The organism is Maricaulis sp. (genome assembly GCF_030149515.1).
Classification (GTDB): domain Bacteria; phylum Pseudomonadota; class Alphaproteobacteria; order Caulobacterales; family Maricaulaceae; genus Maricaulis.
On record NZ_JASBRI010000022.1, the window covers coordinates 1 to 115,343 of the forward strand.

Sequence of the window (115,343 nt, forward strand, 5' to 3'; positions counted from 1 at the left end):
CATTATTGTCGCGCACAACGATCTGTACGATGGCTCTCTCTCCATTATCTGGACGCAAGGACCATCCTCACGCCGCTAGTTCGCCAGAGGCGCGGCTACTACCAGAGCTGCGACGCCGTGTCCACTCTGTCAGCGCACACGTGTGGTGACGTCCAGACGCGTCTGGTTTAGAGATACGGCATGACCGATGCCGCCTTTGATACCCGCTCGCACAAGTCTAGCACACGCGAAGCCCTGCTGCAGCCCATGCTCGCGCATGCTGCCTTCGATGGCTGGACCGCGGCGACGTTCGAGGCCGCCCGCAGGGAGGCCGGTATCGGTGCGGGTGAGGCAGAACTGGCCTGTCCGCGCAAGGAGCTGGACATGCTGGCGCACTGGTCGCGCCAGCTGGACGCGGCGGTGCTCGACGCGGTGAAGGCCGGCGACCTGTCGCAGATGAAGATTCGCGACCGCGTAAGGTTCGGCGTCATGGCGCGGCTGACGGCCATCGGCGAGCATGAGGAGGCGGCCCGCCGGGCCCGCGCACGGCTGATGCTACCCGATGCCGGCGCCGAGGGTGCCCAATTGCTCTGGGTCACAGCCGACACGATCTGGCGTGCCATCGGCGACACCTCGACCGACGTCAATTTCTACACCAAGCGGACCATCCTTGCGGGCGTCTACGGCACCACCCTCGCGACCTGGCTTGGCGAGACCGACGCTGCAAAGCCCGAAGCCCGGGCCTTTCTCGACCGGCGTATCCAGAACGTCATGGATTTCGAGAAGACCAAGGCGCAATTGCAAAGGATGACGGCCGACATGCCGGACATGGCGGGTTTCCTGGGCAAGCTGCGCTACGGGCCGGGGCCGCGTGCCTGACCGGACATAATCCCCTTCCCCGATTGCGAGATATTCCGCCGCGCGGTCATTCGCCACCGTGCACGGAACCCATTGCCTCCGATATAGGTTGGATCAACAGAGCCCAGCCCAGGAGGCCCCCATGCACACGGGCACCATCGACCTCGACGTTCACCACCAGCCCCGGGGACTGCGCGACCGCATCGCTTTCGGCTTCGTGAAGTTTCTGCGCTTCTTCGCGGACACCTTCTTTGCCAGGCGCTACGGCCATCGCGCGGTCGTACTGGAAACCGTCGCCGCCGTGCCGGGCATGGTCGGCGGACTGCTCCAGCATCTCAAGGCGATCCGCCGCATCCGCGACGATAAGGGCTGGATCCGCACGCTACTGGACGAGGCCGAGAACGAACGCATGCACCTGATGACCTTCATCGAGGTGGCCAAACCGTCCCTGTTCGAACGCCTCGTCATCATGATCACCCAGGCGATTTTCTATAACGCCTACTTCTTTCTCTACCTGTTCTCGCCGCGCACCGCCCACCGGGTTGTCGGCTATTTCGAGGAAGAGGCCGTGATCAGCTATACCCAGTATCTCGCAGAGATCGACGCCGGCCGGCACGAAAACGGGCCCGCGCCCGATATCGCGATCCGCTACTGGAACCTGCCCGCCAATGCCCGCCTGCGCGACGTTGTCATTGCCGTGCGGGCCGACGAGGCCTGCCATCGCGACGTCAATCACGGCTTTGCCGATGCGCTGGCCGGGCATGACCGCGCCGCGGTCAGCCCCAGCGCGGGGAGCTGAACCAGGTCTGCTCGGCGGGCACTTGCACAATCTCGCGTTCCGGCCAGCGCATGGCCGTGAGTTGGCCGCCGAACACGCACCCCGTATCGACGCACACGACATTGTTGCGCTCGCGGATCTCCGGTTCGGCGACATGGCCGTGCACGACCGTCGCTTCGCCCGAATACCGGCGGGCCCAATCGCGGCGCACAGGCAAGCCGTGCCGGTCGCGCTCGCCTGTTACTTCTCCGTACATGGCAAAGGCCCGAACGCGGGAACTCTCTTCCCCGTGCATGTCGGCGTGCACGCCGGCATGCGCCACCACCAGCGCGCCCCGGTCGAGAACGAGATGGCTGGGCAGGGCATCGATGAAGCGCGCGACCTCGCCATGAAACGCGTCGGGCTCGTTTTCGAACTGCTCGATCGTGGTCTGGATACCGTGCGAGATCGCCACCTTGCGCCCGGCCAGCCAGCGGCGGAACTTGTCGTCGTGATTGCCGACCACGCAATAGCCGCGCCCCGATCCGACCAGATGCATGGCCAGACGCATCACATCCGGCGTGCGCGGACCGCGATCCACCAGATCGCCCAAGAGTACCGGCTTGCGGCCTTCGGGATGTTCGATCTCATAGTCGCGGCGGCCCGCCGGCCCGTCCATGTCCAGCCGGTAGCCCAATTGCTGCAGCAGGGTCTCCAATTCCCCGGCGCAGCCGTGCACGTCCCCGATCAGGTCGAACGGGCCGGTATCGCCATGAAAAGCGTCCGGAGCGGGAGGAGGCGCGCGCAGGATCATGCCCCCAATATGGGCCGTGTCGCGAACATCTCTAACCCCTATAGCGGGGAAAGCCGGTTCACGTGCCCCATTTTGCGGCCGGCGCGTACCGCGCGCTTGCCGTAAAGGTGCAGCCGCGCCGCAGGGTCGCCGGCGATCTGCTCCCAGTTCAGCGCATCCTTGCCGATGAGATTGGTCATCACACAGGCCGAGTGCGGCGAAGGATCACCCAGCGGCCAGCCGGCAACGGCGCGCATATGCTGTTCGAATTGCCCGCAACCGCAGGCGTCCATGGTCCAGTGACCGGTATTGTGGACACGCGGAGCGATCTCGTTGACGACCAGCCCGTCGGGGCCGAGGTCGAACAGTTCGACCGCGAAGACCCCGACATGACCCAGACCGCCGCCGATCGCCCGGGCGATCTCCAGCGCCCGCGCCTGCGTGGCCGCATCGACGCCGGGCGCCGGCGCCGTCGTCCGCTCGAGAATCCCGTCGCCATGGACGTTCTCGGACAGCGGCCAGGCCTTCACCTCTCCATCCACGGACCGTGCCGCCACGACCGACAGCTCTCGCCGGAAGTCCGCCGCGCCTTCCAGAATGGCCGGTTTCCCGCCTATAGCCGTCCAGGCCGCTCCGGCATCGCCGGTCTGGCGGATCCACGCCTGCCCTTTGCCGTCATAGCCGAAACGCCTGGTCTTCAGCACGGCGGGCAGGCCGATCCGGGCAATCGCGGCGCCAAGATCATCCCGGTCGGTGACGTCTGCGAAGGGCACGGTGGCCACGCCCGCCTGGTTGATGAAACGCTTCTCGGTAAGCCGGTCCTGGGTGAGCTCCAGCGAGCGCGCACCAGGCCGCACCTGCGAGACGCGGGCCGCCACGGCCACGGTATCAAGGGGAACGTTCTCGAACTCGTAGGTCACCGCATCGCAGCGCGCCGCAAAGGCCTCGACCGCTCCGGCGTCGTCCCAGGGCGCGCAGTAGGCACGGGCCGCAACGCGGGAGGCCGGGCAGTCGGGCTCCGGTTCGAAGACGTGCACGTCAAATCCGAGCGCCGCGCCCGCGGTCGCGAGCATGCGGCCCAGCTGGCCGCCGCCGAGAATGCCGATGGTGGAACCGGGAGCCAGCGGGCCGTCGCTCATGGCGGATCAGTCCTCGACCGTGACCGGTACGCTGTCGCTCTGGGCCTGGCGCCAATGCGCCAGGCGTCCCGCGATCCCGTCATCCGACAGGGACAGGATCGAGGCCGCCAGAAGACCGGCATTCTTCGCCCCGGCATCGCCGATCGCCAGCGTGCCCACGGGAACACCGCCAGGCATCTGCACGATCGAAAGGAGGCTGTCCTGACCGCTTAACGCCTTGGACTTCACCGGCACCCCCAGCACGGGAAGCGTCGTCATCGCGGCCACCATGCCCGGCAGGTGTGCCGCACCCCCGGCCCCGGCGATGATCACCTTGATACCGCGGTCACGGGCAGCCTTTGAGAACGTCACAAGCCGGTCTGGTGTCCGGTGCGCGGACACGACCTGCGTTTCATAGCCGATACCGAGTTCGCGCAGGATGTTGGCCGCCTTTTTCATGGTCGGCCAATCCGAGCGCGAACCCATGATGATGGCGACATCGGCGGAGACTTCAGAGGATTGCGGCGACAATTCGCTCATGACGCTTCCTGCGCGGAGGAAAGGAAGCGCGGGACCTTAACTCCAGCGTTCAGAACGTCAAGATCGCCCAGTCAGGCAAGGCGCTTCTTTTGCGGCTTGAGGGTTTCTTAACCACACTTGTTCAGCCTGAGCCTGAACAGATTCGAACAGGATCGACGCATGCGCATCGGCCCCTTGAATACCGGCGGCAATGTCGCCCGCACCGGCAAGAGCGACGGTGCCAGGAAGACCGGCTCCACGAGTGCGGCTGGGGACACGGCCGCGCCGCGCGACGCCGCTTCCATCATGGGCGTGCCGGAAGCCGAGCTGACCCCCAATGTCCAGCGCGCCCTGCTGTCCCTGATGGGCGAGGTCGACCAGCTGCGCAAGGAGACCGAGCGCCTGCGCGGCCGGGTTCGCGAACTGGAATCCCTGGCCGATCACGATGCGCTTCTGCCGGTGCTCAACCGGCGTGCCTTTCTGCGCGAAGTGTCCAAGGCACTGGCGCTGGCGGAACGCCACAATGCGCCCTCGGCCCTGGTCTATCTCGATCTCAACGGGTTCAAGACGATCAACGACACGCACGGCCATGCCGCCGGTGATGCCGCCCTGCACCATGTCGCCGGCCTTCTGACCGCGCATATCCGCGAGACCGACGCCGTCGGCCGGCTGGGCGGTGACGAATTCGGCGTGGTCCTGACGCTGACCGGGCGGGACGGGGCCGAGGCCAAGGCACAGGAACTGGTCGAGATCATCGAGACCACGCCTTTCACCCATAAGGACGAGTCTCTGACCGTGGGCGCCGCCTGGGGCTGTCAGCCGCTGACGGCAGGCCACAAGGCCGAGGAAGCCATGGCCCAGGCCGACGCAGCCATGTACGCCCGCAAGCAGGCCCAGAAGACCGCAACCACACGCAAACAGGCCTGATCCGCACTCAGGCGATGATGTCGGGCGTTATCTGGTCCTCGACGCGCGCGATCTCGTCCTTCAGTTTGAGCTTTTCCTTTTTGAGGCGGGCCAGTTTTAGCTGGTCGACGACGCCATTTTCCGTCAGGGCGTCGACTTCGTGATTGAGCGCATCGTGCTGAGCGCGCAGAGCGGTGAGTTTTTCGCGGAGTGCCTGCTGGTCGGTGGAATCGCCGTCCATTCCTGAGCCGTCTCTTTCTTGTCGGACAATGTACCGGTTTGCCGTGTGCCGGGACGAGCGGACATGCAGGATCGTCGCGGTCCCCCTCTGTCGGCGCCGGCATGTTAGCGGCATTCACACCGCAGATAAATGCGCAATGGTCGCTGCAGACGCGAAAGCGCGGCTGCAGCTGGGTTTCCGGCTTGCCACGCAAGTTACATCTGTAACATAGTGGTTACGAAAATAGCACAAAGAGACTGTTCATGTTCACTCGGTTCATGCCCGCCATCCTGCTTGCACTTGCAGTCCCGGCCGCCTTCGCATCTCAGCCGCCGCAGATGCTGAGCGAGTCGGTGACACGGCATATTCGCGTCGACGCCCGGCAGCTGGCCCTGACCGGGATACAGGTGATCGACGGGTCGGGCGGACCGGCGCAGACCGACCAGACAGTTCTCATCGAGAACGGCCGGATTCTCGCCGTAGGGGCGGACGGAGCGCTGGCCATACCGGAGGGTTTCGAACGCCTCGATATGGATGGCCACACGGTGATCCCGGGCTTTGTGGGCCTGCACAATCACCTCCACCATCCCGGCGTGCCGGTCAGCCACCACGCCGCTCCCCATCTCTACCTGGCCGGAGGCGTGACGACCCTCTTCTCGGCCGGCAGCGCGGCGCCGCTGGCCGAGTTGAACATGGCCGGGGCTGTTTCGCGCGGGCTCGGCCCGGGTCCCGACATGCGGATTGCCGCGCCTTATGTTACCGGACCCGGCGGCAACTGGGTGATGCCCCGGCCGGAAACGCCCGGTGACGCCCGGGCATTCGTCGACTACTGGGCATCGGCCGGTGTCGCCGGTTTCAAACTCTACCGCCATGTCACACCCGCGATCGCAGCAGCCGTGATCGAGCACGCCCACACCCACGGCCTGGCGGTCACCGGTCATCTGTGCTCACTGACTTTCCAGGAAGCCGCGGAAATGGGGATCGACCGCATCGAGCACGGATTCCTGTCCATGTCCGACCTGGTGGCGGACAAGGCCCGCGGCGAATGCCCGTCCACCCTGTCCTCGCTGGAGACCGCCGAGATGGACGGCCCCGAAATCGCGGCCATTGTCGAAAGTCTTGTCGCCCGCGACGTCACGCTGACCTCGACCCTGGCCATTATCGAGTCCCACTTCGCACACCGTCCCCAGGGCGATCCGCGCGCGATCGAGATGCTGTCCGCCGATGCCCGAGCGGCTTACGACGCACGCCAGACCGCCCTGCGCGCGCGTCGCGACACAACCCGCTTCACGCCGGAATTGTTCAATCGCGTTCTTTCCTTCGAACGCGGTTTCGTGGCCGCGGGAGGCCGGCTGGTCGCCGGACCGGACAATGGCCGGCACGTCGTCCCCGGCTACGGCGATCAGCGCAATCTGGAACTGCTTGTCGAGGCGGGGTTTCCGGTCGCAGAGGCCGTTCGCATCATGACGCACAACGGTGCCGTCGAGCTGGGCCTCGGTTCGGACCGCGGCCTTGTCCGCGCCGGCTATCGCGCCGACCTCGTCGTCGTGGCGGGGGACCTGGCCGCCGATCCGGCCGTGATCCGCTCGACGGTCTATGTCTTTCGTGACGGGCATGGATACGATCCGGAAAGTCTGGCCGATGCGGCCCGCGGCGATGTCGGCCTGCGCTGAACGCTAACGCCGCCCGCCCTCCAGATCCTCACCCCAGCGGCGTGTGCCGTCCCAGTCCAGGCCGAACAGGTCGAGGGCGCGGCCGACGGACTGGTCGACGAGGTCGTCGATGGTCTCGGGCCTGGCGTAGAAGGCCGGAAGCGGCGGACAGATCACCGCCCCCATCTCGGTCAACGCTTCCATGGTGCGGATATGGCCGAGATGAAACGGCGTCTCGCGCACCATCAGCACAAGGCGCCGACGCTCCTTGAGCACGACATCAGCGGCGCGCGTGAGCAGGCTGGAGGTCACACCGGTGGCGATTTCCGACATCGTGCGGACCGAACACGGCGCGATCAGCATGCCCCGTGTCACGAAGGATCCCGATGCGATCGCAGCGCCGACATCGGGCATCTTGTAGACTTGGTCGGCCCGCGACCGGAAATCGCGGATAGACAGGCCGGTCTCGTAGCCAAGCGTCATTTCGGCCGCTTTTGACGCCACGAGATGACTCTCGACGTTCAAGGCCTTGAGCGCTTCAAGCGCGCGAATTCCGTAGACGATGCCGGACGCGCCGGACACGCCCACGATCAGCCGGTCGGGCTTTACCATCCCATAACCCCGAAACGTTTCGTGAGTAGACATAGCGTCACAACGTGTTTCAATCGAGGGTCCCACGTCAGTAGAGGAGACGTTCCATGTCCATCGAAGCCCGCATCCGTGAGCTCGACGCCCGTCACACGCGTCTGGATTCTCAGATCGACGATCTCAAGAAGCACTCGTCCGCGGACTCTCTGGAAGTCGCTCGTCTCAAGAAGGAAAAGCTTCGAATCAAGGAACAGATAGAAAGCTTGCGATTGTCGACACACGGCACAATGGCAAGCTGACCGGCCAGTCCGGCAGATTTCATCGGGGCGGCTTTCGGGCCGCCCTTTTCGTAGGCTAGACTTGGGCCAATCGATACCGGAGATACCCGATGCGCGCGATCGCTGTGATCCTGACCGTCGCGGCCCTGACCGCTTCGCCCGCCCTGGCCGACAAGGAACTCACGTCCTGCGCGCAGGGCCGGCTGGCGCTGGAAGCAGGCAATAGCAGCCAGGCCATCGAACACCTTGAAGCCTGTCTGAGCTCCGAGAATCTCACGCCGGACGAAGAGGTCGGCATCTATGCCGGGCTCGGCGCAGCCTTCCTGTCCGAGGAAAGATTCGAAGAGGCGCTCAGCGCCTATAATTTCGCCTTTGCCATTGTCGATACCCAGCGGGCCGAAGTCGTCGAGCCGACCCTGTGGCGCAATCGCGGCATCGCCCGGGCCGAGGTGGGCCAGCTCGACGGTGCCCTGGACGATCTTCGCAGGGCCGCGGGCGAAATGCCCAACGATGTGATGACCCAGCTCACATTGGGCATTGTCTACCAGGACATGGACCGGCCTGCCGACGCAGTGGTCGCCTACGACCACGTCGTCCGCCTCGAGCCGAACTGGATGGGCGCCTGGATCAACCGGTCGAGTGCCCTTCTCGATGCCGGCATGACATCGGCCGCGGTCGAGGATGCCCGCCGCGCCGTGGAACTGGAGCCGGACAATGGCACCACGCTGAACATGTTGTGCTGGACACTGATTCAGGACGGCCGGGCCGCTACTGCCCTTCCCCTTTGCGAACAGGCGGTGGAGCTGGAACCGGAATCGGGCGCCATCGTGCATTCGCACGCCTCGGCGCTGGAGGCTCTCGGCCGGCTCGACGAGGCCATGCCCCTTTACCGCCGCGCCTGGCAATTGGCACCTGACGACCCGGAGATCGCGCAAGACTACGAACGCACGCACAATCCCTGACACCGGCCGCAACGGCCATTGCCAGCGGCGGCTGCCCGTGCAAGGTCTGCACGCCCCGCCGGACGTCCCGGGCCGGGTGCCAGCAGGAGGATCGCATCATGGGAGACCGGGTCGCCATCGTCACGGGCGGTGCCAACGGTATCGGCAAGGCCTGCGCCCGCCGCCTGAGCGAAGACGGCTTCAATGTCGTCATTGCCGACATCGACCAGGACGCCGGCGCCGCCCTGGCCGACGAGCTGGGCGCCGACAAGAACAAGGCGCTGTTTGTCTCCTGCAATGTATCGGACCGCCTGTCGGTCAATAACCTCCTGGCCGAGACACGCTCGGCCTTCGACCGGCTGGACGTCCTGGTCAACAATGCCGGCATCGTCGCCAAGGGCGATATTCTCGACCTGTCCGAAACCGATTTCGACAAGGTGATCGGGGTCAATCTGCGCGGCGCCTTCCTTGTGGCGCGCGAGGCGGCCCGGCAGATGGTGGACCAGATCGACGAGGCCGGGGAACGCGCCGAGGACGTGCGCCGGCGCTATGCCATCATCAACATGTCGTCGGTCAACGGCGTGGTCGCGATTCCGGACCAGCTGGCCTATTGCACGACCAAGGGCGCGATCAACCAGATGACCAAGTCGATGGCCCTGTCGCTGGCGAAATACGGCATCCGCGTCAACGCGATCGCACCGGGCAGCATCAATACCGACGTGCTCAAATCGGTGAACGACAATCCCGAGGCGATGGCCAAGATCATGTCGCGCACGCCGCTGCAGCGTATCGGCGATCCGGACGAGGTGGCCTCGGTGGCGTCCTTCCTCGCGTCCAAGGATGCCAGCTACATCACCGGCACGACTCTCTATGCCGATGGCGGCTGTCTGGCGCTGAACTACACGATGAGCTAGGTGTCGGGACCGGCGCGGTCGATCGATTCCATGATCAGCTGGCGTGCCTTTTCGGCATCGCCCCAACCGATCACCTTGACCCATTTGTTGGGCTCGAGATCCTTGTAGTGCTCGAAGAAGTGCTTGATCCGCATCAGCTGCGGTTGTGCGACGTCGCCGTATTCCTTGATCGCATCGTAGAGCGGGGAGAGTTTGTGGTGCGGCACGGCAAGGATCTTCTCGTCCATGCCGCTCTCGTCCTCCATCATAAGAACGCCGATCGGGCGGGCGCGCACGACACAGCCCGGCACCAGCGTGGTGTGGCCGATGATCATGACATCGATCGGATCGCCGTCTTCCGACAGGGTGTGCGGCATGAAACCGTAATTGCAGGGATAGCTCATCGGCGTGTGCAGATAGCGGTCGACGAAGAGCGTGCCGGCATCCTTATCCATCTCGTACTTGACCGGCTGGCCGCCGACCGGGACTTCGATGATGACGTTGATGTCCTCGGGCGGGTTTTCACCCGCAGCGATTTTGTCGATCCGCATGGCGCGCTCCTTGAGACGAGTCGTGCGCCCTCATACGCCGTTCGGCGCCCGGAACCAATGCCCTTGCTGCACCGCAAAACCGGTTCTGGTCAGGCCGTACGGCTTTCATTGGCCGGTTCGAGCAGACGCGCCCGCTCGCGCTTGACCACCTCCTCGCCGCGCAGATGCACGAAGTCGCCGCGCACGGTGTCCCAGGCCTCCAGCAGGCGCCGCGCCAAGACCGACCCGGTCGCCTCTGCATGCGCCTCGATCAGGGCCACACAACGCCGTTCGGCCTCGCTCTCAAGGTCGAAGGCCAGCACGGTCTCCGGATTAAGCCGGGCATCGAGCCGACGGTCGGGATCGTAGACGAAGGCGTCGCCCCCGGTCATGCCGGCCGCGAAATTATCGCCCACCGCACCCAGGATCACTGCCGCACCGCCGGTCATGTATTCGCAGCCATTGGTGCCGCAGCCTTCCACCACTGTCTCGGCGCCGGAATTGCGCACGGCGAAGCGCTGGCCGGCCCGGCCGGCCGCGAACAGGCGGCCCGACGTGGCGCCATAAAGACAGGTATTGCCGATAATGGCATGGGCCTCGTTGACCGCACTGGAACCGCCATAGGGCCGAACCACCAGCGTCGCTCCCGACAGCCCCTTGCCGACATAGTCATTGGCATCGCCATCGAGCTCGATCCTGAGGCCGCGCGCGGCAAACGCCCCCAGCGACTGGCCGGCCGATCCGCGCAGGCGCAGGGTGAGATGATCCTCGCCCAGACCGTCCGGACCGAACCGGGTGACGATTTCCGAGGACGTCCGCGTGCCCACGGCGCGATCGGTATTCTTCACGCCATAGTCCAGCTGCATCTTCTCACCCCGGTCAAAGGCGGGCGCCGCATCGACGATGATCTGCTCGTCCAGGCTGGGCGTGACCTCATTGCGCTGGGTCCGCGTCGACCGCGCCGGCCGTTCCACCGCATCGGCCCGCGACATGATGGCGGACAGGTCGAGATCGTCCAGCGCCTCGGACCCGCGCGACACCTGGGCGAGCAGGTCGGAGCGTCCGATCACATCCTCCAGCGACGCCGCCCCGAGACCCGACAGGATTTCGCGTACGTCCTGCGCCAGGAAAGTCATCAGATTGACGACATGATCCGGGAAACCGCCGAAACGGGCCCGCAGATCGTCGTCCTGGGTGCACACGCCGACAGGGCAGGTGTTGGAATGGCACTGCCGCACCATCAGACAGCCCAGGGCGATCAGCGAGGCCGTGCCGATGCCGAATTCCTCGGCGCCCAGCATCGCTGCCACGACCACGTCCCGCCCCGTGCGGATACCGCCATCGGCGCGCAGGGTGACGCGTTCGCGCAACCCGTTCAGCGACAACATCTGGTGCGCCTCGGCCAGGCCCAGTTCCAGCGGGCCCCCGGCGAACTTGATCGAAGTCAGGGCAGCCGCCCCCGTGCCGCCGACCGAGCCGGAAATATTGATGATGTCGGCATTGGCCTTGGCCACACCGGCCGCCACGGCACCGACACCGGCCGCCGCAACCAGCTTCACTCCGACGCGGGCGCGCGGATTGATCTGTTTCAGATCGTAGATCAGCTGCGCCAGGTCCTCGATGGAATAGATGTCGTGGTGCGGCGGCGGCGAGATCAGGCTGACACCCGGCGTGGCGTGGCGCATGCGCGCGATAAAGTCGGTGACCTTGAAGCCGGGCAACTGACCGCCTTCGCCGGGCTTGGCACCCTGGGCCACCTTGATCTCGAATTCGCGGCACTGATTGAGATATTCCGCAGTCACGCCGAAGCGGCCCGAGGCAATCTGCTTGACCGCGGAATTCATGTTATCGCCATTGGGCAAGGGCTTGTAGCGCTTGGGATCCTCGCCGCCTTCGCCCGATACCGACTTCGCACCGATCCGGTTCATCGCGACATTGAGCGCGCCATGCGCTTCCGGCGAAAGCGCACCCAGCGACATCCCCGGCGTGACGAAACGCCGGCGGATACCATTGATCGATTCCACCCGGTCGAGACCGATGGCCGGACCGATGGCACGCATATCGATCAGATCGCGCAGCTGGATAGGCCCCTGTCGCTGCACCGCCTCGCGATAGCGGGTCCAGGCTTCAGTATCGTTGTTGCGCACGGCCTCTTGCAGCTCGCTGATCACCCGGGCCGACAGGGCGTGCCGGTCCCCGGATGCCCGCTGGCGGTAGAAGCCGCCGATCGGCAGGCGCGCCTCCGGACCCGACCAGGCCTTGCGGTGCAAATCGAGTGTACGCACTTCCAGGCCCGGCAGGCCGATGCCGGAAATCCGGCTGACCACACCCGGCAGATACGCTTCCACCAGCGCGCGGGAGAGGCCCAGGACCTCGAAATTGCAGCCCCCGCGATAGGAGGACACGATTGAGATCCCCATCTTGGAGAGGATTTTCAGCAGGCCGCCGTCGAGCGCATCCTTCAGGCGCTTGGCCCGGGCACACGCCCAGGCGTCGCCGCCCTTGGTTTCCCGTCCCGCGGTGATCGTGTCGAAGGCGAGATAGGGGTTCACCGTGGTGGCGCCGAGCCCGACGAGAACAGCGGCATAGTGCGAATCGAAACATTCGGCCGAGCGTACGTTGAGCGAGCAGAAATTGCGCAGCCCTTCCCGGGTGAGGGTGGAGTGCACGGCACCGGCGACGAGGATCATCGGCAGGCCGGCGCGGCCCTCATCCTGGCGGTGATCGGTGAGGACGAGATGCGCCGCGCCGTCGCGTACAGCCGCGACGGCCTCGGCGATCACACCGTCCAGCGCCTTGCGCAGGGTCAGGCCGTCGCCCGTGGCGCCCGCGGCGCGGACCAGGCAATCGATCTCCTTGACCGCCCCGCCCATGTGCTCGCGCCAGCGCTCATAGGCCCCGTTGGTCAGGATCGGGCTGTCGAGCACCAGGACGGACGCCCGTTCCTCACCCTGGGCGAGGATATTGCCGAGATTGCGAAACCGGGTCTTCAGACCCATCACCCGGCCTTCGCGCAACGGGTCGATGGGCGGGTTGGTGACCTGGGAAAAATTCTGCCGGAAGAAGTGCGACAGGGGTCGATAGGTCTCGGACAGTACCGCCAGAGGCGCATCGTCGCCCATCGAGCCGACGGCTTCCTTGCCGTCCTCCGCCATGGCGTCGAGGACAAGTTCGATACCTTCGAAGGAAAAGCCCGCCGCGGCCTGGTGGCGCGTGCGTTCCTCAAGTTCGAACATTTGCGGTTCCGCGCCCGGGCCGATGACCGGCTCGATATCCTCCATCTCGCCCAGCCAGCGGGCATAGGGATGCTGCTCGCTCAACTCGTCGAGGATTTCCTGCTCGCGATAGAAGCGGCCTTCCTCGATATCCAGGGCAATCAGGCGGCCCGGCGTGATCTGGCCGCGCTCGACCACCTCGTGCTGGTCGATGGGGGCCATGCCGGTCTCCGACCCGGCCACCAGGATCCCGTCCTCGGTGGTCGCATAGCGCATGGGGCGCAGGCCGTTGCGGTCCATGCCGGCGATCGCCCAGCGGCCGTCGAAGGCCGCAATGGCGGCCGGCCCGTCCCAAGGCTCCATGACGGCATTGCAGTATTCATACATGCGCGCCCAGCCTTCCGGCATCACATCGGCACGCTTGGACCAGGCCTCGGGGATCAGGATGGTCTTGGTCATCGGCGCAGAACGTCCGGCCCGCACCAGGATCTCGAAGGCCTGGTCCAGTGCGGCGCTGTCGGACGCACCTGGCTGGATTACCGGTTTCACATCCGCCTCGTCGCCGGCAAAGGCGGTCTCGGCGATGTGAACCTCATGGCTCTTCATCCAGTTGATATTGCCGCGGATCGTGTTGATCTCGCCGTTGTGCGCCAGCATGCGGAAGGGCTGGGCCAGACGCCATTCCGGGAAGGTGTTGGTGGAATAGCGCTGGTGGAAGATCGCGAAGGGCGACACGAAATCCGGATGCTGGAGATCACGGTAGAAGGCGTCGATATCCTCGGCCCGGAACAACCCCTTGTAGATGATGTCGCGCGAGGACAGCGAGCAGACATAGAGATCGCGCAGATTCTCCTCGCGCGCACGCCGCTCGATGCGGCGGCGAACGATGTAGAGCATGCGCTCCACGCTTTCGATATCGCGGCCCGTGGGGTCGCGGAACAGGACCTGTTCGATCTCCGGCAGGGTGGCCCGGGCCTTGTCGCCCAGCACCGCCGTGTCGACCGGCGGCTGGCGCCAGCCATAGAAGGCAAAACCCTCGCGCAGGATTTCCGCTTCGATAATGGCGCGGGCCCGCTCGCGCGCAGCGAAGTCCGTTCGCGGCAGGAAGACCATGCCGACGATGACATCGCCGCGTTCAGGTTCATGGCCCGTGCGCGCGACGGCGGCCTTGAAGAAGCCCTGCGGCACGCCGACGCGAAGACCGGCCCCGTCGCCGGTCAGCCCGTCGGCATCGACAGCGCCGCGATGCCAGACCGATTTCAGCGCATCGAGCGCCAATTCCACGATCTCGCGGCGGGCACGGCCCTTCATGTCGGCAATCAGGCCGACGCCGCAGGCATCGCGCTCGTCCTCCGGGCGCCACAGGCCCGTACTTTCGAGCAGGGACAAGCCGGCCCGCGTGCGGGCCCCGTTCCAGGTCTGATGGGTCATTCGGCAGCTCCCAGAACCGCAAGGCGATTGTCCAGATAGCATTCGATGGACTGTGCGGCGTCTATCCCGTCGCGGATCGCCCATACCACCAGCGAAGCCCCGCGATGGAGGTCGCCCGCCACGAAGACACCGTCCAGACTGGTCATCTTGGTCGCGCCGTCACCTTCGACCCGGCCATCGCGATGGACCGACAGATCAGGCGCGGAGAAGATTTCCGGCAGATCCTCCGGCGAGAAACCGAGCGCCGAGACCACCATGTCGGCGGCGACATCCCATGTGTTGCCCGGATCGGGTTCCGGCGCCCGGCGGCCGGACGCATCGGGCGCGCCCAGTCGCATGCCCTGGACCCGCACCGCCTCGATGGCGTCACCCTTGGTCAGGATGGCAAGCGGAGAAGACAGCCATTCGAAAACGACACCCTCTTCCTCGGCATGTTTCACCTCGCGTGCCGAACCGGGCATGTTCTCCCGGTCGCGGCGATAAAGACAGGTGACCGACGCCGCGCCCTGGCGCACGGCCGTGCGCACACAGTCCATCGCCGTATCGCCGCCGCCAATCACCACGACGCGTTTGCCCCTGGCCGACAGGGTCTCGTCACCGGCAGGCGCATCGCCCAGATCGTTGCGGTTGGAACGGGTGAGATAATCCAGAGCCGGGATGACACCATTGCCCGCGCCCGGGCAGGTCAGCTGGCGCGCCGCATACACGCCTGTCGCCAGCAGCACCGCATGATGCTGATTGCGCAGCTCTTCCAGCGTGGCGTCGTGCCCCACTTCGAATTCGAGCCGGAACTCGACCCCGCCCTCGACCAGCCGGTCGAGCCGGCGCTGAACGACGCTCTTGTCCAGCTTGAACCCCGGAATACCGTACATCAAAAGCCCGCCGGCCCGGTCCGAACGTTCATAGACCGTGACCTCATAGCCAGCCTCGCGCAGGCGCTCGGCCGCAGCCAGGCCCGCAGGGCCCGAACCGACAATGCCCACACTCGCACCGCGCGGCTTACCGGGTTTGAGGGGGGAGACCCAGCCCTCATTCCAGGCCGTATCCGTTATGTACTGCTCCACGGCACCTATGGTGACGGCGCCATGACCGGACTTTTCCACCACGCAGCTGCCTTCGCAGAGCCGGTCCTGCGGGCAGATACGGCCACAGATTTCCGGCATGGTGGAGGTGGCGGACGAGGTCTCGTAGGCTTCGCGCAAACGCCCCTCGCCGGCCAGCATCAGCCAGTCGGGAATATTGTTCTGCAGCGGGCAACCGGTCTGGCAGAAGGGAATGCCGCATTGCGAGCACCGCGCAGCCTGATCCTTCGCCTTCGCAGGGTCGAACGGCCGGTAGATCTCGCGGAAATCCTTGGCTCGTTCGCCCTCCGGGCGCTTTTCGGGATAGGCTTGATCGATGTCCACAAATCTCAGCAATCGGATCCCCTTTTTCGGTCGCAAGTTCGCCACTGCAGCACAGACTTCGCTGTCGCACAAGACAGGCGCCTCGCGGCGATTTGGCACTTTTTACCCGAAATGCCGTTTCCTGAGAATGCTTTTGCCATTAGCTCCCGCAACTGCAATTCATTGCGCACAAATTTCTCCACACAGCCGGTGCGCGCATTGCGGCGCAGCAGAAGATTCCGGATCGAATGAGCGATATGGTCGGACAATTGACGATGAATTCAGGACTCACCCGGCAGACCTCCGCCGAATTGCACCGGGAACGGAACGTCGTCCCGTGTCCATACGGCCGATCAACAGTGCGTAACCCTGCCGGACGGCGGTCGCGCACCGGCCCGCACCGGGCTAGGCTTGTTCGCGGACGGTCGTGAACCCACGTCTGGCCTGCCTGCAATCGAGGAAGTGACATTGGACGGCACCGCGCCTCTGACAACCGCGCCTTCGCTGATCGACCGTTTCGGACGGCCGATCACATATCTGCGCCTGTCGGTGACGGATCGCTGTGACCTTCGCTGCGTCTACTGCATGGCCGCCCGGCCGAACTTCCTGCCCAGGTCCGGACTGCTGACGCTGGAGGAGTTGACAGCGATCGGCGAACGCTTCATCGCCCGCGGCGTTCGCAAGATCCGCATCACCGGCGGCGAACCCCTGGTCAGGCGCGACGTGACCACGCTGATCGGCAATCTGGGCCGCCATGTCGGCGCATCGCTGGACGAGCTCACGCTGACGACCAATGCCACCCGGCTCGCCCTGCACGCCGAACGCCTGGTTTCCGCGGGCGTGAAGCGGGTCAATGTTTCCCTGGATACGCGCGACCCGGCCCGCTTCGGCCGCCTCACGCGAGGCGGCGATCTGTCGCGCACACTGGCCGGGATCGAGGCCGGCCGACGGGCCGGTTTGCAGATCAAGATCAACACGGTGGCCCTGAAGGGCGAGAATGAGAACGAGATTCCCGACCTTGTCGCCTGGGCGCACGGACAGGGTTTCGACATGACCCTGATCGAGGTCATGCCGGTCGGGGATGTCGGCGAGGACCGCGCCGACCAGTTCCTGCCGCTCACAACAGTCCGTGAGGTGCTGGAAAGCCGCTGGAGCCTGACGGACATTCCCGATCGCACCGGCGGCCCGGCCCGCTATGTCCGTATAGCCGAAACCGGCGGCCGGCTGGGTTTCATCACGCCGTTGACCGGGAATTTCTGTGCCGGCTGCAACCGGGTCCGCCTGACCTGCACCGGCCAGCTCTACACCTGCCTTGGTCATGACGGCGCCCTGGACCTGCGTTCGGCCTATCGCGACGGCGGGATTGCGGCAATCGACGCAAGGCTGGACGAGGCCATGGCGATCAAGCCGGAACGGCATGATTTCGACGTCAGCCGGGGGGCGGGTCCGGCCGTGAACCGCCACATGGCGCAGACCGGAGGCTGAGGCGATGAAACTGACAGTGCGCTATGTCGCCGCGCTGCGCGACAGGATGGGCCGGGCCGAGGCCGATCTCGACCTGCCGGAAGGCATTGCTGACAGCGAGGCGCTGATCGGGCATCTGCGAGCCGCCGAACCTGCAGCCGAAGCCCTGTCGCATCCTTCGGTACGGCTGATCCTGAACGATGCCATCGTGCCGCGCCCTGCGCCCCTGTCGGACGGTGATACACTGGCCTTTTGCCCACCCTTCACGGGAGGCTGAGATGGCCGATATCACCATTGAAATCCTGCATGAAAGCCTGGATCCGGCTGCCGAGACCGGCGCGCTGGCCGGACGCGATGCGAGCGCGGGCGGACTGGCCACTTTCGTCGGTCAGGTGCGCGACGAGCCGGGGCTGAAGGCGCTGGAACTGGAATACTATCCCGGCGTCACCAAACAGGCGCTCCAGCGTATCGCCCAAACCGCCGCGCGGCGGTGGATGATCGCCCGGGCCGTCATCAAGCACCGGGTCGGACGTATGACGCTGGGCGAGCCCATCGTCTTCGTCGCCGCCGCAGCAGCGCACCGGCGCGAGGCGCTGGACGCAGTCGGCTACATGATCGACATGCTCAAGACCGAGGCGCCCTTCTGGAAGCGCGTGCACACAGACACGGGCGCGCACTGGGTCGAGGCGGTGGACGCCGATCGCGACGCCGCCGATTTCTGGATGGAGGAAATCGCCAGTGAGGATGCGTGATGGGTGCTGAAACAAGGTCCCTGGGCTTTGCCGTCATGACCGTGTCGGACAGCCGCGACGAAACCACCGACAAGACCGGCCCCTGGCTGCGCGAGCGCATCGCCGAGGCCCGGCACCATGTTGTCGATCATGCCCTGGTCACCGACGAAGTCGCTGCCATCCGGACGCGCTGCGAAACCTGGATTGCCGATGACCGCATCGCCGCCATCATCACGACGGGCGGGACGGGCCTGACCGGCCGCGATGTCACACCGGAAGCCGTACGCCCGCTCTTCGACAAGGAGATCGACGGATTTTCCGCCGTTTTCCACATGGTCAGTTTCAAATCGGTGGGCGTTTCCACACTGCAGTCGCGCGCGCTGGCCGGCATTGCGCGCGGCACCTATATTTTTGCCATTCCCGGTTCGACCGGGGCCGTGAAGGACGCCTGGGACGAGGTGCTGCGTCATGAATTCGATCCGGCACACCGCCCCTGCAACCTGGTTGAACTGATGCCCCGCCTGACGGAAACCAAGGCATGAGCGCCCTGACCCACCAGGACGAGGACGGCCGGGTTCGCATGGTCGATGTCGGCGACAAGGCGGTCACCCGCCGGAACGCGGTCGCTACAGCGAAAGTGCACATGAATACAGAGGCTTTCGAGGCCGTGCGTGACGGGTCCGGCCCCAAGGGCGACGCCCAGAAGACGGCGGAGCTGGCCGGTATCATGGCCGCCAAACGCACCGCCGACCTGATCCCGCTTTGCCACCCCCTGCCGCTGACCAAAGCGCGTGTCGCCATCGAACCTGCCGGCAAGGGCGTGTTCGAAATCCGGGCCGAAGTGACAACCGACGGCAAGACCGGAGTGGAAATGGAAGCGCTCACGGCCGCCTCGGTAGCCGCGCTCACCCTCTACGACATGGCCAAGGCACTGGATAAGGCGATGCGCATCACCGATGTGCAGCTGGAGGAGAAAAGCGGCGGCCGCTCGGGCGACTACCGGCGACCGGCAGGCGACGCATGATCCCCCTCGACGACGCCCTGGCGCGCATTTCCGCCGCGCTCGATCCGCTGGACAGCGAGACCGTGGCCCTGGCAGATTGCGCCGGACGTGTTCTGGTGAAGGACCTGACCGCCCGGCTTACCCAGCCGCCCTTTGCGGCGTCCGCCATGGATGGCTATGCCGTGCATGCCTCCGATCTCACCGGCGAAACGGTCACGTTGACTCTCGCCGGCGAATCCGCGGCCGGGCATTTGTTCGAACACGCGCTGGAACCGGGCACGGCGATCCGCATCTCCACCGGCGCCGCCCTGCCGCCCGGGGCGAACCAGGTCGTAATCCAGGAGAATGTGACGCTCACCGGCGACACCATTCGCACTTCGCAACCGCCTCGCCCGCTCGCCCATATCCGCCCTACCGGCCAGGATTTTGCGCGCGGTGACGTGCTCCTGCGCCAGGGCAGCCGGATAACGCCGGAAGCGGTCTCGCTGGCGGCGAGTGCGGGCGTGGCAGATGTCAGCGTGTGCCGGCGGCCCCGCATCGGCCTGCTCGCCTCGGGCGACGAACTGGTCGAGCCGGGAAAGACGCCGGGTCCGGGCCAGATCGTCAATTCCATCGCCATCGGCCTCGCAGGCCTTGCCGGACAGTGGGGTGGCGAGACGGCCTATCTCGGCATCGTCCGCGACGATCCGGCCGATATCGGCCGCAAGCTGGACTCGGCGAAAAATCTGGACCTGTTGGTCACGATCGGCGGTGCCTCCGTGGGCGATCACGATCATTTCCGCACCGTCTTCCACGAACGCGGCGGCGCGCTCGACTTCGGGAAGATCGCCGTGAAGCCCGGCAAGCCGACCTGGTTCGGCGCCCTGGACGGCACACCGGTTCTCGGCCTGCCGGGCAATCCGGTCTCCGCCTTCGTGATGGCACGCCTGGTGCTGCGTCATGCGCTCTGCCGCCTGCTCGGACAGCCGCCGGCCACCATATTCGCCCGCGCCCGCCTGGCGGTGCCCTTACCGGAGAACGGCCCGCGCGAAACCTATTTGCGCGCGACGCGCAATCCGCAAACCGGCGATGTCGCGCCGGTCGCCCGCCAGGATTCCTCGGTGATGTCGGCGCTTGTCGAAGCCGATGTGCTGATCCGGCGGCCAGCGAATGCGCCCGCAGTCGAGGCAGGCGAACGCGTGGTTACGGTCGTGCTGGATTGAGAGTGTCAGACTGACGCGTTCACGCGGTCACCCGGCCGAGTGAAGGCAGACCACCGGTCGAGACTACGCGGCAGGTACACACACCGGTGCATCCGCCTGCTGCGATAAAGCGCCCAGGCGTCGCCCGGCCGGGGAAATGCGCCTGCACGAAGCGACCCTGCCACCAAACCGGTTCCCTCCCGCCCTGCAAATGTTCTAGCCTGCGCCAACCGGGGGTTCAGGAGAGGTCATCCGCATGAATACGAAGAGGCTTTGGCGCGCCGCAGGCGGTGCGATCGCCGTTCTGCTGACCGGCGGAATCGCCGCAGCGCAGACCTGGGAGGACAGCATTGCAGGGCTGGAACGCCGCGACGGGTTCGTGCCACTGCAGATCGATGCCGAGGACGGTCGGGTTCTCGCAGAGCTGACGCAGCAGGCCGACGGGTCTCTGGGCCGGATGATCTATACCGCACGGCTGACGTCCGGCCTCGGTTCCAACCCGGTCGGCCTCGATCGCGGCCTGGGCACACGTTCACAGATCCTGCGCTTCTTCCGGGTCAATGACCGCGTCTTCGCCGAATTCGAGAATACCGGCTACCGCGCAATCGGGGCGGATGAGGACGAGGCGCGTGCCACACGCCAGTCCTTCGCCCGGTCGGTGATCTGGAGCACCGGCATCGTCGCGGAGACAGACGGCCGGGTCCTCATCGACCTGTCCGGCTTCCTGACCCGCGATCCGGTCGGCACGGCATCCCAATTGTCCGACACCGACCAGGGCTCCTTCACGGTGGATCCAGATCGCAGCGCTCCGCTGACAGATGCCGCGCTGTCCTTTCCGCAGAATGTCGAAATCGACGCCCTTCTGACCCTGCAGTCCGGCGATCCCGGTTCCGAGGTGCAAGCCGTGGCGGCCGATCCGCGTTCGGTAACACTGACCGTGCACCATTCCTTCGTCGCCCTGCCCGAACCGGGCTATGAAATCCGCGAGGCGGACGACCGCTCGGGTGCGATCACCATGGATTTCTACGACATGGCGGCCCCGCTCGACGCTCCCGTGCGCCGCGCCTACGCCATCCGGCACCGGCTGGAGCGGGTCGATCCGGCCGCGCAAAGCGGCCCGGTCGTCGAGCCCATCGTGTATTATCTCGACCGCGGCACACCGCCCCTGATCCGCGACGCGCTGATCGAAGGAGCGAACTGGTGGGCCCAGGCTTTCGAGGCGGCCGGCTATGAAAACGCGTTCCGGGTCGAACTTCTGCCCGAAGGCGCACATCCGCTGGACGTGCGTTACAATATTATCCAGTGGGTCCACCGCCAGACCCGCGGCTGGTCCTACGGTGCCTCGGTGATCGATCCGCGTACCGGCGAGATCATCAAGGGACACGTGATCCTGGGCAGCCAGCGTGTGCGTCAGGACCGGATGATCTTCGAAGGCCTGCTGGGCACGTCCGGCACCGGTACCGGTGCAGCGGACGATCCGCTGGAGCTGGCGCTGGCGCGCATCCGCCAGCTCTCGGCTCACGAGGTCGGGCACACGATCGGCCTGGCCCACAATTTTGCCGCCAGCATTTCCGACCGCGCCTCGGTGATGGACTATCCCGCTCCGCTGGTCACCCTGGCCGCCGATGGCGGTATCGATGTTTCCCGCGCCTACGACACGGATATCGGGGAATGGGACAGCGTGGCCATCCGCTGGCTCTATGGCGAATACGGCGAGGGAGAAGACGAAGCGGACGCCCTCGACGCCATTCTGGCCGAAGCCCGAAGGAACGGGCTCGTCTACATCACCGACAGGCATGCCCGGGGCAATGACAGCGCCCATCCGCTGGCCAACCTGTGGGACAATGGATCCGATCCGGTCGCCATGCTGAACGAGACGATGGCCGTGCGCCGCACCGCCCTCGACGGTTTCGGACCGCGCGTACTGGCGCGAGGCGAGCCGCTGAGTGCGCTGCGCGACGTGTTTTCGCCGATCTATCTCTATCACCGCTACCAGGTGGAGGCAGCGGCCAAGACCATCGGTGGCATCGTTTTCAACTATGAACTCAATACCGGCTCGCCGTCCGGTCTCGCCCCGGTGGCACCGGCCGATCAGCGCCGGGCCCTCGACGCCCTGCTCGCCACGCTCGACCCGGCTGCCCTCGATATTGCCGACAACACGCTGGCGCTGATGGCCCCCTCGCCCTTCGCCGACTATGACGCGGCCGCGACGCGCGAGCTGTTCCGCTCTCCCGCCTATCCGGCGTTCAGCCGCACGGCCGCCGCAGGCGCGGCTGCGCGGATCACCCTGGAAGCGACCCTGTCGCCGGGGCGATTAGCCCGCCTGGCCGACCAGTCGGCCCGAGACAGCGAACAGGTTTCGCCGGAGGAGGTTTTCGACCTGTTCGAACGCCATGTCTTCGATGCCCCGCGAGGCGAGGCGCACCGCCTGCGCCCTGTCCGCCAGGCCGTGCAGGCTGAGTATGCCGCGCAGCTGCTCGATCTCGTCGCCGGAGCTTCGCCCACCGTATCGGGTCTGGCCCGACAGCGCCTGGAACGCCTGGCGGCCCAAACCCCGTCGCGGCGCGACACCGGACCCGATGCCGCCCACCGCCTCTGGCTCTCCCGCGCCATTGACGCCGGGCTGGACCGGATCGACCGCGGCGAGACACCCGAACTGACCGATACGCCCATTCCGCCGGGCAGCCCGATCGGAGCCGACAGCTGCTGGCATTGTGACAGCGCTACGCTTCTGGGACTGCAGCGGTGAAGCCGCTTGCCGGCCTGGCTGCGGCGGCGCTGGCCCTGTCGGCCTGTTCCGGTCCGGCCGATCCGCTGGCGGGCATTGTGCTGAGGCAGCAGGACAGCGGCGTTGCCGCAAGCCTGCGCGGTCTGGCCGTCGTGGATGCACAGACCGCCTGGATCGGCGCGCCGGACGGTCAGGTTTTGCGCACCGTGGATGGTGGCGAACACTGGACAGTGTCGCGGATTCCCGGTGCGGAAGGACTGGATCTGCGCTCGGTGCATGCCTTTTCCGCCGCGCATGCCCTGTTCTTCACCGCCGGCCAGCCCGCCCGGCTTTACGTCACGCATGACGGTGGCGCGCAATTCGACCTGGTCTGGGAAGACCCTTCGGGCGAGGCCTTTTTCGACACGCTGGAATTCTGGAATGACCGGATCGGCCTGGCCTTTTCCGATCCGGTGGACGGCGCCTTTATGGTCCTCATGAGCGAAGATGGCGGGGCTAGTTGGCAGCGGGTTCGCGGCCTGCCCGACCCGCTGGGCGGCGAGGCCGGCTTTGCCGCGTCGGATACTTCGGTCGCGCTGGCGCCCGATGGATGCGCCTTCATCGGTACCGGCGGGGCCGCAACCGCCCGCATCCTGCGCAGTTGCGATGGAGGCACAGCCTGGCACGCGTTCGAAACGCCGTTGGCCAGTGGTTCGCCCGGCGCCGGCATCTTCTCGCTCGCGTGGACGGGTGAACGCCTGATTGCCGCCGGCGGCGACTATCAGAATCCGGACGCCAGGACGGGCACGCTGGCCTGGTCGGACGATGGCGGGCAGAGCTGGCAATCCGCGCTGGAACCGCCGGGCGGTTACCGCTCCGCCGTTGCTGTCCTGCCGACCGATCCGCCGGCCCTGATTGCCACCGGTCCGACGGGTACCGACATTTCACGCAATGGCGGGGAGATCTGGATTGCCTGGGAAGCCTTGCCGGGCCATCACGCCATCCGGTTCGCACCGGACGGCCATGCAGGCTGGGCGGTGGGGTCCGGGGGACGGATCACACGGATCGAGATCGCGGACGATTAGACAGAATTGTCCGGGCCCGGCGCAGGGCCGGACCCGGACAGCACACGCCACGCGATCAGGGGATCCTGACGGAGACGGTATCAACCCCCGAAGGACTGCGATACGGTGGCGAAGATACCGTCATCGCCGCCGTCCGAGGCGTTGTAGTAGCGGATATCCCAGCCGACATTCTCGAACATCGTGCCGGACAGGCCGACCTGATAGTCTTCATAATCGGCGGAAGAGAGGTCGTCGAACCGGCTGGCGCCGACGCGGGCATCGATGCTGACACCGGCGCCCAGTTCCAGCGCGGCACCGGTGGAAACATACCAGCCCGGTCCGATCTCGCCGTAGAATTCCGGGGAATAGGCTACATCGATATCCCAGGCGACCGGGCCGAAGGACCGGCTGAGATCGCCATAGACTTCGACGAAATTCTGCCCGTCCGGGCTATCAGGATAGGCATAGTAGATAGCGCCGACATCGAAACCGAAACCGCCGGCCTCCCAGCTATATCCACCATAAATGTCGAGCTCCATCGTGGTGTCGTCGGAAAAGTCGACGCTGGAGCCCCAGATACCAGCATAAAGCCCTTCCTCCGAGGTGACGTCGAAGCCGCCGGAGACGGCCGGACCGTCGCCGGTCTGGGAAATGCCGCGGAAGACATAATTGGTGGTCAGGGCGACATTGCCCTCGACCGATTGTGCGGCGACCGGTGCCGTGAGGGCGCCGAGGGCCAGGGCGAGTGTCAGATACTTGGCTTTCATCACTTTACTCCTTCGTTGATTTCTGCGTCCCGCTTACGCGGTGCCTCCGGGGGCGGGAGCGCAGCCCTTCTGTTGCGCGCAGGCTGACCGGCGCGGATTTCATGTTCCGGCCCGGGCTGGGTTGGGACTTGCGTGTCCAGCCACGTTCCGGGTCTTGGGGTTTGCTTGGACCGGCCCCGGGCTGGCCGGCCGGCGCCTCTGCCACGGGGGCAGGCGCGCCGGCCGTCATCCCCGCTATTCGGCCGGGGCCGCGGGCTTTCCCGGATCGATCGCGGCGAAGATGGACCCTGCCGGATGACCGAGTTCGGACAGATCGCCGCCGACATTTTCCGCATCGGGCGAAAGGCGGATGCCCAGGGTGATCTTGAGGATCAGCCAGACCGCGAAGGAGGCGATGAACACGAAGGCGCCGATCGCTCCCACACCCACCGCCTGGCCGAAAAAGCTGGCGTCGGAATTTGTCAGCGGGACCGCCATCGTGCCCCAGATCCCGGCGAAGAGGTGCACCGGGATGGCGCCGACCACGTCGTCAATCCGTGCAGCCTCGAGGAATTTGGCCCCGAAAGTGGCGATCACGGCGCCCACGGCACCGATGCCGATGGCTTGCATGATCGTGGGGGTGAGCGGTTCCGCGGTGATTGACACCAGGCCGGCCAGGGCGCCGTTGAGGCAGTAGGCGAGGTTGGCCTTGCCGCCGCCCAGGAAGAGCGAGAGCAGATAGGCGGTCACCACGCCCGCAGCGGCGGCCATATTGGTATTGGCGAAGATCTGCGAGATCGCCACCGCATCCGCCGCAGAACCCATGGCCAGCTGGGACGCACCATTAAAGCCGAACCAGCCGAACCAGAGGATGAATGTGCCAAGCGTCGCCAGCGGCAGCGACGACGGCACCATCGGCGTGGCATTCGGCCCGAAACGCCCCGAACGAGCGCCCAGCAGGATTGCGCCGGCCAGGGCAGCCCAGCCGCCCGTGGAGTGGACCAGGGTGGAACCGGCGAAATCGGAGAAGCCGAACTGGGCGTCCAGCCAGCCGCCGCCCCATTCCCAGGAACCCTGGATCGGATAGATCACGCCGGTCAGGACGACCACGAAGATGAAAAACGAGCCCAGCTTGACGCGTTCCGCGATGGTGCCCGACACGATGGACGCCGCCGTCGCCACGAAGACCATCTGGAAGAACCAGTCCGACGCTGCGGCATACCCCGTATCGAGGGCGATCTCGGTATCGCCGGCCAGTTCCGACGGAGCCCAGATCTCCGGCATGCCGAACCAGGGAGTCTGGCCGCCATACATGATCTGATAGCCGATCGCATAGAACATGATCCCGGCGATCGAATAGAGCGCGATATTCTTCAGACAGATGGCTGCGGCGTGCTTGGTGCGCACAAAGCCTACTTCCAGCATCGCGAAGCCGGCGGCCATCAGCATCACCAGGAAGCCACCGATCAGGAAAAGCAGTGTGTTGAAGACAAAGGCGGTTTCCTCGGAAACCTCGGCATTGGCGGGTCCGGCGATCAATGCCCCCGCCGCGAGCGCGAGCAATGCGCCTCCCATCAGTCTCTTCCGCAAATGTGTCGTGCCAATCATTGGGGTCCCCCGCTCTGGCAATTTGCCCTTTGGACCTCCGGTGCCGAACGCGCACCGTCGGTGAGGCCACCCCATCCGGGCGGCCCGCTTGTTTCTGAAAGGATCGGGATTTGCGCACGATGATTGCACGCATTGCGGAACGCCTGTTCCGGCGACCAACACCTGATCCACGCCGCACACTGGCGACGGCGGATCCCATCAAGGCGCTCTGTGACCGGCTGCGTTTGCGCAGCTCTTGGTATGACGACCTTATGACATTCCATGCTGCAGCGCAACATTTTTCTTGAATGCCATACTCTCCGGAAATTTTGACCACCTGAAGCCGCCAATCTGGCGTTGGGCGCAAAATAATTCCGCCCTGCGAAAAGAGCTGACGTCGGCCGCCCGTCAGCAGTTCAATCCACAGAGTCGCGACATGATCGGATGCCGCACACAAATCTTGCGGCGCCAGCGCAAAGAACCGTCAACCCGATTTCTGCAATATTTTACCCCGGCACTGCGTGTGCCCGAAATTGAGACAGGCTGCTCGATAATCGTGCAAGGTGAATGTGGGGTCAGTTCGACGGGTCGCGCGGACCATGCGGGCGGGTCAGGATGAAGGTCGCTGCCGCGACCATCACGATGGACTGGACCAGGATAATCTGCAATTTCAGACCGAGCGCGACACTGAGCGCGAGGGCAGCGGTCATCGCTGTCATGGCAAGCCATTTCGAGCGCCGGTCGATACTGCCGTGATCGCGCCAGTTGCGGATAACCGGGCCGAATTGCCGGTGCTCCAGCAGCCAGGCGTGCAGGCGCGGGGAGCTGCGCGCGAAGGCAAACAGCGCCAGGAGGAGAAAGGGTGTTGTCGGCAAAAGCGGCAGCGCGGCGCCGGCAACGGCCAGCCCGACACACAGATACCCCGATCCAAGCCACATCATCCGTCTGATCATGCCGCAGCATAGCCCGGCAAGACCCGATTGGCGCCTTGAAATATGCAGATTCCGCCTCTGACGCAGAGGTGTTTTATTGCGATGACTGACCCGTAGGCGCGATCTTGTGCAGAATTTTTCCAATATGGGGTTGCCAACCCGAAAAACTGCGGTCACGCTGCAGCGCAATAGGAAACAGGACAGACCTGACATGCCGACCAACACGATCACCCTGCCGGTCCTGCCGGCCGCCGCCATCGAAGGCGCGCGGGTGATCTCGCTCGGCCTCCTTCTTCTCGTACTCGTACTTATTATCACCCCCATAACGGGAGTGGCGCTCGCGCCTGCCAGCTAGGTAACCAGACCAAACAGGCAGACACGAAAAACCCCGCTCCCGGAACCCGGAGCGGGGTTTTTCGTGTTCGCCGCACGGAAAGCTTCGATGACCCAGAGTTCAAAAAAAGCGTCAGATGCGATCACCCGCGGGCCGGCCCGGGCTGCCGCGCGCGCCATGTTGCGCGCGACGGGCATGACCGATGCCGATTTCGACAAGCCGATGATCGGCGTGATCAACACCTGGACCACCGTGACGCCCTGCAACATGCACCTGGCCGATCTGGCCGAGCCAGTGCGCGACGCCGTGCGCGAGGCCGGCGGACATCCCGTCGACTTCAACACTGTCGTCGTCTCGGACGGCATTTCCATGGGCTCGGAAGGCATGCGCGCCTCGCTGATCTCGCGCGAGGTCATTACCGACTCGATCGAACTGGCCACACGCGGCCATTGTCTGGACGGAATCGTGATCCTGGTCGGCTGCGACAAGACCATTCCCGCCGCCGCCATGGCGCTGGCGCGCATGGATGTGCCCGGCTGCATTCTCTATGGCGGAACGATCATGCCGGGCCGCCTGGGCGAGAAGGACTTGTCTATACAGGACGTGTTCGAGGCGGTGGGCGCCCACGCCGCCGGCACTCTGGACGATGATGGCCTGAAGGCCGTCGAGAAGGCCGCCTGCCCCGGAGCCGGCGCCTGCGGCGGCCAGTTCACGGCCAATACCATGGCGACCATCCTGTCGGTCATGGGCTTCTCGCCCATGGGCGTGAACGACATCCCCGCGCCCCATCCCGACAAGGCCGAGGCCGCGGCCCGCTGCGGCCGGCTGGTTGTGGAGCTGGCAAAGACCGGAACACGGCCGAGGCAGTTCGTCAGCGCGGCATCCCTCCGCAACGCGGCGATCGCTGCCTCGGCCAGCGGGGGCTCGACCAATGCCATCCTGCACCTGGCTGCCATCGCGGCCGAGGCAGGCGAGCCCTTCTCCATCGACACTTTCGACGAGGTTTCCGGCATCGCCCCGGTGATCACCGACCTCAAGCCCGGCGGCCGTTTCCTGGCCCACCACATGTTCCTGGCCGGCGGCACGCGCCTGTTCGCCCAGCGCCTGGTCGAGGCCGGCCTGCTGGCCGACACGCCCACGGTGACGGGGCGCAGCCTGCACGAGGAAGCCGCCGAGGCCGTCGAGTCCAGGAACCAGCGCGTCATCAAGACGGTGGCCGACCCGGTGAAGCCCGATGGCGGTTTCCGCATCCTCTATGGCGACCTGGCACCGGAGGGCGCGGTGCTGAAAACCTCCGGCCATTCCCGCAATGCCTTCGAAGGGCCGGCCCGGGTGTTCGAAAGCGAGGAAGCGGCCTTCGCCGAGATCGAGGCCAACCGCATCAAGGCGGGCGATGTGGTTGTCATCCGCAATGAAGGCCCCAGGGGCGGCCCCGGCATGCGCGAAATGCTGGGCGTCACCGCGGCCCTGGTCGGCCAGGGTCTCAGCGAGGATGTCGCCCTGATCACCGATGGCCGTTTTTCCGGCGCCTCGAAGGGTTTCGTGATCGGCCATGTAAGCCCCGAAGCCGCGGCCGGCGGTGCGATCGGCCTGATCCGCAATGGCGACACAGTCCGCATCGACGTTGCCGCGCGGCGCATCGATGTCGACGCCAACCTGGCGGAACGCCGGCGCGACTGGGTCCGCCCCGAGCCGAAATCCGCCGGCGGCGTCTTTGCCAAATATGCCGCCCTGGTCTCCTCGGCCTCGCGCGGCGCCGTCACGATTCCCGCGCCCGCCCAGCCGGCGGCCGCACCGTCATCCACCGAAACACAGACATCCAAGCAGGAGATCAACGCATGACCGCGTCCGCATCCACCCCGGCCCCCAGGCGCGCTGCCTTCGAGGTCGACACTACAGCGTTCAAGTCGAAACCGGTCGCGGTGATCGGCTATGGCAGTCAGGGCCGCGCCCACGCCATGAACATGAAGGATTCGGGGTGCGACGTGATTGTCGGCGTGCGCCCCGGCGGCGCGGGCGAAAAGAAGGCGAAGGCCGACGGGCTGAAGACCGCGACGCCGGAAGAGGCCGCCAAGGCCGCCCATGTCATCGCCATACTGACCCCGGACATGACCCACGAAACCGTGTTCCGCGACATGGTCGCGCCGAATCTGGACGAGGGCGACACCGTCCTCTTCGCCCATGGTTTCTCGGTGCATTTCGGCCGCGTCGTTCCGCCGGCCGACGTCAATGTCATCCTGGTGGCCCCCAAGGGCCCCGGCGATCTGGTGCGTCGCGAATTCGAGATCGGCCGCGGCGTGCCCTGCCTGTTCGCCATCCACCAGGACGCGACCGGCACGGCCCGGGAGACAGCGCTGAGCTATACGGCCTGTATCGGCGGTGCGACCGCCGGTGTCATCGAAACCAGTTTCGCCGAGGAAACCGAGACCGACCTGTTCGGCGAACAGGCGGTGCTGTGCGGCGGCGCGACCGAACTGGTCATGGCCGGCTACGAAACCCTGGTCGAGGCGGGCTATCAGCCGGAAGTCGCCTATTTCGAGTGCCTGCACGAGCTCAAGCTGATCGTCGACCTGCTCTACGAGGGCGGCATGGCGAAGATGCACGAATTCATCTCGGAAACCGCCATCTACGGCGATCTGCGCTCCGGTCCGCGCGTCATCAATGAGGAGACCCGGGCCCGCATGCGTGAGGTTCTCAAGGACATTCAGGACGGCACTTTCGCGCGCGACTGGATCACCGAGAACCAGGCCGGCAAGCCGCAATACCAGGCGCTTTTGCGCAAGGACCTGGATCATCCGATCGAGAAGACCGGTGCCGCCCTGCGCGCCGATATGCCGTGGCTGCAGCCCGGCGCCAATACCCACTAGAGGCCCCCGCGATGACCGCCCTGCCCGCCACACAGACCCTGGCCGAAGCCTCACCCCCCGCGCCTGCCAAGCAGACCGGTGCACACGCCGTCGTGCGCACGCTGGAAGTGCTGGGTGTGGAGCGTGTATTCGGCTATCCGGGCGGGGCGATCATGCCCGTCTACGACGCGCTGACCGGGTCGAGCCTGAAACACATCCTGGTCCGGCATGAACAGGCGGCGGCCTTCGCGGCCGATGCCCAGGCGCGTCTGACCGGCAAGGCGGGCGTCTGCCTGGCCACATCCGGTCCCGGCGCCACCAATCTGCTGACCGGCATCGCCAATGCCTACATGGACTCGGTGCCCATGATCATCCTGACGGGCCAGGTCCCGTCCGGACTGATGGGGACCGATGCCTTCCAGGAAGTCGACGTGTTCGGCATGTCCATGCCGGTCGTCAAACACTCGATCATCATCCGCGATCCCATGCGCATTCCGGAGATGATCGCCGAAGCCTTCGCGATCGCTGAGGGCGGGCGCCCCGGCCCCGTCCTGATCGATTTGCCGAAGGATGTCCTACAAGCCGAGGCGTACCCCACCTTACCCCCAGAGTCTCGGCTCTCAGCAGGGCCGTCCCCATCCCGTCAAGCCGATCTGGATGCGGCGGCGGCCCTGCTGTCTTCTTCCGAACGCCCCGTCCTCTATATCGGCGGCGGCGTCGCGCTGGGCGGAGCCGTCGAGGCGGTGCGCGACTTCATGGGCCGCACCGGCATTCCCGCCGTGGCCACCCTGAAGGGCCTGGGCTGTGCCCATCCCGAGGCGGAGAACTTCCTGGGCATGCTGGGCATGCATGGTGGCCGCGCCGCCAATGTCGCCGTGGATGAATGCGACCTGCTGGTCTGCTGCGGTGCCCGTTTCGACGACCGGGCCACCGGGCGTCTGGACAGTTTCGCCAAGGGCGCCCGCATCATCCACATGGATGGCGACGGTGCCGAGATCGGCAAGCTGCGTACCGCCGACGCCGCGATTGAAGGCGATATTGCCGACGCGCTGGCCCGGCTGGACCCCGGCTATCTGGACATCGAGGACTGGCGCAAGTCCTGCCGCGAACGCAAGGAACGCCACGCCTTCCGCTATGACGCGCCGGGCCATGGCGTCTTCGCCCCGGCCATGCTGAAGCAATTGTCCGAAGCAGCCGGCGACGACTTCATTGCCGCCTGCGATGTCGGCCAGCACCAGATGTGGGTCGCCCAGCATTGCCGCTTCTCGCGGCCGGAACACCATCTCACCTCGGCCGGCCTGGGCGCGATGGGCTATGGCCTGCCCGCCGGAATCGGCGCTGCCATGGAACGGCCTGACGCCAAGGTCGTCACCATCACCGGCGACGGCTCGGTCATGATGAATATCCAGGAGCTGGCCACGGCGCACCGCTACGGCGTGCCGGTCAGGATCCTGCTGCTGGACAATGCCTCGCTGGGCCTGGTGCGCCAGTGGCAGGAGTATTTCTTCGACCAGAACTTCTCCGAGATCGACCTCTACGACAATCCGGACTTTGCCGAGGTGGCGCACGCCTTCGGCATCGAAGCCTTCACGGTCCACAGCCGCGAGGAAGTGCCCGCGGCCATCGACCGTCTTCTGAACGCGCGCGGCCCGATCCTGGCGCATGTGCTGATCGACCCGCGCGAGAACGTCTGGCCGCTGGTGCCGCCGGGCGCATCCAATGCCGACATGATGGAGGACTGACATGCGCGACACGCTTCGTATCGAACTTTCCGACTCGGAAGGCGCCCTGATGCGCCTCGTCGGGCTCGTGGAACGCCGCGGCTTCACCATCGCCACGCTCGAAAAGGCCGATGCGGCGGACGGGCAGTCCACCGTCATTATGCGCCTCAGTGCCCGCGACGGCGCGCGCAGCCTGGACGTTCTGACCCGTCAGATCGGCCGGCTGTTCGACGTACGCGCCGTCTTCACCCCCGAATTGGCGGCCGCTGAAGCCGCCCACGCCTCGTATCGATGGAGACAGGCATGTCCGCCCCGAAACTGACCGCCGTTCCCACGCCGCAGCCGGACAGGCTGCACATTTTCGATACCACGCTGCGCGACGGCGAACAGGCGCCCGGCTTCTCCATGACCGCGCCCGAGAAGCTGGAAATGGCGCACCTGCTGGCCAATCTCCGCGTCGATACGTTGGAGGCCGGCTTTGCTGCCGCCTCGCCCGGCGACAGCGAAGCGGTCCGTATCATCGCCTCCGAAGTGCGCGGCCCCACGATCTGCTCGCTGGCCCGGGCCACGGAAAAAGACATAGATGCAGCGGCTTACGCCCTGGAGCCGGCACCGCGCAAACGCCTGCACGTCTTCCTGGCCACCAGTCCGATCCACCGGGATGCCAAGCTGCGCATGTCGCGGCATGAAGTGCTCATGACCATCGAGCGTTGTCTGGACCATGCCAGGGGCACGTTCGACGAAATCGAGTTTTCCGCCGAGGATGCGCTGCGCACCGAGCCGGATTTCCTGATCGAGGCGATGAGTTGTGCCGCCGCCCACGGGGCCGACGTGCTGAACGTGCCGGACACGGTCGGCTATTCCGAGCCGGACGAAATCTATCGGGTTTTCAAGAGTCTGGTCGAGAATGTCGAACGTCCCGACCATGTGATCTTCTCCGCCCACTGCCACAATGATCTGGGGCTGGCGGTCGCGAATTCGCTGGCTGCGGTGAAGGCCGGCGCGCGTCAGGTAGAGTGTGCGCTGAACGGGATTGGCGAGCGGGCGGGCAATTGTTCGCTCGAGGAAATCGTCATGGCGCTGCAGATTCGGGCCGACATTTTCCCCGCCGTCAGCCATGCCGATGCGACGCATATCTGGCCTGCTAGCCAGCGCCTGTCGCGCATAACCGGCGCACCCGTGGCCCCCAACAAGGCCGTGGTCGGAAAGAACGCGTTCGCCCACGAGGCGGGCATCCACCAGCACGGCATGATCTCGGACCGGCGCACCTACGAGATCATGACCCCGGAAAGTGTCGGCGCGCCGGGTTCCTCCCTGGTTCTGGGCAAGCATTCGGGCAAGCACGCCCTGGCGCAGCGCCTGGCCAAGCTGGGCTATCAGCCCGATCCGGACCGGCTGCAGCGGGTCTTCGCCCAGTTCAAGGCGGCGGCCGACGAGCATGGCGAAATCAATGATGCCGATCTGGTGGCGATCATGGAGGGGTATTCCGCCTCCGGGTCGCAATGGACGGTATTGCGCACCGAATTGCGCACCACGGCCGGACGCAATCCCAAACAGTTCGCCCGGGTCGAGCTGGAACATCCCCGGCGCGGCCGCATCTCGGACATCGCCTCGGGCGACGGTCCCGTGGCGGCGGCCTTTGCCGCGGTCCAGCAGATCACCGGCACGCAGGTCGACGTGATCAGCCTGGAAACCCGCATGCGGGCCAATGATGCCGGCCGCGAATTCGTTGCCGATATCGAAGTGGAAATCGACGGCCGGCGCTTTTCCGGCCGGGCCCGCGGGCCCGACATCGTCACGGCCGCAATAGACGCCCTTCTGTTCACCCTCGATCGCGGCGAGGCCAAGGCCAAAGCCGAGTCCCAGCAATCCAGGCCGGCCCACGCCGTCTGATCAGGAAAGTAGTACAATGGCTATTCAGGAAACCGACTTCATCTGGCGCAATGGCGAGCTGATCGATTGGCATGAGGCCCAGACCCATGTCCTCTCGCACGCGCTGCATTACGGAACCTCGGTCTTCGAGGGCATCCGCTGTTACGACACGCCCACCGGCCCGGTGATCTTCCGGCTGAGCGACCATATCCGGCGCCTGTTCGACAGTGCGCGCGTCTATCACATGCCCATCCCCTTCACGCAGGAGGAGGTGGAGGCGGCCTGCCGCATGGTGATCCGCGCCAACCACCTCAAGGACGCCTATATCCGTCCCATCGCCTTTTTCGGCTATGGCGGGATCGGCGTTCTGCCGGGCCAGGACACTGCGATCGACGTCAATATCGCCGCCTTCCCCTGGGGAGCCTATCTGGGCGAGGACGCACTGGCGAACGGCGTCAATTGCTGCATCTCCAGCTGGAACCGCGCCGCACCCAACACCATCCCCACCGGTGCCAAGGCGGGCGGCAATTATCTGTCGTCCGTCCTGATCAGCCACGAGGCCCATTCGCGCGGCTTCGACGAGGGTATCGGGCTGGACGTCAACGGACTGGTGTCGGAAGGCGCGGGCGAGAACATATTCGTCGTCTCCGACGGCATCATCCGCACCCCGCCCTCCTCGGCCTCGATCCTGTCGGGCCTGACCCGCGATGCGGTGATGAAACTGGCCGAGGCGGAAGGCTATGACGTGCGCGAACAGACCCTTTCGCGCGAAAGCCTCTACGTCGCCGACGAGATCTTCTTCACCGGCACCGCCGCCGAGATCACGCCGGTGCGTTCGGTCGACGGCCACGTCGTGCGTTGCGGCGGCCGCGGACCGATCGCCGAGAAGATGCAGGAACGTTTCTTCGGCCTGTTCTCAGGCGAAACGGTCGACCGGTGGGGCTGGCTGCAGCCGGTCCACGACAATCCCATGGAGGTCCAGCATGTCGCCTGAGACTGAGCGGCCGCGCTCCCTGTTCGAAAAGCTGTGGGACGCACATCTGGTGAAGGCAGAAACCGCCGACACCCCGGCCATACTCTATGTCGACCTGCACCTGGTGCACGAAGTCACCTCGCCCCAGGCCTTTTCCGTCCTGGCCGAACGCGGACTCAAGGTGCGCCGGCCCGACCGCACGCTGGCTACGATCGACCATGCCACGCCCACGCTCGATTTCGCGCCCGGCGAAACCCCGCCCTATGCCACCGAGGCGGCGCGCAATCAGGTCGAAACGCTGCAGGCCAACACCGCGGCCCATGGCATCGCCCTGCATGGCTGGGACAGTCCGCATCGCGGCGTGGTGCACGTGATCGGGCCGGAACTGGGCGCCACCCAGCCGGGCATGACCATTGTCTGCGGCGACAGCCATACCGCCACGCACGGAGCGTTCGGCGCGCTGGCATTCGGCATTGGCACGACCGAGGTCGGCCATGTCCTGGCCACCCAATGCCTGCTTCAGCGCAAGCCCAAATCCATGCGCATCACCCTGGACGGCCAGACCCGGCCGGGCGTGAGTGCCAAGGACATCATCCTCGCCATCATTGCCGAGATCGGGGTCGATGGCGGCACCGGCTGCGTCATCGAATATGCCGGCGAAGCCATCGAGGCCCTGGACATGGAAGGCCGCATGACCGTCTGCAACATGTCGATCGAGGCCGGCGCCCGGGCCGGCATGATCGCCGCCGACGAGACGACCTTCGCCTGGCTGAAAGGCCGCGAACGCGTGCCCTCCGGTCCCGGCTGGGACGAGGCCGTGGAGCGCTGGGCGCATTTCCGGAGCGAGCCGGGCGCCACATTCGACCATGACGTCTTTATCGATGCGACCAAGATCCGCCCTATGATCACCTGGGGCACGGCGCCGGATACCGGCATCGCCGTCGACGCACCGGTGCCCCGGGCCCGCTCGGCCTCGCACCGGAAGGCGCTGGATTACATGAAGTTCCAGGCAGGGATGCCGGTTTCGGGTCAGAAGGTGGACCAGGTCTTCATCGGCTCGTGCACCAATTCGCGCATCACCGATCTGCGCGAGGCCGCCCGCATCATGAGCGGGCGCAAGGTGGCGCCGGGCGTGCGCGCCCTCGTCGTGCCCGGATCGGTCGCCGTGCGGGTCCAGGCCGAGGCGGAAGGGCTCGATCGCATCTTCATCGCTGCCGGCGCGGAATGGCGCCAGCCGGGCTGTTCCATGTGTATCGCCATGAATGGCGACAAGGGCGAGCCGGGCCAGTTGATCGTGTCCACCTCGAACCGCAATTTCGCGGGCCGCCAGGGCCCCGGCGCGCGGACCGTTCTGGCCAGCCCCGCCACGGCGGCCGCAGCGGCCGTCGCCGGTCATGTCATCGACCCCGCCACACTGACGGAGCCCGCCCATGCCTGAGCGATTCGAACATCTGAAAAGCCGCACCTTCGTCATCGACCAGGAAGACATCGACACCGACCAGATCATCCCGGCGCGCTTCCTCACCACAACCACGCGCGAAGGCCTGGGCGATCTTGCCTTCCATGACTGGCGCTATGACAGCGACGGCAAGCCGTTGGACAACGTCTCGCTCAACGCGCTGGACACGCGCTCGCACCGCATCCTCGTGGCGGGGCGCAATTTCGGCTGCGGCTCCTCGCGCGAACACGCGCCCTGGGCGCTGCACGATTTCGGCTTCCGCGCCGTCATCTCCTCGGAGATCGCCGATATTTTCCGCTCGAACGCAGCCAAGAACGGCCTCCTGCCCATCCTGGCCCCGCCCGAGGCACATCGATGGCTGCTGGAGCATCCCGATGTGGAGATCGAGATCGATCTGGCCAATCAGCGGGTTGATCTGGGCAATGGACCGGGTTTCGATTTCACCATCGAACCCTTTGCCCGGCACTGCCTGATGGAAGGCACCGATCCGCTCGGTTTCCTCACCGCCCATGCCGCCGATACAGACGCCTACGAGGCCCGCACCGCATGACCTACCGCATCACCCTCCTGCCCGGCGACGGGATCGGCCCGGAAATCGCCCGCGTTGCCCGTGCCGTCATCGAACACACCGCCTCGCTGTCAGGTTTTTCCGTCCGGTTCGAAGAGCGCGCCTTCGGCGGCGCGTCGATCGACCGTTATGGCGAACCGTTGACCGACGAAACCCTGGCCGCCTGCCAGGCCGGCGACGCGGTCTTTCTCGGCGCGGTCGGGGGACCCAAATGGGACAATGCCCCCTCACGGCCCGAGGCCGGGCTTCTGGCCCTGCGCCAGGCGCTGGGCGTCTACGCCAATCTGAGGCCGGCCAGCGTGCACCCCGCGCTGGCGGACAAGTCCCCGCTGCGACCTGACATCGTGGCGGGGACGGATCTCCTGATCGTGCGCGAACTGACCGGCGGCATCTATTTCGGCGAACGCGAGCGCACGGCGGACAAGGCCAGCGACAAGTGCACCTATTCCCGCGCCGAGATCGAACGCGTCGCCCGGGTCGCCTTCGAACAGGCGCGCCTGCGCCGCGGCAAGCTGACCTCGGTCGACAAGGCGAATGTGCTGGAAACCAGCCGGCTCTGGCGCACCGTGGTCTCGGAGATGGGTACGCGCGATTATCCCGATATCGAACTCGATCACATGTATGTCGATGCCGCCGCCATGCATCTCCTGCGCGCGCCGGCCAGTTTCGACGTGTTGCTGACCGAGAACATGTTCGGCGACATCCTCTCCGACGAGGCTTCCATGCTGCCCGGCTCGATCGGCCTTCTCGGCTCGGCTTCGCTGGGCGATGCGAAACCGGGCCTGTTCGAACCCATCCACGGATCGGCCCCGGACATTGCCGGACAGGACAAGGCCAACCCGTTCGGTGCCATCGAGGCAGCCGCGCAATTGCTGGTCTCCCTGGGCGAAGCCGGGGCGGCGACGCGCGTGCGCGGCGCTGTCGACGCCATGCACGAGGCCGGCGAATGGACGGGCGATCTCGGCGGCACGCTGACCTGTTCGCAAACCGGGGTGAAACTGGTCGAACGCCTCGAACGCCAGGCCGTGGCGGCCTAGAGTCTATCGGCGATTGGCCGAGACAGCCGCTAAATTCATCCTTCCCCCTGATGGGGAAGGATGGCGCTGTGTCTGCGTCGGATTTCGCGCTTCACACACCTCCCGTGGTCCCCAGTCCCTAAGCCAGCGGCCCCGTCGTATAGAGCCGGATTTTCAGGCCGCCATGATCGACAACGGGCCCGGCCGGGCCGAAAGGCAGGCGGGTGGCCTTGGCGAGCATTTTTTCCGTTGTCACCAGGCCCACCCGCCAGCCGGAAAACCGGGTGAGCAACGTCGTGCCCAGAGAGCGGTAGAGGGCCTGGAGCCGGGTCTTGTTGCCGATTCGTGCACCATAGGGCGGGTTGACGATGACAAGGCCGGGCGGACCGTCCGGCCGCTGCAAGTCCTCCACCGGGACCTGGCTGAACTGCGTGAGATGCGCCACGCCGGCCCGGTGCGCATTGGTCCGGCTCATGGCCACCGCGCCGGCATCCCGGTCGGAGCCGCGAAAGCGCAACGCCGTTTCGCGCGCTTCCGCCCCGGCCCGCATGGCGTGCCAGGCCTCGCTGTCGAACCCGGCGAGCTGTTCGAACGCAAAGCTGCGGCCCCGGCCCGGCACCAGGCCGGCGGCGATCTCGGCGGCCTCGATGACGAGGGTGCCCGATCCGCACATCGGATCCAGCACGGGCTCGCTGCCGTCATACCCGCACTGGCGCAGGAAGAGCGCGGCCAGCGTCTCGCGCATCGGCGCCCTGTTCACCGCTTCCTTGAAGCCGCGCCGGTGCAGAAGCTCGCCCGAGGTGTCGACGCTGACGGTGCAGATATTGTCGTCGATCCGCACACGCACACAGAGCTCGGCCCCGGGAGACAGCGGTGCGCCCAGTTCCTCGCGGATCGCGGTCTCGATGCGCTGTGCGGCCGCCCCGGCGTGATAGATGCGCGATTTCCGGCAAGTCGCCTCGACACGCACCGGCCGGTCCGCCCGCAGGACCTCGCCCCAGGGGATCTGCCGCGCCCGCTTGTCCAGCTGGGCCAGGTGAACCACGCGGAAACTGGCAATCCGCGCCAGCACCCGGTTGGCGCCGCGCACTTCCAGATTGGCCCGCCAGACCTCCGGCCAGCCGCCGCGCACGGTGACCCCGCCGGGCTCGGCCCGCGGATCGCCGAACCCCGCCTCGCGCAATTCCGCGCACAGCATGTCCTCCAGACCGGGCGCGATGGCGAGAAAGATGTCGAATTGGGCAGTCATGCCGATCCCTTATCCGAGAAACCGGCAGGGATCGACACTGCTGTACCGGCGGGGACGCTCTGGCCTTCGCGGCAGGCTTCGCTAGTTTGCGCCCATGGGCGCACTTCAAGACACCGATGCCATCTGGGGCGCCATGCGGGCCCGGCAAAGTGTAGACACGCAGAATGCGGACGGGTTTGCCCGCATGCTGGCCGCCTGTCTCGATCTGTCCATCGCCTGGATCGATCATGCCGACATCTATGACGATGGCGCCGTGGAAGCCCTGCATGGCCAAGCCGTCACCCGCCTGACAGCCGGCCAGCGCCAGGCCCTGCGCCTTGTCACCAAATGCGGCGTGCGCTTTGCCAGTGCGGGCCAGCCGGGCGTGCGGCTGCATCACTACCGCGCCGATGCCGCCTATATTCGCCATCAGGCCGAAGCCTCGCTGAAACGCCTGGCGGCCGAGCGGATCGATCTCTATCTTCTGCACCGGCCGGACTATCTGATGCAGGCCGAGGAGACGGCCCGGGCGCTGGACGCCCTGCGCGCCGAGGGCAAGATCGCCGCCTATGGCGTGTCCAATTTCTCGGTCCGGCAGGTGGAAAATCTGGCCATCCGCACGGCGCAGCCCCTGGCGGCAAACCAGATCGAGCTTTCACCGCTGCACACGGCCGCGCTGGACGACGGCACGATCGATCAGGCTCGTGCCCGGAACATGGCCATCCTGGCCTGGTCGCCCCTGGGCGGCAGCCGCCTGTTCGATCCGCAGGACGCGGCCGGCCGGCGGGTGCACGACACGCTCACCCGGCTTGCAGGCAGTTATGACATCAACGATATCGGTGCCCTGGCCCTGGCCTGGGTCCGCCGCACCGGCGCCATTCCCATTCTCGGCACCGGCCGGATCGAGCGGCTGGAGAGCCAGGTGACCGGCCTGCGTGCAGCTGCGGATATGGACGTGCAGGACTGGTATGAGGTGCTCGAAGCGGCGCGCGGACAGCGCGTGCCCTAACCCTCCTGCGGATCGAGCAGGAAGGCGACCGGATCGTCCAGCCGCGCCCGCCAGGAGGCTTCATTATGGGCCGCGCCGTCATAGCGGCGGACCACGAAATCCGTGCCCTCGGCAAGTCCTTGCGACAACAGCCAGTCACGGACGGCCAGATGGGTCGGCTCGTAGCCGGCATCGAGGGTTTGCGTGCCGTAGTCGAACCAGAACCTTGTGTCCGGCGGGACGGTCTCGCCCGCATCGATCACGTCCAGGATGAGGGGGCGCTGCGGGTCCGCGCCGTCCGGCACGGGCCGCCCGGACATCCGGGCATTGTCGGTGGCGTTGAAGGGAAAGTGCGTGGACATGCATCCGCAGGCGCCAAACACGTCCGGATGCTCGCGCACCAGGTAGAACGAGATCAGACCGCCCATGGACGACCCCATGGTCATTGTGTTTTCCGGCCCGGTGAGCGTGCGATACCCGGCATTCACGCGCGGCATCAGCTCTTCGATGAGGAAACGGGCGTAGTTGCCGCCGAGATCCCACGGCGATAACTCCCGGCCGCGCAATTCCCCACTCCAGATTCCGACGACGATGGCCGGCCGGGCCTGCCCCGCTTCGACGCTGCGCACGATCGCTTCGTCCACACCCCAGTCGACGCCGGTATTGGCAATGCGCGGATCGAACAGGTTCTGGCCGTCATGCATGTAGATGACCGGATAGCGGCGATCGCTGTTCTCATAACCCGGAGGCAGCCATATCTCGACATGGCGGGCCGGACCAAGATGGGCCGACTCGACGTCGAGCCAGTAGTCCAGCCGGCCCTGAACGCCCGAGGACTGCCAGTTCTCGATGTAGTAGGCCGCCGGTCGCTTCCAGTGCGAAATCCGGTGCGTCACAGTTTGCGGACCCTCGACGAGAAGCCGGAAATTGCGCGGCACTCCGCCCTCGTCGGCAACGCCTTCTCGGTCCCAGCTGCCCAGCGTCACCTTGTATTCGAAGGCCGTGCCGGCGGGGATGTCCAGGGTGACCGAACGCTGTTCACCCCCGCCCGTCATCGGCAGCCCGTCGGCGCGCCAGGGCCCCAGTTCCGGCAGGTTGCCGGCAAGGTAGACAGGGCCGCTGCCGGCGGGAACCGTCACTTCGATGGTTACGGCATGCCGGACCGCCTCTGGCAGAGCCACGACCGTGTCGTCAGGGCTCCCGTCCTGCCGCACACAGGCGCTGAGCAGGAGCAGGGCGGCGATGATATATCCAGGAAGCCGCATCGCCATCACTCCGCCTCACCCGCCACAAACCGCACAGCCACGCCGCCGCCGGCGGCGAGCGCGAGATGGAGGACATCGCCGGATGTCACCGCGCGCGTTTCCACTGTCACAGGATAGGGATTGTCGTGCCAGTGGGCGTCCTCGCCGTCGCGATAGATCTCGGCGCGATAGCTCCGGCCGGCCTCGAGAAAGTCCAGCGGCACATCCAGCACACGCGCCTCTTCGTCGGTGACGGCACCGAGATACCAGTCGGCCCCGCCGCGTTCCTGGCGGGCGGTGACGACGAAATCGCCGACCTCGCCCTGAAGCGCGATCGAGTGCTCCCAGTCGGTGGGCACGTCGCGGATGAACCGGAAGGCCTCCGGGTTCATCGCATAATGCCCGGGCAGGTCCGCCGCCATCTGGATCGGGCTGTAGATGACGACATAAAGCGCCAGCTGCTTGGCCAGGGTGGTCTGGACCCGGTTGGGACTGTCCGGCCCGTTGAAGGTGAGGTTGAAAATGCCCGGCGTGAAGTCCATTGGCCCGCCCAGCATACGGGTGAAGGCCAGCATGGCGATGTGTTCCGGCGGGTTGGGCGGCACGCCCCAGGCGTTGAATTCCTGACCGCGCGCGCCCTCGCGCGAGATCCAGTTGGGATAGGTGCGGCGCAGGCCGGTATCCTTCACCGGTTCGTGCGTGTTGATGGAGATATGGCGCTCGGCCGCAGCTTCCAGAACGCGGATATGATGGTTCACGGCATACTGGCCGTAATGCCATTCGCGGCGTTCCTCGCCGTTTTCGTCGATCCGGATCAGGTCGCCCGCATCGGCGACATAGCCGGTCTTCACCTGGGTGACACCGAGGCGTTCGTACAGGTCGAAGGCGGCCTCCATCTGGGATTCGTAGTTGGTCAGATGGCCCGAGGTCTCGTGATGGCCGATCAGGCGCACGCCGCGGTCGCGGGCATGCCCGGCGACGGCCTCGATGTCGAAATCGGGATAGGGCCGGGTGAACGAGAATATGGCGCCATTGTTGAACCAGTCGCCGTCCCAGCCAAGATTCCATCCCTCGACCAGTACACCGTCGAACCCGTTCTCGGCAGCAAAGTCGATGTATTCGATGGCGTTTTCGGTGGTGGCACCGTGGATCGGGCCCGAGCCCCACGTCATGGTGCGGATATGCATGCCCCACCAGATGCCGACATATTTGCCCGGCTCCACCCAGGACACGTCGCCCAGGACATTGGGTTCGTTCAGGTTGAGGATGAGATCGGAATTGATCAGGCCTACCGCCTCTTCGGCGACCTGGATGGTGCGCCAGGGCGTGATGAAGGACCCGTCCTTGTGCACGGCCACCCCGTCGGGCCCGGGCGCCAGCTCGGCCGTCAGCACGCCCTCGCGCTGCTGGTCCAGCCGCATGCCGGAATAGTCCACCAGCGCCGCCTCGTGGATGGCCACATGCACACCATCGCCGGGCAGGCGGGCGGTGAAGGGCGTGTGCGCCGTCTCCACCTCGATCAGCGGTGTGGTGCGGGTGATGTATTCATAGCGATTATAGTCCGCCGCCTGGGTCCACCAGGCCGTTGCGTACTGGGGCATGGCAAAGGAGGTGACCTCGTCGACGATGGCGCGGTGCTCGCCGTCCGGCACGGGCACTTCATAGCGAAAGCCCAGCCCCTCGTCGAAAACGCGCACACGAATGTCGAAACCGCGGCCATCGCCGCTTTCATGCCGGTAGGAGACCAGGAGTTCGTTGTGCACGTCATGCACGATGCGGCGCTCGCCCCAAGGCAGTTCCCATGTGCTCTGGTGACTGTCCCGGCTCTCGCCGGCGATCTCCAGATCGCGGTCGAGATTGCCGGCAACCTCGAAACGCAGGCCCAGCGCGGACGCGGAAATCACATCCTCGCCGTCATAGGTGACCCGGTAGCGCGGCAGCCCGTCCGCACTCCAGAATTCCACTGCCAGACGCCCGTCGGGCGAGGCGATGGCGTGCCGGTCCTCCCCGGCCTCCTGCGCCGCAAGCGGCGCGGTGACGGCCAGCGCAACAACCGGCATGACGGCGCGTGCCACGCGCGAAACGGACATGAACATGAGAGCCTCCCGGATCTGTTTTGCGCATCATGCCCATATCCTGCAAATTTTCGCAATTCCTGACGTATCACGATTGCTTGCCGGGCACATGAAGTCGGGTGTATCGTCGCAATAACAGACAAATTCACGCGGGGAGACGTTTCATCATGAAATCGCAAATATCGAAATTTGCCAGTGCGCTACTGGCCGGAACCAGCCTGACGCTGAGCGCCTGTGCGGGCGCGCAGGAGCGCGCGGACCCGGTTTCCATCGCGAACCTGGAGGATCGCAGCCCGCGCGACGAAATCATCTACTTCGTCATGCCCGACCGGTTCGAGAACGGCGACCCGTCCAACGATACCGGCGGTATCGAGGGCGATCGCCTGGACCACGGCTTCGATCCCGCCCATCGCGGCTTCTATCATGGCGGCGATCTGGCCGGACTGACCCGGCGCCTCGATTACATCCAGGGCCTGGGCGCGACCGCGATCTGGCTCACCCCGATCTTCCAGAACCAGGCGGTACAGGGCAGCCCGGGCCAGGAAAGCTCGGCCTATCACGGCTACTGGATCACCGACTTCACCCGCCCCGACGCCCATCTCGGCGAGCGCGAGGATTTCCGTGCCTTCGTCGAGGCGGCCCATGCCCGCGGCATGCGTGTCTATATGGACATCATCACCAATCACACCGCCGATGTGATCGCCTATCGCGAATGCCACGACCCGTCCTGGGATCACTATATCGATCCGCAGGGCCCGTGCCCCTATCGCACCAAGGGCGAGTATCCCTGGAGCACACGCGGCGACATCGACGGCGAGCCGATCAACGAGGGTTTCCTGGGCGACGATCCGCAGAACCAGACGGCGGAGAATTATGCCCGCCTCACCGATCCGCGCTGGGCCTATACGCCATACGTCCCCGAAGACGCTCCGCGGCTGCACCCGGAATGGCTCAACGACCTGACGCTCTACCACAATCGCGGCGAAAGCTTCTGGTATGGCGAAAGCTCTCTCTACGGCGATTTTTCCGGCCTGGACGATCTCAATACCGAACATCCCCGCGTGCTCGAGGGCATGATCGAGATCTACAAGGACTGGATCAGCGAATTCCGCGTCGACGGTTTCCGCATCGACACCGCCCGCCATGTCCAGCCGGAATTCTGGCAGCGCTTTTCCGCAGAAATGCGCGCGCATGCGCAAAGCCTGGGGATCGAGCATTTCCACATGTTCGGCGAGGTCTACATGTTCGATCCGGCCCAGCTGGCGCGCTACACCAATGAGGCGCAATTGCCGGCCGTTCTCGACTTTGCCTTCCAGGGCGCAGTGCGCGGCTTCATCGTCGACGGCAATCCCGGTGAAAGCCTGGACACGCTGTTCAATGCCGACAGCGCCTATGCCACCGGCGCTCACGTCCTGCCCACCTTCCTGGGCAATCACGATATGGGCCGGCTCTCCGGCTTCCTGCGCGAGGCGCATCCGAACATGTCCGACGCCGAGATGTTCGCCAGCCTGCGCCTGGCCAACGCCATCATGTTCTTCTCGCGCGGCACGCCGACGATCTACTACGGCGACGAGCAGGGCTTCGTCTCCGACGGGCACGACCAGCAGGCCCGGGAAAACATGTTCGAAAGCCGGGTCGACGAATATAACGACAATGATCTTGTGGGCACCGATGCCACAACCGCGGACGAGAATTTCGACACGGATCACCCGCTCTACCGCGCCATCGCGCAGATGGCCGAACTGCGCCAGTCGCACACCACGCTGCGCCGCGGGCACCAGCGCGTGCGCCATGCCGGCCACGAGACATCGACCCTGGTGATGAGCCGGATCGATGCCGCAGCCGGCGAGGAATACATCGTCGCCTTCAACGGCGAGACCGAGGCCGTGCGCCTCGATGTCGCCGTCGACGGCCGGTCGCTGACCTGGGAAAGCCTGTCGGGCGAGTGCGCCGGAACAGCCGGGGCACCGGGCAGCTACACGGTGGAGATTCCACCGCTGGACTTCATCGTCTGCCGAGCGGGCTTTTCGGAATAGGATTCAGCACGAACCGGGTTTTCTTCCCCACGCCGCCGGGAACTGGCCGAGCGGAGCGAGGCCGAAGGGGCCCGGCGCGGACATTCGGCCGCGCAGTCGCGCGGCGACCCGACTCCCCAACCCGGCGATGGGGAGGAAAGATTTCCGCGCTACTCGGCCGGGGTTGCCATTTCCGCTTTGGCCGGGGCGATGCGGCGGCCGGGGACGAAGATCACCGCCACGGCGGCCAGGCCCAGTGACACGCCGGCTGCCAGGAAGGCGTGGATCGGCTCATTGCCCAGGAGGTAACGCAGGGCGATGCCCATCAGGCTGCCGACGACGATCTGGGGGATCACGATGAAGAAATTGAAGATCCCCATATAGACCCCCATCTTGTCGGCCGGCAGGGCGTCGGAGAGGATCGCGTAGGGCATGGTCAGGATCGAGGCCCAGACGATGCCGACCCCCACCATCGACACCGCCAGCCAGGCCGGGTCCGTGACGAAGTAGAAGGATGCCAGCGAGACGGCACCGATCGCGAGATTGATGGCGTGAGTGACGCGGCGGTTGAATCGCTTGGCCATGAAGGGCAGCAAAAGCGCATATATCGCCGCAATGGCATTGTATGTCGCAAACAGCAGCCCCACCCAATTGGCTCCGTCGGCATAGGCTTGCGATGCGGTTTCGGTGGCATTGTAGTGGTGTTGCGTCACAGCGGGCGTGGCGTAGATCCACATCATGAACAGTGCCGCCCAGGAGAAGAACTGCACCCAGGCCAGACGCCGCATGACGGTCGGCATGGTGGTGAGGTCCTCCAGCACGTGGGAGAAGAAATTCTCGGCCTTGCCGTTGGATTTCAGCGCCGCATGCAGCATGAAGCCCAGGCCCAGCGCGGCAATGCCGCCCGTCAGAACATAAAGTTCCTGCGCTCCGCCAAAACGGTAGACGGCAACGCATCCCACGATACCGGCGATCAGATAGCCCACGCCCGACCCCATGAACCGCCGCGCCGAATGCGGCCGACGCTCATCCTCGCGTGGCAGGCCCATCGTCTTTCTCTCGGCCTCGTCGAATTCGGCCAGCTGTTCTGGCGTGTATTCACGCGAGAACAGCACCGTCCAGCCGACCGAGAGAAAAAGCGCTATCGCCCCGATATAGAACGAGTATTTCACATTGTCCGGAACCATGCCCTCGGGCGCCACGCTGGACACGCCGAACACGTCGGACAGGACCCAGGTCGCCGCCGAGGCCGCCGTCGCCCCGGCGCCGATGAAAATGGTCTGCATGGCAAAACCCTGGGTGCGCTGACGGCTGGGCAGCATGTCACCGACGAAGGCGCGGAAGGGTTCCATCGAGATATTGATCGAGGCATCGAGCAGCCACAGCATGATCGCCGCCAGCCACAGCACGGGCGAGTTGGGCATGATCAGCAGGGCGGCCGTCGTGAGGATGGCCCCGGCGAGGAAATAGGGCCGGCGCCGCCCCAGCCCCGTCCAGGTCCGGTCCGAGAAATAGCCGATGATAGGCTGTACCAGGAGACCGGTCAGCGGCGCGGCCAGCCAGAGCAGGGGCAGCGTCTCGATGGGCGCGCCCAAGGTCTGGAAGATGCGGCTGACATTGGTGTTCTGCAGGGCAAATCCGATCTGGATCCCGAAAAAGCCGAACGAGATATTCCAGATCTGCCAGAATCCGAGCGCAGGCTTCTGCATGCCCTCCTCCCCTTTTCATATTTTTTCACATTGTGGGCCAGGACGGGCGAACTGTCGAGCGCGCTTCGTAGTTCATCATGCTGGCGCAACCTTCGTAATCTGCTGCTATACGGCGGCATCGAGCCGGGCGAGAAGGTGCGGACCGGCTTGCCCGTCTTTCGGCAGGCGCTTTCAAATTTCTGCAAATTGGGGGACACTAGATTGCTGACAGAGCATGGACTTGCCACGCGCGAGGCCTGCAGGCATTCCTAACCCTCTCGAAACAAGGGGACAATCGGCACGGTGGCGAAGAAAACAACTCGACTGGAAGATCTGGCCAAGCGCGCCGGCGTGTCCGTCTCGACAGCCTCGCGCGCACTCAATGACAGCCCGTCCGTCAATATGCGCACCAAGCAGGCGATCTGGAAGCTGGCGCGCGAGATGGACTATCCCTTCCGCCGTCACATGCCGGCCGGCCCGATCGGCGCGAAGGCGACCATCTCCATTGTCGTGCCCCACCCGCAGGGCCGGGGCGCTCGCCTGTCCGACCCCTTCTTTTTCGAACTCCTGGCGGGGGTCGGCGACGCCGCGCGCGAACGCGATTGCGATGTCCACATCTCCCATGTCGCCCCCGCATCCTATGAAGACCTGCAGATGGCCGTGACGACGCATCGCGCCGAAGGCGTCATCTTCGTCGGCCAGAGCACGCTGCACGGCGCCTTCAACAAGCTGGCGGAGACGGAAAAGCGCTTTGTGGTCTGGGGGGCGGAGCTGCCCGAACAGCGCTATTGCTCCATCGGCAGTGACAATGTGCGCGGCGGCGAACGCGCCGCCCGCCACCTGGCCCGGCTCGGGCGCAACAAGATCGCCTTTCTGGGCCAGTCCGAAGCCCCCGAAGTGATGCAGCGCTATCGGGGCTATCGCGACGCGCTGGAGGCGGACGGCCTGACAGTCGACGACGACCTGGTCATTCCTTCGCATTTCGACATCGAGTCCGCGGAAGCCTCTGTCGATGCGCTCGTGAAGAACGGCGTTGCCTTCGACGGCATCGTGGCCGCAAGCGATGTTCTGGCCCTGGGGGCGATCCGCGCCCTCCAGCATGCCGGCCTGTCGGTGCCGGGCGACGTCTCCGTCGTCGGCTATGACAATATTTCCTTTTCCCGCTACTCCAACCCGTCCCTGTCCACCATCGACCAGGACATGGTGTCGGCGGGCCGCCTGATGCTGTCGAAACTGCTGGATTTCAGGGGCCCCCAGGCCCGCCGCTCGGAACGCCTGGCCACGGACCTCGTCGTGCGCGAAAGCTGCGGGGGATAGCCCAGAGCGGCACCCCTCAACCCCGTTTCGCGATCAGGCCGGCATAGGGCGGCAAGCCCTTGTCAGCCCCTGTAAGATTGACCTGGTCGATCACGCGCCAGCCGGCAGGCAGGGTCCAGGCCTTCGCTTCAGGCGCGAGATTGAAGACGCACAACAGCGCTTCATCGCCACGGCCGCGCTCGAACACGAGGACTTCCGGATCTCCGCCCTCGCGCACCGCCATGTCGCCGGTACGCAGGACGGGATGCGCCTCGCGCAGGCGCACCAGGCGCCGGGCGTGGTTTAGCGTGGACTCGGGATCGTTCTCCTGGGCATCGACGGCCAGATCGAAATGCCGGGCGTCGACCGGGAGCCAGGGCTCGGCCGCGGAAAAACCGCCATGCGCCGCCGATCGTTTCCACGGGATCGGCGTGCGCGCGCCATCGCGCCCCAGCGTCTGCGGCCAGTTGGCGATGGCCTCGGGATCCTGCAGCCGCTCGAACGGGACCACGGCCTGGGGCAGGCCCAGTTCTTCGCCCTGATAGAGAATGACATTGCCGCGCATCGCCAGCAGCAGCAAAAGCGCCATATCGGCGAAAGGTTTGCGCATCTCCTCATCGGCCCAGCGCGAAACCGCCCGCGGCGCGTCGTGATTGGAAAAGGTCCAGGAGGGCCAGCCCGTGCGCTCGTCGTCGGGCCACAGGGCAACCGCCTCGCGCACCAGATCTGCGCGCAACGCCTCGGCATAGAGATAGAGAAAGCCATAGGCCGAGTGCAGCCGCGCGGGCGGCCGGGTGTAGACCTTCATCTCGTCCTGCGCCTGTTCGCCACCGACTTCAGCGACCAGGAACCGGCCCTCATAACTGTCGGTCAGCGCCCGTATTCGCTCCAGAAACGCCGGAATGTCGGCATGTGACTGGTTGTAGTAGTGGTGCTGGAAATCGAAGGGCCGGGTGCGCCGGCCGACCCCGTCCCGGACCGGCGGATTATCCGTCAGGGCCGGGTCGTGCATCATGAAATTGACAGCATCGAGCCGCATCCCGTCGACCCCGCGGTCGAACCAGAAGCGGACCGTATCCAGCAGCGCCTCCTGGACCTCGCCGTTGTGGACATTCAGCTGGGGCTGGGACGGCAGGAAATTGTGCATGTAGTACTGACCGCGGCGCGCATCCCAGGTCCAGGCCGGACCGGTGAACACGGACTGCCAGTTGGATGGCGGCGATCCATCCGGCTTGGCATCCGCCCAGACATACCAGTCCGCCTTGGCGTTGGACCGGCTCGACCGGCTTTCGAGAAACCAGGCATGCTCGTCGGAGGTGTGGGCATAGACCTGGTCGATCAGCACTTTCAGCCCCAGCGCATGGGCCCTGTCCATGAGTGCGTCGAAATCCTCCAGCGTGCCGAAAATGGGGTCGACGCCGCGATAGTCCGACACGTCATAACCGAAGTCGCGCATGGGAGAGGTGAAGAAGGGCGACAGCCAGATCGCATCCACACCCAGCGAAGCGACGTAGTCGAGCCGGGCAGTAATACCGGGCAGATCGCCGATACCGTCGCCATTGGAGTCGAAGAAGCTGCGCGGATAGATCTGGTAGATCACCGCACCGCGCCACCATTCCCCGTCACGCCCGGTCGTCGATACGCGTTCAGACTGCGCCGTCAGATCCACACTGCCCTCCCTGGACCTTTCGCGAATTATGCGAGCCACCGCAATTACTTGCGGAGATTATCCGATTTATGTTTTGCAAAATTTTGCAGCGGCATCGCAATTTTGTCAATTCCAAGTGAGCCGGAGTTTTGGCGCTATTGCAAGCCATTTCACGCAGCATCAAAAGTGTTACATTCACGCATCAGCTGAAGAGAACATGACAAAAGCGCAAACTTGCCAGTTGCTCGCATCTCATATTTTCATTAATTTGCATTCAGGAGGCAGGCGGCGTGAGATCGTCATGCCCGGAGGGAGGAAGTCATGAAACACCACACCACGTTCCGTCGTGGCTGGCTGATGTCCAGCGCGGCGTCCACGCTCACCCTGGCACTGGCCCTGTCCGGCGCCGCGTCTGCCCAGGACGAGGCCGAAACGGACGATACGGAAGTCATCACCGTCACCGGTTTCCGGTCCGCGATCGAAAGCGCCATCGAGACCAAGCGCGAATCCACGTCGATCGTCGAAGCCATTTCCGCCGAAGACATCGGCAAGCTGCCGGACAACTCGATCGCCGAATCTCTGGCCCGCCTGCCGGGTCTGGCCGCCCAGCGGCTGCGCGGCCGCGCCCAGGTCATCTCGGTCCGCGGCCTCGGCCCGGACTTCACCACCGCGCTGCTGAACGGCCGCGAACAGGTGACCGCCGGCGACAATCGTGGTGTCGAGTTCGACCAGTATCCGTCCGAACTTCTCAGCTCGGTCGTCGTCTACAAGACGCCGGACGCCCAGCTCACGGCCCAGGGCCTCGCGGGCACCGCCGACCTGCGCACCGTCCGCCCGCTCGCGCATGACGAGCAGACCGTGTCCCTGTCCGCCCGCTACGAGTGGAACGAGTATGGCGCGCTGAATGCGGGTTCGCCGGACAGCGGCCATCGCCTGACCGGCTTCTATATCGACCAGTTCGCCGATGACACGATCGGCCTGGCGCTGGGCTTTGCGCAACAGTCCTCGCCGACCCAGGCAGAGCGCTGGGATGCCTGGGGCTATCCGACGACGGGCGGCGGGGAAGCCGTTATCGGCGGCGCCAAGCCCTATGTCGCATCCAACGAGCTGGAGCGGATCGGCCTGGTCGGCACGCTGGAGTTCGAACCGAACGCCCAGCACCACACCACGATCGATGCCTTCTACTCGCACTTCGAGGACAACGGCATCCTGCGCGGCATCGAATTCCCGCTGGCCTGGTCGGCCGCCTCGCTGCAGCCGGGCTACACGATCGAAGACGGGCTGGTGACGCAGGGCACGTTCGACGGCGTTATCGGCGTCATGCGCAACGACATCCGCACGCGCGAAGCCGACATCTACTCCTTCGGCATCAACCACCAGTTCCACATCAACGACCTGTGGACCGTGGAGGCCGATCTCAGCTACTCCTCGGTCGAGCGCACCGACCAGGATCTGGAAACCTATTCCGGTGTTGCCAATGTTTACGGCTACGGCACGCCCGACACGCTGGGCTTTGCCCTTGACGGTCAAACCTTCATCTTCAGCCCGTCGGTAAATTACGCCGATCCCGGCCAGGTCGTTCTGACCAGCCCGCAAGGCTGGGGCTCCGACCCGACCGGCGTTCACACCGGCGGCCAGGTCGGCTTCCGCAAGCTGCCGCAGACGGAAGACGAGCTGACGGCCTTCCGCCTCAGCGCCGAACGCGATTTCACCGATTCCTGGATCTCCTCCATCGAGGGCGGTCTCTACTACTCGGAACGCGACAAGTCGAAGGATTCCATCGAGCACTTCCTCTTCCTCAGCGATCCGTCGGCCACGCACATGGCGATCCCCAGCCAGTATGTGCTGGAACCGACCCAGCTCGGCTTCCTGGGCATTCCCGGCATGGTCAGCTACGATCCGGCCGCCCTGGTCAATGCCGGCATCTACGATCTGGTGGCCCTGGACCATGGCGACGTGACCGCCAAGCGCTGGTCGGTGAACGAGACCGTGCTGACGGCCTATGTCCAGGCCAATGTGAACAGCCGGATCGGCGACGTGCCCGTGCGCGGCAATTTCGGCGTGCAGGTTGTCTCCACCGACCAGTCCTCGACCGGTCCGGTGAGCATCGGCAATGTGCAGCTGGGAACCTACACGGACGGCGACGAGTACACTGAAGTCCTGCCCAGCGCGAACTTCTCCTTCGAAATCGCCGAAAACACCTTCCTCCGCCTTGGCGCGGCGCGCACCATGATGCGCGCCCGCATGGACGAGCTGCGCGCTTCGCAGCAGGGAGGCGTCAACACCGCAGTCTGCACGGCCGCGGGTCTCGTCGGCTACGATCTCGAAGCCGGCCGGGTCTGCCTGGGCACCGGCGGGGGCAATCCGCGCCTTCAGCCCTACATGGCCAACTCCTTCGACGTGTCGCTCGAACACTACTTCGCCGACGGCGGCGGCTATGTCTCGCTGGCAGCCTTCCACAAGGACATCGACCAGTGGGTCGATGGTTCCACGACCGTGGCCGTGGACTGGGGCCAGACGGGCGTTGCGGCGCTTGAAGACCTCTACGGTGCCGGCTATGCGGCGGCCAATCCCGACGCCCTGATCGGCACCTCTTCGGGTCCGACGAATTCCGATGGCGGCTGGCTGCAGGGCATCGAATTCGCCTTCAACCTGCCAGGCGAAACCATCGCTCCGGCGCTGGAAGGCTTCGGCATGCTGGCCAGCTATTCCTACACGGACAGCGAGATCGAACCGCAGCCGGGCAATATCATCTCCATCCCGGGCCTGTCCGAACGCGTCGGCAATGTCACGCTCTATTACGAGAATGGCGGGTTCGAAGCGCGTGTCTCAAATCGCTGGCGGTCCGAATTCCTGGGTGAAGTCACCGGCTTCGGTGCCGGCCGCGAATTCCGCGACGTGTTTGCGGAATCGGTGGTCGACGCCCAGATCGGCTATGAATTCGCCGGCGGCCGCTTCGACGGTGTGTCTGTCTACCTGCAGGGCAACAACCTCACAGACGAGGAATTCGTCACGGGCAACAGCGACGATCCGCGTCAGGTGAAGGACTTCCAGCAGTACGGCTCCACCTATCTCTTCGGGATCAGCTGGCGCCGCTAGTCCGCCCGTTTCTACCCCGAGTGTGCGACTACCCCTGCCGGTTCTCCGGCAGGGGTTTTCTTTTCCCGCACAACACAGGCCGATTGACGCCGGAACTCTCAAACGCAAGCCTTCCGGTTCATTTCCGAGGTAGACCGCCATGACATCGAAACGGATCCGCAATGTCGTGATCGTGGGCGGCGGGACAGCCGGCTGGATGGCCGCCGCCGCGCTGACCAGGTTTCTGGGCGGCACCGTGCGCACCCGCCTGGTCGAGTCCGAACAGATCGGGACGGTCGGAGTCGGCGAGGCGACGATCCCGCAGATTCATCACCTCAATGCCGCCCTGGACATCCAGGAACGCGATTTCATGGCGGCCACCGGCGGCACGTTCAAACTCGGGATCGAGTTCGTCGACTGGAACCGGATCGGCGATTCCTACCTGCACAGTTTCGGGACGATCGGCTACGATCTCGGCCGGATCCCCTTTCATCATCACTGGCTGCGCGCCCGCACCCTTGGCGAACCCCACTCGCTCTGGCGCTACTGCCTCAACGCGGCGGCCGCCCGGGACAACCGCTTCGCCCCCGTGGAACGCATCGGCACGTCGCCCATGCGCGGCACGGTCTATGCCTATCATTTCGACGCCTCGCGCTATGCCACCTTCCTGCGCGCCTACGCCGAGACGCGGGGCACCGAACGGCTGGAAGGACGGATCGTCGGTTGCCGGCAGAACCCGGAAACCGGCTTCGTCGAAGCCGTGTCTCTGGAGGACGGCCGCACGGTCGAGGGCGAACTCTTCATCGACTGCTCGGGCTTTCGCGGCCTGCTGATAGAAGGCGCCTTGCAGACCGGTTACGAGGACTGGACCCACTGGCTGCCCTGCGACCGGGCCATCCCCGTACCCAGCGCGAACACGGCCGCGCCGGTACGTCCCTTCACCCAGGCGATCGCCCGGACCGCGGGCTGGCAATGGCGCATTCCCCTGCAGCACCGCACGGGCAATGGCCACGTCTTTTCAAGCGCCCATATGACCGAGCAGGATGCCATGGACCTGCTGCTGGCCAATCTGGAAGGCGAGGCGCTAGCGGATCCGCGCACCATTCGCTTCACGACCGGCCGCCGCAAGGCCTTCTGGAACAGAAATGTCGTCGCCCTCGGTCTTGCCGGCGGTTTCCTGGAACCGCTGGAATCGACCTCGATCCACCTCATCCAGTCCGGTGTGAGCCGGCTGATCAACCATTTCCCCGACGGCGATTTCAGCCCGGCCGACCGCGACGAATACAATCGCCAGATGACGCTCGAGTTCGAGCGCGTACGCGACTTTATCATCCTGCACTATCACGCCAATTCGCGGACCGACTCGGACTTCTGGCAGGATTGCCGCGCCATGCCGGTTCCCGACACGCTGACCGCCAAGCTGGATCTGTTCCGCGCAAACGGGCGGCTTTACACCCGTGAGGAGGACTTGTTCGCCGATACCAACTGGCTCCAGGTGATGATCGGCCAGGGGATCGAACCGGGAGGATACCACCCGATGGCGGACACGCTGGAACCGGCCCGGCTCGCCGAATTCCTTGGCCATGTCCGCACCCTGGTCGACGGTGCCGCCAGGCAGATGCCGGCCCATGCGGACTTTGTCCGCCAGCACTGCCCGGCCCCTGCGCCTGGCTAGGCGGGCGCCTTGCAGAACCGGTCGATATACGCCTGGTGGGACGGCACCGGCGGCAGGGCCTCGGCCATTGCCTGCCGGATGTGGGCCAGCCGCCCCTTCCAGTCGGTATCGCGCAGATCGGCCAGCGGATCGCCCCCGTCCGGTATGATGTCCTGGCCGAAATAGACCGCCAGCCAGCTGGGATTGAGGAAGAGTTCCGGCCCCGGCGACACCAGACGCCCGGTCGCACGGAAATGCGCCAGGCGATAGGCCAGGCTCTCGGGTATGTCCATTGAGGCCGTATGACGCCAGAGCTCGCCGTCGGTGCGGGTGGTGGCGTGATAATGCAGCACGAGGAAGTCGCGGATACGCTCGTACTCCTCCACGCTCAGGCGATTGAACTCCTCGGCATTAAGCCGGTTTCCGCCTTTGTCGGGAAACAGCGCGAGAAAGCGCGTGATCGCGGTCTGGATGAGATGAAGACTGGTCGACTCCAGCGGCTCCATGAAGCCGGCCGCCAGGCCGATAGCGACGACATTTCTGTTCCAGAAGGCCTTGCGGCGCCCGGTCGTGAAGCGCAGGAAACGCGGATCGGCGAGCGGCTTGCCGTCGAGATGCTTCAGCAGGGTATCGGCCGCCTCCTCGTCGGCGATATGGGCGCTGCAATAGACATACCCATTGCCCGTGCGGTGCTGCAGGGGAATGCGCCATTGCCAGCCGGCATCGCGCGCCGCCGATCGTGTGTAGGGCGTGAAGTCCCCGCCGCTCTCGCACGGCACCGCCACCGCCCGGTCACAAGGCAGCCAATGCGTCCAGTCCTCGTAACCGGTTTTCAACGTCTGCTCGATCAGAAGGCCGTAAAACCCCGTGCAGTCGATGAAGAAGTCCGCCCGGATCCTGCGTCCGTCCTCCAGGACCAGCTCACGGACATCGCCGCTTTCGCCATCCTGCCCGACATCGACCACCTTGCCTTCGGTCCGCACGACGCCGCGCTCCTCGGCATAGCGGCGCAGGAATTGGCCATAGAGAATGGTGTCGAAATGATAGGCGTAGTCGAAGGTCGACTGCACCAGGCGCAGGTCTCTCGACGGCGGCGAAAACCGGTTCAGCCGGGCGATCTGCCAGGCCATCGAATAGTCTTCGAACGGGGTCTCGTCGCCCGCCCGGCGTGCCTTGAGCCAGTATTGATGAAGCGGCACACGGTCGAATTCCCGGCCGAACATGCCGAAGGGATGAAAATAGCGGCGACCCTTTGCGCTCCAGTCGAGAAACTCGATCCCCAGTTTGAACGATCCGTTCGTGGCCCGCACGAACGTGTTTTCGTCTATGCCCAGAGACTGATTGAACAGCTTGATCGGCGGGATGGTTGCCTCGCCCACCCCCACAACACCGATCTGCTCGGATTCGACAACATCGATACGGATCCGGCCCTGTGTGGCATTGACGATGGCCGCGGCCGCCATCCAGCCGGCCGAACCGCCGCCGACGATGGCGATCGACCGGACGGGTTCGGCGTTCATCGCGCCGCCCCCGCCGGTGGCGCTTCACCACTTGGAACCGCTTCCATCATCGCCCCCCTCTAGTCGCCCAATAGATAAACAAGAATGCGCAATATGACCAAGCGCCAATGACAAAGCCGCTGAAACTACTGCCGGAAACACCCTGAATCTGGTCTGCAAATTTATGCAAATAAATGGATATCCGCTCGACCGCCGAACGAATGTCCGCCATAGTCGATACCAGAAAAGTCAGGCAAAAGACTGTCCCGGGAGGAGTTTCACATGACCGGCCGCCATTTCGCCCCGATACTCGCCGCCGCCCTGGCTGCCAGCATTCCTGCCTGGGCGCAGGACACGGCAGCCGCCGCGCCGTCCGTCATCCGCACCCACCACCCCGACTGGTCCCGCGACGCCGTCCTCTACCAGATCAATCTGCGCCAGTTCACCGCCGAAGGCACGATCGCTGCGGCCGCGGACGAACTGCCGCGTCTGGCCGAAATGGGGGTGGACATTCTCTGGCTGATGCCGGTCCAGCCGATCGGTGAGGAAAACCGCAAGGGCGAGCTGGGCAGCCCCTATTCCATCCGCGACTACACCGCGGTCAATCCCGAACTGGGCACGATGGACGATATGCGCGCCTTCGTGGACGTGGCGCACGCGCTGGGCATGAGGGTCATCCTGGACTGGGTTGCCAATCATTCGGCCTGGGATAATCCGCTCGTTCAGGCCCATCCCGACTGGTATTCGCGCGACTGGCGCGGCGAGATGCAGCCGCCGCCTGGGACCGACTGGTCCGACGTCGCCGATTTCGACTATTCGAACCCGGAGCTGCGCGACTACATGGCCGGTGCGATGGCGTTCTGGGTGCGCGATGTCGGGCTGGACGGATTTCGCTGCGATGTGGCGGGCTTCGTGCCGATTGACTTCTGGGAACGCGTGCGCGCCGAGCTCGAAGCCATCCGCCCGGTCTTCATGCTCGCCGAATGGGAGCAGCGCGATCTGCACCGCGATGCCTTCGACGCCACCTATTCGTGGACCTGGAACAACATGATGCACGATGTCGCCATGGGTCATGCCGATGCCGGGGCGCTGAGGGGATATTACTTCTATGACGAGGCCAATACCTGGCCGCGCGACGCCTACCGCATGCGCCATGTCTCCAATCACGACCAGAACTCCTGGGAGGCGACCCAGTTCGAACGCTTCGGCGACGCGCTGGAGGCCGTGATCACCCTCTCCTTCGTCGGGTCCGGCCTGCCGATGATCTACAACGGCCAGGAGGCGGGTAATGAGGACCGGCTGGAATTCTTCGAGCGCGACCCCATCGTCTGGCGCGACCACCCCGTCGGCGATCTCTACGAACGCCTGATCACCCTCAAACACAATACACCGGCCCTGTGGAACGGCGCCGCCGGCGCGCCGATGGTCCCTGTGCCCAATTCCGCCGAACAGGCCGTGTTCAGCTTTGTGCGGCGCGGTGCGGACAGTGCCGTCTTTGCAGTCTTCAACCTGTCTTCGGAGCCGCAATCGGTAAGTTTTGCGGACAGTCCGCACACGGGCGCCTACCGGGAGTTCGGCACGGGCGAGACAATGACTTTTCCCTCCACCGGCCCGCTGGATCTCGCCCCCTGGCAGGCACGCGTCTTCGTGTCCGGCGGCTAGCGGAAATCGTGGCCGGCTTCGTGCGCGCCGAGCGCCTTGAAGAGCATCGCCGCCGGGCAGAAGCCGGTGAAGCTGGTCTGGATCTGGTTGAGACCGACGAAGGCGGTGAGCAGCAGCCACCATTCGCTGACCTGCCAGGCCAGGATCGCCGAGAGAAGGGTTATGCAGCCGGCGAAGAGCATGACGGCGCGTCCGAGAGTCATGATGTTTCTCCTTCATGAGACGCTTCGGAATTGGCTGGCCGGTAGGGCGCATCGCCGTCCTTGAAGACGATGTAGATCGCCGGAATGACCAGCACGGTGAGAAGGGTGGAGGAGGCGAGCCCGAACAGGAGCGAGATCGCCAGGCCCTGGAAGATCGGCTCGCCCAGGATGCCCGAGGCGCCGATCATAGCCGCCAGCGCGGTCAGAAGGATGGGCTTGAAGCGGATGGCACCCGCTCGCAGCAGCGTCTCGCGCAACGGTTCGCCTGCCTCCGCGCCGTGGCGGATAAAATCGACCAGCAGGATCGAGTTGCGCACAATGATGCCGGCCAGGGCGATGAAGCCGATCATCGAGGTCGCCGTGAAGGCGGCGCCGAAGATCCAGTGGCCCAGAATGATGCCGATGAAGGTCAGCGGGATCGGCGTCAGGATGATCAGCGGCACCCGAAAGGAGCCGAACTGGGCGACCACCAGCACGTAGATCCCCAGCAGGGCGACCATGAAGGCGGCGCCCATATCGCGGAAGGTGACATAGGTGATTTCCCACTCGCCGTCCCACAGCAGGGTGACGTCCTCATCGCTGGGCGGCTGGCCGTACATGCGGATTTCCGGCTGGGGCACGTCCGCGCTCCAGGACCGCGCGTCAAGCGCGGCCTGCACCGCGAACATGCCGTAGATCGGGGCCTCGTAGTCGCCGGCCAGTTCCGCCATCACCATTTCCGCATAGCGGCCGTCGCGGCGGAAGATGATGTGCGAGCCCTCTTCCTCGGTCACCGAGACCACATCGCCCAGTTCGACCACGGTGCGGTCGCCGGGAAGCGTGTTGGCGGGCACGGGGGTGGAGGCCAGGCGTTCGGACCAGGAGCGGTCGCCGCGCGGCAGTTCCACAGCGATCTCGACCGGGTTGCGGCCTTCCCCGCGATGGGAATAGCCCACCGTGGTGCCGCCGATCAGTGCGCCGATCGTGTCGTAGACGTCGGACTGCTGGACCCGGAAATATTCCAGGCTGTCCTGGTCGATGGCGATGCGCAGGCGCGGCCGCGGTTCGCCGAACCCGTCATTGACGTCGACGATATAGGGCACGCTCTCGAAGGCGGCGCGCACCTCGCGGGCCACCGCGCGGCGGGTTTCCGCGTCGGGACCGTAGATTTCCGCCAGCAGGGTCGCCAGCACGGGCGGGCCCGGCGGGATTTCCGCCACCTGCACCGCCGTGCCGTCGGGCACGTCGAGGCCGGCCAGAAGCTCGCGGGCCTCCAGCGCAATCTCGTGCGAGGAGCGGTCGCGATGGTGCTTGGGCAGGAGATTGACCTGCAGATCGCCCTGTTCCGGACGGCTGCGCAGATAATAGTGGCGCACCAGGCCGTTGAAGTTGAAGGGCGCCGAGGTGCCCGAATAGTCCTGGATCGAGACCGCTTCCGGGATGGCGGCCAGCCGGTCGGCGGCCTCGGTAAGGACGCGGTCGGTGCGTTCCAGCGTGGCGCCTTCGGGCAGGTCGACGATGACCTGGAATTCCGACTTGTTGTCGAAGGGCAGCAGCTTGACCGTCACGGCCTTGAAGTAGAAGGCCGACATGGAGACCAGGGTCAGCACGCCCACGGTCAGCAGCAGCGTCCAAGCGGCCCTGCGGCCGGCCACGATGGGCGTGGCGACACGGCGATAGAACCGGCCGAGGAAGCCTTCCTGGCCGTCCGCATGCCCGTGCCCGTCGGATTTGCGGCGTCCGGCGATCACCTTCATCAGCCAGGGCGTGAGCACCATGGCGACGAAGAAGGAGAAGATCATCGCCGCGGAGGCGTTGACCGGGATCGGCGCCATGTAGGGGCCCATCAGGCCGGAGACGAAGAGCATGGGCAGCAGCGCCGCGACCACGGTCAGCGTGGCGACGATGGTGGGATTGCCGACCTCGGCGACGGCCTCGACGGCGGACTGGATGCGCGGACGCCCGTCCTTCATCGCCCAGTGGCGGGCGATGTTCTCGATCACCACGATGGCGTCGTCGACCAGGATGCCGATGGAGAAGATCAGCGCGAACAGGGAGACGCGGTTGATCGTGTAGCCCATCAGATTGGAGGCGAAAAGCGTCATCAGGATGGTGGTCGGGATAACGACCAGCACGACAAGGCCCTCGCGCCAGCCGATCACGAAGGTGACCAGCAGCACGATGGAGACGGTGGCGAGCGCGAGGTGGAAGAGCAGCTCGTTGGCCTTCTCGTTGGCGGTCTCGCCGTAATTGCGGGTGACGGCGACATCGACGCCTTCCGGGATCAGGCTGCCGCGCAGCAATTCCAGGCGTTCCAGGATGTGTTCGGAGACGACGACCGCATTGGCGCCCTCGCGCTTGGCGACGGCCAGGGTGACGGCGGGCGTGCGGACCCAGCCGGCCGTGCTGCCGTGGGCCTCCTCGCCATGGCTCTCCTCCCCGCCTTCGCGGGTGAGCATCCAGGCGCGGGCATCGGCCGGTTCGGCACCGACAACGACATCGGCCACGTCGCGGACATAGACCGGGCGGCCGTCGCGCGAGGTCAGCAGGAGAAGGCCGATATCGGGTACGCCCTGCAGCGTCTGTCCCGCAATGACGAAGCGCGTCTCGTCGCTGCCGGTCACCTGGCCGGCGGGGAAGGAGCGGTTGGCCTCGGCGATGCGTCCGGCCAGCTGTTGCAGGGTGACGCCGTATTGCGACAGGCGTTCCGGATCCGGCTCGATGCGGATCTGGTCGGCCCGGCCGCCGGTGATATAGGTCAGGCCGACATCCTCGACCGACATCAGCGCCGTGCGCAGTTCTTCGGCGATATTGTAGAGCGCGTTGTCGTCCCAGTGCTCGGCGACCGCCGGATCGGGCGACAGGGTGAGGGCGACGATGGCTACGTCGTCGATCCCCCGGCCGACGATGAGCGGCGGGTTTATGCCGTGGGGGATGCGGTCGAGATTGGCGTTGATCCGTTCGTGCACGCGCAGGATCGCGTCGTCGGCATCGGTGCCGACGTCGAATCGCGCGGTGACCATGACCTGGTCGTCCTCGGTCTGGGAATAGACGTGTTCGACATTCTCGATCGAGCGCACGATCGTTTCCAGCGGTTCGGTGACCAGTTCCACCGCGTCCGTGGCCTTCAGGCCCGGCGCGGCGACCATCACGTCCACCATGGGAACGGAGATCTGCGGCTCTTCCTCGCGCGGGATGACCATCAGGGCGATCAGCCCCATGGCCAGCGAGGCCAGCAGGATGAGCGGGGTCAGCGGCGAATGGATGAACGCCTGGGCGAGATGTCCGGAAAGGCCGAGTTTCATGGCTGCACCAGCACGTCGCCCTCGGCGATACCGCCCAGGATTTCGATCCCGTCCGGCGTGGTCCGGCCGCGCTGCACGACGATGTCGACGGCATGACCGTCAGCCTCGCGCAGGCGGACATAATCGACGCCGTAGCGATTGATCAGGAAGTCTTCCGGCACCAGGAAAGCCGCTCGTTCGTCGACCTCGACATAGACGCGGACGCGTTCGCCGACGAAGAAATCGCCCAGGCCGTCCACCACGGCATCGGCGACCACACGGCCGTCCTCGATGCGCGGATAGACCTGGCGGATGCGCCCCGTGGGTGCGACATCGCCGGTCAGGGCGGCGGCGTCGACCGTCACCGGATCGCCCTCGGAGATCGTGCGGGCATGGCGTTCCGGCAGGCGCAGGCGCAACAGGTAGAGGTCCGAGGCGATGGTGGCGACGGCCTCGCCGGGCAGGACCACGCTGCCGGACGTGACGGGCACGTTCAGCACCCGGCCGGCCGAGGGGGCGAGCACATCGCCTTCGCGCGATTGCTGGACCAGCACGGCGCGCTCCTGCCGGGCCGAGGCGAGCTGGCCTTCCAGCACGTCGACCTGGGTGCGGGCCTGGTCGAGCCGGGCCTGGGGAAAGATGCCGCGTTCGAACAGGTCCTCGGCGCGCGTCAGATCGATCCGCGCCTGTTCCAGCTGGGCGGCGAGGGCGGATGCGGAGGCGTTGGCAGCACCGATCTGGGGCGCCAGGCGATCGTCGACCACCACCGCCAGAACGTCGCCGGCCTCAACCGCGTCGCCCTCATCCACGCGCAGCTCGCCGATCGTGCCGCCGATACGGGCGCGGGCGGCGACGGTGTCGACGCTCTCGACCGTGGCGAACACGGCCTTGCGGTCGGCGATCAGGCTCTGCGAGACCGTGAAGGTCTCGCCCGATTGTGCGTTCGCCTGTGCGGTAGCGGCGGCCAGGACAAGGACCGCGAAAAGACCGGCTCTCAACATGACGGGATCAGCCTTTCTGGTTTCAGGCCTTCTGGGGGTCGATGACGCGGCCCGTGGCCGGATCGATGGCGACGGTCGGCAGGCCGGCGGCCTTCCAGGCCATCAGGCCGCCCTTGACGTGCGCGGTGATCGGCACGCCGGCCTTCTCGCAGCGCTTGAGCGCATCCACGGAGCGCTTGCCGGAGCCACAATGCAGGATCACGTCGCGCGTCTTGTCGATCGGCAGGGCCCGGGGGTCGAAGGTCGACAAGGGATACAGCGACGCCCCGTGCAGGCGCTCCGTGGCGTATTCACGCGGTTCGCGGACATCGATGATGACGGCACTGCCGGCACGGATGGCTTCGTGAACGTCCTTCGGTTCAAGCTCTCGCAGGCTCATGACGAACTCCCGTGTCATGGGTTAATATGATTGACATCTGATATAGATATTACTAATTTAGTGTCAACTAATATTTGAGGCATCGTTGTGAGCGTGTCCGGGAACCCCATCGATCCGCAGATCGCACAATTGCAGGACCAGGCCGGCGAAGCCGCCGCCTTCCTGAAACAGCTGGCGAACGAAAAACGGCTGCTCATCCTGTGCCGCCTGGCCGCCGGCGAGGCGACCGTCGGCGAGCTCTGCGACATCGCCGGCCTGTCGCAATCGGCGGCCTCGCAACATCTCGCCAGGATGCGCAGCGAAGGTCTGGTCGAGGGGCGCAAATCGGGCCTCCAGGTTCACTACTCGATCAGCGACGAACGCTGCCGGGGTGTCCTCGAACACCTCAAGTCGAGCTTTTGCACAGTAGCGGACGACGTGACGCGATGAGTTGACCCAGCGCAATGTTTCACTGCGCGGCAGGCGAGAGAATGGCCCCTTCAATCATGGGAGGAATGCGATGGCCCATATCGTCGTACTGGGGGCCGGCCTGGGCGGTGTCCCGATGGCACTCGAAGCGCGCAAGACCCTGCGCAAGGAGGACCGGGTCACAGTCGTCTCCGACTATCCGACCTTTCATTTCACGCCCTCCAATCCCTGGGTTGCGGTCGACTGGCGCAAGCCGGAGAAGATCAAGGTCGAACTGGAACCGATGCTGAAGAAGAAAGGCATCGACTTCCTCCACGCGGCAGCCACTCGCGTCCGCCCCGATATCAACGCCATAGATCTCGCCAATGGCGATACGCTGGAATACGACTACCTCGTCATCGCAACCGGCCCCGAACTCGCCTTTGACGAAATCGAAGGCCTGGGACCGCGTGGCGGTTTCACCCAGTCGATCTGCCACGTCGATCATGCCGCGGCAGCGAATACGGTCTGGCAGGACTTCGTAAAGGATCCCGGCCCGGCCATCGTCGGTGCCGTCCAGGGCGCGTCCTGCTTCGGTCCGGCATACGAGTTCGCGATGATCCTGGAGACTGATCTTCGCAGGCGGAAGATCCGCGACAAGGTGCCGATGACCTTTGTCACCTCGGAACCCTATATCGGCCATCTCGGCCTGGACGGGGTTGGCGATACCAAGGGTCTGCTGGAAAGCGAGATGCGCAACCGGCACATCAAGTGGATCACCTCCGCCCGCGTGACGAAAGTCGAAGACGGCATGATGCATGTCGAGGAGGTCGGCGAGGACGGGGCGGTGGAAAAGACCCACGAACTGCCCTTCAAATACTCCATGATGCTGCCCGCCTTCCGCGGCATCGCCGCAGTGCGCGATGTCGAAGGTCTGGTCAATCCGCGCGGCTTCGTGCTGATCGACGAACACCAGCGCAATCCGAACTGGCCCAACATCTATTCGGTCGGCGTGTGCGTGGCGATCCCGCCTGTTGCGGCCTATCCCGTGCCCGTGGGCGTGCCCAAGACCGGTTTCATGATCGAATCCATGGTCGTGGCCACCGCCCGAAATCTGCGGGCCGATCTGGACGGCGAGCCGGCCCGCAATGTCGCCACGTGGAATGCGGTCTGTCTGGCCGATTTCGGCGATGGCGGCGTCGCCTTCGTGGCAATGCCCCAAATCCCGCCGCGCAATGTGAACTGGTCTGCCCGGGGCGGATGGGTACACGTCGCCAAGAGCGCGTTTGAAAGCTATTTCCTGGGCAAGATCCGGCGCGGCGCCGGCGAACCCGTCTACGAAAAGGCCGTGTTCGACATGCTGGGCATCCACAAGGTCAGGACCGAGGCTTGAGACGACAAATGGCCGGATGGAAAATTCCGTCCGGCCTTCACTGTGTCTGCGCCCGGCAACGCTCTGCTAGTGGCACAGCAGGACCGGACAGTTGGCATCGTGCAGAAGATGGCGGGTGAAACCGCCCAAGATGGCTTCGCGGGCCCGGCTGTGGGAGTACGCTCCCATCACGACCAGTTCGGGGTGTTCCGCCTCGATCAGCTCCATGAACTCATTCTCGGGCCGTTTGAACATGTCGCGCCGGATCGTACGGCCCTGCGCAGCGATATCGTGCAGTTGCAGATAGCGGGCCGCCTCCTCTGCCGACAGGCCCTCCTCGGCGATATCGCCGACCGCCACCACCGTTACCGACTGCGCCGCCGCCAGGAAGGGTCGGGCTGCGCTCAGGGCCCGGGTCGCCTCCAGCCCGCCATTCCAGGCCAGCACGACCGTGGCAGGAACGCGCTTCATGCGCCTGTCGCCGTCCAGTACCAGCAGCGGGCGTGCGGACTGGAACAGGATGGATTCCATCAGCCCGTATTCGTCGTGCCGGTCGACCGTGACGGGACGCACCATCACGGTGAGGTCGCGAAGCCGCGCCCGATTGCCCAGGTCGTAAACGCTGCGTGCCTCGTACTCGACCCAGGACGCTGCCGGTTCCGCCGTGCCGGCAGCCGCCTTGTCGGTATCCAGCACTGCAAGCTTGTGCCTGGAACACAGATCATCAAAGCGGGCTTTCAGCTCGCGGGCGGCCCTGGTCGTCGCTTCCGACAGGGCGTCGTAGTTGGCTTCGATATAGGGAACCACGACGGGGTAATACAAACCGTCCGGCATCACGATGCGCGGGCGCGTATGCACCACGTCGAGATGCGAGCCAAAATGCTTGGCCAGCGCGAGGCCCGCATCGAACGCGGCGTCGCAGGTTCCCGTTTCAACGAAAGGAATCATGATCTTGCGCAGCTTCATGGCAGCATCTCCCGGAACTTTGCCTACTCTGCCGCTCCGGCGCAGGAACAGCCTTGATCAGCATCAAGAATGACCGTGCCGGCGATCCGGCCCGGCCCGCCGCGGGTCGTCATGCCGCCAGCGCGCCTTCGATCCGGTAGGTGCGCTTGCCGGTGACGACCAGGCGGCGTTCGCGCATCCAGCGCGAGAACATGCGCGATACGGTTTCGATGGTCAGGCCGGTATAGTCGGCAATCTCCTGACGGGTCATCGGAAGTTCGATATCGCCCAGCGGCGTGGTCAGGCGCTCGGACACGATAATCAGGAATTCGGCCAGACGCTCGGCCGCGGACTTCTGGCCCAGAAGCGTGATGTGCCGGCGTTCGCGGTCGAGGCGGTTGCGCATCTGTTCGAAGACATATTCCGCCCATGCGGTGTCGGACAGCGCCGCATTGACCGGGGCGCACACAAGTTCGACATCGGTCAGCGCCTCGGCATAATGATCCAGCTCGCCGCCGAACTGAAAGTGCAGCAATTCGCCTTCGGTGACGAAGTCGACGATCTGGCGGCGCCCGTCCTCGAAGATGCAGAACACCGAAACGACGCCTTTCGTGACCTTGATCAACTCCCCGGCATCATCGCCGGCGAAATAGATCGGTGTGTGTTTGGCCAGGCAGCGGTGCGTTTCGAAAGACATGATCTGCTCCATCGTCGGGATCGTTCCGGAGCCTTGTTTCCCAGATCGCCGGGCCGGCCGTAATTCGCATCAATGCGTACGCAAAAACCCTTATGCCGGTCCGCCTATCCTTGACCGGATGAGCGCCAGGAGTGCGTGGGCATCCACAGGCTTGCGGACCACGGCGATACCCAGGCCCTCGCCAATAATGTGCCGCACGATGGCGGGCGAGGAACAGGTCACGATAATGGTGGCCGGCGGCGCCCGCATGCCGGTCCTCCACGCCAGGAATTGACGTACGTCGCCCGCCGCATGCAGATCAACGATCAGGACATCATTGGCCGCCGGCTGCGCATTCTCGACAGCGCCCTGCAGGGACCCGAACTGGACACTGCGATAGTCCATGGCGTCCGCGAAAGCGGCAAACGCTTCGCGGACAAACGGGTCGGTTTCGACGAGTATGATTGCGGACTGGCCCATGTATCCGCCGTCGGTAACCGGACAGGCGGGCGCATTCTTTGCTCGTGATCAAAGTCGCTGCGCCTAGCGCGACATGATCCGGACCAGTTCCGCCACATTGCGGACGCCCAGCTTCGCGAAGACGCGCGCCCTGTGTATTTCGACCGTGCGGGGGCTGATATCGAGCTCCCGGGCGATTTCCTTGTTCGTCAATCCGCGATTGAGCGTTTCGGCGATCTCGCGCTCTCGGCTGGTCAGGCCGTCGAGCGAGAGAGTATCGACCGGCACTTCCCTTTCCTCGATGGCACGCGCCAGCGCCGCTTCGACGGTAACGGGCGTGAAGGGCTTCTCGATGAAATCGAAAGCGCCCAGCCGAATGGCTTCGACCGCCGTGGCGATATCGCCATGGGCGCTGACCATTATCACTGGAAACGACAGCGGGGACAGGCGCCGCAATGTGTCGAGACCGGACAGTTGCGGCATTTTGAGATCGAGAAAGGCGACATCGGGCGTGTCCGACTTCACCGCTTCGATGAAGGCGAGACCGTGCGGATGGGTCGCGATGACACGTCCAGGCAGGTCGAGCACGGCCGCCAGCGACTCCCGGACCGCCTCGTCATCATCGGTGATTGCAATCTTCAATTCGCTCATTCTTCATCCCGTTCCACCGGAAGTCGAAGCAGGAACCGCGCACCGGACAGGTTGTCCGGTGCGCCCGCCGCGTCCGCAAGTTCCAGGTTTCCCCCATGCGTTTCCGCGATTGTCCGGCAGATCGACAACCCCATGCCCAGCCCGTCCGGCTTGCCGCTGACAAACGGCGCGAACAGGCGGGGCCGGAGTTCCGGATCGATGCCGGGACCGTTGTCCTCCACCAGTACGCAGACATCGTCCGGCCCGTCCAGATAGCTGCGGATGCGGATCCGCCGGTCGGTCTGCCCCAGTGTGGCATCCAGGGCATTCTTTACAAGATTGACCATGATCTGCCGGATCTGGGTCGGATCGGCGAACACCGTGCCATCGAATTCGAGCTCGTCGACATCGATGGTGGCCTCGCCATCCGCATCGACGACGCGGCACAGTTCGGCGGCATCGCGGACAATCTCCGAGAGGTCGACCCGGCGGCGTTCCTCATCGCCACGCTCCACCATTTGCCGGATCTTCCGGACAATGTCGCCGGCACGCTGGGCCTCGTCCTGGGCCCGGGCAAACAAGGCGCGCGCCTTCTCCGGATCGCTTTCCAGCGCACGATCGGATGCCGCAAGAAAGAGCGATATGGCCGTCAATGGCTGGTTCAGCTCATGCGCCAGGGCCGAGCCCATCTCCGCCACCGCCCCGACCCGGCCCATATGGGTCAGCTGGGCCTGCAGATCGCGCAGGCGCCGCTCGGCGGCCACCCGGTCCGACAGGTCGCGCACAATGCCCACGAAGAGCGGCTCGCCTTGGTCCACGAACTCGCCGACACTGAGATCCATGGCGAATTCGGTCCCGTCCTTGCGCAATCCCTCGACCTGTCGGCCGATACCGATGATCCGCGGTGTTCCGCTCGTGAGATAATTGGCGATGAAACCGTCATGGCGCTCGGCATAGCGGCGCGGCATCAGCATCGACACATTGCGCCCGATGACGTCTTCCGCCGTCCAGCCGAAAATGCGTTCGCAGGCCGGATTGTAGAGGCTCACCCGGCCGTGCCGGTCGATGCACAAAATGCCGTCGACTGCTGTGCGAACGAGCGCCTGCAGCTGTCCCTCGGCAAATGTGGTTCCCGGCATCGTTTCGCCCAGCGTGCTAGTTCCCGCAGACCAAGCGGGGGATCCGCCCCAGACAACCGAACCGCCTGACGCGTTCGCAAACTGCGCGAATGTCCGGCCGCATTCAAGCCGATGCCTGTAGTGCCCGGCCCGCCTTTCCGCCGGCGGAGCCGGAGGGCAATGACCGCCGGGGGCCAGGTTTGCGCCAACGCAAATTCCGGCCGCTCGCAAACCGCTATGGCGGCGGAATGAGAACCGAAACAATCCTGAAATACGCAAACGAACGGGTGCCGCGCTATACGAGCTATCCCACCGCGCCACACTTTTCGCCGGATTTGGACGCCCGCGACTACGGGCAATGGCTGGCCGGACTCGATCCGAACGCGCCGGTCTCGCTCTACCTCCACGTGCCCTTCTGCCGGACCATGTGCTGGTATTGCGGCTGTCACACCAAGGCGACGCGGCGGATAGCACCGGTAGACGCCTATGCCGATATCCTGCTCAAGGAAATCGACACGGTCGCGAACCATACCGCCGCGCGGCTGAAAGTCTCGCACATCCACTGGGGCGGCGGCAGTCCGACCTATCTGCCCCCCCGCCGGTTCGAAGCCCTGATGGACCGCATCCGGCACCGTTTCGACGTACTGCCCGATGCCGAGATCGCGGTCGAGGTCGATCCGCGCATTTTCGACGACGCCATGGCCTCGGCCTTCGTCGCCTCGGGCGTCACCCGCGCAAGCCTGGGCGTGCAGACGTTCGACGACAGCGTGCAGCGCGCGGTCAACCGCATCCAGCCCCGGGAACTGGTCGAGGAATGCGTGGACATGCTGCGCGATGCCGGCGTGACGGGGCTGAATTTCGACCTGCTCTACGGCCTCCCCCTGCAGACGGTGGAGAATTGCATCGCCAGCGCCCGGATGGCGCTGGCCTTGCGGCCCGACCGTTTCTCGGTGTTCGGTTATGCCCACGTGCCGCACATGAAGCCGCACCAGTCGATGATCGCCGAGAACGACCTTCCCGGCGCAGCCCAGCGGCTGGCCCAGGCCGATGCCATCGCTGGAACCCTGGCCGCCGGCGGCCAGGTACCCATCGGGCTGGACCATTTTGCCCGCGCCGGCGACGAGTTGGCCCGGGCCCTGGAGGCCGGCGCCTTGCGGCGCAATTTCCAGGGCTATACGACCGACACGGCTCCGGCGATCATCGGGCTCGGCGCCTCGGCGATCGGCTGGCTGCCCCGGGGCTATGTGCAAAACACGGCTCATACGCACGACTGGGAGCGCCGTGTGCTGAACGGCGAACTGCCCACGGCGCGCGGCTATCGCCTGACGCCGGAAGACCGGCTGCGCCGCTCCATCATCGAACAGCTCATGTGCACGCTGAGCGCCGACCCGGCCGCACTCGCCGCCGCGGCCGGCCTGGCGGTACCGCAGGCCGATCTGAGCGCGTTCCAGGCCGCCGGCATTGTTGCACGCGAGGGGAGCCGTGTGATTGTCGATCCAGCCTATCGCCCACTGGTGCGCAACGTGGCAGCCGCCTATGACGAACGCCTGCAGACCTCCAGCGCCCGCCACGCCGTCGCGGTTTAGGCCCGAGCCATGCCTTGCACCCTCATAGTTCAGACACAAGCCTGCAGGTGCACCGGTACGAAAGGGTAGATCGGCCTTGGCGATTCGATTTTCACGATTCGTCTCCAGGCGAACCCGAGTTCGCCTCCCCTGATTGCAACGCGATAGACACAAGCCGGGACGGACGGTCAGCCACGATCACTCGGATCGAGTTCCTGATTTGTCGATGAAAATGAGCGCGACCGCTCAACCACCCGGGAGGGTGGGAGCTATTCGTTGGACCAGTCCGCCAGATGGTGCTGGACCGACCGGAGGACGAGCACCTGATGCCAGCATTTCATGACGGCCTCACTTCACAGAACCGTCGCGTTGGGAGGAAAACTCACGGGCAGCAAGCCGGAGATACAAGGCGCACCGCCTCCTGTTTCCGATCTGCCACGAGGACGACCGAAGGCGCCCGGGGACGGACCGGCCACGGAACCGGAAATGCTCAATAGTCGAAGACGAGGCTCAGCCAGATCTTGGTCCGGTCGACCGGACCGCCCGCATCGCCGTCGAACACCGCCGCCTTGGCCTCGGCCGACACACGCTCGGTGAGGCTGAGCCCCGCGACCAGGTCGATCTCCGATCCGTAGCCGGTCCCGCCGTCGTCCGATGCAAAATCATGCCAGGCGAAACCCAGGCTCAGCGGTCCCGGGACGGCATGAGGAAAACTCCACTGGCCACGCAGATAAATGTCGCGCAGGCCATCCGCGGGCGTATTCAGGAAGACATCGGCCGCACCCTGGAATTTGTGCAGCGTCGCCAGCGGCGTCTGGAAGCCTGTTATCCCGTCGCCGCCCAGAATCTCGATTCCGCCGCCCACCGTGTAGTGTCCGGCATCGTAATCGCCCTCCACGCGGAGGTAATCGAGTTCGAAACTGGCCGTATTGCCGGCATGAGCAAACTGGCGGGCGTATTCCAGCCGGTAGGCGACGGCCTCGTGCGTGCCGGTCAGCCTGAGACCGTAGGTCTGTGAGGACAGGCCCGGCGCATTCTCGAAATCGAGCAGGAGACCGAAGGCCGACAACGTCCCCAGCGGCGTCTCGCCGCGCGCTTCGGCGGCGTGCGACGCGCTGTCGAATTCGCCCGCCGGGTGATCGTCGCCGAAAATGCGGTGAACGCGGTCGATATAGGCGTAGTCCAACGCGACAGGCCACACATGCCCGCTCCTCAGCCGGATGGCATCTACAGACTGGCTGTTCTGGCGGAAGCCGACCGGACCGGCAAAGCGCTGATCGTCCATGACGAACCATTGCCGCCCGATCGTGACACCGACCCCGCTGTCCCCGCGCCAGTCGATCTGGAAGCGGTTGAGTTCGGTGACTTCCGGATCGGCCACTACCGGATAACCAGGACGCGGTGCGACCGTGTCGGCGAAGTTGTCGATCAGATGGACCGTGTTCTCGGCCTCGACCAGAAAGGTGACCCCGTCACGCGGTGGCGTCTGCAAGCCAAAGCGCGTGCGCAGGGTCAGGGCAGAGGCTGTCTCCGGCAGACCGTCCTGGTCCACCGTTTCGTGGCGCAGGCGCATGTTGAGACTGTAGGGGTCGTGCTCCGCCTGGCCGGCCAGCGCCGGCGAGATGGCGAGCAGCGACAGGGCTGCGGATGTGAGAAGCATGGGTTTCATGGTCGGAGCGTCCTCGTTTTCCCGACCCAGTGTTACCCCCGCCCGGCGCGGTCCTTGTTGCGCTGGCGCAAGTGACGCGCATGACCCTGTTTTGATCTGCCGCAAAACGCCCGGCCAGGCCTGATGCGAAGACAGTCCGGCAGGATTGGAGGTGTATGCGCGCATGGCACGCAAGCATGAGCGAGTGGAAGCGAAGGCCTATTTTCCAGGTCCCAAGTCGGAGAACGAGGCGTGGGTGCGCGCCGAATTCCAGGCCATTCTGGACGACTGGTTCGACTGGCGCCGGCAGTATCGCTCGGACGACCCGGCCGCGATCGAGCCGGCGGAACGGATGACGCCCGCATTTCTGCGCGAACGCGAACGCATGAGCCAGCAGCTTGGTACGCTGAAGACACTGATGCGCCGGGAGACCCCCACCTATTCGCCCCGCTATGTCGGGCACATGGTGTCCGAGCTGACCCTGCCCGCCCTGTTCGGCCATCTCACCGCTCTTTTGCACAATCCCAACAACACGTCCAAGGAAGTCTCGCGGGTCGGCACGGTGATCGAGGCGGAGGCGATTGCCATGCTGGCCGAGATGATCGGCTTCGATCCCCGCCGGGCCCGCGGACATTTCACCTCGGGCGGGACGGTGGCAAATTTCGAGGGCGTCTGGCGCGCCCGCTACCGGCTCGATCACTGGCTGGCCCTGGCGCTGTGGATCGCGGAAGAGACGGGAGAGACACTCGACGTTTTCGCCTCGGCCCATATGGGCTGGGCGCGGTACAAGCGGCTGCTCGAGACGTTCGCCCCGGCCCCGGAAGACCTGCGCCGGTGCAGCGCCGTGGCCGGCAATCCGGCAGACGTGATCCGGCGCCTCTCGACGGCTTGCGGGCACGATTATGCCGGACCGGTGGTCCTGGTGCCCGGAAACAAGCATTTCTCCTGGCGCAAGGCCGCGAATGTGTTTGGCCTGGGCGAGGAGGCGTTCTGGGAAATCGCGCTGGACGCCGATGGCCGCTTCGATCTCGACGATCTCGAACGGCTGGTCGACCGGGCTGCGGCCCGGCACCGGCCCATCCTGGCCGTGGTGAGTGTTGCGGGCACCACCGAGACCGGCGAGATCGACCCCGTCGACCGCGTCGCCGACCGCCTCCAGACCTGGCGCGAAACGCGCGGCTGGCAGCTGTGGCACCATGTCGATGCAGCCTATGGCGGCTTTCTGTGCACGATTGCCGGCGCTACAGGCGAAACCGGGCTGGCACCGGCAGCGGTTCGGGCGCTGCGCGCTATCGGCCGGGCCGATTCCGTCACCATCGATCCGCACAAGCTGGGCTTTGTGCCATATGCCTGCGGCGCCTTCCTGGCCCGCGACCGCGATCACTACACGGTCTCCGTGTTTGCCGCGCCCTATCTGGAACGCGAGCGGATCGCCGACGACCCCTGGACCGTGACACTGGAAGGGTCGCGGTCGGCCGCGGGCGCGGCCGCCGTCTGGCTGACCGGCCGGACCATGGGCTTCGGCCCTGACGGGTTCGGCGCGCTGCTGGGTGGCATGGTCGATGCCGCGCGCCGTTTCCAGCGCGAGGCCCTTGCCACGGTCGCGGACCTTCACGTCCTTGGCCCTGTCGATGCCAATATCGTTTGTTTCTCGGCCGCCAGGCGCGGCGAAGCCCTCAGCCGGGCCAACCGGCGCACGCGCGAACTCCATGCCGCCCTCGGCGGGGCCGGCGAATTTGCGGTCACCACGACGACCCTCGCCGCCCCGATACACGCCCAACAGATCGCCCGCCATGTGGCGCACTGGGGCGGCGCGGCCGACGACACGCAACTGGTTCTGATCCGGTGCGTCTTCATGAACCCCTACTGGGCCAGCGAGGCGGTCCGCAAAACCCTCCTGCCCGATTTCGCCAACCTCCTGACACGCTGCCTTAACGCCATCGACTGAATGTGCGGAGCACCAAAGAAAAGGGCCGCAGCATCGAGTGCCGCGGCCTTGCAGTTGCGGACCCGCGCGATCAGAACGCCCCGCTGACCCGGGCATACAGGCCACGCCCGGCGCCGGGCAGACGATCGCCGGCTGCCACATCGCCACCGGCGACGCGATTGTATCCGGACAGGTGTCTTTCATAGATCGCGTCGAACACGTTCTCGGCACCAAGCGTGACCAGCACATTGTCGCGGGCATACCAGTCCAGATTGGCGCCGAAGACGGCATGGCCATCGGTAACCGTCTCGGAATTCGTGGCCGACACGCGATCCTGCCGGGCCACGAACTCGCCTTCCAGTGAAACGCTCCAGTCCGCCTGGTCATAGGTCAGATCGAGCAGCAACCGTGCGGGTGCCATGCGGTAGAGCGGATCGTCGATATCGCGCCGTTCCCCGCGTACCAGGGAGGCAACGCCATCGACGCGCCATCCGGGTGTGATCTGCCAGCCGAAATCGGCGTCAATGCCGTAGAATTCGGCATCGACATTGGCAAAGCGCAACGGTGTGGCATCGCCATTCATGTTCGATACCATTTCCACCGGCGTATCGATCACGCCCGGCGTGGCGTCAAAGGGCACACCCTGGATGAAGCCATCGACCCGGCGGTGAAAGACGGTCGGCCGGATATAGGCCTTGTCGCCGCGCCAGTCGAAACCGGCTTCGATCGACAGGGCGATCTCGGGTTCCAGATGCAGATCGCCGACATAGGTATTGCCGTCGGCCAGACCGCCGCTGGCACCAGTGGGCAGCCAGGCATAACGCTCCACATAGCTGGGCATCCGCGTCTTGCGGGCCAGCGTCAAACGCCAGGTCACATCACCGTCGGTCTCGCGCCAGAAGCGGGCGACCGCATCGACGGTGGTTTCCTCATGCGCGCGATCGGCCATGTTGAACATGGACGCCAGCATCTGCGCCCCGGCCGGCAGGGCCGGACCGGTCGTTGCCTGGCCGGCATCGTCCTCGTGTCGGTCGGCGCGAAGGCCCAGTTCGGAGTCCAGGGAAAGGATTTCGCCGGTCCATTCGGCAAAGATGCCGGTCCGTTCGATGGCGATGTCCGGCAGGCTGCCGACAAAGAAGCCGGCATTGTCCGGATTGGTGATCAGAACATCGTGCTCGGCCTCTTCCCGGTCGATGCCGAGATCCAGAACGCCGCCCATCGCGGGAACACCGACTGCGAATTCAGCGCCCAGCGTCCGCGCATCCGCATAGGTGAAGCGGTGACGCATCGGATCGGCATTGGGACGCTGGGAGAAGTTGTTCATGCCGTGGGACACATCGCTCCAGCCCAGGGCGGCATCCAGCGTGATGCCACCGGCCATGCCTTCATAACTGAGACGCGCCATGTCGGTCTCGACAAAGTCGATATCCATGGCCAGGGCCGCAGTTCCCGTCGGTCCGGTATCCAAACGGCGATAGCTGAACTCGATCGCGTGGTCGCCGCGGGCCAGCCCGCCGCCGATCCCGTAAACGGTGCGTTCGTGATGGCTGTTGGGAATGTCCCCGCCGGAAAAGGCGATGTCGCCGCCCTCTTCATACGAGAACAGGAGCTCGGCATAGCTGCTCTCGCTGGCCGCCCCGGCTACGCCGCCGGCGGCGTAGGATCCGTCCACGCTGCGCACCGCCGTCATCGTATCGGTCTGGGCAACGGGATCATGTCCGGGACCAAAGCCGACACTCTTCAGAATGACATTGAGACCGCCACCCATGCCGGGACCGCGGCTGACAGCAGCAACGCCCCGATCAACCTCGATGCGCTCGACCAGCGGCATCGGCGCGTAGTGCAGCGGCGGGTCCATCAGATTTGGCCCCGCGGACGTGACGGCGGCGCCATTGATGGCGACCGGCGCACGCGGGCCGAACAGGCCGCGATACTGGACCTGGCCGGAGACCGAACCATTGTCAACCAGCGCCGCACCCGGCAGGCGCGCCACCAGGCCGGCGGCATCGGGGCCGAGCACCGGCGCCTGTTCCGGCGAGACCTGGTCTTCGACGTGGATATTGGTGACGATGCGGTAGCCCGTGACGACAATGACATCGTGCACCGCCGGTTCGACCGGTGCGTCCGGCCGCTGGTTTACATGTTCGCTGGCCTGGGCAATGCCGGACACAAGGCCGGCGGCTGCAAGTGCCGAGACACTCGCAAGGACTGTGTATCTGAAGGACATGACTCGCTCCGACCGAGACAAAAAGGGGGAGGGAACGGCGGCGCGCTTCGCGGGGAGGGAGGCGGCGCCGCCGCCCGTCCGGGCTAGTCGCCGACCGGCGGCGCGTCGCCCTGATTGGCATTCAACTGATCGAACAGGGCCTGCATGCGCTGGCGGGCCCGGCCCGGTTGCCGCACGCTGGCGGCCTCCTCGAGATTGACCGGGAGGCCGTCGCCGACCTTGATCAGCGCGATCATGCCCAGCCCGTAGTGCGGCAGGCACTTCACGCCGTAGACGCCGTCCTGGGTGAAGGTCACGCGGACCTCCTCATTCATGCGGCCCCGGAAGGTTTCGCCGCCCTCGGGCACCATGCCGGCAATGGTCTCGGCATTGTGTGCACGATCGGTGGGCAGAAAGACGACAGTATCGCCCGGCGCGATCTCGAGATAGGCGGGCTCGAAGACCATTGTCTGGCCGTCCTCGCCCCGGTTGAGCATGTGCACTTCATGATCTTCGGCGAGGGCAGCACCTGCGGGCAGGCCGGCGGCAAAGATCGCGGCAGCAAGGAGATATTTGGTATTCATGGTTCCAACCTTTGGATAGTTCGGGGAGATGGGGCGGCCGGCGAGCGGCCGCCCCGACTGACCGTCCGGCCTAGTGGCCCGAATCCTCGGAGATGCCGTCCAGCGCCTCGAAGACTTCGGGGTTTTCGGGCCCCGACACGGCGAGAATGCCGGCCAGGCCGCGCTCGACCCGCGAAAGGGCGTGATCGACGAGGATGTAGTTCCCCGGGACTTCCAGCTGGAAGTCCACGGCCACTGCACCGCCCGGAGCGACCGTCACGGTCTGCACGTCGGAAATGGTCTCCGAGGTGAAGGAGCCGAACGGGTAGATTTCGTCGAAAATCTCGCCGATGACATGGAAGGACGAGGTCTTGTTGGGTCCGCCCACACCGAAGAAGATGCGTACAGTCTCGCCGACCTCGGCCTGCAGCGGATTGTCGCGCAGCGCGCCGGCCGCGCCGTTGAAGACGTAGTATTCCGGATCCTCGTCCAGCAGCTTGTCGATACTTTCCGTCAGAAGGCCCGGCGTGCCGAACTCCTCTTCAGTATAGATCTCGCCCTGCATGACGTAGAATTCGCGGTCGACCTCGGGCAGGCCGCCTTCCGGCTCGACGACGATCAGGCCGTACATGCCGTTGGCAATGTGGCTGGCGACCATCGGGGTGGCGCAGTGATAGACATAGACGCCGGGATTGAGCGCCTGGAAGACGAAGCCGCGGGTTTCGCCTGGGCCGGCCAGCGTGGCCGGCGCACCGCCGCCCGGACCCGTCACGGCGTGAAAGTCCACATTGTGCGGCATCAGGCTGTCTTCGGCATTGGTCAGACGAACCTCGACCGTATCGCCGACACGCACGCGGATCATGGGGCCGGGCACGCGCTCGTTGAAGGTCCAGTAGGTATAGGTCGTGCCGTCAGCCAGCTGGCCTTCCAACTCGACCGTTTCCAGTTCGACGAGATGGCGCTGCGGTCCCTGGGCGGTGATCGGCGCGGGAACTTCTGTGGGGTCGCGAACGATGTTGGCGGCCTCCTGTCCGTAGGCCAGGGGCGCCGAAACATAGGCGACCGCGGCGATGGCGCAGGCCGTGGCCGTGCCGAGCAGGAACAGGTCTTTGAGGCTGCGGGTCTTCATGATGTGCCCTCCTTGGTGAGCATGTGTTCGATGGAGCCGGTTTAGGATGCGAGGCCGGCCGCTGACTTGCGCTTGAACAAAAGAGAGCGCGTTTGCTTCAACCGCTTGCCGGTACAGTCGGGGATTGCGCACAGGGGAGAGGTTGGCCGCACCCCGCCGCCAAGGCGGTGTACAGCCTGTTTCCCAGATCGAATGGCCGGATAAAATTCGGAGCATTGCGTACGCGTTCCTACCTATGCGGGAACGGCGTACCGCCGCGTGTTTTCGGATGTTGTGCCCGTTCAGTCCCGGGCGGGCTGCATCGCGTCGGACAACTCCCGCACGAGCGCATCGGGCCGCAGACCGTACTCGCGCGCAGCCTCGCGAATGGTCATGAAAGGTGCCATGACGCAGCCGGGGCAGGCCATGTGATTGCGAATAAAGACAGGCACAGTGGATGGCCACTGTGCCATGACATCGCCGACAATCATGGTTTCGATGGGTTCGGACATGGTTCGTCTCCGTTGGGAAGACGATTGTCGCGATCTGCGGCACCCCCGATTTGCGGCACGGCAAATGAGCGTCACGCCTGATCTGCGATCTCCACCAGGCGGTGCGGACGGCAGATCGTCAGGTGGCTGGAACGCCGCCCTTCGAGGATTCCGTCGTCGATCCAGGCCGACAGCGTCCGGCTGACCGTATGCAGGGTCGTCCCCGTCATTTCCGCCAGATCCTGCCGTGAAACCGGGAAGGGGATTTCCACGCCGGTTTCCACCTTGCGCCCCGACTGACCGGCGATCTTCAGTATCGTCGCCGCGATCCGCCGCTCGACCTGCTGTGTCGCCACCTGCTGGATGCGCTCCTGCAGCTCCTCAATTCGCCCGCCCATCATGACCATCGCCTTCATGGAAAGCGGTGGATGACACTGCATAAGATCCATCATGCGGGCGGCACTCCACACCAGAAGACGCGTATCTTCCACCGCCAGCGGGGTGGCCGGGTACGGTACTCCGCGCCAGACCGCCACCGAACCGACCAGGTCGCCCGGGCCCATGAAACGCAAGACCACGTTCTTTCCGTCCGGCGTCGTCTGGTCGAGACGCAACCGCCCCCAGGCCACCACATAATGGCTCGTGGCCTCGTCGCCCTGCTGGAACAGGACACTCCCCTTTTCGATCAGCTTGATCTGGGCCGATTCCGCACTTGCCGCGAGCACGTCGCGCGCCAGGCCGCCAAACAGCTTGGCGCGCTCCAGCACGGCAATCTTGGCCTTTGTGTCCATTTCGGTCTCCCGGCACCCGGACAGGCAGATAGCGGCAGACGGCGGCAGGAACTTTGCGCTGGCGCAATGTCCGGCAGTCGCCGCCAAACCGGAAACGGCTCGGGCGCACAGCGCCTATTTGATCTGAAACAAGTCCGCGGACTTCCGGGTCCGCTAACGGTGCCTCCTGATCGCTCCCGCGCCGCGGGAGCCGCAACCGCTCTTTACGAGGGAGACCATCATGCAGGAGCGCTCCATGCGGAAGCTCTGGGCGATCCTGGCGCTGATCCTGATCGTGTCGTTCAGCTGGCTCGGCCTGCTGGGCAACGAGATCTACCGCCAGGCCCCGCCCGTCCCGTCCGCCGTCGTCACCGCTGACGGGACGGAAATCTTCACCCGCGACGACATCCAGACGGGCCGGCAGGTCTACCAGTCGATGGGCGGCCAGCAAGTCGGCTCGATCTGGGGACATGGCGGTTATCTAGCCCCGGACTGGTCGGCCGACTGGTTGCACCGGGAATCTCTCGCGATTCTCGACACGTGGGCACAATCCCGTTTCGGCCGCCCCTGGACCGAACTCGGCGAGGAGACTCAGGCCGGCCTGCAGGCGCGCCTGGAAACCCACCTGAGGGACAACACCTACGACCCCACTACGGGCCGGATCCGGATCAGCGATGAACGCGCCGCGGCGATTGCCCTGGTCGCGCAGCACTATGTCGACCTGTTCGGCGACAATCACGCGCTGGAAGCCCTGCGCGAGGATTATGCGATCCCGAACGGCGCCATTCCCGATGCGGAGCGCCGGCAGGCGCTGACCGCCTTCTTTTTCTGGACCTCCTGGGCCACAGTGACCCAGCGTCCCGACCAGGACGTGACCTACACCAATAACTGGCCGCACGAACCGCTGGTCGGCAATGCGCCGTCCGGTCCGAACATCATGTGGTCGATCGCCTCGGTCATCCTGCTGATCGCCGGCATCTCGGCGCTGACCTGGTGGCATGCCGGACGCAAGGAAGAAGCTGCACCGGTACCGCCGAAGGAAGACCCCTTCACCGGCCTCAAGCCGACCGCGTCGATGAAGGCGACCAGGAAATACTTCTGGACCGTCATCGCGCTTTTCCTGGGTCAGATCCTGCTGGGTGCCATCACTGCCCACTATTCGGTGGAAGGCCATGATTTCTACGGCATTCCGCTGGCGGACATCCTGCCCTATTCGGTCACCCGGACCTGGCATACCCAGCTGGCGATCTTCTGGATCGCGACAGCCTGGCTGGCCACCGGCCTCTACCTCGCCCCGATTCTGGGCGGCAAGGAGCCGAAATTCCAGGCGCTGGGCGTCAATGTGCTCTATGTCGCGCTGCTGATCGTCGTTGTCGGCTCGATGGCCGGCGAATGGCTGGGCGTGCAGCAGGTTCTCGATCTGGACATGAATTTCTGGTTCGGACACCAGGGCTGGGAATATGTCGATCTGGGCCGCTTCTGGCAGCTCCTCCTGTTCGCGGGGCTGATGATCTGGCTCGGCCTTGTAGGCCGCGCCCTCTACCCGGCACTCAAACAGCCCGGCGAGGGCCGCCCGCTGACGGTGATCCTCTTCCTGTCGACCATCGCCATCGGCCTGTTCTACGGCGCCGGCCTGACCTGGGGCCAGCACACCCACCTCTCGATGATCGAATACTGGCGCTGGTGGGTCGTTCACCTGTGGGTGGAAGGTTTCTTCGAGGTCTTCGCCACCGCGGCAATCGCCCTCCTGCTGGTGAAGCTGGGCCTGGTGCGGGCCCGTACGGCCAATCACGGCGTGCTGTTCGCCACCATCATCTTCCTGACCGGCGGCGTGCTGGGCACGCTCCACCATCTCTACTTCACCGGTGCGACCACCTCGGTCATCGCCGTGGGCGCCGTCTTCTCGGCCTTGGAAGTGGTGCCGCTGGCCCTGATCGGTCACGAGGCGCTGGAGAACTACCGCATGACGAAGGCGGCGAAGTGGGTTCAGACCTACAAATGGCCGATCTATTTCTTCGTCGGCGTGTGCTTCTGGAACCTGGTCGGTGCTGGCCTTCTGGGCTTCCTGATAAATCCGCCGATCTCGCTCTACTACGTGCAGGGCCTCAACCTGACCGCCACGCACGGCCATGCCGCCCTGTTCGGCGTCTACGGCCTCCTGGGCATCGGCCTGATGCTGTTCTGCTTCCGCGGCCTGTTCGCCAGACATGCCTGGTCGGACAAGATGCTGGCCTGGTCGTTCTGGCTACTCAATGGCGGCCTGGCGATGATGGTCTTCATGAGCCTGTTCCCCGTCGGCGTTCTGCAGGCCTATGCCTCGATCACCGAAGGGCTCTGGTACGCCCGGTCGGCCGAATTCCTGCAATCGGGCATCATCCACTTCTTTGTGTGGATGCGGGTGCCCGGAGACATTGTCTTCAGCGCCGGTGCCATCGTGCTCGCCCTGTTCGCCGCCAAGCTTGTCTGGGCCGGCTTCCGGGGCACGAAGGAGGACCAGCCCGCCCCGCTCGGCACACCCGCCGAGTAAGGCAGGTCCAGCGACCGGCGCGGCCTTAGAAGCGCCGGTCGCCGGGCCGCCCTGCCGGCTCCCGGGTATCCGACCGCCCGGGAGCCGGTTTCTTTTTGGCTCTAGCCCGCCAGCTCAAGCAGGTCCGCGAGCCTGTCCCGGCGTCGTGCAATATCGGCCAGACTGACACCGTCCAGCGCGCCAAGATAGGCGTCGGTCGCGCGTTTGAGGGCGCCCATGAGACCGCAGGCGGGCGCGATGAGACAAGTATTGGTCTCGGGCTTGAAGCACTCGGCCTGGGCAAAATCCTCTTCCATCGCCCGGACCACATCGCCAACGATGATTTTGGAGGGATCCCGGGCCAGGCGAAGCCCGCCACCCCGGCCCCGCACCGTTTCCAGAAAGCCTTTCTCGCCCAGGCCACGCACCACCTTCATGAGATGATTGCGCGAGATACCATAGGCGGTGGCGATCGCCTCGATCGTGCATGTGTGTGCCGGCGATACGGCCGCATAGATCAGCACGCGCAAGGCATAGTCGGTATGGGTCGTCAGCCGCATCCACCTGAACTCCAAATCATTTTTCCGCTCCACCATAGCCGGGCGGCGACAGATTGCCACGGCGGGGGCGGCGACGATTGCAAAAAGAGTATATTTTGTGCATCTTTTAGAAATGGCCACTAGATATTGATTCTGGCAGGGAGACACACATGCTCGACACAACCCCATTTTCCGGCCCGGACGACACGTCCCGACCGGTCCGGCTGGCCGGCACTTCGGTCGACGTTGTCTCGACAGTTGAGGAGTATCTTGGCGGGGCCGACTGGCGCATCAAGGCCAATGCCAATCAGGGCTATTCTCTGGGCGGGCTGATTCTCAACGTCGCCGGCAAGGTGATTGCCAATTACTGGCTCGACGAAGTCTATCCGCCGGCCATTGGCCGGGCCCACCGCGAAGCCGACATCCACATCCACGACCTCGACATGCTCTCGGGCTACTGCGCAGGCTGGTCCTTGCGCACACTGTTGAACGAGGGTCTCAACGGTGTCTCCGAAAAGGCGGAGGCGGGGCCGCCGCGGCACTTCTCCGTCGCCCTGGGCCAGGCCGTGAATTTCCTGGGCGCGCTGCAAAACGAGTGGGCCGGCGCCCAGGCCTTTTCCTCCTTCGACACCTATATGGCCCCCTTCGTGCGCGCCGACCGGCTGGACTACGAGGCCGTGCGCCAGGGGCTGCAGGAATTCGTGCACTCGCTCAACGTGCCCTCGCGCTGGGGGACGCAGACACCCTTCACCAATCTCACCTTCGACTGGGTCTGCCCGGAGGATCTGCGCGATCAGACACCGCTGATCGGCGGCGAGGAAGCCGATTTCACCTATGGCGAACTGCAGGCCGAGATGGACCTGATCAACCGCGCCTTCATCGACGTAATGACGGCCGGCGACGCCAAGGGCCGGGTCTTCACCTTCCCTATCCCCACCTACAACATCACCGGGGATTTTCCCTGGGAAAGCGAGAACGCGAAGGCCCTGTTCGCCATGACCGCGAAATACGGCCTGCCCTACTTCCAGAACTTCATAAATTCCGACATGAAACCGGGCCAGGTCCGCTCGATGTGCTGCCGGCTTCAGCTGGACCTGCGGGAGCTTCTCAAGCGCGGCAACGGCCTGTTCGGCTCGGCCGAGCAGACCGGCTCGATCGGTGTCGTCACGGTCAACTGCGCCCGGCTGGGCCATCGATTCCGCGGCAATTGGAGCGGACTGGTGGTCGAACTCGACCGCCTGCTGGAACTCGGCCGCGACAGTCTGGAGATCAAGCGCTTCTACGTGCAAAAACTGATGGATCGCGGGCTGTTTCCCTACACGAAGCGCTATCTGGGCACGCTGCGCAATCATTTCTCCACGCTGGGCGTGAACGGGCTCAACGAAATGGTGCGCAACTTCACCGGCGATACCGACGACATTACCACCGAGCGCGGCGCCGCCCTGGCGCTGGACCTGCTCGACCATGTGCGCGGCCGCATGCTCGAATTCCAGGACGAAACCGGCCACATGTACAATCTGGAAGCCACCCCGGCCGAGGGCACGACCTACCGCTTCGCCAAGGAAGACCGCAAACGCTTCCCGGACATCCTGCAGGCCGGCACTGACGATCAGCCCTACTACACGAATTCGTCCCAGCTGCCGGTCGGCTTCACCGACGATCCCTTCGAGGCGCTGACCCGGCAGGACCCGATGCAGACCCGGTATACCGGTGGCACGGTGCTGCACCTCTATATGAGCGAGCGGATCTCGTCGGCCGATGCGTGCCGCCGGCTGGTGCAACGGGCCCTGTCGAACTTCCACCTGCCCTACATCACCATCACACCCACCTTCTCGATCTGCCCCACACACGGCTATCTCGCCGGGGAGCATCATCACTGCCCCAAATGCGATGCGGAAAAGCAGGCCGCACTGCCGGAGGGGGGCGTGCTGGCCGAGGAAGACCGTCAGCCCTGCGAGGTATGGACACGGGTGATGGGCTATCACCGCCCGGTCGCCGCCTTTAATCCGGGCAAGCGCGGCGAGCATGAGGAGCGCACCCATTTCGAGGAGGCGCGCGCGCGTCTCAGCGCGGCCTGACATGGCTGGCCGGACTCTCCGCATCGGGGGAATCGAACCCTTCTCCACGGTCGATTTCCCTGGCCGGCTGGCCACCGTACTGTTCTGCCAGGGCTGCCCGCTCAAGTGCGGCTATTGCCACAATCCGGGCCTGATCCCCGCCGACAGCGGGCAATCGATCGGTTTTGCCGAAGCGCTCTCCGCGCTGAACGCGCGCAGCGGCTTCATTGATGCCGTCGTCTTTTCCGGCGGCGAACCGCTGGCCCAGTCGGCCCTTCGGGACGCAATCGACGCGGTGCACGCGCTCGGCCTTGCCACAGCCCTGCACACCGCCGGAACCGCTCCGGGCCTATTTGCCGCCCTTCTGGACCGGCTCGACTGGGTCGGTTTCGACGTGAAGGCGCCTTTCGACGATTATGGCCCCGTAACCAGTGTCGGTGCCGCCGGACGGAAGGCCCTGCAATCGCTGGAGCATTTGCTGGCATCGGGCGTGGCCCACGAAGTCCGCACCACGGTCTGGCCCGACCGGATCGGCACGGGCGAACTGGACCGCATCGCGTTTGCGCTGGAGCAAGTCGGCGTATCCCGCTTTGTGCTTCAAGAATGCCGTGGCCCCGACCGCTCGGTCTGGCCAGGCCCGTCGCCGCTCGACGACACGGTCTTCATGACCGAGCTGAGCAGCCGTTTCGACGAATTCGAGGTCCGCCGTGCACAGAACTGACCCGTCCGCCTTTCGCCGGTCCACGCCCAGGGACGCCATTTCGGCTCGCCGCGATTACAGCGGTCCGGCCTTGTTCAGCTACGGTTTCAGGCCCTTTTTCCTGTTTGGCGCGGGCTGGGCGGCCCTGGTGGCCCCGATCTGGATTTTCGCCTATCTGAACGGACAGGACATGATCGGCTCCACCCCGGCTCTAATCTGGCACGCCCATGAAATGCTGTTCGGCTTTCTCGGCGCCATCATTGCCGGCTTTCTGCTGACGGCCGTGCCCAACTGGACTGGCCGCCTCCCGGTCCGCGGCCTGCCATTGATGATACTGTTCGCCCTGTGGATCGCCGGCCGCGCCGCAATGCTGGCCTACAGTACGCTCGGCCCGGTCGCGGCCATTGTCGACAGCGCATTTCCTCTCGTTCTGGCGGGGCTTCTCTGCCGGGAAGTGGTCGGCGGAGCCAATACGAAAAACCTGCCCATCTGCGTACTGAGCAGCCTGTTCGCGCTCACCAATGCCGGTTTTCACCTTGCGCTGGCGACAGGGGCGGACTGGCGCGGCCCGCAGACTCTTGCAGTAGCCGTCATCACTCTGATGATCGCCCTGATCGGCGGACGCATCGTGCCCAGTTTCACCCGCAACTGGCTCGTCCAGAACGGCCGGACAGGGGCATTGCCCGCTCCCGTCGGGTATTTCGACCTGGCCGCATTGGCCTTCGCCGGTGCGGCCCTGGCCGGATGGGTGCTCGCGCCGCAGGACTGGCTTGCCGGAACGCTCCTCATTGCCGCCGGCGGTCTGCACGCGGTGCGCCTGGCGCGCTGGCAAGGCTGGCGCACCGGCGCCGAGCCGCTCGTCCTCATCCTGCATGCAGGCTATGCGTGGGTTCCGCTCGCCCTGGTCCTGATGGGGCTGGCCGCCCTGATTCCGGGCCTCGTGCCGGCCTCCGCCGCTCTGCATGCACTCACGGCCGGAGCAATGGGCACGATGACGTTGGCGGTCATGACACGGGCAAGCCTTGGCCATACGGGGCGGGAGCGCACTGCGGACGCTTGGACGAAACTGATCTACATGCTCGTGATCTCGGGCGCCCTGATCCGGGTGCTCGCGCCCTTCCTGCTGGGCGATTTGCAGTATCCGGCCATCGGCCTGTCGGCGGCCCTGTGGAGCGGAGCTTTCGCCCTGTTCACACTGCGCTACGCGCCGATGCTGACCACATCCCGCCGATAATCGCATGGCGAGTCCGGCCGAGACTGCGCGCCGGCCGGCGGTGCCTCGGGCAAAGCGGGCGGTTCCCGCCGGGCACTTTTCAAATCCGTCAGCACCCATGCCGCGAGGCCGGTTCCAATGAAATCCACATGACCGCCACTCCACGCTTTCCCGGAGAAACCAACATGATCAATTCCAGAACGGCGGGGCCTGCCCGTTGGCGTCATTCCGGGCGAAGGCCGGACTGGACTGGACGGAAATCTTGCCGCTTCCACTGCTGCCAGGGCTCTGGCGGTTGCTGGAAAGGATCGGCTGATGCTGGAGCTCGTCTGTCCGGCCGGCACCCCTGCCAGCATGCGTGCGGCGGTAGGGAGTGGTGCCGATGCCGTGTATTGCGGCCTGCGCGACGCCACGAATGCGCGTAATTTTCCCGGCCCGAACGCTTGTGCCGCATCCTCCTGCCACCCGGAAGGCGGGCGTGAAGACCGGCCCCGGCTAGCCGGCCTGCTCAAGCGTGCGGCCGCGGGTCTCGGGCAGGAAGAAGAAAACAAGACCGAAGAATAGGAAGGCAGCAACGGCATAAAAGGCAAACGTCGTCGCGACGCCCAGCGTGACCAGCTGGACCGGAAAGGCGAGCTGGACACCAAAGCTGGTCGCGCCGTTCACAAAGGCCAGAAGGGCGATACAGGCGCCGCGGATGTGATTGGGAAAGATCTCCGACAGCACCACCCACATCACCGGTCCCAGCGACACCGCGAAGCTCGCGACAAAACACAGTATGCCGGCAAGTATCAGCGAAGCGGGAACTGAAATCGCCGCGCCGATCAGCTCCGCCTCATGTGCGCTGAACAGGCGCGGACCGAGAACGTCGACGAGAGCCGCCTTGTAGGTCACATCGTTCGGGAAATCCCGGTTGATCAATCCGGTAAGTTCGTGAGCCCGCACGGCCTCGGGCAGCGCCGCGACGGCATCCGCCTGCAGGACATAGCCCGCCTGGGAGAATCCCCAGGCCACCACCGCCAGACTCATCCCCGCCCCGGCGAGTCCCCCGAGCAGGAGAGGCTTGCGCCCCAACCTGTCGATCAGTCCCATCGCCACAAGCGTGAAAACCACATTCGTGGAACCGAGCAATGTTGCTTGCGCGAATGCGGCATCGACACCCACACCGCTCTGCTGAAAAACGACCGGCGCATAGAAATAGATCGCGTTTACGCCCGAGATCTGCTGGGCCACGGCCACGATGAGACCCACGCCGAGCGCCGCGATCACGGGCCGGCTCAAGAACGCCGTCCAGGCAATCCTGCGGCCGGTGCCGGTCGCGCCGCCACTGGCCCGGACACGGTCCAGCAGTGCCTCGACGCGCTCGCTCGGATAGAGGCGCGCCATGATCTGCCGGGCGGCAGCGAGCCGTCCGTGTAACACCAGCCAACGGGGGCTTTCCGGGACCGCCAGCGCGACAAGAACAAGCCACAATGAAGCCGGCACCAATTCCATCGCGAACATCCAGCGCCAGGCATGGTCGCGAATTCCGAGCTCAACTATCCAGCCTGTATCCACATGGCTCAGACGCTGGATCAGCAAATTGCCGAAATAGGCCGCCGACAGGCCCAGCACGATGGCCAGCTGGTTCATCGACACGATCCGTCCGCGAAAGGAGGACGGCGATATTTCGGCCAGATAGAGCGGCGCCAGGACAAGGGAGGAAAAGGCCAGACCGCCAATGCCGCGCGCGATGACGAGATCCGCGAAACCGTTAGCGGTGACGGACAGGATCGCCGAGCACACATAGAGCAGTGTCACCAGCATGAGGAGCGGCCGCCGGCCGAAAACATCGCTCAGCACACCCACGGCCAGGCTGGCAAACATGGCGGTGAGCGTCGGAATGCTGACAATCCAGCCCAATTGCCAGTCGGACAGTCCGAACCGGACCGTGACGGCCTCGGTAACACCGGAAATCACCACGGCGTCGTAACCGAAGACGAAGCCGCCCAGGCAGACAAACATCCCGATGCGGATCGATTTCGACGCTTCACCGTTCAGACTGACCTCCTGCGGGGCCAAGGTATGCAAGCCGGCCTCACGCGGCCCGGGCGACGGCGAGCCTAGCGCATGCCCGGCCGGCCAGCGACCGGATTGCCCAGTGGCCTGCCCCTCCGCTCGGTACCGTACCATCCGGCGCCAGACAGCGCCTGAGACGGCGATGTCGAACGCCATCTCGGGGGCTATCCGGCAATTCCGGCGCCGTATCTATTCCTGCACGGCTTTGCCGGCAGACCGGGCCGGGCAAAGAGCTTCATCGGACGGTTGCCACCATTCCGCCCAAGTCCGGCACCGGTCAGCTCGCCCGGGATGGACGTACTGACCGGCCAGTTTTTTCAGCTTGGCCCGAGTTGGTCAGAGCTCACAGCCCAGACCTTCTGAGCTGGCTTCAGCGATGAAGATGTCGGCAAACCAGATCTCCAGGCCGTCCGTGCCGGAGACGCCAAGCGCCACGTCCACATCGGCGAGGTTCGCACCTGCATCGGCAAAGCAGCTGAGCGGGATTTCAGCCCGTCGCCAGCCCTTGCCTGCATCGATCTGGATCGACTGGGTCATGTCCAGACGGCCTTCGCAGCCTTCACCGCAGCCCATCCAGAACTCGGTTGAGCCAGCCCCGGCATCGGTGACCTGATAGTGGACGGATATGGCCATCCCGCTATTTTCGCTGAAGTCGAGACCTTCGCCAGCAATCAGCACATCGCCGTCGCCGGACCAGCTGATACGACGGCTGTCATCCTGGACTTCACGGTCATCGAGGGTCACCGACACGGCGCCGCCGGGCGAAGAGGCGTCAGGTCCGGACACAATCCCGGCATCCTCACCCTCCGCCAGGACGATGGAGAAGGGTTCCTCGGACCGGCCACGCGACATCAGCTCGAACGCCATTGCGCCGTCGCCAATGGACACGCCACTGTCTTCGGACAGTTCCGGAATTTCCACATCGTCCCCATAGGTGAGGCCATAGCCGAAGGCGAAAAGCGGATCATAATTGTCGTCGTGCGGGTTCAAGACCGTCTGGGTCGCGAGCTGCGGCCAGGAGAAGGTCAGCGAGCCGGAGAAGTCATGGCGCGGCGCACCGGTTTCATCGGCCACCAGGACGTCGGCAATACCGCCGCCCTCGGATCCCGGCAGCCAAGCCGCCACGAAAGCGTCGGAGGCGTTCAGCTCCCGGTTCATCCACATGGGCCGGCCGCTTATGAAGACCGCGACGGTCGGAACGCCATCGGCCTGAAATTGACGCAGCAGCTCAAGCCCACGCTCGTCGGTGAAGACGAGCGTATCCCGATCACCGACAAATTCCGCGTAGGGTTCTTCACCAAAGACAATCACGGCCACGTCGGGACGCACATCGCTCTGACCGTCTTCAGCCAGAATAATCGTTCCGCCAGCTTCGTCGACAGCCTCAACGAAGCCGTCATAGACCGATTGGCCGCCCGGGAAATGGTCATTGGTATGGCCATCGCCTTGCCAGTTTATGGTCCAGCCGCCGGCCTGCTTGGCAATGTTATCCGCACCGTCACCGGCGATCAGGATCGTCTGGGAGGGATCAAGCGGCAGCAACCCGCCATTATTCTTCAACAGGACCAGCGACTGACGCACGGCCGAACGGGCGATCTCGCGATGTGCCTCGCTGCCGATCAGATCGAAATTGCCGGCGTGGCGGCGTTCAGACGGGCGAACCGCATCGAACAGGCCCGCACGCGCCTTCACCCGCAGGATGCGCAGAACCGCCTCGTCCAGACGCTCCATCGGGATGGTGCCGTCCTGAACCTGAGCCAGCAGGTTGCCGTAAAGCGCCTGCCAGCTGCCCGGGGCCATGTACATGTCGAGGCCGGCCAGCAGTGCTTGCGGGCAGTTCTCGTTGGTGCAGCCCTCAATCTGGCCGTGACCTTCCCAGTCACCAACGACAAACCCGTCGAGCCCCATGCGCTCCACAAGCACGTCATGAAGCATGGCGCGGTTGCCGTGCATCTTGATGCCATTCCAGCTGTTGAACGATGCCATCGCGGTCTGAACGCCCGCGGCAATGCTCAACGGGTAGGCCGGCGCATGAATGTCGCGCATCACTTCCTCTGTGACGCGGGTATCCCCCTGGTCTATGCCCCTGTGCGTGCCGCCATCGCCGACAAAGTGCTTGGTCGTGGCGATGGTGTGATCGGGCCCCAGAAAGTCATCGCTGTCAGGATCGCCTTGCAGGCCCAGTACGATCTGCTCGCTCAGACGCGCAACAATCTCGGGAGTTTCCGAATAGCTTTCATAGGTCCGGCCCCACGTATCATTCTGCACCACTGCAACGGTCGGCGCGAACGTCCAGTCCTGACCGGTGGCGCGGATTTCCAGCGCGGTGGCTTCGCCAATCTGCCGCATCAGCTCAGGATTGTTGGCGGCGCCCAAACCGATATTGTGCGGAAACAGCGTCGCCCCGACCACATTGCTGTGACCGTGAACCGCATCAGTGCCCCACAGGATCGGGATGCCGACTCCGCCATCGCTGGTATCGGTCGAGGCATCGAAATAGGCATCGGCCAGATCGACCCAGGCCTGGGGCGGCGCATAGTTATCCCCCCCCGGCGCAGAGTTCCCGCCATTGAGGATCGAACCGATATTATATTCAGCTGCCAGTTCCGGTGTGATGGCGCCGATATCGGCCTGGATCACCTGGCCCACCTTTTCCTCAACCGTCATTCGCGAGAGGAGGTCAGCGATAAAATCCTCGATTTGCGGATCCCGTCCGACAGGTGATTGACTTTCGGGCCAGATTTCCGGGTGGACGGTGACGCTGCTCGTGCTGTTCGAAACTGTAATGCCCGCGCGATCTTCAACCTGGACCTGCCCGGGCTTGGACGGGTTGATCTCTACAGGCTGCGAGCAGGCAGCAGCGCCGAGCAAGAGCACCATGATTGCGCTGCCTCTGAGAAGAGATTTTGCGCTATAAATCATATTCTTGTTCTCCATTTCGGCAGTCAGACGGGGTCGGTCTGGTAAGCAGCCCTCGCCCTGTTCCGCCAGCGCAAGGCTGTGAATTACTGAAGTTTGGGCCGCGCGAATGCGTGGACCGGATGGCGAAAAATAAAAGGGGCAGGATCAAGCGCCCCGCCCCTTCAATTCAGTCGCTCACGTCATAGGGTTCGCACGCCCTTAGAAGTCGTAGCGGATACCGAACTCGACGCGACGGTCGTTCACGAAGACCGAGCGTGCGTACGTCTGTCCGGCAGCATCTATCTGCTGGCTCGCCGACGACTTGGTATCGAGCAGGTTGGCGCCCTGGACGCTGAGCTCCAGATTGTCCGTGACCGTCCATCGCAACGAGGCATCAAGGAAGCCGATATCGTCCTGTCGGATCGGGTTGCCGGTGACATAGTCACGATAGGAGCTCCAGTACTCGGAGCGCCAGTTATACGCCAGACGGGCTTCGAACCGGTCATCCTGATAGATACCGATGAGGTTATAGGAGACGTCGGACAGGCCGAGCAGCTCGTCAATGCCCCAGCGATAAACCGTCAGGAAACCTTCAACGCCATCACCGTCAGTGTCCCGGACCGAAGGCAGCGCCTCGGCTTCGGAGGAGATGAGCGTCAGGTTGGCCTGCATGCCAAGATTGCCCCACAGGCCGGGAAGCGCGGTGAAGAAGTCCTGGTAGGAAAACTCGATACCTTCAACCGAACCGTCACGAAGGTTGATGTTACCGTTGTAGACAACCGGCACCTGATAGCCATCGAGATTAAGGACGTCCTGGGTCTCGGTGCCATACACGATGACGTTGTCGAGCTCCTTGTAGAAGGCTGACATGGAGAACAGGCCTTCATCCCCGAAATACCACTCGTAAGAGACATCGAAGTTTGTCGCCTCGATCGGCTCCAGGAGCGGGTTGCCGCCATACTGGTTCAACTGGTTCGGAACAATGTCAACGATCGCTGGCGGAGTCGCCGTCGTGTCAGTGACAAAGCCGAGATCGGCGACAGTGGAGCGGGTTGAGTTGATGGCCGAAATATCTGGTCTCGTAATCGCCTGGCTGGCGGCGAAACGGATCAGCATCTCGTCATTGAGATCCCAGCGCAGGTTGAACGACGGCAGGAAATACTCATAGCTGCTGTCCAGGCTGTTCGGGCCGTTCGGCGTGTCAAGCAGCGCTGCAAGCTCGGGCAGGAAGTCTCTCGGCTCGGTGTCGTCTGCAGGATCATCCGGTGCGAACGCGGCATAGCCGATAACGCCGCCGCCAGTGTTTTCAGTCCGCACATAGCGCAGACCGAAATTGCCCCTCACGGACTGACCGCTATCGAAATCCTGACTGAAGTTCATCATGCCGTAGAGGTTGATGGTCTCTTCCTTGACCGAGCCATCGATGCCGCGATCGGCATAGTCAATCACGCCATTCTGACGAAGCGGCACCCAGTCACCGATCTGAAGGTTGCCGTCAGAATTGGTGCCGGCACCCAGGAAAGGCTCGGCGGCGAGCGACGCGACGAAGGCGTCGATATTGCTCATGTTTGCCTGACTCGGGTACACGATCGACGTCAGATCGCCTTGGAAGACACCGCCGCGCTGGAACTGGGCGAAATCGAACGTCTCGAAGAAGTTCTGGTTGTCCATGTTCGCATACGGCAGATATCCACCGGCCCACGGCGGAGCGATACCCCCCCAGTTCAGACCGGCACTGCGATTGACTTGCTCGCGCTCTGAGAAACGGGCACCGATTTTCACCGAGTCGAACCAGCCATCGCTGTCGAACTCGTACTCAGCATCACCGCGGATCGCGAAGAGATCACCGGTGTTGTCCTGGTACTCGTCGGCAGCATACAGCAGGAAGGCATAACGCGGATCGGCCAGATCACCCAGGGTGCCCGGGTTCGGACCACGGGTGGTGCCCCACGAGGCAAGCTGCACCTGGTCAGACAGGAAAAGCTCGATTTCCGGGTCATCGGTATCGGAGAAGTCAAAGCGGTAGTCAGCAAAGTGATTGCCGCCTGCCCACAGGCGCTCCAGCGATGCCTCGGCGTCGGTGTAGTGCGCGTCGAATTCCATGAAGAGGCGGTCAGTCGCCTGCCATTTTAGGTTCGCACTGAAGTCCTGGGTCATGGACTCCTGGACCTGGTTGATCGCCAGGGACTGCAGAGGCGTCTGAAGCACGCCACCCTCACCCAGCCAGTCGCGCAGGTTGTTGGAAACCATGCCTGACTCCATGAGGCCGCCATCGACCGGAATCAGGTTCTCGCAAATCCCGATGCCGCCATTTGCGGCCTCACCAGCACCGTTACACCGCGGGATGCCCGCGGACGTGAATGGAACGATGTTGCGCGTGCTCGGATCACCGAGGACGGTCCAGTTCCCCCACGATTCTGCATCTGTGAAGAATTCGATCGTGTTTTCGCGTGTGGTGATTTCGTTTTCAACGCGGATAGCTCTGACGGTGAGCTCGATGTCCCCGTTCGGAGACGCCCACTGAGCCGCCACATAGAAACTGTCCCGTTCACGACCGACCGAGGCGTCGCGCGCCTGCCAACCGCCCGGTAGAGCCATGGTGGTGCCGGGATTGTCCGGATTCGAGATCGCGAGCGGCGGCCCATACTGGAAGCCGTCAATGTTCGAATTCAACTCAGAGGTAGAAAAGGAGCCAAGCAGGCCAAACTCGCCAGAGCTGTTTGCCCAGCGATTGCCGGCGATAGCGCTGATGCCCGGGCTCCACTCCTCGGCGAGGTCGGTATAGATGACCTCGGCAGCCAGCAGCGCAAACGGACCATCGCGGTCGAACGGCTCCAGGGTGCGCAGGTTCACCGTGCCGGAGATACCCCCTTCGATCATGTCAGCGGTCTGGTTTTTGAAAACATCCACCGCGCCAATCAGTTCCGGCGGGATGCTGGCCCATTCAAGAGCACGGCCACCGTTCGCCGAGAAGGCATCACGGCCGTTGAATTCCGAACGCGCATACTGCAGGCCACGGATAATGTTGCCCGAACCTTCAGGTGACGGGAAGTCGCCGTCGCTGCCCCCCAGCTCAAAACGCTGTGTCACCACACCCGGAATACGCGACAGAGCCTCAGCAACCGACAAGTCGGGCAGCTGGCTCACGTCGGACGAGGTGATGGAATCCACAAACGTGTCGGCCTCGCGCTTGATATTGCGGGCGTTCAAAAGCGCGCCGCGCACACCGGTCACTGTGATCACGTCAGAGGCTTCCGCGTCATTGTTCTCGGTGTCGGCCTCCTGAGCCATTGCACTCTGGAAGCTGATCGCCGCCATCATGGCGGTTGTTCCTAGCAAGGCGTGCCGCGCAGAACGCCAACGCTCGCTTTTGGTCGTTTCACTCATTAGTTTCCTCCCCCGGATTCCGCAAAAACAACGTTGTCTTTTTGCCGCGGAATTTCTCGCTGCCAATATTTATATATGTTACGGCTACCAAAACACCTTGTGGCTTGGCAATAGCCTTGTCAATCTGGGCTCTGAAGGAAACAGGTCTGAGGGACGATGACCGCGGGCATTACACGCATTTGCATCCTTGGAGGAGGCACGGCAGGCTGGATGACCGCGGCGGCACTCTCGCGCAAATTCAAGAACTTGGGTCTTGATTTAACGCTCATCGAATCTGATCAGATCGGGACTGTCGGCGTGGGTGAGGCAACCCTGCCACACATAAGATTTTTCAATCAGGCTCTCGGCATTGACGAACCGGCCTTCATGAAAGCGACCGAGGCGACCTTCAAGCTCGGGATCGAGTTTTGCGACTGGGGAAAGCTGGGCGACCGCTACATACACCCCTTCGGCGATTATGGCCTGCCCATCGACGGGCTCGACTTCCACCAGTTCTGGCTGAAGCTGAGACAGGCAGAGGGCGCCGATCGGCTCGATGCGTATTCCTATCCCGTCCTCGCGGCCGAGCGGGGGCGGTTCAAAGTCCCCGACGGCAACATTGACCAAATCGGGTCGAATTTCGGTTACGCCTATCAATTTGATGCCGGTCTTTATGCTGGCTTCCTGCGTACCTATAGCGAGGAACGCGGTGTCAAGCGCCAGGAAGGCAAGGTCGCGGATGCCGAACTTGACCCGAATAGCGGCCACATCGCGGCTGTCAGGCTTGAGGACGGGTCCCGGGTCGAAGCCGATCTGTTTGTGGATTGCTCCGGCTTCCGCGGCCTCCTGATCGAGCAGGCACTCGAGACGGGCTATGATGACTGGAGCGAGTGGCTGCCTTGCAACCGGGCGGTGGCTGTTCCGTGCGAAGCCAATGGCGAACTAGTGCCCTATACCCGCGCAACCGCCAGGAAGGCGGGTTGGCAGTGGCGGATTCCCCTGCAGCACCGCACCGGCAATGGTCACGTCTATTGGAGTGAATTCATCTCTGACGATGAAGCCGCCCACCAGCTGACCAGCACGCTCGAGGGCCCGGCGCTGGCGGAACCCAAAAAGCTGTTCTTCAAGACCGGTCGACGCAGGAAGTTCTGGAATCGCAACGTGGTCTGTATTGGCTTGTCGGCCGGCTTCCTCGAGCCGCTGGAGTCCACCTCCATTCACCTGATCCAGGAGGGCATAACAACGCTTGTCGAGCTGTTCCCGAAGGACCGCATCGACCCACTGGATGCCGAGGAATACAACGAGCGCATGGGTCTGAATTTTGAGCGGGTGCGCGATTTCCTGCTGCTGCACTACGTGGCCACCCAGCGCGATGACAGTGCCATGTGGCGCCACTTCCGCGAATTGACCGTCCCCGACAGCCTGCAGGAAAAAATCGATGCCTGGCTAACACGCGGCTATGTGCTGAAGTATGAGTTTGGCGTTTTCCTTCCACCCAGCTGGATTGCGGTGATGCTTGGTCAGAACCTGACCCCGGCCCATCACGATCCTCGTGTGGGGCGCTATTCCATCGAGGACATACGCGACCGGCTGGAACGCATCCGGCAGGAAACCGCCAGAGCTGTGGATGTCACCCCAACCCAGGCGGCATTTCTGCAGCGTTATGGCGCAGCATCGGGCACTTCGCTGCGCGCGGCTCAACCCTGATGCAGGACGGCAGAGTGCACCCATGAGTCTCAATCGGAAGACCATTGTCGTTTGCGGCGGCGGGCTGGACGGTAATTTCGTAGCATTGAGCCTGGCGAAGACACTGGGTGCCGATTTCAGGATCGTTCAGATTGCGGGGTCGGAGAGGCGCGCCGACAACGTCTTCTATGGCAGCGCCACGTCGCCGGAGGGCTATAATTTCCTGCACGCCCTGGGGCTGGATGAGCGCACGCTTCTGCTAAAGAGCCAGACCGCTTTCTCTTACGGGAGCTTTTTCAGGCGCTGGGCGTCACCGCAGCCGTGGATACTGTGTCACCACGCGCCGTTTCCGATACTGGCCGGCATTCCGCTGCGCCATTTTCTGACGCGTTCCGGAGCGCCGTTGGAGCCATTGCTGATTTCCGCACGGGCCGCCGCGCTTGGCCGCTTCGCCCATCCTCCGGACGACCCGCGCAACCCCTTGTCGCGCGCGGAGTATGGCTATCAGTTCTCACCGGACGAATGGATCGAGCTCCTGGATAGCCTCGTGGCCAACAGCCGGGTTGAGCGTGTTCGCGCTGACATAACCGGTATTGACCACCAGGGCGACACGGTGAGCGCGGTGCAGGTCGCGGGCCGCGAACGTGTGTCCGGCGATATCTTCGTGGACGCCAGCGGACCGGCCCGGCACTGTATTGGCGCGCTCGCTTCAAACTATCGGGCCACCCGCAACGTTGCGGCCTGCGCTGAGCGGCAAGATGTCCCGCAGCTTGGTCCACCCTGCCGCGTGATCGAAGCAGGCCCGTCAGGCTGGACCTCAACCACTCACCTGCAAGACAGCATATTGAAAATCCGCATTGATGCGGCTGATGACAACGATCTGCCGGCCACGGCGATTCAGATGGCGCTTGGACAACTGGACGAAGCCTGGATCGGGAACTGCATTGCAGTGGGACATGCGGCGTGGGCCATAGAGCCTTTAACGCCAGCACCGATGATGCTTCTTCAAAGAGATATTGTCCGGCTGCAGGAGCTTGTACCGGGCAGCGATGACATGACCACGGAGCGCCGCGAATTCAATCGTCGCTTCAAGGATGATCTGGCACACGCCAATTCATTTCACGACGCGCTCTATATTCCTGAGACGCGCCCTGAGGCGGTGCCCCGGCGGCCTTTGTCGCCAGGCACGGGATCTGAAGCACTGTCGCGCAAGATTGCCCAGTTCAAGAACCGTGGAATCCTGGTTAGCTACGATCTGGAGCCCTTCAATGAGGAGGACTGGACGCAAAACCATCTCGGCATGGGACGATTGCCCCGCCAACACGATCGCCAACTGGACGCTATTCCGGTTCAGCAGGCAGAGCATGATCTCGCCCGGTTGCAGAATGTGATTGATCAGATGGTCTCTAGGATGCCTCCGCATCATGTCTACCTGGCTCGTTTCAAGGCCTACCTTGAGAAGAAGAGCCATGTCTGAAGGCCGGTCACGTCCCATCAAGCAGATCGTCATCGTCGGCGGCGGCTCCGCTGGCTGGATGACGGCAGCCGCCCTGTCCCGCATGCTGCCCGCTCACGCGGTGCGCATCACGCTGGTTGAGTCCGAGCAGATCGGCACCGTCGGCGTTGGCGAGGCGACCATACCGGATGTCATAAATTTCAACGCCATGCTGGGCATTCCGGAGGCCGAGTTCCTCAGGGAGACCAACGGCACCTTCAAGCTGGGTATCCAGTTCGTGGACTGGAGCCGGATCGGCACGTCCTATTTCCACCCCTTTGGCCAGTTCGGGGTTGATATGAACGGGATCGATTTCCACCAGTACTGGCTGCGCCATCGATCAATCCAGACCGGCAGCACGATCGAAGATTACAGCCTGAGCGCGATGGCCGCCAAGAACGGCAAGTTTGCGCTTCCTGATCCCAATCCGCGATCGGTCATGTCCCATATCCGATATGCCTATCATTTCGACGCCACGTCCTATGCTGCCTATTTGCGGCGCTACGCCGAGAAGCGCGGCGTACATCGCAAGGAAGGAAAGGTCGTCCAGGTCCACCAGGACGGCGAGACCGGCTTTCTCACCGCGATCGACCTGGAGGACGGGACCGGACTTGAGGGGGATCTCTTCTTTGACTGTACCGGATTCAGGGGCCTGCTGATCGGTCAGACGCTGGATATCGACTTCAACGACTGGTCACACTGGCTGGTCTGTGACACCGCTCAGACAGTTGCCTGCGAGCACGCCGGCGCGCCACTGCCCTACACAATCTCAACCGCAAAATCGGCAGGATGGCAGTGGCGCATTCCCACCCGGAATCGGACCGGAAACGGACATATCTACTCGAGCCTGTGGATGGACGACGATACCGCCATTGACAGTCTGCTCGCGGATCTCGACGGCAAGCCGCTGGGTGATCCGCGCAAGATTCGCTTCCGGACCGGCCATCGCCAGAGATTCTGGGAAAAGAACTGCGTTGCGATCGGCCTGTCCGGCGGTTTCCTGGAACCGCTGGAATCAACCTCGCTTTATCTGATCCAGGAAGGGATCAGCAAATTCCTCGCCCTGTTCCCGAGCGCAGGCATGCCCGCAACAGTGCGCGACGAGTATAACCGCCAGCTAGTCAAGAAATTTGAGCAAGTTCGCGACTTCATCGTCCTGCACTATAAGGCGACCGAGCGCGATGACAGCGCGCTTTGGGATTATTGCCGCACGATGGAAATCCCGGATTCGCTCGAGGAGAGGATCCAGCTTTTCCGTGAGGCGGGACGCATCTTCCGTTATGAAGACGAACTCTTCTCCAAACCCAGCTGGATCGCGGTCATGCTGGGACAGAATGTCTGGCCGGAAACCGTCGACCCGATCGTGAGTACGGTGGAACCCTCGGATATCACGAGAAGCCTGCACTCCATGACATCAGCCATGAGCGGTGCGGTCGCCAAGATGGAGACGCACCAGGCTTTCCTGCAAAAATATGCGTGGGCTGGATAGCCTACCTGTAATGAAGTGGACCAGGGCATGAAAGATCTTGCCATTAAAGACATCGTTATCGTCGGGGGCGGAACCGCCGGCTGGATGGCCGCAGCCGGGCTATCCATCCTGCTGCGCGACCCGTCCGTGCGCATCCGTCTGATCGAATCTGACGAGATCGGCATTGTTGGCGTCGGCGAGGCTACGATCCCGCACATCCGGTATTTCAACAAGCTGGTGAAACTTGATGAACCGGACTTCCTGCGCAAGACCAACGCCACCTACAAGGTCGGCATCGAATTTATCAATTGGGGCCGGATCGGTGACCGTTATTTCCATTCATTCAGCCCGTACGGTGTGAATATGGACGGCTACCACTTCCACCATTTCTGGCTGCGCCACGCCATGGGCGACAATCCGACTCCGGCCAGCGACTACAACCTGCTGGCGCTCGCCTCGAAGGTAAACAGATTTGCCCCGCCCCAGCCCCAGCTGAAGGGCTCGCCGCTGGCAAATCTGGAATACGCTTTCCAATTCGATTCAAGCCTCTATGGCAAATACATGCGCGGCCTGTCTGAATCGCGCGGCGTGACGAGGATCGAAGGCAAGATAGTCGATGTTCAGCAACGCTCCGAGGATGGTTTTATCGAAAGCGTTCAGCTCGAATCCGGTGAGAAGATTTCGGGTGAGCTCTTTATCGACTGTTCCGGCTTCCGCGGCCTTCTGATCGAGCAGACGTTGAAATCCGGCTATATCGACTGGTCCCGCTATCTGCCGGTCGATCGCGCCGTGGCCCAGGGCTGCGAACAGCCGGGCACCATCCTTCCCTATACCCGCGCAACAGCGCACCAGTTCGGCTGGCAGTGGCGTATCCCGTTGCAGAACCGGCTGGGCAATGGCCATGTCTATTGCAGTGAGTTTATCAGCGACGATGAGGCCTATGCGACGCTTCAGGCCGGACTTGAAGGCGAGCCCATGTCCGAGCCGCGCTTCTTGCGCTTCAAGACTGGGGTCCGCGCCAAGCCCTGGAACAAGAATGTCGTTTCGCTGGGCCTCGCCTCCGGCTTCCTCGAGCCCCTGGAATCCACGTCCATTCACCTGGTTCAGTCCGCCATTGCACGGCTTATGACCAACTTCCCGGACAAGGTCTTCAATCAGGCCGACATTGATTACTACAACCGGCGTACCCTGCTGGAATTCGAGCAGGTGCGCGATTTCATCATCCTGCACTATTGCGCCACCCAGCGAGAAGACAGCGATTTCTGGAATTATGTGCGAACCATGGAGCTGCCCGAAACGCTCCAGCAGCGCATAGAGATCTACAAGGAAAACGGGCGGCTTTACCGACACGACAACGAATTGTTTGGTGAAGACAGCTGGTTTGCCGTGTTCGAGGGCCAGAATATCCGACCCAAGCGCTATCACCCGGGCGTCAACCACCTGTCAGACGAGATGCTTGAAAAGCGTATGGCTGAGGTGCGTCGTGCCATGAACAAATGTCTGGAGACATTTGAGGACCACGAGACATATCTGAAACGGATCTGCCAAGGTGTATCACGCCCTGCTGCAGCGCCGGCGCGGAACCCGCTCCCTGGCCGCAGCGCCTTCTAGATTTGCGCTTCGGTCGAGGCCGTATCCGCAGGCTTGGACGTGGTCGGCGCATGCGCCGGGCGAAACGGCATCGATCATGTTGGCGACGGCTTTGTGACAATCATCGGCGGCACTTGCAGATGTCCGGCCGGTGCTGTTCGCCGCCTCGGCCGTGAACACGCCTCTGCGTTACCGGACGGACTACCCGCCACCTCAGGCCCCGATCATTGCTCGGGCCGACACGCCATCAAGCACGCTTCGGCTCCCTCGGACATCCTTCGCCACTGCGATATCGATGAAAATGCTCTAGGTGCGACACGCCGCGGTCGACTTGCTGACGCGCATCTCAATGGGCAGGGTTTTTCTTTCCGTTGACTCTCGTGCATCCACGATCATGCGCACCGCCTCGGCCGCCATGGCCTGGGTGGGCTGGACCATGGTCGTCAGCGTGGGGTGTACCAGATCGGCGATAATCGACCCGTCAAAACCCACCACCGACAGCTCGTCGGGCACCCGGACCCCGTACGCCTGGGCACACGCCAATACGCCGGCTGCGCACTCATCATTGGACGCGAAGATTGCCGTGGGCGGGTCGTCCAGCGCCAATAGCTTTCGCGCGCCCTCGAAACCGGCCTCGGAGCTGAACCCGCCCCCGACGACGTAACCCTCAGGGAATGACAGCCCCGCCTCGTCGTGAGCTCGGCGGTATCCGGCCAGACGCTGTATGGTGGCGCGATGGCCCTCATCGCCGAGAATGTGTGCGATTTTCCGGTGGCCGAGCGTGATCAAATGTTCGACCAGCGCATGACCGGCCTGCTCGTCATCAATGCCGATTTCATGGCCCAGCGGCAGTGAATTCAGCGGGGAGATGCGGACATAGCGGATATCATTCTCGTTGAGAAAGCCGATGACGTCCGGATTGTCACAGACCGGAGGGGTCAGAATGACCCCGTCAAAATTCATTTGCAGCAGGAAATCGCGTGCCGAATTCAGCATGCTGTCGCCCTTAACGACTTCAACCATCAAATGGTATCCACGCTCACGGCAGGCGGCCAGCGCGCCAGCAAGAATATTGGCTGGATACTCACCTTCTGCCTGCTCGTAGAGCAGGCCGATCATGAGTGATTGCCTGGCCCTTAGACCGCGCGCGAAGGCATTGCGACGATAGCCGGTCTTGGCGATGGCTTGCTGGACTTTTTCAAGATTCTTGGGCTTGACCGTGGGGTCGTTGTTGATCACCCGCGAGACGGTTTTCATCGAAACCCCCGCCTCTCTCGCCACGTCGACAATTGTCGGCAGCCGGTCTGAATTCGAGGTCGCCATGGTGGGTAGGGAACAAGCTCCTATGCCTTGATCGGGGCATTTGAATTCCATCCCGCACCAAAGCGCAATGCTCTCTCGAGGGAGCTGTCAGACAAAAGCTGGCGAATCCCGAGATGAACTTCGATACCGCGCCTGCCGAGTCGTGAGAACCAAAGTCCCAAGCGCCGGCGCCCGCGAGCGGAGTTTCGGCCTAATTCGCTGACTGAGTGACTCGCACCCAGTCGACATGGATCGTCGCTCCGTTTTGCTCGATGTAGGCTGCGGTCTCGTCGGGCAGACCGTAATACGGCCCTTCAATTCCGTTGGTCTTGGCTGGGTAGGCCCCGCCAATGGCCAGGTTGACGATCAGGTATTTCGGCGTATCGAAGCGCCATTCACCGTAAATCTCTACCATAGGCCGGGTGACCCTGTAGATCAGGCGATCATCGACAAGGAATTCAATACTGTCCGCCGTCCATTCCACGGCGTAGACATGCCAGCCGGTCACGTCCTCGCCTTCAGGGAAGAAATATTTGTTCACGATGGGGGTCTCACCGGAATAACCCGGGCCGTGCAGGGCCACGCCTACCCAGTCAGGCTCACCGACATATTCCATGATGTCGATTTCACCGGTATCGGGCCATCGACCGTTGCCCAGCATCCAGAAAGCCGGCCAGATACCTTCAAGGTCCGGCATTCGGATACGCGCTTCGGCGCGGCCATAGGTGAAGTCGAAATTGCCACGGGTGTTGATACGGCCCGACACAAAATCGGCCACACGTCCGGAGGGGGTTTCGAAACCGTCAGGGTGGGCAAGAGCACGTAATTCCAGCACGCCGCCGTCAGCGCCCTCCACCGCCCCCTCGGGCAACAGCCGGACGGTTTGCGGGCTATCGATATAGGCCTGCAACTCGTTGTTCACCCACAGGCTGGGACCTCTGACATTCCAGGTGTCCCGATCAAGGCTATCGCCGTTGAATTCGTCGGCGAAGATCACGACCCGCTCCGGCTCGCCATGATCGTCGATCATCGCCAGTGCCGTCGCGCTTGGACCAGCCGATGCAGCGGCGACCAAGCCCGCCGCCCGCACAAGTTTCCGCATGGTGCACACCCGTCTTACTTCCCAACGATGCGCACACTTGCACACCGGATCCAAGCTGGCGAGGCCCGGCCATTCTGCGCTCCTACATTTTCCGGGCGGCGATTGAACCGGGTATTGAAGACCAAGCCCGAGCCATTGCCGTGACGAGGGCCGGAACCACCGGGCCGGGCCGCTGGGGACCGCGGCGGTTTCCGGGAAAATTGGGCGGGTTCGCGGAGTCTCCGCGCCGGCAAGCCCTACCCGGATTACGGAAAAGCCGGGGGCAATCCGGCAGTTGACGGATCGAGACAGCAACCCGGGGCCTGGCTGGCGGTCCGGGCAGACGAAGGCCGGCCGGTCTCACTTGAGAGATCGGGATCCGACTGGCTTGGGACCATTCAATACTGGACACGCGAACACCCGGATCGGGTACCTTGCGTATGCGTCGACACTCGGCGAGCATGCCGGTCTTTCGGGGCGGGGCGAAGACTGGCCGCTGGCGTAAGGAAGCGTGTGAATGGTCGCGGCCATTAGTGATGCCATAGATGTCGAGGAACTGTATCGCGTGCACGGGCGGCGCGTACGCTGGATCGTCTGGCGTATCGTGGGCAATCGCCAGGATGCCGACGATATCACGCAGTCGGCCTTCCAGCGCCTGATCGAGACCGGCGAGGACCTCCAGGCCGTGCGCAATGAAGGCGCCTTCGTGACGACGATCGCGACCAATCTCGCCCGCAACCACCTGCGATACTGCCAGACCACCCGCAAGCATTCCGCCGCCGTGGCGCACCATTATGGCGAAGTGATCGCCCCCCTTTCCTCGCCCGCGGACAGCGCAGCGGAGGACGCGGGAGATGCCGCGCGCCGGCAAGCGCTCGAAGCCGGCATTGCCGGCCTGCCGCCGAAATGCCGGATCGCTTTCGTGCTATGCAAGCTGAAAGGCCTGACCTATCAGCAGACAGCCGAGCGCATGGGCATATCCATCCATATGGTCAAAAAGCACGTTCAGCGCGGCATGGCGCATCTGGCCCGGCAGCTCAATGCGGAGCCGGGCGGAAACGGGGATACAATGAGGACGGCCCATGATGCCGGCTGATCGCGACATGAACATCTACGACACGGCGGCGATCTGGGCCGACCGTCTGATGGCCGAGACACCGCTTACAGCCGTCGAGCAGGCCGAACTGGACGCGTGGCTGGCCAGCGATGTACGTCACCAGGAGGCCCTCAATGCCTGCCTTGAGCTGGAGGGCATGCTGGATGCCGTCCGCAACAGCGACCGGGCCGAGGGGCTGATCGCTGCGGCCGAAGCCGAACTTGCGAACCTGTCCGGAGCCCCCGGCACCGCTCGGACACCCGTCCGCCCTGCCTGGGCAGTCCCGGCGCTGGTCGCGATGGCCGCTATGGTGGCCCTGGCGATCGCTCTACCCGTCTGGTCGACACTCACAGCCAGCCGAGAAGACGCCGGCGAACCCGTTATGGCGCAGGCTGACGAAACCTATGTCACCGCCCGGGGCGAACGGCGCGAGGTCGTTCTGGCCGACGGTTCGACGATCACCCTCAATACCGGGTCGCGGCTGACGACCGCCTTCTCCACTGACGAACGCCGGGTGATCCTGGGAGATGGCGAAGCGCTGTTCGACGTGGCACGCAACCCGTCCCGGCCCTTCGTGGTGGAGGCCGGCGGCCACGAGGTCCGGGCCGTCGGAACCTCATTCAACGTCTACACCCGGGCGGACGGGCAGACACTGGTAACCGTCGTGGAGGGACTGGTTCAGACGCGTCCGGACCGCGGACCGGCTTCGGCTGCGCTGCTGCGGGCCGGCGACCAGGTCGCGCTGGTGCCCGGCGAGCCGGCGCCCGCACCCAGCCGGGTGGACGTCGTCGCAGCTACAGCCTGGCAGCAGGGCCTGCTGATTTTCGCGGATCGGGCGCTGGGCGAGGTGGTCAGCGAGTTCCGTCGCTACAATGACATCGAGATCACGTTCACCGATCCGGAACTCGGCCGTCTGCGGATGAGCGGCTCCTTCGACCTGGAGGACAGCGAGGCTTTTCTGGCGGCCCTGGAGGCTACGGAATCCGTGCACCTGGAACGATCGGGCCGCAGTGTTGTGATCCGGCCGGCCGGAAACGGGGACGACTGAGGGAAGAGTGCAGCTTCCTGCGCCATTGCGACATTTCGGTGACAGATGAACCGGAGGCATTCTGGCAAGCTGTGACAGGAGGGGGATGTACGGTCCCCGTATCGAGGCTCGGGGATGTACCTCAACGACACGGCAGCAGTCGGGATGACGCGCATCCGGGCCGCCCTTCTCGGCGTCCTGCTGCCCGCGTTCGCGCCGGGCTTGTCCCAGACGGCCATGGCCCAGGAGATACCAAACGGGAGCCCGCCGGAAACCCGCGAAGAGGTCTTTTCCTTCGACATTCCCGTCGGACCGCTCGGCCCCGCGCTGTCCCGCTTTGCCGTCGTCACCGGGCATCAGCTTCTGGCGGAATCGCGCCTGGTCTCCGGCGTCGAAGCATCGGCGGTCACAGGATCGCACGCGGCGGAAGACGCCCTGCGCCTGCTGCTGGCGGGAACCGGGCTTACGTTCGAGACCGTCGACGCCCACACCTATGTCCTGGCCAGGCAGGCCGCTCTTTCCGGACCGGTTCACCGGGCGTCCGGCACACCAGATGCCATCCGCCTATCCCGCAGTCCTGCTTCGCCGGGCCGGCAGACTGACACGACGGGATCGGCCGGCCGTCTCGATCCGCAGGAGGTTATCCTGGTGACCGGTTCGCGTTTCCGGCGTCCGGGCCGGAATGCGGTCCTGCCCGTCCAGGTGATCGGCCGGGCCTCGCTGGAAGCCTCGGGTGCCGTCGAGATCGGCGAGATGATTGCCAGCCAGTCGCCGGCGACGCTGGAATTCTCAAGTGCCTCGACACATCTCAGCGCCCAGAATGCAGGCCTGACATCCATCGGCCTGCGCGGCCTGGGCACGACCCGCACCCTTGTCCTGATCGACGGGCGGCGGACGGTATCGAACAGCGGCAATGCCAGTCGCTTCGGGTCCGACACGATCCCCGCCGAATTCGTCGAACGCGTCGAGATCTCCACGGGCGGAGCATCGGCGGATTACGGATCCGATGCGATCGCCGGCGTGATGAACTTCGTGCTTGTCGACGCGCTGGAGGGCGGCCGTCTTCTGGCCCAGGCCGGTGTCACGCAGGACGGCGGCGGCCGGTATGAAGCCTTCAGTGCGACACAGGGCTGGCGCTTCTCGGGCGGCCGCGGGCGCCTCCTGGTCAATCTGACCCGCGACCGGACGCACCGTATCGGCGCCGGGGATCGCGACTGGGCACGCGCCGCCGTCGCCCTGACCGCAGACGGGGAACGCCTTGAGACCGACCTGTCGAGCTATCCGCCGGGCGGGCGTTTCATGGGCTATGATTTCTGGTTCGACGAGACCGGCCTGCAGACGGGCTTCGACACGGAGGTCGACGGCTACGATACCCGCGCCCTGGCCACGGTCTCGGTGCCGCGCGACCGGGACCTTCTGGCGCTCAAGGCGGATTACCACCTGGCCGACCGCCTGTCGGTGCATTTCACGGGCCTGTTCTCGCACAGCGACAGCCTGTCCTCACGCGAACCGCAGACGGCCTATTACCGTGAACGCTTCGGCCCCGGCAACGAGCGCATTGGCGGTATCCCGCTCGATCACCCCTTCCTGCCCCGAACCATCCGCGACGCCGCCATCGCCGAAGGTCATTCGACGATCAGCTGGCGTCGGCGCTTCTCCGAACTGGGCCCCGAATACCGGCAGATCGACCGCACCACACGGCGCATCTGGGCGGGCGTGTCCGGGGAAACGGCCAACTGGACATGGGATTTCACGGCCGGCCACGGCCGCTACGACCAGTCCCAGCTGCGCTCGGGCGAGATAAACTATGCGCATCTGCAGGCCGCCCTGGATATCGAGCCCGATCCCGCGACGGCCGGACAGTATCGCTGCCGCGATGCAGCGGCCCGTGCTGACGGATGCATGCCGGCGGACCTGTTCGGGGTCGGCTCCCTGTCCACCGGCGCAGCAGACTATATCCGCGCCACCGACCGGCTCGCCGTCGAGGTCGAGCAATGGACACTCGGTGCTTCTGCGGTCGGCGACCTGCCCTTGCCCGGCGGCAAACACCTGCCGCTGGCCTGGGGGCTGGAATACCGCATCGACCGGCAGCGTACCGAGGGCGACGATGCATCGCTGCGGCGCGAGACCGGCTATGTCGGTGTCCCCGATCTCGACGCCGCCTCGCACGCCGGCGAGGCTTTTGCGGAAACCCGCCTGCCCCTCATCGAGGACCGGCCGGGCATTCAGCGGCTCGACCTGTCAGCCGCGCTGCGCCTGGCGCACTACGATACCGGCAATGTCGGCCTGGTAAGCAGCTACCGGCTGGGCCTGTCGTGGACGGTCAGCAACCAGCTCGGCCTTCGCGGCCAGGTGTCCCGCGCCCAGCGCGCACCCAGCCTGATCGAACTCCACTCCGGGCCGCGGGGCGATTACGACACGGTGAGCGATCCCTGCCACGGCACGACCGCGACGATGACGGGCGACCTGGCGGAAAATTGCCGCGCCGAAGCCGGTATCGCCGAAACCATTGCCGATACCGGCATCTACGAACAGCGCATCACCAACATCTATGCGCCCAACTCCGGCAATCCGGATCTGCAGGAAGAACGCTCGGACGCGGTGACGCTGGGTGCCGTACTCGCGCCGTCGGCACTGGAAGGGTTCTCCGTATCGGTCGATCTCTATGACATACGCGTGTCCGGCGCGATCTCGACGTTGAGCAGCCAGGCCCTGCTGGAGGAGTGCTATGGTGCGCCGCTGGCCATCGGCGAGAACGCGTATTGCGACGACATCGTGCGGGCCGAGAACGGACAATTGAGCCGCATGTCCAACCGTCTGGCCAATCTCAACGAAATCCGCTCCGCCGGCTTCGACATCACGCTGGACCACCGCTGGCAGGCCGGCCCCGGCACGCCGCTGGCGGGCGAGTGGGACCTGCGCCTTCTTTATGCCCATACCGGCATTCTCGAACAGGAGTTCGAGCGGTCCGACGGTGCCGTGCGGCACACGGTATGGGACGGGGAGGTCGACGCCCCCGAACATCGCTGGACAGCCCGCCTCGGCTGGTCCCGGGCACGATGGCGCCTGCAGTGGCGGATGCGCTATATCGGTGCCGGCGTTGACAGTCATTCACGGGCCGAAGCGGCCAATGCCGCCGACATGCTCTTCCTGGAGATCGATCCCTGGATGCAGCACGACGTCTATGCCCACTACGCCTTCGGCGAGGACCGCCGTGTCCGGGTATTTGCGGGCATCAACAACGTGTTCCACGATTACGGCCCCTTCCTGCCGAGAGGCACGGAAAGCGGCGGCCGGCGCAATTTCAGCCCGGGATATGATGTCGAGGGACGCCGCTACTATGCGGGAATCCGGGCCCGCTGGTAAGCGGCGCACGGAGCCCGCGTACCGGCACGACATTTTCGAGACTTCGCGGGTACCCGAAACACCCTCTCGCGTGTCTCCCCTCTACCGACACTGCGCACAGTCGAGGGGACGGTGCGGGAAACAAGAGGGGAATTCGAATGAGTTTGGGTAAACGGAACCGCGCGATGCAAGGCCGCGGACTTCTGATGGGCGGCGCGTCGATCGCAGTTCTGCTGCTGGCCGGCGGTGCCATGGCGCAGGACACCGCCGGCGCTTCCAGTGACGACACGATCGTCGTTACAGGTTCGCGTATCCGCCGTTCCAATGCCACGACGGCGATCCCGACCCAGTTCTTCACCACGGACGATATCAACGAGGCCGGCACGGTCGATGTCGGCGAGCTGATCGTCGAAATCCCGGGTGTCGATGCCAGCCTGACACCGGAAGGCACGGACCTGTCGATCCAGAATTCCGGCCTGTCGACGGTCAATCTGCGAGGTCTGGGATCGAGCCGCACATTGGTCCTCATCGACGGCCGCCGCGCCGTCTCGAATTCGGGCAATGGCGAGCGCCTCAGCCTGCAGACCATTCCGGCCGGCTTTGTGGACTCCATCGAGGTAACCACGGGCGGTGCCTCCGCGATTTACGGCTCCGACGCGATCGCGGGCGTGGCGAACATCATCCTCGAGCGCAACATGGACGGCGTCGAGACGCATGCGCGCTACGGCTGGGCCGATGCGAGCGGCGAACGCGAAACGACACTCGAGCTGACCATGGGCCGCAATTTCGACGAAGGCCGCGGCAATGTCATGGCCGGCATCAGCTACGACCACGAAACACCGGTCTATGCCGACGCGACCCGCCCGGACTCGCTGCGTTTCGACGACTGGTCGGGCAATGGCGAATTCAACGACGTCTATCTGTCCTCATATCTTCCCGGCGGCCGGTTCGAGGCCGACGATGCCTGGAATATCGATGGGGTCTGGTACAACGACATGTCGCTTGCACCGAACGACGGGCGCGACCCGTCCGACGGCTTCGAGACCGATATCGACGGCTTCAACTTCCGCCCGGGCAGGACCCTGTCGCCGGAAGTCACCGTTTATACGGCGGCCGTTCGCGGGCACTACGAGTTGACGCCGACCCTCGAAGTTTTCGGGGACGTGCTCTGGTCCCGCGTCGACAGTCTTTATGAGGGCTCCTACGAGAACGCCTACTTTTCCACCGATATCGGTCCGACGGGCGCGTCCTTCAACATCGGCAATATTCCGGGCGACAATCCGTTCATCCCCGCTGCGGTCGAGGAAACGCGTGTCGGGTCTGTGAGCTGGCGCCGCCGGTTTGTAGAAGTGGGCCAGGAAACACGCGACAACGAACGCGAGACCATGCGGGCCGCTTTCGGCTTCGATGGTGAGTTCGGGCAGACTTGGCACTGGCAGGCTTTTGCAACTTACGGCCGCTTCGAGCAAAACCAGATTCAAGGCAATAATCTCAACTATCTCAACATCCACCACGCCCTGAATGTCGAGTCCGACGGCAATGGCGGCTATCAGTGTGTCGACGCCGATGCACGGGCCGACGGTTGTGTGCCGCTGAACCTGTTTGGCGAGGGCTCGATTACGCCGGAAATGGTGGAATACATCGAAATCGCCGGGCACCTGCAGCAGATCCGGGAACAGGCCGTGATCGGTGGTGCGATCGACGGCGACCTGTTCGAATTGCCGGCCGGCACAGTGGGTTCGGCCTTCGGCATCGAATGGCGCGAGGAAAGCCAGGACACGAATGTCGACGACATCATCCTGGAGGAAACGACCAGCCTCTCGGTCGTGCCGGAGATCGAGGCCAGTTTCGACGTGGTCGAGGCGTTCGCCGAGCTGGAAATTCCGGTCGTCGACAGCGTGACGGCGCAGCTGGCCGCACGTGTGGCCGACTATTCCACCATCGGCACGATCTATTCCTACAATGCCGGGGGCTACTGGCAGCCAACCGACACGCTGCGTCTGCGCGGCCAGTATTCCCGGTCCCAGCGAGCGCCGACGATCACCGAGATTTTCTCGGCGCCGCGCCAGGATTCGGATGGCCTGCTGGACCCTTGCGACGGTCTCATGCCGGACGGTTCAGGCATCACGGCGCCGGCGGGCAGCGACTTCGATCCGTCGGTCATCGCCGCCAATTGTCTCGCCGAAGCGGGTATCCAGGCCTTCTTTGCGGATCCGGACAATGCCGGCCAGCCCTTCGAATTCGATGGCTCCGTAAACGGTCCGAACGCGGGCAACCTCAACGTCCGCGAGGAAACCGCCGATACGTTTACCGTCGGTGCGGTGTGGGCCCCGTCCATGTTCGACGACCTGACTGTCATCGTGGACTACTACAATATACGCGTGGAGGACGCGATCGGCTCGATCTCGACCCAGACCACCGTGGATCTTTGCTATGGTTCCACCGATTTCCCGAACAACCGTTTCTGCGACGTCATCTCGCGCGACGGTTCCAGCGGCCGTGTGGTGGAAGTGATCAATCGCCAGGAGAATCTCAACGAGCTCCTGTCTGAGGGCGTCGACGTGTCGGTGCTGTGGGACGATATCGAAGTCGCCTCGATTCCGGGTGAGTTCGGCATCGATCTGCGCTATTCGCGCTCGCTCGCCGACGAGTTCGAGTTCATCGGCGAAGGCGGTCAGCCCGAGCGCGAGGACTCCAACGGCTCAATGTACGATCCGACCCATGAGGCGCGCATGCGCATCTCCTGGACCCGCGGAGATTTCTATACCAGCTACACGCTGCGCTATGAGTCGGGTGGTATCGACGATCTCGATGTCGATCCGAGCGACCCCTACTACTACAAGGCCGACGACCAGTTCGTATCGAACATGTATGCCCGCTATCGGTTCGGCGACGACCGCCGGATCAGCGTCTATGGCGGCATTACCAACCTGTTCGACAATCTGGGGCCATTCCTGCCGGGCAACTTCGCATCGGGCAGCAGCTCGAACCTGAAGGGCCCGCAGAACAATGTCATAGGACGCCAGTTCTACGTCGGCGTTCGCTCGTCCTTCTAGTCTCTCCTCCGAGACCGGATCGTCCGGCATCGCGGCTCCGCCCTCGCGGCGGCCGGGATGCCGGGCACCCTATCATCCTCGATGCCGGCGCCGCCGGGCGCCTTCGAAAGTGCCATGATCCCTCGTCCCCTATTTCATGCCGTGGCCGTTCTGACGGTCGCGATGGTGTTCCTGCAACCCGCCACCGCCGAAGAGCAGGCGAGCGAGGCGTCTTCGGCCCGCATCGAGGCCCGCCCCGGCATTCCCGCGGCAGTCCGCGACATGACTCCCGTCGACATGGTCGCGCTGGCACGGCTGAGCGATGTCGATGTGCATTCCTCCGGTCTTCAGGCCCTGGTCACGCGCAGCGTCGCCGACTGGGCCGAGGACGGGCGCATCGACCAGTATTGGCGCTACGACATCGCGGCAGGCACGCTGGACCACCTGACCGCGCTCGACGATGCCGACAGCGTACACTTCTCTCCCCAGGGCGACCGCCTTGCCGCCGACATGCCGCCGGGAGGCAGCCGCGAAGACGAGGTTTTCCTGGCCAATACGGACGGGACCGGTCTGCAGCGGCTCACCCGCCATCCCACATCGGTGCGCAGCGTATCCTGGTCCCCGGACGGCAACTGGATCTATTTTCTTGCCACCGACGACTACACCGATGACGAAAAGGCGGACCGCGACCGTTTCGCGCTGATCGACCCCTATTTCGAGACCATACGGCACCGCCACCTCTGGCGCGCCGACCCGCAGACCGGCGAGACCCAGCGGATGACACAGGGCGACTGGTCGGTGCGCAGCTACGACATCGCCGAAAACGGCGCCCTGCTGATCCGTATCGCTCCCGCCGGCGATCTGGATTCCTCATATGAGAGCGAATTGTGGATCTGCGACCGTCCCGAACCCGGCGCGTCCTTCCGGCAGATTACCGACAATGCCTGGATGGAGGGCCATATCAGCCTGTCGCCTGACGGCCGGCGTGTCGCCTATCGCGCTCGCGTCACCCGCGCGGGCCTAGCCTACGTACAATACAATCTCGTCGTCCTCGATGTTGAAACCGGACAGTCGCGCATTCTCACCGACGGTGTCGACTTTGAGGTGGACGGGCTGGCCTGGACGCCGGATGGCGGCGCGCTGATCGTGGCTGTCCGCGCCGGCGTCCGGTCGGGTCTGGTCAGGATCGATGCCGAGAGCGGCGGAATCACCGAACTCTCGCTTCACGACCGCCGTTTGATGGACTGGTCGCTCGACGATGCCGGCTACGTGCTGGCCCTGTTCCAGACGCCCGACACCAACGGCGATCTCTGGCGTATCGCTCCGGACGGCCACGGTTCCCGCCTGACAACGATCGGTGCGGCCGAAGTCGCCCCGTTCCGCCGTCCCGAACAACAGCTGATCCGCTGGCGGAGCCATGACGGACAGATGATCGAGGGCTTCTATTTCCCGCCGCTTGTCCAAGACAACGACACCCCGCCCCCGCTGGTCGTCCAGGCCCATGGCGGTCCCCGCTCGGCCGACGAATTCGGCCAGTGGAAATGGGGCCGATACGTGCCCGTCCTGGCGGCGCAGGGTTATGGCGTCCTGTGGGTGAACTATCGCGGCGGGGTCGGATATGGCGACGATTTCATGCGCGCCATGCACGGCACCTACTTTGCACATGCCGATGCCGACGTGCTCGGCGGCGTCGACCACCTCGTCGCTTCCGGGCGCGCCGATCCGGAACGGCTGATCATGTCCGGCTGGAGTGCCGGCGGGCACATGACCAACCGGCTGATCTCGACCACCGGCCGGTTCCGCGCCGCCTCGACCGGTGCCAGCGCCGTCGACTGGGCGATGCACCACCTCACCAGCGATACCCGCGGTGCCCGCCGTCTGCTCTTCGGCGCCGATGCCTGGGCCGAGGGTGCGCTGGACGAGGTCTTCTACCCGCAATCCCTGCTGCGCGACCTGCACCGGGTCAGTACCCCCACCCTCATCTTCGCCGGCGAGAATGACGAACGCGTACACCCGTCCCAGTCGATCATGCTCTACCAGGCTCTGCGAAATCTCGGTGTGGAAGTCCGGCTCTACCTTGCCCCGGGCGAAGGCCATTCCTTCTCGGACCTCTCCCACCGCCTGTTCCGCATCAATGCCGAGCTGGACTGGTATGCGCGCCACATCGGCCGGCCGCCCCACAACTGGCAGGCCCGGCCGGAAACAGCCCTCGGCGAGGACGGAAACAACCGGTAGCCGTACAGCGCCGTCAGACAGGAACAGAGCGGCGTCAAGTATGCCCACACAACGGCCCGCGCCGTCTGACAGTCTTCGCAATGCCAGGGAAATATGGCGGTGAGGGTGGGATTCGAACCCACGAGACGGTTGCCCGCCTACACGCGTTCCAGGCGTGCGCCTTCGACCACTCGGCCACCTCACCGCAAGAGGCGCGGACTATACCCATCGCGTAGCGATGGGCAAGGATAGAGTCAGCGGCTGCAGCAGGGCCGGCCGCGGGCTCTGGCAATCGGTGCGGCAATGCCTATCTTCATGCTCCGAGACCGACCCGGAGCGCGTCATGACCGATCCTGCCTGGAAATCCGACCTGGTTCCCGCCGACAAGGCCCTGCCGGGGCGCGAGACGCCCATTGCCACGGCCGAAACGCATTTCATCACCGGCCGGCCGCTGAAAGCGTTAACGCCCGACGGCATGGCCGAGATCGTGTTCGGCATGGGATGTTTCTGGGGCGTGGAGCGCCTGTTCTGGCAGACCGACGGGGTCTGGCACACGGCGGCGGGCTATGCCGGCGGCACGACGCCCAATCCGACCTATGAAGAGGTCTGCACCGGCGCGACCGGCCACACCGAAGCGGTGCGCGTGATCTACGATCCTGAAATCATCGCCCTGGACGACCTCCTGAAGGTCTTCTGGGAAGGCCATGACCCCACCCAGGGCATGCGGCAGGGCAATGATCGCGGCACGCAATACCGATCGGCGATCTATACGACCACCGAAGACCAGGCGGCGCTCGCCCGCGAGAGCCTGGCGCGTTATCAGGCCGAGCTGGACCAGGCCGGACATGGCGCCATCACCACAGAGATCGCCGCGGCGGGCCCGTTCTACCATGCCGAGGATTATCACCAGCAGTATCTCGCCAAGAATCCGGACGGGTATTGCGGTATTGGCGGTACCGGCGTGGTCTGTCCGGTCGGGGTTGGTGTCTCGGCCTGACCGCGGAGCAACACACAAGAAGTTGCGCCGGGCGGGATAGTCGGGAAGTCTGGCCGCGAAGCTGACAGGACAACCCGCCTTGCATCGCCTTATCGCCTTTGACGTCGATTCCACCCTGTTGCGCGTGGAATCCCTGGATACGGCCCTGGAAGCGGCCCTCAAGACCGCGCCCGATGCCGCCGAGGCCCGCAAACGACTGCACGAGATCACCAATGCCGGCATGTCCGGCCGCATGGCCCTGCGCGACAGTCTGGATGCGCGCCTGAAACTGGCCGCGCTGGACAAGACAGGCGTCGGCACGATCGCCGAACAATTGCGCAAACGGGTGACCCCTGGCATGGCGCCGCTCCTGCGGCGGCTGCGCGAAAAGGGCGACCGGCTGCACGCCGTCTCGGGCGGTTTTGCCGATCTTGTCGAACCCGTACTGGCAGATCTCGGCTTCCAGCGCGGCGACATCCACGCCAACCGTTTCCTCTGGCAGGAGGAGCGCGTGGTGGGCCTGGACATCGACAGCCCGCTCTCGCGCAATGGCGGCAAGGCCGAAGTGCTGAACCGGATCGCCGCGGCAGCCGGCGAGACCATCGTGGTCGGCGACGGCATGACCGATTTCGAAG

Annotated in this window: 88 protein-coding genes, 1 tRNA gene and 1 pseudogene (1 of these 90 running past the window's edge); 51 read left to right on the forward strand and 39 right to left on the reverse strand. The window is 64.6% G+C overall.

All coding sequences use genetic code 11. The features are described from left to right. Positions 1-180 precede the first annotated feature (180 nt). Positions 181-858 carry a COQ9 family protein gene (locus Q1U94_RS08940; RefSeq protein WP_300543538.1) on the forward strand — a complete coding sequence of 226 codons (678 nt, stop codon included), beginning with the start codon at positions 181-183 and terminating at the stop codon, positions 856-858. A 121-nt stretch (positions 859-979) separates the two neighbouring features. After that, positions 980-1,636, forward strand: a complete 657-nt coding sequence (locus Q1U94_RS08945; RefSeq protein ID WP_300543540.1) for an alternative oxidase — start codon at positions 980-982, stop codon at positions 1,634-1,636. Here Q1U94_RS08945 and Q1U94_RS08950 read toward each other — a convergent pair. Genes Q1U94_RS08950 through purE form a run of 3 tightly spaced genes read right to left on the reverse strand, consistent with a single transcriptional unit; the run spans position 1,614 to position 4,045 of the window. Beyond that, positions 1,614-2,408 (reverse strand): metallophosphoesterase, encoded by a 795-nt coding sequence (locus tag Q1U94_RS08950; protein ID WP_300543542.1) that lies wholly within the window; start codon positions 2,406-2,408, stop codon positions 1,614-1,616. The two genes, Q1U94_RS08945 and Q1U94_RS08950, sit on opposite strands and share 23 nt — an antisense overlap. A gap of 38 nt (positions 2,409-2,446) precedes the next feature. Next, positions 2,447-3,526: a 5-(carboxyamino)imidazole ribonucleotide synthase gene (locus tag Q1U94_RS08955; protein WP_300543544.1), complete on the reverse strand. Its 1,080-nt coding sequence runs from the start codon at positions 3,524-3,526 to the stop codon at positions 2,447-2,449. Between the two features lie 6 nt (positions 3,527-3,532). Continuing rightward, positions 3,533-4,045 (reverse strand): 5-(carboxyamino)imidazole ribonucleotide mutase, encoded by a 513-nt coding sequence (gene purE / locus Q1U94_RS08960; protein WP_300543547.1) that lies wholly within the window; start codon positions 4,043-4,045, stop codon positions 3,533-3,535. A 159-nt stretch (positions 4,046-4,204) separates the two neighbouring features. Between purE and Q1U94_RS08965 the strand changes: the two genes are divergently transcribed. After that, complete coding sequence (locus tag Q1U94_RS08965; RefSeq protein WP_300543550.1) at positions 4,205-4,951, forward strand: GGDEF domain-containing protein; 747 nt, start codon at positions 4,205-4,207, stop codon at positions 4,949-4,951. A 7-nt stretch (positions 4,952-4,958) separates the two neighbouring features. Here the strand turns inward: Q1U94_RS08965 and Q1U94_RS08970 are convergent, their stop codons facing one another. Next, positions 4,959-5,171, reverse strand: a complete 213-nt coding sequence (locus Q1U94_RS08970) for a DUF465 domain-containing protein (protein WP_300543552.1) — start codon at positions 5,169-5,171, stop codon at positions 4,959-4,961. Positions 5,172-5,413: 242 nt separating this feature from the next. Here Q1U94_RS08970 and Q1U94_RS08975 point away from each other — a divergent pair, with 242 nt between their 5' ends. Further along, positions 5,414-6,823 carry an amidohydrolase family protein gene (locus tag Q1U94_RS08975; RefSeq protein WP_300543554.1) on the forward strand — a complete coding sequence of 470 codons (1,410 nt, stop codon included), beginning with the start codon at positions 5,414-5,416 and terminating at the stop codon, positions 6,821-6,823. A 3-nt stretch (positions 6,824-6,826) separates the two neighbouring features. Here the strand turns inward: Q1U94_RS08975 and Q1U94_RS08980 are convergent, their stop codons facing one another. Then, a complete protein-coding gene (locus tag Q1U94_RS08980; RefSeq protein ID WP_300543557.1) occupies positions 6,827-7,414 on the reverse strand; it encodes a UbiX family flavin prenyltransferase in 588 nt (195 codons plus the stop codon). Between the two features lie 86 nt (positions 7,415-7,500). Here Q1U94_RS08980 and Q1U94_RS08985 point away from each other — a divergent pair, with 86 nt between their 5' ends. The 3 genes from Q1U94_RS08985 (at position 7,501) to Q1U94_RS08995 (ending at position 9,523) form a co-directional block, all read left to right on the forward strand. Next, positions 7,501-7,689 (forward strand): DUF465 domain-containing protein, encoded by a 189-nt coding sequence (locus Q1U94_RS08985; protein WP_300543560.1) that lies wholly within the window; start codon positions 7,501-7,503, stop codon positions 7,687-7,689. Positions 7,690-7,778: 89 nt separating this feature from the next. Next, a complete protein-coding gene (locus Q1U94_RS08990) occupies positions 7,779-8,630 on the forward strand; it encodes a tetratricopeptide repeat protein (protein WP_300543562.1) in 852 nt (283 codons plus the stop codon). Positions 8,631-8,728: 98 nt separating this feature from the next. Continuing rightward, positions 8,729-9,523: an SDR family NAD(P)-dependent oxidoreductase gene (locus Q1U94_RS08995; RefSeq protein ID WP_300543564.1), complete on the forward strand. Its 795-nt coding sequence runs from the start codon at positions 8,729-8,731 to the stop codon at positions 9,521-9,523. Here Q1U94_RS08995 and ppa read toward each other — a convergent pair. The 3 genes from ppa to Q1U94_RS09010 all read right to left on the reverse strand — a co-directional run bounded on the left by ppa (position 9,520) and on the right by Q1U94_RS09010 (position 16,102). After that, entirely contained in the window at positions 9,520-10,053 is a 534-nt protein-coding gene (ppa, locus tag Q1U94_RS09000; RefSeq protein WP_300543568.1) for an inorganic diphosphatase, read from the reverse strand. The two genes, Q1U94_RS08995 and ppa, sit on opposite strands and share 4 nt — an antisense overlap. Positions 10,054-10,142: 89 nt before the next feature. Further along, positions 10,143-14,678: a glutamate synthase large subunit gene (gene gltB / locus Q1U94_RS09005; RefSeq protein ID WP_300543570.1), complete on the reverse strand. Its 4,536-nt coding sequence runs from the start codon at positions 14,676-14,678 to the stop codon at positions 10,143-10,145. Then, the gene (locus Q1U94_RS09010; RefSeq protein ID WP_366917279.1) at positions 14,675-16,102 is read right to left on the reverse strand and encodes an NAD(P)-dependent oxidoreductase; all 1,428 of its coding nucleotides are present in this window, start codon (positions 16,100-16,102) and stop codon (positions 14,675-14,677) included. Before Q1U94_RS09010 ends, gltB begins: the two co-directional genes overlap by 4 nt. A gap of 429 nt (positions 16,103-16,531) precedes the next feature. Here Q1U94_RS09010 and moaA point away from each other — a divergent pair, with 429 nt between their 5' ends. The 8 genes from moaA (at position 16,532) to Q1U94_RS09050 (ending at position 24,234) form a co-directional block, all read left to right on the forward strand. Then, positions 16,532-17,548, forward strand: a complete 1,017-nt coding sequence (moaA, locus tag Q1U94_RS09015) for a GTP 3',8-cyclase MoaA (RefSeq protein ID WP_300543574.1) — start codon at positions 16,532-16,534, stop codon at positions 17,546-17,548. Between the two features lie 4 nt (positions 17,549-17,552). After that, complete coding sequence (locus tag Q1U94_RS09020) at positions 17,553-17,804, forward strand: MoaD/ThiS family protein (RefSeq protein ID WP_300543576.1); 252 nt, start codon at positions 17,553-17,555, stop codon at positions 17,802-17,804. Between the two features lies 1 nt (position 17,805). Beyond that, complete coding sequence (locus Q1U94_RS09025) at positions 17,806-18,279, forward strand: molybdenum cofactor biosynthesis protein MoaE (RefSeq protein WP_300543579.1); 474 nt, start codon at positions 17,806-17,808, stop codon at positions 18,277-18,279. Further along, positions 18,279-18,800, forward strand: a complete 522-nt coding sequence (moaB, locus tag Q1U94_RS09030) for a molybdenum cofactor biosynthesis protein B (RefSeq protein ID WP_300543581.1) — start codon at positions 18,279-18,281, stop codon at positions 18,798-18,800. The genes Q1U94_RS09025 and moaB overlap by 1 nt, the downstream gene beginning before the upstream one ends. Beyond that, a complete protein-coding gene (moaC, locus tag Q1U94_RS09035) occupies positions 18,797-19,282 on the forward strand; it encodes a cyclic pyranopterin monophosphate synthase MoaC (RefSeq protein WP_300543584.1) in 486 nt (161 codons plus the stop codon). Before moaB ends, moaC begins: the two co-directional genes overlap by 4 nt. Further along, complete coding sequence (gene glp / locus Q1U94_RS09040; protein WP_300543586.1) at positions 19,279-20,463, forward strand: gephyrin-like molybdotransferase Glp; 1,185 nt, start codon at positions 19,279-19,281, stop codon at positions 20,461-20,463. Before moaC ends, glp begins: the two co-directional genes overlap by 4 nt. A gap of 235 nt (positions 20,464-20,698) precedes the next feature. Then, entirely contained in the window at positions 20,699-23,191 is a 2,493-nt protein-coding gene (locus tag Q1U94_RS09045; RefSeq protein ID WP_300543587.1) for a zinc-dependent metalloprotease, read from the forward strand. Continuing rightward, positions 23,188-24,234, forward strand: coding sequence for a hypothetical protein (locus Q1U94_RS09050; protein ID WP_300543589.1), 1,047 nt, complete (start codon positions 23,188-23,190; stop codon positions 24,232-24,234). The genes Q1U94_RS09045 and Q1U94_RS09050 overlap by 4 nt, the downstream gene beginning before the upstream one ends. A gap of 80 nt (positions 24,235-24,314) precedes the next feature. On the opposite strand, the gene Q1U94_RS09055 is transcribed toward Q1U94_RS09050, so the two are convergent. The 3 genes from Q1U94_RS09055 to Q1U94_RS09065 all read right to left on the reverse strand — a co-directional run bounded on the left by Q1U94_RS09055 (position 24,315) and on the right by Q1U94_RS09065 (position 27,499). After that, on the reverse strand, positions 24,315-24,980 hold the full coding sequence (locus tag Q1U94_RS09055) for a TorF family putative porin (protein WP_300543592.1): 666 nt from the start codon (positions 24,978-24,980) through the stop codon (positions 24,315-24,317). Between the two features lie 234 nt (positions 24,981-25,214). After that, entirely contained in the window at positions 25,215-26,534 is a 1,320-nt protein-coding gene (locus Q1U94_RS09060; RefSeq protein WP_300543595.1) for an ammonium transporter, read from the reverse strand. Positions 26,535-27,121: 587 nt separating this feature from the next. Further along, positions 27,122-27,499, reverse strand: coding sequence for a YbaN family protein (locus Q1U94_RS09065; protein WP_300543597.1), 378 nt, complete (start codon positions 27,497-27,499; stop codon positions 27,122-27,124). A gap of 190 nt (positions 27,500-27,689) precedes the next feature. On the opposite strand from Q1U94_RS09065, the gene Q1U94_RS09070 reads away from it, so the two are divergent. The 10 genes from Q1U94_RS09070 (at position 27,690) to leuB (ending at position 38,288) form a co-directional block, all read left to right on the forward strand. Next, positions 27,690-27,833, forward strand: a complete 144-nt coding sequence (locus tag Q1U94_RS09070; RefSeq protein ID WP_300543599.1) for a hypothetical protein — start codon at positions 27,690-27,692, stop codon at positions 27,831-27,833. A gap of 87 nt (positions 27,834-27,920) precedes the next feature. After that, positions 27,921-29,654 (forward strand): dihydroxy-acid dehydratase, encoded by a 1,734-nt coding sequence (gene ilvD / locus Q1U94_RS09075; protein ID WP_300543601.1) that lies wholly within the window; start codon positions 27,921-27,923, stop codon positions 29,652-29,654. Beyond that, the gene (gene ilvC, locus Q1U94_RS09080; RefSeq protein WP_300543603.1) at positions 29,651-30,679 is read left to right on the forward strand and encodes a ketol-acid reductoisomerase; all 1,029 of its coding nucleotides are present in this window, start codon (positions 29,651-29,653) and stop codon (positions 30,677-30,679) included. The genes ilvD and ilvC overlap by 4 nt, the downstream gene beginning before the upstream one ends. A gap of 11 nt (positions 30,680-30,690) precedes the next feature. Beyond that, a complete protein-coding gene (gene ilvG / locus Q1U94_RS09085; RefSeq protein ID WP_300543605.1) occupies positions 30,691-32,400 on the forward strand; it encodes an acetolactate synthase 2 catalytic subunit in 1,710 nt (569 codons plus the stop codon). Between the two features lies 1 nt (position 32,401). Then, complete coding sequence (locus Q1U94_RS09090) at positions 32,402-32,701, forward strand: ACT domain-containing protein (RefSeq protein WP_300543607.1); 300 nt, start codon at positions 32,402-32,404, stop codon at positions 32,699-32,701. Continuing rightward, positions 32,683-34,272 (forward strand): 2-isopropylmalate synthase, encoded by a 1,590-nt coding sequence (locus Q1U94_RS09095; RefSeq protein WP_300543609.1) that lies wholly within the window; start codon positions 32,683-32,685, stop codon positions 34,270-34,272. Before Q1U94_RS09090 ends, Q1U94_RS09095 begins: the two co-directional genes overlap by 19 nt. A 16-nt stretch (positions 34,273-34,288) precedes the next feature. After that, positions 34,289-35,245 (forward strand): branched-chain amino acid transaminase, encoded by a 957-nt coding sequence (locus Q1U94_RS09100; protein ID WP_300543611.1) that lies wholly within the window; start codon positions 34,289-34,291, stop codon positions 35,243-35,245. Beyond that, positions 35,235-36,662, forward strand: a complete 1,428-nt coding sequence (leuC, locus tag Q1U94_RS09105; protein WP_300543614.1) for a 3-isopropylmalate dehydratase large subunit — start codon at positions 35,235-35,237, stop codon at positions 36,660-36,662. Before Q1U94_RS09100 ends, leuC begins: the two co-directional genes overlap by 11 nt. Next, the gene (gene leuD, locus Q1U94_RS09110; RefSeq protein WP_300543616.1) at positions 36,655-37,233 is read left to right on the forward strand and encodes a 3-isopropylmalate dehydratase small subunit; all 579 of its coding nucleotides are present in this window, start codon (positions 36,655-36,657) and stop codon (positions 37,231-37,233) included. Before leuC ends, leuD begins: the two co-directional genes overlap by 8 nt. Next, on the forward strand, positions 37,230-38,288 hold the full coding sequence (leuB, locus tag Q1U94_RS09115; protein WP_300543619.1) for a 3-isopropylmalate dehydrogenase: 1,059 nt from the start codon (positions 37,230-37,232) through the stop codon (positions 38,286-38,288). Before leuD ends, leuB begins: the two co-directional genes overlap by 4 nt. A gap of 118 nt (positions 38,289-38,406) precedes the next feature. Here the strand turns inward: leuB and Q1U94_RS09120 are convergent, their stop codons facing one another. Continuing rightward, positions 38,407-39,516: a class I SAM-dependent RNA methyltransferase gene (locus tag Q1U94_RS09120; protein ID WP_300543622.1), complete on the reverse strand. Its 1,110-nt coding sequence runs from the start codon at positions 39,514-39,516 to the stop codon at positions 38,407-38,409. A gap of 94 nt (positions 39,517-39,610) precedes the next feature. Here Q1U94_RS09120 and Q1U94_RS09125 point away from each other — a divergent pair, with 94 nt between their 5' ends. After that, on the forward strand, positions 39,611-40,504 hold the full coding sequence (locus Q1U94_RS09125) for an aldo/keto reductase (RefSeq protein ID WP_300543624.1): 894 nt from the start codon (positions 39,611-39,613) through the stop codon (positions 40,502-40,504). Here Q1U94_RS09125 and Q1U94_RS09130 read toward each other — a convergent pair. Both Q1U94_RS09130 and Q1U94_RS09135 read right to left on the reverse strand, forming a co-directional pair. Then, positions 40,501-41,748 carry an alpha/beta hydrolase-fold protein gene (locus tag Q1U94_RS09130; protein WP_300543628.1) on the reverse strand — a complete coding sequence of 416 codons (1,248 nt, stop codon included), beginning with the start codon at positions 41,746-41,748 and terminating at the stop codon, positions 40,501-40,503. The two genes, Q1U94_RS09125 and Q1U94_RS09130, sit on opposite strands and share 4 nt — an antisense overlap. Positions 41,749-41,753: 5 nt before the next feature. Continuing rightward, entirely contained in the window at positions 41,754-43,823 is a 2,070-nt protein-coding gene (locus tag Q1U94_RS09135) for a glycoside hydrolase family 97 protein (RefSeq protein ID WP_300543630.1), read from the reverse strand. 146 nt (positions 43,824-43,969) lie between these two features. Here Q1U94_RS09135 and Q1U94_RS09140 point away from each other — a divergent pair, with 146 nt between their 5' ends. Next, the gene (locus Q1U94_RS09140; protein ID WP_300543632.1) at positions 43,970-45,838 is read left to right on the forward strand and encodes an alpha-amylase family glycosyl hydrolase; all 1,869 of its coding nucleotides are present in this window, start codon (positions 43,970-43,972) and stop codon (positions 45,836-45,838) included. A gap of 149 nt (positions 45,839-45,987) precedes the next feature. Here Q1U94_RS09140 and Q1U94_RS09145 read toward each other — a convergent pair whose 3' ends face one another. Further along, on the reverse strand, positions 45,988-47,526 hold the full coding sequence (locus Q1U94_RS09145; protein ID WP_300543634.1) for an MFS transporter: 1,539 nt from the start codon (positions 47,524-47,526) through the stop codon (positions 45,988-45,990). 282 nt (positions 47,527-47,808) lie between these two features. Between Q1U94_RS09145 and Q1U94_RS09150 the strand changes: the two genes are divergently transcribed. After that, a complete protein-coding gene (locus Q1U94_RS09150; protein WP_300543636.1) occupies positions 47,809-48,822 on the forward strand; it encodes a LacI family DNA-binding transcriptional regulator in 1,014 nt (337 codons plus the stop codon). Between the two features lie 16 nt (positions 48,823-48,838). Here the strand turns inward: Q1U94_RS09150 and Q1U94_RS09155 are convergent, their stop codons facing one another. Beyond that, positions 48,839-50,470 carry an alpha-glucosidase gene (locus Q1U94_RS09155; RefSeq protein ID WP_300543638.1) on the reverse strand — a complete coding sequence of 544 codons (1,632 nt, stop codon included), beginning with the start codon at positions 50,468-50,470 and terminating at the stop codon, positions 48,839-48,841. 300 nt (positions 50,471-50,770) lie between these two features. Here Q1U94_RS09155 and Q1U94_RS09160 point away from each other — a divergent pair, with 300 nt between their 5' ends. Together Q1U94_RS09160 and Q1U94_RS09165 are read left to right on the forward strand one after the other, a co-directional pair. After that, the gene (locus Q1U94_RS09160) at positions 50,771-53,548 is read left to right on the forward strand and encodes a TonB-dependent receptor (protein ID WP_300543640.1); all 2,778 of its coding nucleotides are present in this window, start codon (positions 50,771-50,773) and stop codon (positions 53,546-53,548) included. Positions 53,549-53,687: 139 nt separating this feature from the next. Beyond that, positions 53,688-55,202 carry a tryptophan halogenase family protein gene (locus tag Q1U94_RS09165; RefSeq protein ID WP_300543642.1) on the forward strand — a complete coding sequence of 505 codons (1,515 nt, stop codon included), beginning with the start codon at positions 53,688-53,690 and terminating at the stop codon, positions 55,200-55,202. On the opposite strand, the gene Q1U94_RS09170 is transcribed toward Q1U94_RS09165, so the two are convergent. After that, positions 55,199-56,701, reverse strand: coding sequence for a tryptophan halogenase family protein (locus tag Q1U94_RS09170; protein ID WP_300543644.1), 1,503 nt, complete (start codon positions 56,699-56,701; stop codon positions 55,199-55,201). The two genes, Q1U94_RS09165 and Q1U94_RS09170, sit on opposite strands and share 4 nt — an antisense overlap. Before the next feature lie 261 nt (positions 56,702-56,962). Between Q1U94_RS09170 and Q1U94_RS09175 the strand changes: the two genes are divergently transcribed. Continuing rightward, positions 56,963-58,342, forward strand: coding sequence for an alpha-amylase family glycosyl hydrolase (locus Q1U94_RS09175; protein ID WP_300543646.1), 1,380 nt, complete (start codon positions 56,963-56,965; stop codon positions 58,340-58,342). Here Q1U94_RS09175 and Q1U94_RS09180 read toward each other — a convergent pair. The 4 genes from Q1U94_RS09180 to Q1U94_RS09195 are packed head-to-tail and all read right to left on the reverse strand — an operon-like array spanning position 58,339 to position 63,188. After that, complete coding sequence (locus Q1U94_RS09180; protein ID WP_300543649.1) at positions 58,339-58,545, reverse strand: DUF2892 domain-containing protein; 207 nt, start codon at positions 58,543-58,545, stop codon at positions 58,339-58,341. The genes Q1U94_RS09175 and Q1U94_RS09180 overlap by 4 nt on opposite strands. Continuing rightward, positions 58,542-61,829: an efflux RND transporter permease subunit gene (locus Q1U94_RS09185; RefSeq protein ID WP_300543651.1), complete on the reverse strand. Its 3,288-nt coding sequence runs from the start codon at positions 61,827-61,829 to the stop codon at positions 58,542-58,544. Before Q1U94_RS09185 ends, Q1U94_RS09180 begins: the two co-directional genes overlap by 4 nt. Next, positions 61,826-62,809, reverse strand: a complete 984-nt coding sequence (locus Q1U94_RS09190) for an efflux RND transporter periplasmic adaptor subunit (protein WP_300543653.1) — start codon at positions 62,807-62,809, stop codon at positions 61,826-61,828. The genes Q1U94_RS09185 and Q1U94_RS09190 overlap by 4 nt, the downstream gene beginning before the upstream one ends. Positions 62,810-62,831: 22 nt before the next feature. After that, positions 62,832-63,188, reverse strand: a complete 357-nt coding sequence (locus Q1U94_RS09195; RefSeq protein ID WP_300543655.1) for a rhodanese-like domain-containing protein — start codon at positions 63,186-63,188, stop codon at positions 62,832-62,834. A gap of 87 nt (positions 63,189-63,275) precedes the next feature. Here Q1U94_RS09195 and Q1U94_RS09200 point away from each other — a divergent pair, with 87 nt between their 5' ends. Both Q1U94_RS09200 and Q1U94_RS09205 read left to right on the forward strand, forming a co-directional pair. Further along, a complete protein-coding gene (locus tag Q1U94_RS09200) occupies positions 63,276-63,617 on the forward strand; it encodes a metalloregulator ArsR/SmtB family transcription factor (protein ID WP_300543658.1) in 342 nt (113 codons plus the stop codon). Positions 63,618-63,687: 70 nt separating this feature from the next. After that, a complete protein-coding gene (locus Q1U94_RS09205; protein ID WP_300543661.1) occupies positions 63,688-64,968 on the forward strand; it encodes an FAD-dependent oxidoreductase in 1,281 nt (426 codons plus the stop codon). A 66-nt stretch (positions 64,969-65,034) separates the two neighbouring features. On the opposite strand, the gene Q1U94_RS09210 is transcribed toward Q1U94_RS09205, so the two are convergent. From Q1U94_RS09210 to Q1U94_RS09230, 5 genes are all read right to left on the reverse strand, one after another. Next, the gene (locus tag Q1U94_RS09210) at positions 65,035-65,913 is read right to left on the reverse strand and encodes a universal stress protein (RefSeq protein ID WP_300543664.1); all 879 of its coding nucleotides are present in this window, start codon (positions 65,911-65,913) and stop codon (positions 65,035-65,037) included. A gap of 109 nt (positions 65,914-66,022) precedes the next feature. Further along, entirely contained in the window at positions 66,023-66,589 is a 567-nt protein-coding gene (locus Q1U94_RS09215) for a Crp/Fnr family transcriptional regulator (RefSeq protein WP_300543666.1), read from the reverse strand. Positions 66,590-66,679: 90 nt separating this feature from the next. Continuing rightward, complete coding sequence (locus tag Q1U94_RS09220) at positions 66,680-67,048, reverse strand: hypothetical protein (protein ID WP_300543669.1); 369 nt, start codon at positions 67,046-67,048, stop codon at positions 66,680-66,682. Positions 67,049-67,111: 63 nt separating this feature from the next. Beyond that, the gene (locus tag Q1U94_RS09225; RefSeq protein WP_300543672.1) at positions 67,112-67,678 is read right to left on the reverse strand and encodes a response regulator; all 567 of its coding nucleotides are present in this window, start codon (positions 67,676-67,678) and stop codon (positions 67,112-67,114) included. Beyond that, the gene (locus Q1U94_RS09230) at positions 67,675-68,796 is read right to left on the reverse strand and encodes a PAS domain-containing sensor histidine kinase (protein ID WP_300543674.1); all 1,122 of its coding nucleotides are present in this window, start codon (positions 68,794-68,796) and stop codon (positions 67,675-67,677) included. Before Q1U94_RS09230 ends, Q1U94_RS09225 begins: the two co-directional genes overlap by 4 nt. 227 nt (positions 68,797-69,023) lie before the next feature. Here Q1U94_RS09230 and hemN point away from each other — a divergent pair, with 227 nt between their 5' ends. Then, positions 69,024-70,361: an oxygen-independent coproporphyrinogen III oxidase gene (hemN, locus tag Q1U94_RS09235; RefSeq protein ID WP_300543676.1), complete on the forward strand. Its 1,338-nt coding sequence runs from the start codon at positions 69,024-69,026 to the stop codon at positions 70,359-70,361. 469 nt (positions 70,362-70,830) lie between these two features. Here hemN and Q1U94_RS09240 read toward each other — a convergent pair whose 3' ends face one another. Beyond that, positions 70,831-72,009, reverse strand: a complete 1,179-nt coding sequence (locus Q1U94_RS09240; RefSeq protein ID WP_300543678.1) for a hypothetical protein — start codon at positions 72,007-72,009, stop codon at positions 70,831-70,833. A 163-nt stretch (positions 72,010-72,172) separates the two neighbouring features. Here Q1U94_RS09240 and Q1U94_RS09245 point away from each other — a divergent pair, with 163 nt between their 5' ends. Beyond that, positions 72,173-73,936, forward strand: a complete 1,764-nt coding sequence (locus Q1U94_RS09245; RefSeq protein WP_300543680.1) for a pyridoxal-dependent decarboxylase — start codon at positions 72,173-72,175, stop codon at positions 73,934-73,936. Positions 73,937-74,006: 70 nt separating this feature from the next. Here the strand turns inward: Q1U94_RS09245 and Q1U94_RS09250 are convergent, their stop codons facing one another. From Q1U94_RS09250 to Q1U94_RS09270, 5 genes are all read right to left on the reverse strand, one after another. Continuing rightward, positions 74,007-76,142 carry a TonB-dependent receptor gene (locus Q1U94_RS09250; protein ID WP_300543682.1) on the reverse strand — a complete coding sequence of 712 codons (2,136 nt, stop codon included), beginning with the start codon at positions 76,140-76,142 and terminating at the stop codon, positions 74,007-74,009. Positions 76,143-76,225: 83 nt separating this feature from the next. After that, a complete protein-coding gene (locus tag Q1U94_RS09255) occupies positions 76,226-76,705 on the reverse strand; it encodes a pseudoazurin (RefSeq protein ID WP_300543685.1) in 480 nt (159 codons plus the stop codon). A gap of 70 nt (positions 76,706-76,775) precedes the next feature. Further along, positions 76,776-77,813 carry a copper-containing nitrite reductase gene (nirK, locus tag Q1U94_RS09260; RefSeq protein WP_300543688.1) on the reverse strand — a complete coding sequence of 346 codons (1,038 nt, stop codon included), beginning with the start codon at positions 77,811-77,813 and terminating at the stop codon, positions 76,776-76,778. Between the two features lie 281 nt (positions 77,814-78,094). Continuing rightward, positions 78,095-78,304, reverse strand: a complete 210-nt coding sequence (locus Q1U94_RS09265; RefSeq protein WP_300543691.1) for a DUF1858 domain-containing protein — start codon at positions 78,302-78,304, stop codon at positions 78,095-78,097. A 71-nt stretch (positions 78,305-78,375) separates the two neighbouring features. After that, entirely contained in the window at positions 78,376-79,074 is a 699-nt protein-coding gene (locus Q1U94_RS09270; protein ID WP_300543692.1) for a Crp/Fnr family transcriptional regulator, read from the reverse strand. Between the two features lie 235 nt (positions 79,075-79,309). On the opposite strand from Q1U94_RS09270, the gene Q1U94_RS09275 reads away from it, so the two are divergent. After that, positions 79,310-81,580, forward strand: a complete 2,271-nt coding sequence (locus tag Q1U94_RS09275; RefSeq protein ID WP_300543695.1) for a nitric-oxide reductase large subunit — start codon at positions 79,310-79,312, stop codon at positions 81,578-81,580. Between the two features lie 101 nt (positions 81,581-81,681). Here the strand turns inward: Q1U94_RS09275 and Q1U94_RS09280 are convergent, their stop codons facing one another. Then, entirely contained in the window at positions 81,682-82,119 is a 438-nt protein-coding gene (locus Q1U94_RS09280) for an Rrf2 family transcriptional regulator (protein ID WP_300543697.1), read from the reverse strand. A gap of 149 nt (positions 82,120-82,268) precedes the next feature. Here Q1U94_RS09280 and Q1U94_RS09285 point away from each other — a divergent pair, with 149 nt between their 5' ends. From Q1U94_RS09285 to Q1U94_RS14125, 4 genes and pseudogenes are all read left to right on the forward strand, one after another. Further along, the gene (locus Q1U94_RS09285) at positions 82,269-84,176 is read left to right on the forward strand and encodes a ribonucleoside triphosphate reductase (protein ID WP_300543700.1); all 1,908 of its coding nucleotides are present in this window, start codon (positions 82,269-82,271) and stop codon (positions 84,174-84,176) included. A gap of 1 nt (position 84,177) precedes the next feature. Continuing rightward, a complete protein-coding gene (locus tag Q1U94_RS09290; protein ID WP_300543703.1) occupies positions 84,178-84,876 on the forward strand; it encodes an anaerobic ribonucleoside-triphosphate reductase activating protein in 699 nt (232 codons plus the stop codon). After that, positions 84,863-86,089, forward strand: a complete 1,227-nt coding sequence (locus Q1U94_RS09295) for an NnrS family protein (protein WP_300543705.1) — start codon at positions 84,863-84,865, stop codon at positions 86,087-86,089. Before Q1U94_RS09290 ends, Q1U94_RS09295 begins: the two co-directional genes overlap by 14 nt. Before the next feature lie 297 nt (positions 86,090-86,386). Then, positions 86,387-86,509 (forward strand): annotated as a pseudogene (locus tag Q1U94_RS14125) (U32 family peptidase); the annotation flags it as partial. 54 nt (positions 86,510-86,563) lie between these two features. Here the strand turns inward: Q1U94_RS14125 and Q1U94_RS09300 are convergent. The 3 genes from Q1U94_RS09300 to Q1U94_RS09310 form a co-directional block, all read right to left on the reverse strand. After that, positions 86,564-88,138, reverse strand: coding sequence for an MFS transporter (locus Q1U94_RS09300; RefSeq protein WP_300543708.1), 1,575 nt, complete (start codon positions 88,136-88,138; stop codon positions 86,564-86,566). A 324-nt stretch (positions 88,139-88,462) separates the two neighbouring features. Further along, positions 88,463-91,006, reverse strand: coding sequence for a glycoside hydrolase family 3 protein (locus tag Q1U94_RS09305; RefSeq protein WP_300543710.1), 2,544 nt, complete (start codon positions 91,004-91,006; stop codon positions 88,463-88,465). A gap of 240 nt (positions 91,007-91,246) precedes the next feature. Beyond that, a complete protein-coding gene (locus tag Q1U94_RS09310) occupies positions 91,247-94,414 on the reverse strand; it encodes a TonB-dependent receptor (RefSeq protein ID WP_300543713.1) in 3,168 nt (1,055 codons plus the stop codon). A 156-nt stretch (positions 94,415-94,570) separates the two neighbouring features. Here Q1U94_RS09310 and Q1U94_RS09315 point away from each other — a divergent pair, with 156 nt between their 5' ends. From Q1U94_RS09315 to Q1U94_RS09330, 4 genes are read left to right on the forward strand one after another with little or no spacing between them, the layout of a single operon-like run. After that, complete coding sequence (locus Q1U94_RS09315) at positions 94,571-96,100, forward strand: tryptophan halogenase family protein (RefSeq protein WP_300543716.1); 1,530 nt, start codon at positions 94,571-94,573, stop codon at positions 96,098-96,100. A gap of 22 nt (positions 96,101-96,122) precedes the next feature. Next, positions 96,123-97,556, forward strand: coding sequence for a tryptophan 7-halogenase (locus Q1U94_RS09320; protein WP_300543719.1), 1,434 nt, complete (start codon positions 96,123-96,125; stop codon positions 97,554-97,556). Next, positions 97,549-99,063 carry a tryptophan halogenase family protein gene (locus Q1U94_RS09325; protein WP_300543722.1) on the forward strand — a complete coding sequence of 505 codons (1,515 nt, stop codon included), beginning with the start codon at positions 97,549-97,551 and terminating at the stop codon, positions 99,061-99,063. The genes Q1U94_RS09320 and Q1U94_RS09325 overlap by 8 nt, the downstream gene beginning before the upstream one ends. Positions 99,064-99,090: 27 nt before the next feature. Beyond that, positions 99,091-100,653, forward strand: coding sequence for a tryptophan halogenase family protein (locus Q1U94_RS09330; RefSeq protein ID WP_300543724.1), 1,563 nt, complete (start codon positions 99,091-99,093; stop codon positions 100,651-100,653). Between the two features lie 285 nt (positions 100,654-100,938). Here Q1U94_RS09330 and Q1U94_RS09335 read toward each other — a convergent pair whose 3' ends face one another. Then, positions 100,939-102,006, reverse strand: a complete 1,068-nt coding sequence (locus Q1U94_RS09335) for a LacI family DNA-binding transcriptional regulator (RefSeq protein WP_366917278.1) — start codon at positions 102,004-102,006, stop codon at positions 100,939-100,941. A gap of 139 nt (positions 102,007-102,145) precedes the next feature. Further along, on the reverse strand, positions 102,146-103,036 hold the full coding sequence (locus tag Q1U94_RS09340; RefSeq protein ID WP_300543728.1) for a glycoside hydrolase family 16 protein: 891 nt from the start codon (positions 103,034-103,036) through the stop codon (positions 102,146-102,148). 496 nt (positions 103,037-103,532) lie between these two features. On the opposite strand from Q1U94_RS09340, the gene Q1U94_RS09345 reads away from it, so the two are divergent. From Q1U94_RS09345 to Q1U94_RS09365, 5 genes are all read left to right on the forward strand, one after another. Beyond that, entirely contained in the window at positions 103,533-104,111 is a 579-nt protein-coding gene (locus Q1U94_RS09345; protein ID WP_300543730.1) for an RNA polymerase sigma factor, read from the forward strand. Further along, positions 104,098-105,159, forward strand: a complete 1,062-nt coding sequence (locus Q1U94_RS09350; RefSeq protein WP_300543733.1) for a FecR domain-containing protein — start codon at positions 104,098-104,100, stop codon at positions 105,157-105,159. The genes Q1U94_RS09345 and Q1U94_RS09350 overlap by 14 nt, the downstream gene beginning before the upstream one ends. 114 nt (positions 105,160-105,273) lie before the next feature. Continuing rightward, the gene (locus Q1U94_RS09355) at positions 105,274-108,504 is read left to right on the forward strand and encodes a TonB-dependent receptor (protein WP_300543735.1); all 3,231 of its coding nucleotides are present in this window, start codon (positions 105,274-105,276) and stop codon (positions 108,502-108,504) included. Positions 108,505-108,641: 137 nt separating this feature from the next. After that, a complete protein-coding gene (locus Q1U94_RS09360; RefSeq protein WP_300543737.1) occupies positions 108,642-111,539 on the forward strand; it encodes a TonB-dependent receptor in 2,898 nt (965 codons plus the stop codon). Between the two features lie 114 nt (positions 111,540-111,653). After that, positions 111,654-113,753 (forward strand): S9 family peptidase, encoded by a 2,100-nt coding sequence (locus tag Q1U94_RS09365; protein ID WP_300543739.1) that lies wholly within the window; start codon positions 111,654-111,656, stop codon positions 113,751-113,753. Between the two features lie 94 nt (positions 113,754-113,847). On the opposite strand, the gene Q1U94_RS09370 is transcribed toward Q1U94_RS09365, so the two are convergent. Beyond that, a tRNA-Ser gene (locus tag Q1U94_RS09370) sits at positions 113,848-113,937 on the reverse strand. Between the two features lie 138 nt (positions 113,938-114,075). Here Q1U94_RS09370 and msrA point away from each other — a divergent pair. Together msrA and Q1U94_RS09380 are read left to right on the forward strand one after the other, a co-directional pair. Next, entirely contained in the window at positions 114,076-114,729 is a 654-nt protein-coding gene (msrA, locus tag Q1U94_RS09375) for a peptide-methionine (S)-S-oxide reductase MsrA (RefSeq protein ID WP_300543742.1), read from the forward strand. A gap of 79 nt (positions 114,730-114,808) precedes the next feature. Next, a protein-coding gene (locus tag Q1U94_RS09380; RefSeq protein WP_300543744.1) for an HAD-IB family phosphatase crosses the window boundary here: on the forward strand, positions 114,809-115,343 show its 5' portion. It continues 140 nt past the right edge of the window; the window shows 535 of its 675 coding nt (coding positions 1-535); it begins with the start codon at positions 114,809-114,811; the stop codon falls past the right edge of the window.

Bases quoted from the DNA above. Each gene is read 5' to 3' on its own strand.
- Q1U94_RS09215 (WP_300543666.1), bottom strand. From the start codon at position 66,589: ATGTCTTTCGAAACGCACCGCTGCCTGGCCAAACACACACCGATCTAT.
- Q1U94_RS09205 (WP_300543661.1), top strand. From the start codon at position 63,688: ATGGCCCATATCGTCGTACTGGGGGCCGGCCTGGGCGGTGTCCCGATG.
- Q1U94_RS08975 (WP_300543554.1), top strand. From the start codon at position 5,414: ATGTTCACTCGGTTCATGCCCGCCATCCTGCTTGCACTTGCAGTCCCG.
- moaC (WP_300543584.1), top strand. From the start codon at position 18,797: ATGAGCGCCCTGACCCACCAGGACGAGGACGGCCGGGTTCGCATGGTC.
- Q1U94_RS09160 (WP_300543640.1), top strand. From the start codon at position 50,771: ATGAAACACCACACCACGTTCCGTCGTGGCTGGCTGATGTCCAGCGCG.
- Q1U94_RS08980 (WP_300543557.1), bottom strand. From the start codon at position 7,414: ATGGTAAAGCCCGACCGGCTGATCGTGGGCGTGTCCGGCGCGTCCGGC.
- Q1U94_RS09365 (WP_300543739.1), top strand. From the start codon at position 111,654: ATGATCCCTCGTCCCCTATTTCATGCCGTGGCCGTTCTGACGGTCGCG.
- Q1U94_RS09140 (WP_300543632.1), top strand. From the start codon at position 43,970: ATGAAATCGCAAATATCGAAATTTGCCAGTGCGCTACTGGCCGGAACC.
- ilvG (WP_300543605.1), top strand. From the start codon at position 30,691: ATGACCGCCCTGCCCGCCACACAGACCCTGGCCGAAGCCTCACCCCCC.
- Q1U94_RS08985 (WP_300543560.1), top strand. From the start codon at position 7,501: ATGTCCATCGAAGCCCGCATCCGTGAGCTCGACGCCCGTCACACGCGT.
- Q1U94_RS09045 (WP_300543587.1), top strand. From the start codon at position 20,699: ATGAATACGAAGAGGCTTTGGCGCGCCGCAGGCGGTGCGATCGCCGTT.
- Q1U94_RS09285 (WP_300543700.1), top strand. From the start codon at position 82,269: ATGCTCGACACAACCCCATTTTCCGGCCCGGACGACACGTCCCGACCG.
- Q1U94_RS09280 (WP_300543697.1), bottom strand. From the start codon at position 82,119: ATGCGGCTGACGACCCATACCGACTATGCCTTGCGCGTGCTGATCTAT.
- Q1U94_RS08955 (WP_300543544.1), bottom strand. From the start codon at position 3,526: ATGAGCGACGGCCCGCTGGCTCCCGGTTCCACCATCGGCATTCTCGGC.
- leuD (WP_300543616.1), top strand. From the start codon at position 36,655: ATGCCTGAGCGATTCGAACATCTGAAAAGCCGCACCTTCGTCATCGAC.
- purE (WP_300543547.1), bottom strand. From the start codon at position 4,045: ATGAGCGAATTGTCGCCGCAATCCTCTGAAGTCTCCGCCGATGTCGCC.
- Q1U94_RS09270 (WP_300543692.1), bottom strand. From the start codon at position 79,074: ATGGACACAAAGGCCAAGATTGCCGTGCTGGAGCGCGCCAAGCTGTTT.
- Q1U94_RS09350 (WP_300543733.1), top strand. From the start codon at position 104,098: ATGATGCCGGCTGATCGCGACATGAACATCTACGACACGGCGGCGATC.
- leuB (WP_300543619.1), top strand. From the start codon at position 37,230: ATGACCTACCGCATCACCCTCCTGCCCGGCGACGGGATCGGCCCGGAA.
- Q1U94_RS09135 (WP_300543630.1), bottom strand. From the start codon at position 43,823: ATGTTCATGTCCGTTTCGCGCGTGGCACGCGCCGTCATGCCGGTTGTT.
- Q1U94_RS08990 (WP_300543562.1), top strand. From the start codon at position 7,779: ATGCGCGCGATCGCTGTGATCCTGACCGTCGCGGCCCTGACCGCTTCG.
- Q1U94_RS09120 (WP_300543622.1), bottom strand. From the start codon at position 39,516: ATGACTGCCCAATTCGACATCTTTCTCGCCATCGCGCCCGGTCTGGAG.
- moaB (WP_300543581.1), top strand. From the start codon at position 18,279: ATGGGTGCTGAAACAAGGTCCCTGGGCTTTGCCGTCATGACCGTGTCG.
- Q1U94_RS08995 (WP_300543564.1), top strand. From the start codon at position 8,729: ATGGGAGACCGGGTCGCCATCGTCACGGGCGGTGCCAACGGTATCGGC.
- Q1U94_RS08965 (WP_300543550.1), top strand. From the start codon at position 4,205: ATGCGCATCGGCCCCTTGAATACCGGCGGCAATGTCGCCCGCACCGGC.
- Q1U94_RS09170 (WP_300543644.1), bottom strand. From the start codon at position 56,701: ATGAACGCCGAACCCGTCCGGTCGATCGCCATCGTCGGCGGCGGTTCG.
- Q1U94_RS09025 (WP_300543579.1), top strand. From the start codon at position 17,806: ATGGCCGATATCACCATTGAAATCCTGCATGAAAGCCTGGATCCGGCT.
- Q1U94_RS09065 (WP_300543597.1), bottom strand. From the start codon at position 27,499: ATGATCAGACGGATGATGTGGCTTGGATCGGGGTATCTGTGTGTCGGG.
- Q1U94_RS09165 (WP_300543642.1), top strand. From the start codon at position 53,688: ATGACATCGAAACGGATCCGCAATGTCGTGATCGTGGGCGGCGGGACA.
- Q1U94_RS09210 (WP_300543664.1), bottom strand. From the start codon at position 65,913: ATGAAGCTGCGCAAGATCATGATTCCTTTCGTTGAAACGGGAACCTGC.
- Q1U94_RS08950 (WP_300543542.1), bottom strand. From the start codon at position 2,408: ATGATCCTGCGCGCGCCTCCTCCCGCTCCGGACGCTTTTCATGGCGAT.
- Q1U94_RS09330 (WP_300543724.1), top strand. From the start codon at position 99,091: ATGAAAGATCTTGCCATTAAAGACATCGTTATCGTCGGGGGCGGAACC.
- ppa (WP_300543568.1), bottom strand. From the start codon at position 10,053: ATGCGGATCGACAAAATCGCTGCGGGTGAAAACCCGCCCGAGGACATC.
- Q1U94_RS09175 (WP_300543646.1), top strand. From the start codon at position 56,963: ATGACCGGCCGCCATTTCGCCCCGATACTCGCCGCCGCCCTGGCTGCC.
- Q1U94_RS09185 (WP_300543651.1), bottom strand. From the start codon at position 61,829: ATGAAACTCGGCCTTTCCGGACATCTCGCCCAGGCGTTCATCCATTCG.
- Q1U94_RS09315 (WP_300543716.1), top strand. From the start codon at position 94,571: ATGACCGCGGGCATTACACGCATTTGCATCCTTGGAGGAGGCACGGCA.
- Q1U94_RS09355 (WP_300543735.1), top strand. From the start codon at position 105,274: ATGTACCTCAACGACACGGCAGCAGTCGGGATGACGCGCATCCGGGCC.
- Q1U94_RS09240 (WP_300543678.1), bottom strand. From the start codon at position 72,009: ATGAAACCCATGCTTCTCACATCCGCAGCCCTGTCGCTGCTCGCCATC.
- leuC (WP_300543614.1), top strand. From the start codon at position 35,235: ATGTCGCCTGAGACTGAGCGGCCGCGCTCCCTGTTCGAAAAGCTGTGG.
- Q1U94_RS09225 (WP_300543672.1), bottom strand. From the start codon at position 67,678: ATGAGCGAATTGAAGATTGCAATCACCGATGATGACGAGGCGGTCCGG.
- ilvC (WP_300543603.1), top strand. From the start codon at position 29,651: ATGACCGCGTCCGCATCCACCCCGGCCCCCAGGCGCGCTGCCTTCGAG.
- Q1U94_RS09360 (WP_300543737.1), top strand. From the start codon at position 108,642: ATGAGTTTGGGTAAACGGAACCGCGCGATGCAAGGCCGCGGACTTCTG.
- Q1U94_RS09130 (WP_300543628.1), bottom strand. From the start codon at position 41,748: ATGCGGCTTCCTGGATATATCATCGCCGCCCTGCTCCTGCTCAGCGCC.
- Q1U94_RS09100 (WP_300543611.1), top strand. From the start codon at position 34,289: ATGGCTATTCAGGAAACCGACTTCATCTGGCGCAATGGCGAGCTGATC.
- Q1U94_RS08970 (WP_300543552.1), bottom strand. From the start codon at position 5,171: ATGGACGGCGATTCCACCGACCAGCAGGCACTCCGCGAAAAACTCACC.
- Q1U94_RS09070 (WP_300543599.1), top strand. From the start codon at position 27,690: ATGCCGACCAACACGATCACCCTGCCGGTCCTGCCGGCCGCCGCCATC.
- nirK (WP_300543688.1), bottom strand. From the start codon at position 77,813: ATGAAGACCCGCAGCCTCAAAGACCTGTTCCTGCTCGGCACGGCCACG.
- Q1U94_RS09145 (WP_300543634.1), bottom strand. From the start codon at position 47,526: ATGCAGAAGCCTGCGCTCGGATTCTGGCAGATCTGGAATATCTCGTTC.
- Q1U94_RS09220 (WP_300543669.1), bottom strand. From the start codon at position 67,048: ATGGGCCAGTCCGCAATCATACTCGTCGAAACCGACCCGTTTGTCCGC.
- msrA (WP_300543742.1), top strand. From the start codon at position 114,076: ATGACCGATCCTGCCTGGAAATCCGACCTGGTTCCCGCCGACAAGGCC.
- Q1U94_RS09335 (WP_366917278.1), bottom strand. From the start codon at position 102,006: ATGGAATTCAAATGCCCCGATCAAGGCATAGGAGCTTGTTCCCTACCC.
- Q1U94_RS09265 (WP_300543691.1), bottom strand. From the start codon at position 78,304: ATGTCCGAACCCATCGAAACCATGATTGTCGGCGATGTCATGGCACAG.
- Q1U94_RS09095 (WP_300543609.1), top strand. From the start codon at position 32,683: ATGTCCGCCCCGAAACTGACCGCCGTTCCCACGCCGCAGCCGGACAGG.
- gltB (WP_300543570.1), bottom strand. From the start codon at position 14,678: ATGACCCATCAGACCTGGAACGGGGCCCGCACGCGGGCCGGCTTGTCC.
- Q1U94_RS09180 (WP_300543649.1), bottom strand. From the start codon at position 58,545: ATGACTCTCGGACGCGCCGTCATGCTCTTCGCCGGCTGCATAACCCTT.
- Q1U94_RS09060 (WP_300543595.1), bottom strand. From the start codon at position 26,534: ATGGGAGGCGCATTGCTCGCGCTCGCGGCGGGGGCATTGATCGCCGGA.
- Q1U94_RS09125 (WP_300543624.1), top strand. From the start codon at position 39,611: ATGGGCGCACTTCAAGACACCGATGCCATCTGGGGCGCCATGCGGGCC.
- Q1U94_RS09255 (WP_300543685.1), bottom strand. From the start codon at position 76,705: ATGAATACCAAATATCTCCTTGCTGCCGCGATCTTTGCCGCCGGCCTG.
- Q1U94_RS09195 (WP_300543655.1), bottom strand. From the start codon at position 63,188: ATGAGCCTGCGAGAGCTTGAACCGAAGGACGTTCACGAAGCCATCCGT.
- ilvD (WP_300543601.1), top strand. From the start codon at position 27,921: ATGACCCAGAGTTCAAAAAAAGCGTCAGATGCGATCACCCGCGGGCCG.
- Q1U94_RS09320 (WP_300543719.1), top strand. From the start codon at position 96,123: ATGAGTCTCAATCGGAAGACCATTGTCGTTTGCGGCGGCGGGCTGGAC.
- Q1U94_RS09245 (WP_300543680.1), top strand. From the start codon at position 72,173: ATGGCACGCAAGCATGAGCGAGTGGAAGCGAAGGCCTATTTTCCAGGT.
- Q1U94_RS09325 (WP_300543722.1), top strand. From the start codon at position 97,549: ATGTCTGAAGGCCGGTCACGTCCCATCAAGCAGATCGTCATCGTCGGC.
- Q1U94_RS09190 (WP_300543653.1), bottom strand. From the start codon at position 62,809: ATGTTGAGAGCCGGTCTTTTCGCGGTCCTTGTCCTGGCCGCCGCTACC.
- Q1U94_RS08940 (WP_300543538.1), top strand. From the start codon at position 181: ATGACCGATGCCGCCTTTGATACCCGCTCGCACAAGTCTAGCACACGC.
- Q1U94_RS08945 (WP_300543540.1), top strand. From the start codon at position 980: ATGCACACGGGCACCATCGACCTCGACGTTCACCACCAGCCCCGGGGA.
- Q1U94_RS09290 (WP_300543703.1), top strand. From the start codon at position 84,178: ATGGCTGGCCGGACTCTCCGCATCGGGGGAATCGAACCCTTCTCCACG.
- Q1U94_RS09305 (WP_300543710.1), bottom strand. From the start codon at position 91,006: ATGGTGCTCTTGCTCGGCGCTGCTGCCTGCTCGCAGCCTGTAGAGATC.
- Q1U94_RS09055 (WP_300543592.1), bottom strand. From the start codon at position 24,980: ATGAAAGCCAAGTATCTGACACTCGCCCTGGCCCTCGGCGCCCTCACG.
- hemN (WP_300543676.1), top strand. From the start codon at position 69,024: ATGAGAACCGAAACAATCCTGAAATACGCAAACGAACGGGTGCCGCGC.
- Q1U94_RS09020 (WP_300543576.1), top strand. From the start codon at position 17,553: ATGAAACTGACAGTGCGCTATGTCGCCGCGCTGCGCGACAGGATGGGC.
- Q1U94_RS09345 (WP_300543730.1), top strand. From the start codon at position 103,533: ATGGTCGCGGCCATTAGTGATGCCATAGATGTCGAGGAACTGTATCGC.
- Q1U94_RS09340 (WP_300543728.1), bottom strand. From the start codon at position 103,036: ATGCGGAAACTTGTGCGGGCGGCGGGCTTGGTCGCCGCTGCATCGGCT.
- Q1U94_RS09250 (WP_300543682.1), bottom strand. From the start codon at position 76,142: ATGTCCTTCAGATACACAGTCCTTGCGAGTGTCTCGGCACTTGCAGCC.
- Q1U94_RS09275 (WP_300543695.1), top strand. From the start codon at position 79,310: ATGCGGAAGCTCTGGGCGATCCTGGCGCTGATCCTGATCGTGTCGTTC.
- glp (WP_300543586.1), top strand. From the start codon at position 19,279: ATGATCCCCCTCGACGACGCCCTGGCGCGCATTTCCGCCGCGCTCGAT.
- Q1U94_RS09090 (WP_300543607.1), top strand. From the start codon at position 32,402: ATGCGCGACACGCTTCGTATCGAACTTTCCGACTCGGAAGGCGCCCTG.
- Q1U94_RS09310 (WP_300543713.1), bottom strand. From the start codon at position 94,414: ATGAGTGAAACGACCAAAAGCGAGCGTTGGCGTTCTGCGCGGCACGCC.
- Q1U94_RS09230 (WP_300543674.1), bottom strand. From the start codon at position 68,796: ATGCCGGGAACCACATTTGCCGAGGGACAGCTGCAGGCGCTCGTTCGC.